Below are 115,343 nucleotides of genomic sequence, written 5' to 3' on the forward strand. Positions count from 1 at the left end.
ACAAAGAAGGGTTTTGCGTAATCAACCCTGCGACAATTAGTGCGAAACTCCGCGCACTCTGGCGACGGTTTTCACCAGCAGCACCACTATTGCGCCAATGATAAATCCGAGCACCAGATTCAGCAGGGTCGGAAGCATCAGCGCAATCAATGCACTTTGCTGTTGGGCAAAATGTTCAATCGCATGATGCAGCGGTGTTATTCCGTGCACCACAATTCCGCCGCCAACCAAAAACATCGCCAGCGTGCCGACCACGGAAAGTGTTTTCATAAGCCAGGGGGCAACGACCAGCAATCCTTTACCCAGCGACTGGGCCAGCGTACTGCGCTTTTCTGCCAACCAGTATCCGATATCATCGAGCTTAACGATAATCCCGACCAGGCCGTAGACCCCCACTGTCACCACTAACGCGATGCCAGATAACACCAACACCTGATTCAACAATGGCGCATCCGCTACGATCCCCAGCGTAATCGCGACAATCTCAGCAGATAAAATAAAGTCGGTACGTATCGCCCCTTTGATTTTGTCTTTCTCAAAGGTGAGTGGATCCTGCGCTGCCAAAGATGTCAGACGCTGCTGGCGCTCTTCCGGGGTTTCTTTGTGCTTACGCGCTTCCAGGGTATGGAGAACTTTTTCTACACCTTCAAAACAGAGGAACGCCCCGCCTACCATTAATAAGGGGGTGATCGCCCAGGGAATGAAGGCGCTTATCAATAGCGCCAACGGCACAAGGATAACTTTGTTAACAAACGATCCTTTCGCTACACTCCAGACCACCGGGAGTTCACGGTTCGCCCGCACACCCGACACCTGCTGCGCGTTAAGCGACAGATCATCTCCCAGCACACCCGCGGTTTTTTTCGCGGCCAGTTTTCCCATGACAGAGATATCATCCAGCAAAGTGGCGATATCATCGAGTAAGGTCAATAAGCTACTTCCTGCCAAAATTTTTACCCTCAATATTATTTTTTTGCAGTCATAAGTATGAAGTAAAACACGCAATGCTGAAACTGACCTTTCTGGTCAACAAATTTTTAACATCAGCACGTAATTATAAATCTCGCCAGCAAGATAGTTTTGACGTTTACTATGTTGCACCTTTTTATTTCCACCGTGAGGGATTATGCGTTTCAGGCAATTGCTACCGCTTTTCAGTGCGCTTTTCGCGCTGTACATCATTTGGGGTTCCACGTACTTCGTTATTCGCATTGGCGTTGAAAGCTGGCCACCGTTGATGATGGCTGGCGTTCGTTTTCTCTCTGCGGGGATTTTATTAACAGCATTCTTACTTATCCGCGGACATAAGCTGCCGCCTCTGCGCGTGATCCTGAACGCCGCGTTAATTGGTATCCTGCTGCTGGCTGTCGGTAACGGACTGGTCACCGTCGCAGAACATCAAAACGTGCCTTCCGGTATTGCCGCCGTGGTGGTCGCCACCGTTCCGCTGTTTACGCTGTGTTTTAGCCACTTTTTTGGCATCAAAACGCGCAAACTTGAATGGATGGGGATCGCAATTGGACTCGCGGGGATCATCATGCTGAACAGCGGTGGTAATTTGAGTGGTAATCCATGGGGAGCAATTTTAATCCTGATAGGTTCGATAAGCTGGGCGTTTGGCTCAGTGTACGGCTCGCGCATAACGTTACCCGTTGGCATGATGGCCGGAGCCATTGAAATGTTAGCCGCCGGTATTGTGCTGATGTGCGCCTCGCTGATTTCCGGGGAAAAGTTGACCACTATGCCGACGTTTTCAGGCTTTATGGCGGTCGCCTATCTGGCCGTGTTTGGTTCTATTATTGCCATCAACGCGTACATGTACTTGATCCGCAACGTCAGCCCGGCATTAGCCACCAGCTATGCCTACGTTAATCCGGTTGTCGCCGTACTGTTAGGTACCGGCCTGGGAGGTGAAAGTCTGGCGCCCATCGAATGGCTGGCGCTTGGCGTGATTGTATTTGCGGTGGTACTGGTCACACTCGGTAAATACTTATTTCCCATTAAAGCGGACGCCGTTGCGACCCCGTCGGAAAAGACGTTACAGTAAATGGATACCGAGGGTGTCGATCTGCGCACTGTCGCCACCGCCGAAGATCCACTCGATGACGCGTTCGGACAACGCGTCATCCCCCAGCTTTTCGCGCCCACGCAGGGCGCACTCCCAGACAATCAGTACGCGCCAGCCCAAAGCCTGCAATTTTTCACAATCCCGCGCGTCACGCTGGACATTTTTGCCTATTTTTTCCAGCCAGAACGCTGTTCGTGTGGCGGGGACTTTGAATAGATAGCAGTTGTGATGATGCCAGAAACAGCCGTGGGTAAAAATCACACAACGATAATCATCCACCACGAAATCGGGACGACCGGGTAACGTCGCATCCTGCACGCGAAACGTTACCCCCTGCTCTGTCAGTACGCTGGCAAGGCGTTTTTCAATTCCGGTATCGCGGGTTGCTATCGCCCGCATATTTTTACTGCGCGTCGCTTTATCGTGAACGTCTGCCATGCAGTTTCTCTTTCTCGCGAATAGCAACCGCCTGTTTGATTTTTGGCTCCAGCAGTCTGGCAACCGCCGCAAATGCCGGGACGACCACCGAATTACCAAACTGACGATAAGCCTGTGTGTCCGACACCGGGATCCTGAACTGATAGCCCTGAGGTGATTCAAATCCCATCAGGCGCGCGCACTCTCTGGGCGTCAGCCTGCGCGGACGGTATCGCTGATTGTGCGGATCATCAAAATCCTTTTCACCCTGCGCCATATCCCAACCGCGGTCGATCAAGATCTCCGCCCCATCTTTATAGTAACGCGCCGATAATGTGCGCGTTACGCAATCGGGATTGCCGGGATACACCATGCCATAGCCAAATCCATTGCCCCGTGCCTGATGCTTTTTCGCATAACGATACAGATATTTCCACAGCACCGGCGTGAGCACATATTTTGCGTCGACGGTCGGCTCAAGTAGCTCCGCCAGCGTCGTACGCCGCTGAGGATAGCGGGAGACAATATCGCGCAGCGTGAAGTCTGATTTCAGATCCAGATCGCGGCGAAAGCCGACGAGCACAATACGTTCGCGATGCTGGGGCAAAAAATGTTGCCCATCGATAATTTTCGGATCGTCCGGCCCGTTATCGTGTGCATCAGCCACGTCATAACCCAGCTCATCCAGCGTTTGCATAATGATGCGGAACGTTTTCCCCTGATCGTGACTCTTCAGGTTTTTGACGTTTTCGAGCACAAATATTGCCGGCCGACGCGCATCGATGATGCGCACCACGTCAAAAAAAAGTGTGCCTTGCGTATCGCAGGCGAAGCCATGAGCCCGCCCTAACGCGTTTTTCTTTGATACACCGGCCAGGGAGAATGGCTGACAAGGAAACCCCGCCAGCAGCACGTCATGCTGCGGAACATGCTGGCGGATATGTTCCGCCGCCTGCTGGTCGCTCACCCCATCATGATGACTGAGGGTGATATCGCGAATATCTTCATTAAAATGGTGCTGGTGAGGATTACAGTAGTGATTCGCTTTGTAGGTGCGCACCGCATGCTTGTTCCACTCACTGGTAAACACGCACTGCCCGCCAATCGCCTCAAAGCCGCGACGAATGCCGCCAATACCGGCAAAAAGATCGATAAAGCGAAAAGCATAATGTGGATGATGCGCAGGCGGCCTCGGCAGCAAGTCGTTCAGATGAGCCAACTCACCGTCGCTGAGGCGATGCCACGTTTCATTGGCAACCACTCGCTTGAAGATGGCCGGACTCCAGCGGTTCTCGCCAACACCATTCAGATGAGCAACCAGCGTTTTCACGTCATATATTTCAAGCAACTTAGCCAAAATCACCTGTGCGGCGGCCTCGTTATCATCTGTCATCGGGTTCATGGAACCTGCTACTGAAAAATTATCCTGCATACATTTAACCGGCCGAAATGGATAGCTGACAGGTTAACATAATTTAGCGCGGTTGACGTTGCGGCTGTACTGGCGACTAACGCAACTTAAAGGGTTGAATCGCGTCAAGATCCAGCATTTCATATTCTCCTTTTAACTCCGCACTCAGCTTCGCCATGTACGTCAGTAAGAAGTCAGCATTATGTTGCGCCAAATGCCGACCGTGTTCAGTTTGCATCGTCAGCGGCAGCGTCAACAATTTGGTCTGGAAGTGATCGAGTGCGTACTGTTTATCATCAAGGCTACGCTGTCGGGCAAACGGATCTTCCGCATCAAACAGCGCCACGCCTAACGCGCCGGACACGGCAAATACCCGTGCTAAACCAATTGCGCCCAACGCCTCAAGCCGGTCAGCATCCTGCACGATTTTGGCTTCAAGGGTTTCTGGTACGATTTTGGCGCTGAAACTATGCGCCTCAATAGCATGGCACACGGCAGGTAATCGTTGTTGTGGAAAATCAGGGAAATCACGCATCAAAACGCAACGCGTTTCCTGGGCTGCCAGTACCGACGAACGATGACGATCGGGATGATTCTTCGGCAAACTGACGAGATCGTGGAAGTAGCACGCCGTCAGCACCACCAGCCAGTCTACGGTCACATCCATGCTCAACTTTTGTGATGTCATCCAGACGCGACGAAAATGAAAGATGTCATGGGCAGCGTCGTGCCCGGAATGATTGTCACGTAACCAGGCTTCAAATTTCGACTGCCAGTACTGTAGTTCCATACTCTCGCTCTTCGCAGAAAGAAAACCACCTTAGCAACAATTATCATGTCAGACTACCGTCGACGCTTTTTATCATCACTACATATTATTCACTCAATAAGTATCACTATAACGGATATATAAATCCATTATTCAAAACAAGCAGATCAATTATAATCCCGCATGCAAAACAAATAACAAATATCAATAATATACATTTAACAAGATAGAATAAAAGAAATCATAACTATATGATAAAAAATACATTTATATGGATAATATTAATTCAAACACCATGCAATTTTAATTATATAAAAGCAACAATGAAATATTTTGAAATATCTTAAATACATTTGTTACATGTTATATTTAAAATTAAATGAACTTCATAGATAGTATTCAAATGTAGTCTTTCAGATAGTGTTACACATTCATTTTAATTATTATATAAAGGGAATACATAATGAAAAGAAAAGTACTGGCACTGCTTCTCCCTGCCTTATTAGCTGCAAGCGCAGCAAATGCGGCTGAAATTTATAATAAGAACGGCAATAAAATTGATTTTTACGGCAAGATGGTAGGCGAACGCATCTGGTCGAATACGGATAGCAGTAACAGTGAAAATGCTGACACCTCTTACGCCCGTTTTGGGGTGAAAGGTGAAACCCAGATCAGCAACGAGTTGACAGGTTTTGGTCAGTTTGAACACAACCTCGACGCCAGCAATGCGGAAGGATCTCAGGAGCAAAAAACCCGTCTGGCCTTCGCGGGCCTGAAATATGCGGATTACGGCTCATTTGATTATGGTCGTAACTATGGCGTAGCCTACGATGCGGCAGCCTACACCGATATGCTGGTTGAATGGGGTGGCGATTCCTGGTCTGCGACGGATAATTTCATGACCGGTCGTACCAACGGCGTGGCGACCTACCGCAACACAGACTTCTTCGGCATGGTTGAGGGTCTTGATTTCGCGCTACAGTACCAGGGCAAGAATCACGATGACGATTACGCTAAAGCAAATGGCGACGGCTACAGCATGTCGGTGGACTACAACGTAGATGGCTTTGGTTTCGTCGCGGTATATGGTAAATCCGACCGTACGGATAAACAATCCATCGATGGCTATGGCAGCAACGCTGAAGTCTGGTCTCTGGCAGCAAAATATGACGCCAACAGCGTTTATGCGGCAGCGATGTATGGCGAAACGCGTAATATGACCAAAACCGGAACCGATCGCGGTTTTGCAAACAAAACGCAAAACGTTGAAGCAGTCGTTCAATATCAGTTCGACTTTGGTCTGCGTCCATCCCTGGGTTACGTTTACTCGCAGGGTAAAGACCTGGGAGCCAGAAATGGACACGACGGTATTAACGCTGACCGCGTGAATTACGTCGAACTCGGCACCTGGTACTACTTCAATAAAAATATGAACGTCTACACAGCGTATAAATTTAACCTGCTGGATAAAGAAGACGGCGCAATTACTGGCAACGCAGTTGATGATCAGTTTGCCATGGGTATTGTGTACCAGTTCTAATCTCCACAAACTCAAAAGCCCGCGCTGCGGGCTTTTTTTGTTCAACGAAGAGTATTTTTTACCACACGGGCATTACAACGATAAACTTGTGAGGATACTCAAAGAAAAAGACATCCATGAGAACTGTCGTTGAAAGCAAGGCGTGCAAGTGCTTGAATAGTGGCGGAGAGAGGGGGATTTGAACCCCCGGTAGAGTTACCCCTACTCCGGTTTTCGAGACCGGTCCATTCAGCCGCTCTGGCATCTCTCCGTTTTGGCGGTTGCCATGATGCCAGGTAATTTGGCATTTTAACAGACCCAGTTCCGTCAATTTCGTTCAAGTGACGAGTTTGCGAGCAAAACGATGATTAAGTGGCCCTGGAAAGAACAAGAAGCAACCCGGAGTGACGATTGGCCGTGGGACGACGCCCTGGCTATTCCCCTTTTGGTGAATCTCACCGAGCAAGAACAAGCCCGACTTATTGCCCTGGCCGAGCGCTTTTTACAACAAAAAAGATTAGTCGCTCTTCAGGGGTTTGAGCTGGACCCGCTAAAAAGTGCGCGCATTGCTCTGCTATTCTGTTTACCTGTTCTGGAAATGGGGATTGAGTGGCTCGACGGGTTTCATGAAGTTCTCATCTACCCTGCCCCATTTGTCGTAGACGATGAATGGGAAGACGATATTGGGCTGGTGCATAATCAACGCGTGGTACAGTCCGGGCAGAGTTGGCAACAAGGCCCGATAATCCTCAACTGGCTTGATATTCAGGATTCCTTTGATGCCTCCGGCTTTAATCTGATCATCCATGAAGTGGCGCACAAGCTTGATATGCGTAATGGCGATCGTGCCAGCGGTACTCCGGCGATTCCCCTGCGCGATATCGCCGGTTGGGAACACGACCTGCATGCTGCAATGAACAATATTCAGGATGAGATCGATCTGGTTGGTGAAACTGCGTGCAGTATAGATGCCTACGCAGCGACCGATCCTGCTGAATGCTTTGCCGTGCTATCCGAGTATTTTTTCAGTGCTCCTGAATTATTTGCTCCGCGTTTTCCTGCCTTATGGCAGCGTTTCATCCAGTTTTATCGCCAGAACCCCATGGAGCGGTTACGCGATACCCGGGGAGACGACGATTATCGCTCACCAAACACGCATTAATACTGAATTTGAAGATTAATTAACCAATTGAAATGACGCGCTAATTTTACTGTTGACACCTCATGATGAGGTCAGTAATATGCGCCTCGTTCACACGATTCCTCTGTAGTTCAGTCGGTAGAACGGCGGACTGTTAATCCGTATGTCACTGGTTCGAGTCCAGTCAGAGGAGCCAATTTAAGGGAAGCAGACGTTCACTAACGTCTGCTTTCTGCATTTCTATCAATTGGTTATCCCCTCTCAGTCGTTCACCCTCGTTCACTAAAAACCACTCGAAGCCATATCATTTTGATGGTAAAAATGCTGGTAATGCTGGTTCGATTTCCCTTTTACCAACAAATGAGGGGGTGTTTTCATGTCACTGACTGATATTAAAGCAAAAAATGCAAAACCCCTTGAGAAGGAATACAAGCTTACTGATGGCTTTGGTATGTTCCTTCGTGTTACCCCTAAAGGTTCGAAATACTGGCAAATGGCTTACCGCTTCGAAGGGAAACAAAAACTCTTCTCTATTGGTGTTTACCCTGCAGTTTCTCTTTCTGACGCAAGACAACGCCGTGACGAGGCCAGAAGGCTTCTGGCTCAGGGTATTGACCCTAATGCAAAGAAACAGGCAGAGGTTAAAGAGCTTAAAGCCAAACGTGATAATACACGCTCCTTCAGAACAGTAGCCAAAGCGTGGTTCTCTACGAAAACAAAATGGTCTGATGATTATGGTGATGCCGTATGGAAGCGCCTTGAAACTTATGTCTTCCCGGTAATCGGTGACAAAGATGTTGCCGAACTGGATACGGGTGATCTGCTGGTTCCGGTGAAAAAGGTTGAGGCACTTGGTTATCTTGAAGTTGCCATGCGCATTCAACAATACATTACGGCAATCCTGCGTCATGCCGTCCAGCAAAAGCTGATACGCCATAACCCAGCCTATGATATGGAAGGTGCAGTTCAGAAACCACAAACTGAACACCGCCCTGCACTTGAGCTGGAAGAAATACCCCAGCTACTGAACAAAATTGCCGAATACAAAGGCCGCAGGTTAACCATACTGGCAATACAGCTCAATCTGATGATTTTCATTCGTTCCAGTGAGCTTCGTTTCGCTCGCTGGTCTGAAATTGATTTCAAAAGTAAGTTATGGGTGATACCCGAACAGCGTGAAGCAATTGAAAACGTCAAACATTCGACTCGTGGGCTAAAATGAAGCGTAAGCACTTCGTTCCCCTTTGTAAGCAGGCCATGAAGATACTCAAAGAGATCCGACAACTGACTTATGAAGAAGGCCATGATGATGGATTAATCTTCACTGGCTGTTATGACTCGTTTAAACCCATGAGTGAAAACACCATCAACAAAGCCCTGCGTAATATGGGATATAACACGAAGCAGGACATCTGTGGACACGGTTTCCGCACTCTGGCCTGTAGTGCCTTGATTGAGTCCGGTTTATGGTCAGAAGACGCTGTAGAGCTTCAGATGAGCCATAAGGAAAGCAACAGTGTCCGGGCAGCTTATACCCACAAGGCTAAACACCTTGAACAGCGCCGCCTGATGCTTCAGTGGTGGGCTGATTTCCTTGATGCTAACAGCAACGATATGGTCAGGCCGTTTGAGTTTGCTTCAAATAAATAAAGGGAAAGGCCGTTCGCGGCCTTTCAACTTCATGCTTAATTACACTCTATGCTGAATATGATACTGAATCTTTCTCTATCACTAAACCAGCGATTTTTTCCAGCATTATTTCCCAGAGTGCGTATTTTCTTTTGTGCTCAATAAACAGGGATTTTAAATACTCTTCTGTTGAAGGGATTTTTTCAGTCCATGTAATATCTTTACTGTAATCAATGCTTTTTTTCATATCAGATGCTGCATAGGTGTAGTATTTACTCTGAGAACGACTGATACTGTCCTCTGCCAGCACTCTACGGAGCAAAGTTGCAGAACATGCATAACCATGCCTGTAAAGTTCACTCGATAAGGTACGAACTAAAGAACCGCGTAATAAAGACATCATCTCTGCGATTTCATTTTCACTCGCATTCATGACTTCAGAATCAAGTTTTCCATAACTATCTGTCCCGGACAAGAAAAGAATAACAAACGGAAAGCCTTTGTTCTTTGCTATGCCAGAGAACAAATCCAGTGAGTCATTATTTTTCTCTACCCGATTATAGATATTATAAAAAATAACATCACACCTGTTCTTAAATCCGTCTATACAAATTGTTTTTGCCTGCTGAATCTCGCCTTCTTCAATCAACGCCAGAGCCAACACCTCAGTCCATTTATCACGAAGCCCTGCCTGATCAACTGATTTATCTTCTTTGATTTTATTGAGAACCTGAATGGCTTCCTCAGTGCACAGTTCATCAACCAGCAACTCAGCAAACTTAATGATGTATTCTGGCTGGTTCAGTTTTCTTTTCTCAAAGCATTGCCTGATGAAATCAACATCCCTGATATACAGACTTAACTCAACAGCATAATTAACATCACCTGTCTTAAGAAGACTTTCCCTTAAAGCACGAATAACATTGTATCCCAGATCTTTTTTATACTTATCAAAAATATCAAAGTTAAAATATACATCACCTTTAAGCACGGAAAGTATTTTATCCGCTATAACATCAATGCTTTTGTCTTTTTGTAGGGACAGGGATTTTAACCATGTTTCGACAGCACCATTATAATAGTCCATCCATGATCCATCTGATGTATCAGCAATTTCGCTGATTTTATCAAATGAGAGCAGTAAATCATGGCAAAACGCCTCGGTTTTTTCAGGCAGCGTTGATACCGTCTTTTCAAGTGGAAATATGACATTCCTGTATAGCCCCTCAAAAAAAATCGCTGCTTCATAATAATCATAAAAGCGTTTTGTTTTAATTACCCTTTTGTATTCAGCCTCAGCCTTTTTCAGTGATTCTTCTGGAGTTAACAGATATTTATTAATAAGAAAGGATTTTGCCTGACCATTATCCTCTGCAATATCACAAATTATTTGCATGAGTTGATCGGCAGGTATTTCTTTGAGTAAAGCAAGTTGTTTCTTGTTCAGTTTAGCCATCATCACATCCTGATAATGTTTGGTAGACGCAGAAAAGCTAATTGTACTAACACGAGGACAGAACATTCAATAAAAGCATTAACATAATGATTTAAAAAGAAATCTGTAGCACGCTGTTCATTGATGAAATGCACTATTTACCGTAAAATATCCCCCATCACACAGTAACCTGATACAGATACGTGGAATGGTCAATGAACAAACTTTCGCCTGAAATGCCCGAACTGCAATCAATGAATATCACTGCTGATAACATCACCAAGCTTAAATCATTGTTTCCTGAAGCTTTTAATGAAGACAGTGTTGATTTTGAGGTTTTAAAGCAGCTTTTGGGTGAGAATGTAGACGACAAAGAAGAACGCTATGGCCTGAACTGGCATGGTAAGCGTCAGGCTCGTCAGCTTGCTCTGACGCCTTCCCGTGGCACCTTACGCCCATGTAAAGATGAAAGCGTTGATTGGGATAACACCAAGAACCTTATGATCGAGGGTGATAACCTTGAAGTGTTAAAGCTTCTTCAAAAAAGCTACGCTGGAAAAGTTAAGCTTATATATATTGATCCTCCTTACAACACTGGGCAAGATTTTATTTATTCTGATGATTATAGAGATAATTTAAGTAAATATTTAAATTTTACCGGTCAAGTAATTAACGGTAATAAAATCAGTACTAATACTGAAACTAGTGGAAGATTTCATACGTCATGGCTGAACATGATGTATCCAAGACTCAAGCTAGCGAAAAACCTATTGCACTCTGATGGGTTTATTTTTGTTTCAATTGATTCGCATGAAGTATCAAACTTAAAAATAATAATGGATGATATTTTTGGAGAGGAATGTTATAGAAATACAATTGCCGTACGCAGAGGTATTAAAAATGTCCAAGCCCAGTTTGAAGATGTGAGTGCATTATCTCAGGGACATGAATATATACTTTTATATTCAAAAAACAGCTTATCTCGGCTTCCCAAACTAAGCCAATCTCACCTTGAACAAAAACCGGGGAAATGGGACACCTTTTGGCGAGGAACAGATAGGCCAACAATGCGTTATGAATTATTTGGTATAACTCCCGAAAAAGGCCAATGGCGATGGGAAAAAAACAGAACAACTGAAGCCATAGAAAACTATCGCTTTTTCTTAGAAAAAAAGTCTCAACAGATGAGTCTTGATGATTGGTTTTTTGATAATCTTACATCAACAAATAAAAAATTAAATTTCGTTCGTAAGAACGATGAGGATGTTGTTCAGTATTATGTCCCACCAAGTGATGGAAAAATACTAAGCGATAACTGGATGGATATTTCTTTAAGCGGAAATGAAACTATTTTCGACACCGAAAAAAATACTGACTTGTTAGAACGAATCATCAACTGGATTTGTAGAAGTTCTAACGATATAGTTTTAGACTTTTTCGCTGGTTCAGGAACAACTGGCCATGCAGTGTTGAAAAGCAATTCAAAAAATAATAGTAACATTCATTACATGCTCATCCAATTACCCGAGCCAAGCAATAAATCTGAGTTTATGACTATCTCAGATTTAACAAAATATCGTCTTATCGAATCAGGTAAGAAAGTAAAAGATGGAAACACCGACTGGAATGGTGATGTCGGTTTTCGTGTGTTTAAACTCGATACATCTAACATTCGTCCGTGGGAAGCCTCTGCCGAAACACTTTCACCAACAGCTTGATGCTTATGTAAGCCCAATCCTTGAAGGCCGTAGTGAAGAAGATTTGCTGACTGAACTGATGCTTAAGCGTGGTATTGATCTGAGTGTAAACGTTGAAACCCGTCAGTTTGATGAATTAACTGTTTCTTGTGTTGATGGTGGCAAATTGTTTACCTGCTTTACCCGTCAAATCCCTGCCTCTTCTGTTGAGGCACTAACCAAGGGGATCATTGACTGGCATAAGAGTTTAAAAAGCTGGCAAAGATACTGTCTGCTATTTCCTTGATGACGCATTTGAAAATAACGTTGCTAAAACAAATCTTTGCGCCATTCTGGAACAACATGGCCTAACTAACCTGCACAGCCTGTAAGGGAATGAGATGAAACTACATTTTGAATCTGACCTTACCTATCAGCAAAACGCCATAACTTCGGTCTGTGATTTGTTTGAAGGGCAAGAGAAATGGGAAAGCGAAATGACTGTGCTGGCCCCAGCTCAGGGTGCTCTCTCATTTGAAGGTTCTACGGGTTCAATGCCTGTTAACCCACAAATACCCGAAGATGATGTACTGCTTAAAAATCTGAACAATGTTCAGTTGAAAAATCAGCTTCCTCCCTCACCTGTGCTCGACAGCCATGATTTTACTGTCGAAATGGAAACAGGGACAGGTAAAACGTATGTTTATCTTCGCACCATGCTGGAGCTGAATAAACGCTATGGCATGAGTAAATTTATTATTGTGGTTCCTTCAGTTGCTATCAAGGAAGGCGTTTATAAAACACTACAGATCACGGAAGAGCATTTCAAAAGCCTGTATGCGGGTATCCCATACGAATACTATCTTTATGATTCGGCAAAACCTGCGGATGTTCGAAATTTTGCAACCAGTTCTGTTATGCAGATCATGGTAATGACGGTGGGTGCGATTAACAAAAAAGATGTTAACAAGCTCTATCAGTCCAGTGAAAAAACAACCGTGGACGATCTGGATAAGCCCATTGATTTAATCCGTGCTACACGTCCAATTATTATTGTCGATGAACCGCAAAGTGTTGATGGTGGCTTGAACGGTGCGGGTAAAACCGCACTTGATGCTATGCACCCCATGTTCACCTTACGCTATTCAGCAACATATTCATAAACATCATATGGTGTACCGCCTTGATGCCATTGATGCTTACAAAAAACTGGTCAAACAGATCGAGGTTGCCGGGCTTGAAGTCCAGAATGCAAGTAATAGCCCCTATGTAAAACTGGTCAGTATTAACAATAAGAAGAATAGCATTAGCGCGACTGTTATTGTTGATATAGCCGATAAAAAAGGGGGCGGGCGTAAATCGTTCTGAAATTACCGTGCATGACGGTATGACACTTGATGACGAAACGGGGCGTGATATTTATCAGGGTTACCGGATAAGCGAGATCAGAACAGGCAAAGAGGGTTATCTTACACTGGAAACACCTTCTGATACCTACTATATGAAAGTCGGTGATGTCGTGGGTGATATTGACCCTATGCTTATCCAGCGGCATATGATTAGACGTACAATCCGTGAACATCTGGATAAAGAGCTTCGCCTTAATCCTCAGCAAATCAAGGTTCTTACCCTATTTTTCATTGATAAGGTTGATTTCTATCGCCAGAATAACGAAGAAGGGCTTCGTGAACCGGGTGAATATGCTCGTATATTTGAAGAAGAATATCTCAAAGCGATCAAAAGCCCAGCATATAAAGATTTGCTCCCTTCTCATCCAGAACATGCTAAAGATGTTCATGATGGTTATTTCTCTATTGATAAAAAAGGCGGATGGGCTGAGACAAGTGAAAGTAATAATGCAGGCCGCGAAAATGCTGAGCGTGGTTATAATCTCATTATGAAGAATAAAGAGAAGCTTTTAAGTTTCTCGAATCCGGTGAGGTTTATTTTTTCACACTCTGCTTTGAAAGAAGGCTGGGATAACCCCAATGTATTCCAGATCTGTAGCCTTCGAGAGATGGGAAGTGAACGAGAACGTCGTCAAACATTAGGCCGTGGTCTTCGCCTGTGCGTTAACCAAGAGGGGGAACGTGTTCGTGATGACAGCATTAACATTCTGACTGTCGTTGCCAGTGAAAATTATGAAGCCTATGCCGAACGACTACAGAGCGAAATTGAGAACGAAACAGGCATCCGTTTTGGTATCATCGAAAAAGATGCGTTTGCCCATCTGATCTTCTCTGATTCCTCACAAGCTGTGGGTATTGCCGGTTCACATGAGATTTGGGCTGAACTACAGACCGAAGGATATCTGGAAAAATCGGGGAAAATCACAAAAGCCCTGAAAAACGTGTTATTCGAAGACACTTTTGTTGTTAGTGAGAAGTATGCGTCACTACAGGAACAAATTGAAACTATCCTGCGTAAATCAGCAGGGCGACTCAATATAAACAATGCTGATGAGCGTAAAACAATCAAATACCGGAAAGAAGTCTTAAACAGCCCTGAATTCGAAGCGTTATGGCAGCGCATTTGTCAAAAAACGCTGTACCGACTGGCATTTGATGAAGAAGAATTGATTAAATCCTGTACGAAATCACTTTCTGAAATGCAGCCTGTAGCAAAAGCAATGGTCAGTTTCAGCAAAGCAACAATCAAACAAAGTCAATCTGGCCTTGATGTTAAAGCTCTGTCTAATGGGACAACAAGCACTGTAATTGATGTTGCAGAGCAGCCATTGCCAGATATTCTTGGTGTTCTACAGGAAAAAACCGGACTGACAAGACGCAGTTTAAGCACCATCCTGAAAGAGAGTGGAAGACTCGCTGATTTTGCTAAAAATCCACAGCAGTTTATCAGTGAAGCTATAGGCCGAATCAACTACTGCAAACGCCTGTCAATTGTTGATGGTATTAAATATTATCCACTAAAAGGAGAGGTGTATGCGCAAAGTCTCTTTATGGATAAAGAGCTAACAGGATATGCCCGTAATCTTTTTGAAACCTCGTCTAAATCAGTTTATGAATACGTTCCTAAAGATTCTGAAGTCGAAAGCCATTTCGCTCAGGAACTCGAAGAACAGGATGAGGTGAAGCTTTATGTGAAGCTTCCCGGTTGGTTTAAAATCCCGACGCCACTGGGAACCTACAATCCTGACTGGGCCTTAGTTATAGAAGACAATGGTGAAGAACATATTTACTTTGTTGTAGAGACAAAAAACAAACACATTGGTCTTGGTAATGAAGAAGATGCGAAAATTACTTGCGGTAATGCTCATTTTAGCTCGCTCAAAGATCAGATGAGTAATCCTGCGAGATATATGCGTGCTACAAATATAAATGAAGTTTTAAGTGGCAAATAAAAGAGAAAAGGGCCTTTTGGCCCTTTCTTTTACCGTCAAGGGAACTACACATTGGGTAGGGTACATATCCCATATATGAAGCATATCAGACAATTTATGAAGTAAATATTCGAAAGTATATTTTACTGGATATAATATTAAACATTGATTATCAAATATATTTATCCATTTAAATAAAATATCATCATAGTTACTCACCCTGAATAAATTTAATCCTCCACAACAGTCTGTCTGGAGGATCAAATCAAGTCTCTGACGCCTTGTAATATCATACAAAAGGATAGTTATATTTTAGAATATCAGGACAAGGTATATAACAACCTAACATCAATGAGAGAGAAAAATTAAAACATCTGGCAGCCAAAATAAAAACATGTTAGCTATAAATAGATATAGCACTCTTTATTCTTAAGTCAAGTTACTATTTAAGTTTTATCTAATCATCTCGCTTTACCTATATCCCCATCGAACTATTTATTAAAAATAAGTAAGTCTATCAATTTTTATTTTGACTACCAGAATTTCCTTTAACCCACTCCCCATTAGCAAGAACCTCACCATGACCATATTTATCATGATTTAACGGTGCATTTTTTATTTTAATCTTTGAAACTACCTGTTTATCTGACTGTGGAAAAGCATACTTTGGTTCACTAGCATGGGACATAGTTGAAAAACAAAATAAAGCTGACAATACTAATATTCTCTTATTCATAAATCACTCCTGTTATTTTTTGGTTTAAGTTCCCCTGAAATGTAAAACATAAAAAACTGTTAGAAAATCGGGATGCATTAAATATATAATTACATCCCGATGGAAATCAAATTTATCTTGCATAAATTATGATAAAATCAAGTATAATAAGACAATCATCCTTATCTACATTGATATAATATTCTATCTTTAACCACTGTTGTGCCGCCACCATGACTACCACCACCTAACTGTTCAGTTGATGTTGTATAAAACAATTCTTTCGCTATAGTTCCTGACTGACATGAGCAGGCATTTGTTTCCGGGTTATTAACCAAGCAAGAACCTTGGTTTTTTGTAAAAAATCCTGAAGTTCCAGAGGCTTTAACCCATTTACCACTAACACATGATAATAGTAATCCATTTGATGCAGTTGCCTGTAAACCATTTGGAGAGCAACCCGACCCTACATTTGCTTTTCCATTTATGTATAAAAACTCCCCGGCATTAAGTCTACCATCAGCATCAATATTTCCATTAGAATGAACATAGTTTGAGTTTAAGTTTCCTGATGCCCAGACATATTGAGTATTGACCTGATGCCCTACATTAATGTCATTTGATGCATAAATATTACCACTACTATTTAAATAAGCATTAACAGCACCTCCAGAGCCTGCACCAACTGTTCCGGCAGCATAAACATCATTAGTTCTTAGACCACCACTCCAGCCTGAAGGCAATTCATTAGGATCAAGACCATTAGTCGCAAGGCGTTGCTGTATTTTTGCGTTTTTCCACACTTGTAATACTGTTGTATAATTCGCAGCATTAGGAGAATAAATGCTTAATGGCCTTACCCCATTACTTAATCTTATTTCATAATCCTCCCCTGATGCATCACCCCCTAATGTAATTGTATCCCCATATCCATTATGTGCGATAACTTCATGTGCTGCATTTATATTTCCATTCGATGTAATATTACCACCAAAACTCCCTGCCCCTGCCGCTGTAATGTCTTTTACATTAGTGATGCTATTACCACCCATATTCAGGTTGCCGGTCATAGGTAGTGTTCCATCACGACGAAGATAGATAGCATATAACGAGCTGTTATACCCGACTCTGAAGGCAAGTAATCCATCTCTTGTAATATTGTTGAATGCGGTGTTTTGTTCCTTCCACTGGCTTTGGAATCCAGCAACAGAGGTCGCATCCTTTGTCATACCACTGTCAACACCAGCAACTTGCATTGCTTTACCAAGAAGATCATAACGGATGTGTCCGCCTTCGATCCATGCTGATGATGTTGTAATCAAACCGTTAATAACATAGTTAGGTGCGGTTCCTTCACGTTTAAGTATAATTTTATAGGGAGACTTATATATGTTATTCCCGTTATATGATGCAGGTAGTAACCCCTCATTAACAAGAGTATGGTAATCAATTTCACAGCCTGTAGAATTACAGGTTCTTGGTCCCGGATCGCTACTTTGATTACTGCTTGATGTCAGTGTAGATAACTTATCATATCTCATACTGATATAACCATTAACTGCCTCACCTAATTGTTTAATTTGTTCCCCTGCTGTTTTAGCAACTAAATCCTCTTGTTCAACTTTCATATCTTGGAATTTTATTAAAGCTATTGCACTGCCGATGCCTAGAGCAAGGATCAGCTCCAATAGTGAAAATCCCTTTTTTATACCAAACATTTTCATTTCCCACCTCACATAATAAAATATATAACTCTACAATTAACAGAGGTGTAAAATAAATCAAGGCCGCAAAAACACAAATATAGAAAGCATGTATGAAAATTAGACGGACGGGCTACTGGATGTATTCTAAGAAAATGATACTTATTATTAAAATAATAATCTCACTGTGATGGTGAGATTATTACACGAGAGAGAAAAACAATTTATATGGACGTGAAAATCAACTTATTACTGTTTCCACCTTTATCACACTCTGTAGCAGTAGACGCCACATTTAAAACTCCACCTGCAGCTTTAACATTACCTGCTGTGCCAACACCTGCAGTATAGAAGTTTCCTGCTGCTGCCGTGATGATCTTCGTGCATTCAGATGCCGGAACATTTTCATAAGTGATGGTAAATGAAGAACCATCCGCCCCTGACGGACCAGTTTTATCCGCAGCCAATGTAACATTTCCTTTGAAAGCATTGATGGGCTTAGCGGCTGAACCAGAACCACTTAACATATTATCCGGGAATATCTTCGCCCGAACAGCAACAGAGTTAGTTAATCCAGTAAAACTGGAGGCAGAAGTGAAGAGTGCTTTCACACCAGCCTGTATCGTTGCGATGTTATTACTTTCAGCCTGTGCTCTCTGTGATGCCTGTACTTTAGGATATACTATAAAAGCGGCTACAACTAAGGCTGCTATAATACCCAAAACAAGTAATAGTTCTAAAAGAGAGAAACCTTTTTTACTTTTTTTGTTTTTAATTAATACTGTTTTTTTCATTTCCTTTATATCTCCTTGGTTAACTGGAAAGATATAAAATAGATAGCGGAAACATAATATAAAACAATACCAAATAAAATCTTTATCGCAATTTAACCGATAAACGGACGACCTTTAAAGCACAAAAAAACACAGAGGAAAAACAAGATTTTTTCTATTGGATGATAAATAATACTTTCAATTTAATGGATACTTAGATAATTGATGATTATTTTAAAAGAAAAAGGGCTGGGATAAACCCAACCCTTTAACTGGAAGATAACTTCCTGACTTTATTAAAACCACCGCAGATTTACAAGATTGAATATGGAGTTATTCATCTGTAGTAGTACTTAAAAAATATAATAAATAAGATTGTTTGTCAAATCTTTTTTAAGAAATATGCAGTTAATTAAGAAATTAAAAAAACAACAACCGCCCTATAAGGGTTAAATAGGGCGGCTTGTTGTCAGGACGTGAAAAAATGTATTTTATTATATAAGGATTGAATGTGTTAATTTAGAAATCAACATATGATGTTAATTAAAATATTATTGTTTGTATGTCAAATTAAAAATTGAAGATTATATTAAGTTTTCCTACCTTTAATGCTAGCCAGAAATAACAGTCCATTTTTTCTAAATCTCACCTTATCGTCAGGATGTAGATTTGGGATCTCCAACAGCATTCCTAAAACTAGTTCCTTATCAACCGTGAAAACATCACAATCTAATGCTTTAGCAACTTCTGCACCTAGAATGATCTTCTGACGAGTTTCAATCTGTTTAGTTTCTTGCTTGGATTTATGTTGTAAGCGATTCAAACGCATCTGAGCTGAAGCCAACTGCTGTTCTAATGTCTTTTTAATACGTGGCTTAGTTCTGTTTTTTTGCTTTTCTGATATGTCATCCATAATCGTTCCTCTTATCGGTTATATATGGATCATATACAACAATAGAACTTTATCGTCAAATCGACTTTTACAAAAGATCCGACATTCAAGTAATTATTCTTATCGCTTTCTATAATGTGGGAACTTATGTTTTAACTCATTAAAACATTCAACTACGTTTTGATGTTCAATTGAAAAGTAGTCAATGCTTCTTTGTAAAAGCTCATTGGCAACGTCAACGACTATATCACTCCCTTTATTATGATTATAGACAGTGAACACATCGGCAATCCAATGATAGCAACAAAGCGTTAATAACATACAATAGTCTTGATGCTCTTTAATCCCCGATATGAAAGTATAATCATTATAATCTACCTGCCTTGTTCTTTTATAAAATCGTTTAAGAGTTGGTTTCATGATGATTAAGTTATTTTTAACCATGTCATAATGAATATCATCTGACACATAACCATTCTCCAGAAAAAAATGATTACTATGGACATAAAGGGAATAACCTAGTGATACAACAGAAACCCCATGCTTCTTACATAAAGACTCTGAAAAAACTGGATGAGTTTCTATATATCTTATAAACTCACTTTCCTTAAGATTTTTTGTTTTCAATTTCCCCATGTATTCCCTCTTATAAAAAATAATAATATCATCATTAATGAATGGATGCTTTAACGACGAAATGACACTGGTTTTTTCCATTCAAACTCTGCTTCAAACCTTTCTTTATTTCTTTCATTTTTAATCTGCTCAGCCTTACGTTGAGAACGTATTTGTTCTCTTGCAACACATAATACTTTCCTTCGCTCCTCTGCTGTTAATTTTTTCCCTTTAACTCTAGCCGCTGCATGAACAGCGTCATCAAGAAATCGCTTTTCCGTTAATGACACTCGCTGCAACCTTCCAGCACTATGTTGCTTTTCTTTTTTTAATTTTTTTGAAGTGTTATCAGTTACATTTTCAGCCGCTTGTATTTTATTAATCACTATATTCTCCTTATTTTTCATAATTTACTAATTAATACAACTAAAACAAAAGAAACTCAAATTAATCTATGTAATTTATTTATCTTATAATTCTAATTATTTGTCGTTAGTGCCTTTATAAAATGGCACCTTACTTATTTATTCTCTGAAATTTAACTTTTTTATTTTATTTCAAAAAATTCGTACTAGTAGTACTTTAATTTAATTAATTTAGGATCTGGGGTTTTAGATAGCGACTTTCAGTCGTAGTAGTTTTCCGTCAGGAAAACTTGGTTTTGCTTAGAGCTTCGCCTCTCCTAATCCGCATATAAAAAACAAAAATCAAAACATACCAGTATTAAAACTGATTGTTGAAACTGGTTTAATTTTTTTTATAATACGTAATAGGAAAAGGCGCTTCTCATGCTATGGCTTAGAGCTACAATACGTTTCCATATTGCGACACCCTTCTGCACTTCCATAGACAACATCATAACTTTAAAAACATTTCTCGTTTTACTAAAGAAATTATACTGCTGTTTCTAAAAGCCTTAGATGTGCGCTTCAAGTTGATGTTACGCAGACTCCCCGCTTTGGCATCAACAATAACCTTGAGAATGAATCAAACACTGTCGCTCCTACCTTCTCAGACCCGTACAATCAGGTTTAACGTTATTGCTTTCGAGAACTAAAATGTTTTTGGAAATGGTATTTGACAGGCTTGTAAAAAGTTTCGATTTAGATTTGACAAATATGAAAAGATTATTTAATACTTTATTATATTTGTAATCACGTTGTCGTTGAACTGATTACAAGACTTCAAAAGTCGGCAAAACTTTTTTAGTCCTTAAAAAGTCAACTTTATGAAGTTGGCTTTTTTTGTATCTTCATTTTATTTACATCGACATTTTTTATTTGTCAAATAATAATCAATAAAATATTTTCCACACATAGCTTTCAAATTATTATGTATTGAGCTATAGCCAATCATATTCTCTTTTTCGCAGCCTGAGCCTTCTACCATTTAACCATCCCATGATCAATACTTTTACCGAACTTCTTAATTAACCCGTCATTTATATATGATCTTATTTTTAATTTTCTAAAATTGAACCCATAAACTTCCTGTTGAAAAATTGTAATAATCATCGGAACGTCAGAATGCACAATCCTCCCACTATCTAGCCAATTAATCATTTTTTCCAAAACACTCTCTCTGAAACGTTCAGTCACAGTTTTAAATGATATATCAGCATCATCCATCACCTCTTTTATTTCGCTATTAATTTTATCACCATGATCACACAAAAGACTTAAAGATATTTTTTCGCCTATATCGCTTTTGATTTCCATTATCTCATCATTATATGATTTGATGATACCTTTTAGCTCATCGTAAAACTTACCATAAAAATAAAAATCTCGTGTAATGCATAGATTAATATGTTCAAGTTGTTTTTTGTTTTTCTTCTCATTATTATTTGAATTATATTCACTCATCTTATCCACCCTCAGCTAAATAGATAATACTCTTCTTATATTTATTTGCTTTTGTCAAAAACAGCACTTCGTGATTGTCATAAACAATCACTATGCTGAATAGGGCTTGCCCTATTAATGATGGTTTGTTCCAATCATGGGTTTTATTCTCATACCTTGCTAGCGCTCACTCACATAAAACAGGTTAGACCACTTAAACTAAAAGTGATGGAATATTGGAAATAATGAAATTTAAAAACATGATATGTAAAATCCACCTAGCTTTCAAAACCAGACCTCTCCGCGTTACTTATTTTTACATATTAGTGCTTTTCATTTAACCTGTTAATATCCATTCTATTTCTCATAACTAAGCTGTGATTTGTGCAGCACATAAAAGAGTCTGTTATTTTAGGAATTTCAGTTATCAACTAAAGATTTTCAACTCAATTTTAATAAAATTCACGTTCCCGCCTACGGCGGGAGACTAATTAAACTACTTTTGCCCTTACGGGCGCTCTCTAAAACCATAATCATTAATATTCGTGTAATACCTCAGCCGTTCATCCGATTCTAGCCTTGTAAATTTCACAGACAGTAAAACTAGAGTTATTATTTAAGTATAGAAAAACTTTAAACATTGTCGTTATTTTTAGCTCCTTTAGGAGATATAAAAATAAAGCAATGCCCACCTATACACTGCTACGCAGTGTGTGGGGTCTACCGACGGTTGCCTGCCGCAGGCTAACACCGTTTCCTTCGGAAACAAGGTCAACGTCAACACCAGAGTTTTTCTTGCGAAAAACTAAAACCAGCATAGTCGCATTGGAGATTTATATTTTGGTTTGATATTTATATTGAGGTTGTTTTCATTGTATGGCTATTTTTCATCTTGATTTTAAAATTGTGAAACGTTCAGAAGGCAGGTCTTCCGTTGCGAAGGCTGCCTATCATGCTCGTACACGTATAACAGATGAAAGAACAGGTGATACGTATGATTACAGTCGCCGTACTGATTTATATGGGCACTTCATATTAGCTCCAGCTAATGCACCAGAACACATCGTAAAAGACTCTACAGCATTGTGGAATGAAGTTGAAAGAGTTGAGCGCCAGAACAATGGTCAAACATCCCGTTATTTCGATGTTGCTATTCCTGCCGAGTTAAACAATGACGACAAGAAAAGACTTGTCCTTGAGTATTGTCAGAAAAATTTCGTTGATAAAGGCATGATTGCTGACATCGCTTTCCATGATCTTGATAGTGATAACCCTCATGCTCACGTTATGTTAACCTTAAAAACCATAGGCCCGGAAGGTTTTGGTAAAAAAGAAAGAAGCTGGAATGACAGAAAAATGTCTGTGTTGTGGCGTGAATCATGGGCATCTATGGCGAACAGCTACCTCGCTGCTGCTGGTTCGCCAGAACGTATTGATCATCGTTCCCTTCAAGCCCAGCACGAAGAGGCATTAGAAAAAGCGGCGGCTGCTCTGGATAATGAAGAAAAAGCACTATGGCTTGCCAAAGCCGCTGAAACAAATCGCCCTGCGATGAAACGTATCCACAGTGCCAAATGGCGTAGTAAGGCTGCTCAGGAGCAAAGAGCCGCAGAACAGGCTGTTCGTGATGTAGCGAAGCAGGAAGCAGTTGAAGTCTACAAAACATTCAGCGAACTTGATCTTGAAATCGTCGTTGATGTCAGAAGCTTTACGATTACACATCTTGCTGAACCAGAAGAAATTGTTTTACCAGAAACGCGATCCAGCTCTTCTACCAATGAAGAACAAAACCAAGAAAAACGTAATCTCTCCGAGATTTCGTCAGAAAAACATAGACCTTTACTGGTAGCACCAGCTCCTCATACTCGTATGCGTGGAGTCAAATCTTACCGTGATAAAACAAAAGTCAGTAAGGTTGTTGCTGGTATTCCGCCATCAATCAGTATTTCTGATTCTGGTACAAATACTATTCTGAAAACATCCACCTCTCAAAACCCAAACAGGGCATCCAGAAGCGCCCCTGACCGTGCAAGAAAGCATAAGACTACTCCACGTCAGGATAATATTTTTAAACGCTTCACTGCCCTCTTAGTTGATTTTATCAGGGATAAATTCATATGGGCTAAAACAGACAAAATTAAAGTTGATATTATCAGTGAGGAACATGATAAACGTATTGCTGAAAACTACGTCTTTGACGAGGTATTAGGCCGTCATATCTCTCGCACTGAATATGAGAAAAAAGCCAAGTTTAACCAAGATGACTATAAACCAACACCTGATGAGATTCGACGTTTCCCAAGCCGTCTTAAGCAGGATCAGGCAGAACACAATCAAAGTGAGAATCTCACCCCGTCTGTACCACTTGAGCAGATGGGAAAGGATAGCTATCCAAAGTTCAGGCCACCGGGATTACGAAGTAGAGATTCGTAGAGCTATAACAGAATGAAACTATAATATCATTTATCAGTTATAGCTTTGATTAGTTTACCAAAGCTGATAAGCCCACCCCGAGAAGTCAAATGATTAGGCAACTCTCTGGTTTTGGGAAATTTACGGTGTTTCGGACCAAAAGATAGTATTATTAGCTTTTTCTTAGTTGTAGGGTCATACCATCTGTAATGAATAACTGCTGCAGATGTTGCCCCAGATATATTTAAATCACGGATCTTGGCTTGGGTAGATGTTGAGTTAGGATCATATGGTCCAATATGATAATGCCAATGACCGCCTGCTTTATATCCTATAAGGATTGATATTTCATCACCATTAGTATCAGTCCAAGACGGCTTATTTTTCCCTCGAAGAAGTTTTCCATCTTCTACATCAAGAACAAATAGTGTTAAAAGACCAGCTTCGCAATTAGAAGTAAGATCATTAGTCAAGAGTGAGAAATCACAAAATTTCTCTCCTCTATAATTACCACTAATAAAATCAGGATGATAATAAACGATAGCAGGCATAGTAAATTAACGTATAATAGATTATTTATAAAAAAGGTGAGGGGTAGCCTCTTGCTCTTCACCAAGAACTGTTTTTGCAACCTGACGTTGCCACTCTAGAAGAGACTGTAAACGCTCTTCTCTTGTGCCATCACAAACAGGTGCTTTGATCAGGTCCGATTCGTCAATGTGCTCACCACGCTTGAGAAGCATTTCATGTTCTTTAGGCTTTAAACTCAACATAATAACCTCCTATCACTCTTAAATAAATTTAAGCCAAAAATCTCTTTTTGTCAATTATTTATACAGTTTCCTACTAAGAGCCTATCCATTAGGCTAGGCGTAATTGTTGCAGGCAGTTTAAGCACAAACAACGCTTCAATCCCGGAGCGTACAGGTAGTACGTAAGGATTTTAAGCACCACCTCGCTTCAAAATGACCAATTAAATAGGCTAATAGGATAGGCTCTTAGTCTTTACACATAGATACTGTAAAAATCATCAGTTCACTTCTTGATTTACCCCCTAATTTTAGGTATAAAATCAGGAAGTGACGAGTGATGCGAGAACCGTATGAACAATCAAATGCAGCGTAAGGTAGTTTTTGGTGATGAGGCAATTGCCAATGTTTCTAAATATGGGATTAGCGAGTATGCACTTCAAGCAGCTATAGAAGATGGTCTTCTGGAGATCAGACAAAGTACTGATCTAGATGCTAAAACAGATCCGGGGTCTCGTGCTTGGGGAGCGGTTATTCGTGGCTTGCGCCGTGAATTGCTTACTGATAGTGAAGAATGGAGCTTTTCATTTGTTAGCGGGTTAAACCTGACTCATAACAAGGATAAAGGGTTAAATATTCTCGTTATGAGTGGCGACAAGTACACTGGTCTTTTAGATGGGAATCCCAAGAGCAAAAACCCTAAAGGGGCTGCTACTGAAGTTCTGGTCGGTGAAAACTTTGAATTGTTTAATCCTGAAAAAGGGATTTCTCCCATTGTCGCATCAGAACCTGTTGATTCGATGATCAACTTTGTTCTCCTTTACTTTTTCGATTATGGTAATAAAGAAGTGCGCTATGAATTATCCATTCCCGATGGAATGAGCAATTCTGCTGGTAAAACGCGAATAGCTTCATGGAAGGAACGATACATTTTCGAAGCGATTCCGTTTGTTAATAAAGTTATCCCTCTTAAAGAAGAGTTTAACGAAACCCCTGCGTTCACAGTTATTAGAAACGAGTAGTTCGGATATCACATGGCAAAATTTAACCCTTCGCGCCTTAAACTTGCAAGGACAAGAAGAGGATTAACAATGACAGCCTTAGCAAAAAAAGCAGGGCTTTCTTTGAGAATGATCGTTGATTATGAGAAAGATTATTGCCTATATGAGCCATCTGAGCAAACTATAGCTTCATTTGTAGATGTTTTAAAATATCCTGCCGATTTTTTCTTCGGTGAAGATATTGAATCAATTGATCCTTCTACAGTATCTTTTCGTTCTCTGAAGAAAATGACATCTGCACAGGAAGGTGCAGCAATTGGTGCAGGTCAACTCGGATTGATTGTTAGTGACTATTTTGAACAGTATTTTAAATTACCAGAACTCAACCTAATTGATTTAAGAGGCGAAACACCTGAATCAGCTGCACGAGCACTTCGTGATTACTGGAAACTTGGCAGTAAAAGCATTTTTAACATGGTTCATTTGTTAGAAATGAATGGGATTAAAGTATTTTCATTATCAGAAAATACAGCGGAAGTTGATGCTTATTCGTTTTGGAAAGCAGGAAAGGCATATGTATTTCTGAACAACCAAAAAACTGCTGAACGAAGTAGATTTGATGCAGCTCATGAACTGGGGCATTTGGTTCTGCATAAACATGGAACACCTCAAGGCAAGGATATTGAAATTGAGGCTAATGAATTTGCTTCAGCGTTTTTAATGCCAAAAGAGAATATTCTAGCTGCAAAAATGCGCAATCCATCTTTAGATGCCGTGCTTCAACTTCGTCATAACTGGAAAGTATCTACCTTTGCTCTTATTTACCGTATGAGGCAAGCGGGAGCATTAACTACTTGGCAATATAATAATCTTGTAAGAGAAGCTTCTGCACGTGGGTTTAGATTGAGAGAGGATCAAGTAATGGAGCGAGAAAGATCTATGATCATTGACTCATTACTCGACGCCCTAGCTGATGATGGTATAACCTTACCGGTGATTTCTCGCCAGCTAAATATCCCTGTAGGGGAGCTTTCTAATCTGTTGTTCAGATTTGGTTTGATTCAAAGTATCTGAATGTTCAAATGAAGTGAGGCTAACAGATTAGCATTTCAAATGTTAGCATTGTCCACTTATGGCACAGATCAGTCTGTCTGTAATTGTTTGTTGTATCAGTTTCAACTTTTTACATACAAAAAAACCATACCTAGATAAGTCAATGGTATGGTTTCCTGTATTAAGTCTGATTACATCCTTCTTCTAAACACAACATTATCAGAGAAAATTGCCTTACCTGCGACAAACCCAACAGCCGCAATGATTGGTAGGCTGATAGTAGCTCCCGCCATACCTGTAGACATTCCGATCAGTATAGACAGGCCGAAGGTCAATAATATAACCACGAAAGCATACCAGCCGGGGTAGGTTCCATACAGAACCGTCGCCATGCAGCCGGTGCAGACATGGACACCCCTTTGGCTTTCTTTCAGGCAAAATGGACACTTGATGGTATTGTTTTCCATGATAGCCCCTTAGATCGCTTTCCAGCCATTGCTGGTTTTAACAAGATTAATCATGCCGTCTTCAGGTTCATTCATACCCTTGACGCTGGAGAACGCTTTTTTGTCCACCCATGCAGGAACATCCGCCAACTTCCATGTATATGACACGCGAACAACTTTCTGATTACCGTTTCCCGGTTCGGTCCATTCCTTTATCTCAGTAACTTCCCGATGACCGACGCAGGCACCATTCTCACGGTTCCAAAACTCAACCTCTTGGCCCTTGTCAGTTACTTCCAGAACATCAACACTGCTAAAGCCATTTGCCTGTTGTGAAACAGTGAGCAGCCTTTGTTCAACAAGTCCTTTAAGGATTTCATCACTGGCACTATACCCCGCTGAACGGTAGCCACGGTTAACCTTAATCGGAAAACCTTTATTAAATACAATGTCGTTGTCCTGCAGGGAGTAGCACAGCTTTGATTGTGATATTTTTGCGTTGATCGCTTTCTCAAAATCCCCTTTTTCACCGCATCCCGATACAAGAGCAGCAAGACCCGCCACGAGTAAAAATTTACGCATAGTGTTATCCCAGAGTTAATGGTTGATTGTGCCGTTTCTCAGAACAACAAGACGAACTGGCATATCGGCGTTGTTGACGGTAGCGAACCCACGGACTTCGAAATTGTTTATCGTTCCGGTAACGCTGACTTTCTGGCCTTTCTTGTAAGTAAGAACGGCATCATCAATACCAGAGTAGTAATCCAGCCAGACCATCCCGCCGCAGTAGCTGGTATCAGAGGTTTTAAATAAAAGGTAATAGTTAGGGGCTGACTTAGGCATTCCCATCATCATATCGCTGGCACTTCTGCCCTTTGTAACTTCCAGAACAGTGGCATTGGTGATAGAGATCCTTTTGCCAGTCCACTGTTTCTCTGCCGCCATTGCGTTTTCTTCATAGTCTTTGCAGACAGCACCAAGGCCAGATACAGACGATACCGGGCCAAGGCTTTGAGTGGTGGCGGTGCCCCCCAGCGCTTTACCTACTGAAGACAACGAAGAACTGATTGCTCCATTAACTGTATTCACACCATCGTTGAGCTGCTGGCATCCTGTCAGTGCGGCAGCAGACAGCAGTAGAGGCATCACTATCCGTAATTTCATATCTATCCCCAATGTGTGGAAACTTTATGTCAAAGACAGCCCTACCCATAGGTTGGTCTCTCTGGGCTGTAAAAAAGCATTAATCAATTGATAGGATTCAATTTATTTTTCTGTTCGTCATATCGTTTGTATCGATCGAATTCAAATCATTTGATAGATAAAAACTATCATATATCTATAATCGATCGATATAAACAATTAAAACGCCGATCAATTGACGCTAATTTGATAGTTAAAATCTATCAAATGCAGCTTATTGATCTTTTATGTCGATCAATAAGAGGTGTAATGTACACGAAGAGCCATGTCAGTAGCTGTTTGCACATGGATGGAGATAGAAAGGTATAGGTCGGAACAGATAATACCCTGTCGACCATTACGCAGACAGGGATTGTTAGATCTCAGGTAATGTAGCTATCTTCAGATATGGTGTTGTAAAAACCTGTATGCAACGCATGTTTTAATATACTGTTTCATACGGAATGGTAGCTACCATTCAGACTTTTCAATCATCTTCCAAAGCACTCACACCACTTGCCGGGAAATTGGTTTTCATATTATTCGATATCTTCGGAACTAAGGACTCTATTGTTTCTTCGCTAACTTAGCTGAGTTCAGAAATCAATCTTCTGTATGTATTAATCATTCGTTCCTGATCACACTCATGTGCTGATTCTGATAAGAAGAAATAGTCATAATCTTTGACATGGATATTATCACCATTTTGCAAAGTTAGTTTTATTCCTTGTTCATTCTCTTCAACATCTTCAACAATACAAGTCATAAATGGTATTTTTTTATTTGTATGAAAGAGCGTAATAATCTTAATGTTGTTCATTCTTTATTTCCCTTCTTTTTTATTATTTAATACCATATCGAATCGGTAAAAATCAAATTTAACTCATTTAATAAACGTTTTACCTGTTTTTTCTTATTCTTTTGAAAAGATATTTCTCTTATGAGCTAAAGCTCATGTGCTGACGCACGGCTACGCCCTAACACTGTAAAATATATTTAACGATTTAACAATGGTCCTTGCTATGTTTTAGGGTAAAGCCAAAAGGATCAACATCTATTCTTTTATTCATGATTAAATATTTTCGATCCTATATTTCATAACAGCATTAGCACTAAAAGATATAGTATTTGCTCTTAAACGCATAGGAAAACTATATTCATAGAAGCAGCACTTAGTGATTGCTCAAGACAATCACACTGCTGAAACAGGGTTCACCCCTGTTAACGATGGATTTATCCATAAAGAATTGCGGCAGTAGCCGCTAATGTAAGATTAGTACAATTAATTTTACCACTTCATGTACGATTTCATTTTTAAGACATTTTATATACTAGCTTTACCTTAAACTTAATTAAGACATCATATTGAAAACAGATCTTTTATTATGAGCCTCCTCTCATGGCTTCGCCCTTTTTCTATATTAATGATAAATCCATCGAGGCTATAGCATTTGCTCTTAAACACATAGTAAAACTATATCCTCAATAGCAGCACTGAGTGATTGTCAGAAACAATCACATTGCTGAAACAGGGTTCATCCCTGTTAATGATAGATTTATCCATAAAGAATTGCGGCAGTAGCCGCTAATACAGTTAAAAGTAAATTCCATTCTTTACAACAAAACTATGATTATCAATTTAGCAACAGAAAGCAGCGCTTCGTGATTGTAAAAAACAATCACTTCGCTGAAAATACACCCCAAGAAAACCATATGTTTTTACGTAAAACGCTCTGCACATAAGATAAAAGGAAAACTGGACTCTCTTAACTTCTTACTAATTATTTAATTATAAGCACTCTCCCAGCCCAATAAAATCGGGGCTTCACACCTTTTTTTCCTATGTTTAAACATAGCAGACACCTATGTTTAAACATAGAACCCTCCTATGTTTAAACATAGCGGAATCTATGTTTAAACATAGTTTTTTTAACATATGGCAACATCATAATAATAAAAGTTCTATTTTATTTATAGTTTAACTATTGACTTTCATTTTTCTGCATAGTATTAAATAGGCATAATAAGAACTATAAGAGAGAATAATATGAATACTAATGACACTGAACTACTTCGCTTATTTGAAACATTAACCACAGAGCAAAAGATTGATATCGCAAGACACTTGCTACAAAACAAAGATATAAAATCAACCACCGTTATTGCAACAGAAGAAGATAAAGCGATCTCATTTGCACAGCCTTATGTTTTTGCTTTTACTTCAAACTTTCGTGTTTTTTCTGATCTGGACATATCTAAGAATGAATTCCGTGTATTAACTTATCTTGAATATGGAGTTTGGAAACCTTATTAACCTCTCAGGCATCACTCTGTAAAGCGTTGAAATCGCATCTAGTAATATGTCAACATATTCAAAAAACTAAAACAGAAAGGCATTCTCGTTGATCATCATGGACATCCTTATATCAACTCCATCTTTGCCAAGGTATGAGTCATCAACTTGATGAAAAGCGTAAAGAGCATTTGCAATGCAAGAAATGTTCAGGCTGAGATTGAACAATACCCTGATGGTTATCAAAATCTTTCTCAACAGGAAAGACGAGGATTAGCCCTCGAAACAGTAAATCAAAATGTTTATACAGATGCTTTTATTTTTAGCAAGAAGAAAAAGAACAATGCAGTTCCTAATGCTAAAAACAGTATCAAGATAGATAAACCCCGCAAGGTATATAAACGAACAAAAGAAAATGAAGCAAATAGACAAGATTTAGTTAATATCACTAACCACTTAAAAGCTGTTTCCTAAATAATAACAAGGAATGAAAATGAAAAAACTACCCGGTTCACTTGAAATAAAACTTCATGAAAAACTATCAAAAAACGACATTCTGAATGTCTTAGCAGAACATATGACGATGCTTGAGGAAACATTTGGCATTGAAGAGTTCAAACTCTATTCTTTTCTTGAATGTTATATTGATAGTAAAAAACAGTCCTTTTATCATGAAGAACATAATACTGTTGTGAATTCATTTGACTTACAAGGTAATGAGAAACTTGAGAACACAGCAAAAATAATTTCAAAAGATGGTAATAAAAGAATCGTCTCTTTTGATAAAAATATCGATGTAGATAGAATACGTTTAACAGTTGAAAATATTCAGAAGCATAATCCGTACGATATTGGCCTAACAATATTCAAGTCATTCCATCATCAGTAGTCAAGAACATCATTCAAGATAAAGAAAGCCAACTACAATTAGAAAGAGATAAACTTTACTTCCTCAACCAACTGAGACGTAAACAAGAAGAGGAACAAAGGCGTAAAGAGCGTGAGGAATTTGAGCGTCCATTGAAATCACTCATTACAAAAAAGATCATGGAAAGCGGCCTAACTGATTTAGAGTTCAAAAGAACAATATGTTCAAGCTTTGACTATATAAAGAGCCGTTCTGTAATAGCAAAATACCTAGCCAATAAACCTGATTTGTTAGAAAAATATCATGACTCCAGAATAATACGAATGTCCATTAAAAATGATGAAGGTAAAGTCGGCAAGGTTGAACTTTATGATCTTTCTGGAACACTAATTTTTGAAAGCTATAAAAACAAATAAGAGAGGTATGATATGCAATGTTCATGTGGTAGAGAAATGACAGAGAGGTTTTCTGTTTCTAAGAAATGCAACTTGAGATGGGAATACTCTTTTTGTAAGTCTTGTGGAAGAATCGATGCAGATTATCTTTATAGCTACGATAAAACACAGTTTATTGAACGAGGTTATTCAGCAAGGCTAAATTATAGAGACATGACAAGAAAAATAGATAATTAAATCCATGCCTCTCCATTAAATTTGACACTTATCCCTTATATATTAATATATAATATATACCCGATTAACTAAAATTAGAGAATATAACATGAAAGACTATATAAAAAAAGCACAGGAAAATGAAACAATTATTGATGGTGGTAAAGTTTACGATGAGCTTAGGCGCGATTATCTTAACAGAAGTTTCCTTTTTCCTTGCTCAGATGAAAAAACAGATGATGATTTTAATCCTTTCAGTGAGGAAGCATATAATAAAATGAAGTCCTTGCATGATGAAAGAGATAATCTTAATTTTAAAAAAAAATGAAAGAGATTAAAAGGAATTTATCTACATCACAAAAAAAAGAAGTCGAAAAAATAATGAGAAACAAAATAAAATAATTTTTTAAATATCCAGCCATGAAAAACACTTTCTCCGATGAGATAAAGATCATGACTACTTTCTTTATCTGAATATATAGAAGCCTACATTGACTTCTATATCCCATTAAACCTATTAAATATTTTTAACTTCCAATATTCAGAACCTTCCTCTTTCTCTCGAAGATTGGCCTCAAGATTCTTCATGATTAGCGCTTTTACTCCTTGGTTATGTGCTGCCATTACTTTGTTAAAAGTTCTTTTTCATCTATATCTTCCCGTTTTTCTTTTCTGTTCCATTCACTTTTTTGTAGTAATCGAAATCATCGAATAGATTGTTTATTTGTATTTTAAGTGCCTGTCCCACACACTTTTCATTTTCAATGATCATTACCGCTTCATTATGAAATCCAGATGCTATTTCGTATATGAAATCGCAATATAATGATAAGACCGTGCAAATGGCAAAAACATTGATTCATTTTTTTCGTATAATACCACATCATTCATATCATATTCCTCTTGTAATCGATGTACAGCCCCATTACGGGGCCACATAATCTAAATCAGTGAGTAGATAACAACTCTGCCCATGATTTCTTAATCTATTTTTATTTTGATATTATTTACAAAACTCCCATGAATGCCGGACCAGACGTTCCGCTACCTCTTCAAAGTTTACTTCTTCAAGCTTTCCTTCCAGACATTCACATTGGATAATGATGTAAAAATTTTTACTGATATGCTCAATAACATTGCCGATGAAAACACACATAAAATCCGCATCATATACCAAGTATGAGACATTATCAGAGGCCATATCCTGCATAACCTTCCAACTAGCCTCAAACGAACGCTCTGCAATATTATAAAACGTTTCTGTAGATACACTTTTAATTTCAAAAATTTTACTCATGGTTACGCCTCACTATTAAATGATATTTGTTTTCTTTTTATTTTTTCGCCCCATGAATGAGGCTAAAAATGATTTATTAAATAACCTTTTTATCTTCGTTTGTGATTAACACGTAATGTTATCAACACCACCTCCTTATCAACCATTTTTACTGAATGCCCTTGTTCAAAGTACTCCCATCTGACTACCTTTTTAAAAGATGCGCTTGCATTTTTGATACAATCCTTATAAATACTATCCATGAATGCATCATCCTCCATTAACATCTCTGCTTCATCGGGTCGGACTTCCTTAAGCGTATTTATTTTCATTTCATAAAACAAACCTGCCATATGCATAAATACTTTTTGAGATTCTTTTATCAGTTTTTCACTCATGTCTCTACCTTTTGATTTATATTACAGACTGTTTATTTGCGCTGATTTCTATTCTTTTGTAATAAAGAACATAATCATCACCATTAAAGCATTTAATCAAAAACTCATGATAACTACTTAGTATAGTTTTAACCTCTGGAACTGATATGTATTTAATCTTTATCTCTTCAGCACTTTCAAACCATTCCTGTAGCGTGAGATTAATAATATCCATTATGAATATCTCCCTGTAAAATCCATCCTTCATTTTTTTCAGAAATGCATCATCCTTAGATTAAAGTATAAGTAATGTATTAACTCGTTATAGGTATTTACAACATCAGTAGCAAAGTTTGCTGTCTCAGCATTACTTGCGGATATTTTAACGGGTATTTCATTCCAGCCTAAACATTTTTCGTTCATATTTTCCTCTCTCATTAATAGTTAGTACGATACGCAGAGTAAATAACTCTCAGATTCCTTCTCACCTCATCCAAGAACAGATAATATTCTTTCCCTTTATTATCTTTCATTGATTCAGCAAACTCTTGTTTTGTTCGTTCGATCACTTTTCCAATCACTTCTTCAATATAAAGCCGGTCTTTAAAATGACGCTCATAATCATTTCCCATACAATCAATCATGACCTGAAGATGTTTTCTAAAGTTATTTATTGCCATTTCCATAAATACTTCTGTCTCATCATTCGTAACAGTCACCACACAAGGCAGTACGTTTTTACTTTTCATCTTAACCTCTCATTATTTAATAAACTTTTTTAGATATGATTGCGAGAATCAGAAATGATTTTGTAAATCCATTCATCAATCTCACTTTCAATAAATGCTATAGAGCGCAATCCGGTTTTTACTTGCTTAGGAAATTTACCCGCTCTTATTAAGGTATATATCCACGTTTTACCAAACCCTGTTCTTCTTTTTACTTCTGGTAAACGAATCAGTTTCGGATGTTTATCTGTTTTGTTTTGAACCATATTATCTCCTTTTTTTTTACGTAATATCTTGGATATTTCGTTTTTTAGTATGTTGTTCGATGGAGATAATTCTAGGATTTTGGCTAGTTCTAAACTAGGGATGTTCACCAACCGTGAGTTTCGCGGAAATTTTTGGAGGGATACGCTTTTTAGGGATGTTCGCAGGTTGTGAACATCCCTTGTGTTTACTTTTTGTTTTTATCCGTGGCTTTATCGTTAAATGTTATCACGTCAGTGATCTTCCAGTCCTTTAACATATTGTTTTTAATATAGAAATCATTTAAAACCTTGAAGTACTCATCCTTTTCGAGATAACTTTTCGCGTAGTCATAATCAGTATCTTTGATGTTATCACGGCTCCGAATCCCACCAGTACCATGTAGAATGTCAGCTAAGATGTTGAAAGGTATGTTCTTACCTTCGTTGTAGAGCTGTTCCCATGAGATCAAATCCATCAAAGGGATGACTTTGTAATCAAGTATTCTTTCAAAGGTCTTATGACCAAACCGAAACATTCGTTTAGGTGGCTTAGGCGTTTTTAGGTGCTTTTGCCATAGAGCAATCAGTACTTTCAGGTGTTCTGCGAGATCGTCGCTGCTGGCTTCTTCCAAGTCAATTTCAACCAGTATTTTGTTGGCAGGATTCATGCCACCTTGTTTCAGATACTCAGAGATGTAGTCAGAACTCACAGCAACAGGGTCTGTTTGCTCAGAATTCTCCAGCCGATACATAGCCCGCCCATAGTTGAACAATTGAACTCTGCTCATTGGTCTTACAGCATAGCTATGTGACAGTCTGTGATTGCCTGAAATCCAGTCCGATTGAAGTATCACATCACCACATCGGATTTTGGCATCATGGTATATAGCTTGCATTTGATTATCTTTGCCTGCTGTTTCCCATTGTTGCCTTGTTTTGTAAGCCAACATCCGTCTTTCAAGCTCTGCATAGATTTGTTCTAGGGTCAGGTCTTTCAGGCCATCGTATCGGCGTACATCAAACCAAGATAATGCAGTCCTGATTTCTTCCATTTCCTTTTGTGTAGTCATTATTCTACCGATTGCTTTTAAGTTTCATAAAAGTTAACCCATTCATCATGATAGAGAAAGTGGAAAAGAGGGGCGGGTTTTCAAAATGGTGTGAGAGCAGATAAGTGATCTTGGATGTAAGTGCTTTAATCTTGACTAAACATCCGTTTCTTTACTAAAAATTAACTAATTGTTTTATATCAATTACTTTAACAAAAATAACGACAACATCATGTTGATAGATAAAGTTAAATAAGATTCGTATAGTTAGATGGTTATGACAACAACCAATTGTTTTTAATTGACATTTTATTGATAAGAAAACAATAATGATGGTAAATATGTTGGTAAAAATATAGTTAAACTTAACAAAATCAGTAACACAACAGGAGACACAGATGAAGTTCGAGTCCAGTCAGAGGAGCCAATTTCCTGTTTGCATGCATCTTTGCGAATCCTTATCTGATATTGATTCAAGAGGTTAGCGTGAAAACTCTTCCCGGTGCATTTTGATTTTACCCTCCGCATCGGGAAAAATTGGTGGTCAAATCTGGGGTCAGGTTAGTTCGATGACGGAGTGACCCCCAAATGCCCCTTAACGACTCAAAAATCCGCACCTTAAAACCATCCGCAAAACCCTTCAAAGTTTCTGATTCTCACGGTCTGTACCTTCTTATCAAACCAGGCGGCTCACGTCACTGGTATCTAAAATATCGTATAAACGGCAAAGAATCCCGCATTGCACTGGGTGCCTATCCTGCCGTCTCCCTGTCTGATGCCCGCCAGCAGCGCGAAGGTATCCGTAAGATGCTGGCGCTGAACATCAACCCGGCACAGCAGAGGGCTGCTGAACGCAGAGCCTGCACACCAGAGAAGGTGTTTAAAACAGTGGCGCTGGCATGGCATAAAAACAATAAAAAGTGGTCGCAGAACACCGCTGGCCGTCTACTTGCCAGCATGAACAACCATATCTTTCCTGTAATTGGTCATCTGTCCGTCACGGAGCTTAAACCCCATCATTTCATTGACCTGCTGAAAGGCATTGAGGAAAAGGGCCTGCTGGAAGTCGCGTCCCGCACGCGGCAGCACCTCAGTAACATCATGCGCCATGCGGTCCATCAGGGATTTATCGACACCAACCCGGCAGCAAATCTTGATGGCGTGACGGCTCCCCCCATGAGACACCACTATCCCGCCCTGCCGCTGGAGCGGCTGCCTGAACTGATTGAACACATTGAAGCATATCATCAGGGCCGTGAACTGACCCGGCTTGCTGTCCTGCTGACGCTGCATCTGTTCATTCGCTCCAGTGAGCTGCGCTTTGCACGCTGGTCAGAAATTGATTTCATAAACAGAATTTGGACGATACCCGCCACACGCGAAGCCATTGTGGGTGTGCGTTATTCAGGGCGCGGTGCCAAAATGCGCACTGCTCATATCGTGCCCCTCTCACAGCAGGCTATAGCTATTCTGAAACGGATTAAGGAAATATCCGGGGCTTACGAACTGGTCTTCCCCGGCGACCATAACCCGTACAGGCCGATGTGCGAAAACGCGGTTAATAAAGCACTGCGCCTTATGGGATTCGACACGAAACAGGACATCTGCGGACATGGCTTTCGGGCAATGGCATGCAGTGCCCTGATGGAGTCTGGCTTATGGTCGCAGGATGCAGTGGAACGCCAGATGAGTCACCAGGAGCGCAACACCGTGCGTCTGGCTTACATTCATAAGGCTGAGCATCTGGAAGCCCGCAAGGCGATGATGCAGTGGTGGTCAGATTATATCGATACATGCCGGGTCGCATACGTACCACCTTTTAACACAGGGCGGAATAAAAACAACGAAGCTGCATGAACAATAACAAAAAGCTGTACCAGCATACCCTGGTACGGCTTTATTCATTTCTGATGGCTTGCCAACCCCTCCACCCCGACCCGTCGCTGCCTGTAGAAAGCTGTTACACAATAACAACACGCTTGCGCCGTCAGCCCTGGCGTGCCATTTCATTTGAGAGCAAGGATCATCCCTACTGCCCCAGCGACGAGAACGGCATCAATGAGAAGCTCGAACGTATGCGTCTGGAGTTTCTGGACGAGACGTTTCGCAATCATCGAACCGACGAACAATGCGATGCCGATGGCAAGTCCATATGTGAGGACAGGCTGCGCGAGTGCGCCCGATATACCGAACGTAGCTAGCTTGCCAGCGTAGAGCAGGATTGCGCTTGCCGCCTCTGATCCCAAAAATACGCCTCCACTCATTCCGTACCCGGTAAATACCGGCACGCTGAGCGGCCCGGTGGACAGCACGAATCCTGTCAGAAACCCGACAATCGCCCCGGCAAAACTCATGTGCCAGAGATTCAAGTGGAGGTTCGATCGTCTGATGAGACGGCGCAGCGGGATCATCGCAAGGAAGAAAGCTGCCAGGAATACCTCCACTGTGCCAGGAGAAATCGTAAGTAACGTGTGCGCCCCGAGAACAGCCGCAGGAACTCCCGCCAACGAATAGGCAAACACCGGTCGCCAACGAATCTCATGCCACCAGACAATCACCCGTCCGATGTTGCCGAAAAGGGAGGCGATCGCCATAACAGGCACAGCAATCCGTGGCCCGTACGTGGCGACGAGGACGGGCAGCATGATTAACGACGAGCCAGTGCCGACGACACCGCTGAGTACTCCGGCACCGAGAGCGACGAAGAAGAGAAGTAAGAGTGCAATCATCGGCTTTAGGATCAACCAGGGCCATCGCTCGCAGCCGCAAGAAGCGGCACCAGGATGTCGCTGATAGGCGTTGGAATGCTGTGAACCCGGCCGCGACGCGCAATGACGCCGTTGCGGATATCCCATTCAAGCGGTCGGCCAGCTTCTCGATCCGTGAGGATGGAGGTGCTCATGTCTGCAGGAGCCGCCCGGAACTTATCGAGGATCTCCTGCGGCACTTCGTCTCCGAGTTCAGCGCCCTCTGCACGTGCCACGGCCAGGCATTCCTGCAGATAAGCCAGCGTAAGCCTGGCGATATCAGCACGGCCAAACATGCCTGAGCGGCGGTGCGTGAGTGCCATGAGTCCAGCCACCGCATTCTGCATCAGCTTGCGCCAGGCCAGGGAGCTGAAATTCGCGGCCAGATCTACGGAGCACCACGTGCCTTGCAGCGCTGCGGCCACTACACGGGAAGCTGGTGCGTCTGGCACGCTGAGGCGCGCCTCACCACGCAAGCGTACCGAGCCATCGGACTGCGCTTGCGCAGGGAACCACACGACAGCGGGAACGCTCTGTCCGGGCAGAGAGTACGTAGCGAGCCTGTCCAACTGTTCGACCCCGTTCTGGAGCACGCATACAACCGTCTCCGGGCCAGTCAACGCCCTGAGCCATTCTGCTGCCGCGTCGATTTGTGTGGACTTGACTGCCAGAAAGATAAGATCAACCGTGCGAGTGATTTGTGCCGGATTCGTCTGTACCGGACCGGGTACGGTGATAAAGCGGTCGCCATCTTGCAAGGTCAGGTGAGCGCGGGGAGTACGTCCACACAGCAATGGTGTGCGGTCGACTTCGTGTAACGCCGCCGCGACTGTTGTGCCGATGGCACCTGGACCTAAAACAGCAACAACTGTATTGATTTCAGTGTTCATGAATGCGGACTCCTTGCAACAGAATCTAATTACGTAGTGGTTGTGCCCTTCCCAAAGGACATGTAATATATTACATATGAATAAAGAAATTGGTAATAGAATTTCAGAAGGTGAGCAGCGGTTACAGCAATGGCTTGGCAGCATTCACGCCCGAAGCGGCGACCTCGCTGCAAGTGAGGCTAAAGTTGTCGACCTCCTGCTTGTCGATCCTTTATTTGTCGGTACAAGCACGGCAGCACAGGTTGCCACCCGTGCTGGTGTATCACCGCCGACAGTAATACGCGCTGCACGAGCGATCGGGTTCACCGGGTTCACTGAACTTAAGATAGAGATTGCCCGGGCTCGTGGCACTGCCCAATTCTTTGCCCCGCCTGAAGTTCTTACAGCGGATGCGACGCTGGCATCAGTGCTGGAAACATCAATTCGTGCTGGTGTAGACGCACTGACTGCGCTCAGCGGTGCTATCGAAATCTCCGCCCTTGATGAGGCGGTCGATTTAATCCAGAGCGCACGCCAGGTATTTGCATTTGGTGCTGGTCCCTCTGCGACGGTTGCCGCTGATGCGGTCTTTCGTTTGCGGACGGCGGGTGTGATAACCGTCAGTATCCAGGATTATTTATCAGCGATGATTGCTGCTCGTCTACTCGGTCCAGGCGACGTCATCATCGTCGTCAGTTCAACAGGGCGCACATCATCCACACTCTCCATCGCTGATGCAGCATCCTCGGCAGGAGCATCGCTTATTGCAATAACTAACCAGTACGATACCCCACTGGCGACACTCGCCAACGTTTCGCTCGTTGTTGGCGGAATGCCACTCCCGGCACAGATGGCCGCTGCCGGGAGTCGACTGGCCCAGCTCGTCGTTATTGATACGCTGGTCGCTGCTCTCACTCTGCGGGATAAAGAACAAAGTCGCCGGGCTGAACGGGCGGGTATTGATTTGCCCGATATGTCCTGATGCAGTTCAGCACGGTAGCAATGATTCTTACTGCTGCGATAGCCCATGCTGTATGGAATATAGCCTCAAAATACAAGAGGGAAGACACTCTTGTGTTCGTCTGGGCGTACAGCTGTGCCTCAGCATTGCTGTGGGTCCCGTTCAGCCTCATTCTGATAGTTGAGGGACAACAGGAGCTCGACTGGAGACTCGCTGTCGGCGCAGTTATCTCGTCTGCACTTCATATCGCTTATTCTCTAATCTTGCAGGCTGGCTACGAGCGCGCCGAACTGGGTGTTGTTTATCCGATTGCCCGAGGAAGTGGACCAGTTCTGACGATACTGTTTGCAACCCTTCTCATGGGAGAACGGATTTCACCAGGCGCTTTACTCGGCGCCTTTATCGTTATCGCTGGTATTTTCGTTGTCACCGGCAATCCGTTCAGGAGCGGAAGCCGGCCGCTACAGGGAATGCTTTGGGGGGCAGCGACAGGCACCGCCATCGCTGGCTATACACTCTGGGACGGTTATTCGGTAATCTCTCTGCACCTGGATCCAGTGAGCTACTACGCCAGCACACTCCTGCTACAGAGTCTGATTCTTACCCCTGGTGCGATGCGGCGACGAAATCGCATTCCAACTGCTGTACGTGTGGATATCATCCCAATCCTTATCATTGCTGTATGCTCTCCCCTTGCCTACATCCTTGTACTGACAGCCATGCAGAGCATGCCACTGGCACTCGTCGCTCCTCTCAGGGAAACATCCATTATTGTCGGCTCTCTTCTTTCGTACTGGCTGTTTCGTGAAAATCATCTGGCACGCCGGATTGCTGGTGCAGTGGTGGTGCTGACCGGCATCGCAATAATTAGCCTTTGATCGCTTCGTTGGATGCCAATCGTCGTCTCATTGTCAGCGTGGATCGTTCGTCGATATACTCTGTTTATGGTACAGGTATCAAGTCCGCTTCCTCTGTCTGTGGCTGTTAGCGCCATTGAGATAAGACTGTATAAACCGCCATCAGTTCTGGTATTGGCATCCCGTACCACCATTATTTAAATGTTCGGACACACGCTGTTATTTGAAGGTTAATCCCTAGTCGAATGATTATCCATGTGAGTGCTTTTCCAGCCATGCCTGATGGGATATGGCTGGCATAGATAGTTCAGTTTTCATCACCAGTTTGATCGCAAAGCTATGCCACATAGCACTATTGGCTTTATAATCATTAACGGTAAAAGTGGTATTGAATAGTGATACTCCGGTGCAACACATTCAACATGTAGCCTGATTCTGATAACCGCTTTCGTTAGAAATGGCTTACTCCATAGCGAGAGTTCGTGATGCTCAAAACAGAAGATCTCAACACTATGATATCAATTGATGAGATTCACTTTGCTGACTGGCAAATCTGGCCACAGCTAAGGATTCTGTTACATCGGGGTAAGCCAGTAAGAATTTCTGCCAGAGCTTTTGATGTTCTGGTTGTTCTGGTGAGTGCCAGAGGTAAAGCGGTAAATAAAGAATCTTTACTTACGCAAGTGTGGGGAAATGAAATCGTCGAAGAAAATAATCTTCAGGCACAAATTTCAGCTATACGCCGCATACTGGGACATGACCGCCATCTACTGGTTACTGAATTTGGTTGTGGTTATCGCTTTAATATCAACAATTCGCCAACTGAACCGCTCTCTAAATCAAAAATACCTGAGCCCGCTATTACCCCTTTTCTAGCGTCGATTCTGGGGCGTGATAAAGCTGTGCAGGAATTATGCGCCTTATTGGATCAATACCGTCTGGTGACGATTACAGGCTCAGGGGGCGTGGGTAAGACTCGTCTGGCATGGGAAGTCGTCAGTCTTACACACACGCATTTTCCTGATGGAATATGTGTGGCTGAACTGGCTCATATCACCGAAGCATCCAGCTTGCTATCCGTTATTTCACAAGCGCTCCATCTTCCATTAGCTGCCATTCATAATGATGCCGATTTACGGCAACAGCTTGCACGGCGTCGATGTTTACTGCTGATTGATAACTGTGAACATGTAATTAATGAACTTGAACCAGTGATTACGTTGCTCCTGCACCTGGCTCCCCATATCAAACTGTTGTTGACCAGCCAGGTAGCGTTGCAGGTTGCCGGCGAGCAACAATATCTACTACCACCATTACAAGTTCCTGAGAGCGAAGAGGCTGATACCCACGAGTTACTAACTTTTTCCAGTGTCCGCCTCTTTATCGAACGCGGGCAGGCCAATCGACATAATTACCATCCATCAGCCAGCGAACTGTCTTTGATTGGCGAGTTATGCCGTCATCTTGACGGTCTGCCGCTGGCGATTGAACTTGCGGCCTCCCGTCTGCCAGTCATGAGTGTCAAAGAGATCTATAGCCGACTGGAAGACCGTTTCCAGCTATTGAGCAATACGCACAGATCTCTGGAGCCCAGACATCAGAAAATACTGACCGCGCTGGAGTGGACTTATCAGTTGCTCAACACACGTGAACAACGATTATTTTGCTCTCTGGGGATCTATACCGATATGTTCAGTGTGAAATCAGTAAGCGACCTTCTGCTGATTAAAGACAAGCATCGCTGGCAGGTTGTTGACGATCTGCAAAGATTGCTGTCTTTATCCCTGATTCAGGTCAGTACTCAGGTACCAGAGACCCGTTTCCGCCTGCTGGAAACCATGCGCCAGTTCGCATGCGATAAACTCAGGCAACAGGGTGAATATACTGTTCTTGAGGCCCGTTTTGCCGACTATTATAAAGTTCTGGTAAAAGAGGCACAAGATGATTGGTTTATGCTGCCAACAGGACAATGGCGTGAACGTTATAGCCATATACTTAATGATTTGCGGAGTGTATTACAGCAAACGTTGATTGAGGGAGCTGATCCCTCTAAAGGGCTTGAGATCTTACAAGCTATGACCCCTTTTTGGATTGAATATTCACTATACGATGAATGTCAGCGCCATATTTATCCTCTGCTTTATGAAAATACTTCGCAGGTAGTATTAACGCTACGCCAGAGAATGAATCTCAGCGCTGTAGCAGGTAAGGCGTCAACCTGGGCAAAAGGCCCTACGCCTGAAACACATTCAGCCTGGAAAACCGCGCTGACAATTGCAGAAAAGCTCGACGACAAAGAAATACGTTTACAGGCACATTACGGATTATGGTTGTATTATCTGCGTACTGGCGAGTTGGATAAAGCGCTTGAGCATGCGCAATCTATGTGCGAGCTAGCACGGTCCATTACCGACGAGGAGGCGATGGCAACCGGGCTGCGTATTCTCGGTGTATCCCTGCATTTTTTGGGCCGTCATGATGTCGGGCGTGATTATCTCCAACAATCTCTTGATTGGTATGAACATGGTGAATTAAGCCACTCTTTCCGTTTTGGTCTTGATCAAGAGAGCGCCGGTCAGGCCTTTCTGTCTCGTTTACTCTGGTTACAGGGTGAGTATAAGGCCGCGAAACAGATGGCATGGCGCGGTGTTAAAAAAGCCGCTCGTTTGCAGCATGTCTGTTCTCTTTGCTGTGCACTGGCTGAAGGCGCTTGTATGACAGCAGCACTGGATCGTAATCCGCGTTGGGTTATAAAGGCCGCAAACTGGCTTATTCATCTGGCAAAAAGGCATGATTTATATTTCTGGAAGACATACGGCGAGCTGTTTCTTGTTTGGGCTAAACAGTTCAGTCATATCGATGTTAGTCAAACCACACTATTTAGCTCGTTGCGGGCGATGGGATTAGACTGGCAATATTCCCCCTTGTTGTCAGAAATTGATACCGGGGTATCACTGAGAGCCACCCGCCAGGATCATGAAAACTGGTGCACGCCTGAGCTGATGCGTCTTTCTGCCACTCAATTACCTCCTCAGAAGCAACGCCTGCTGTTGGAGCAGGCCCTGGACAAAGCGCGCCAGCAACAGGCTTATGGCTGGGCCCTCCGTATTGCTTATTCATTGGCGACATTGCAGGCTGAAGCCGGGGAAAAATGGGCTGCTAAACAATTGATACAGGACGCTTTAAATGATGTTGATGACTCAGACAATGCGACGGATGTAAGAAGTGCTATTGCGTTATGTGCCCGAATAGGGGCCTGAATATTTACGTCTTACGGCTATCAACATCCCCATGATCACGAGTCCGCCCCCTGCTGAAGAAATCAGCGCCCAGCTATGAGTTGTCTCCCATAACCAGGTGGCAGTCAGTGAGCCACATGCTCCGCCAATAAACATAACGCACATAAATAATGTATTAAGACGGTTTCTGGCATCCGGACGCAAAGAATAAATCGTGTGCTGATTAGCTATCAGTACACATTGCTCACCCGCATCCAGTAGTAGAATGCCCACCACCATACCCACAATACTGTTCCATCTCCAAAAAACAGTCCAGGCTAGCAGCATGAGTATCACACCAAAAACAACCATTCGGAATGGTCCCTGACGATCGCTGAAACTTCCCGCCAGAGGCGCACACAGAATACCGATTAACCCCAAAGCAGCCAGGGTGCCGGTTATCCCTGCACCGTAATCGTAGCGATGAGCTAACCAGAAAGGGAGCACGGTCCACAGCACGCTGAAGGAGGCAAACAGCATTGCTTGTGTAAGAGTTGCACCACGCACCTGCGGCTCGCTTTTCCACAGCTGTCCTAATGAACGTAATACCGCCAGATAGTTAAACTTTGGCGTTGGCAACGACTGAGCAGGCAAAATGCGCAAGATGAAAAATATAGCCAGCAATGTCATGATCGCGCCGGACAAAAAGACACCGCGCCAGCCGAAATACTGACCAATAAGGCCTCCGATAGCCCGGCCAGCAAGGATACCTGCCAGGACACCGCTCATCACCGTACCCACGGTTTTACCTCGTGCAGAAGTTCTGGAGAGCGAGGCGGCAAGCGGCACTATCTGTTGGGCTACTGTTGCAGCCATCCCGGTAAGGAAGGAGAAGAACACCAACACTGTCGCCGTTGGCGATAACATCATGCCGATCAGTGCCAGGAAAAGCACCTGCGCTTGACGCAGGATAAGCCGCTGACGTTCAATATAATCGCCCAGTGGGATCAGAAAGAATAAGCCCACCGCATAGCCTAACTGGGTGCCCATGGGGATCAAAGAAACAGCCCCCCATTCATTGGGAAAGGATCCGGCAATTAAATTCAGGACAGATTGATTAAAATAAATATTAGCTACAACAATACAGCAAATAATCGCCAGCATAAGAATCCTGGCAGAAGAAAGCTCATGATTGTCCGTTCGCATTGACCACTCCTGGCTCTAAACTCAATATCGTCTGGAGTATAAGCAGACGGAAATCCCAACTCTTTGACCGCTTTTTTCAGACGTCTGAATTCTGATGCACAAGCTCCTGAAAAAGAGATTTGTTACTAATACTGCTCATGTTATTAACTGTGCTTAACTTGAGGAGCAGCAAATGGATTTAAAACTGACTGGAAAAGTGGCTCTGGTAACCGGAGCCCGAACCGGAATTGGTTTCAGCATTTGTGAAGAACTGGCCATGAATGGTGTGCATTTAGTCATGGTGGCCAGACGAGAACCTGAGCTGATTCTGGCTGCGAAAAAAATTTCAGAGAAATACGGTGTTTCGGTGCTGCCTGTTGCCGGGGATGTGACTGATCCCAAACTACCTTCTTTAGTGGTTGAACAAGCGGAAAAGGTTTTTCAGCGTATTGATTTACTGGTTAACAATGCCGGAAGAGCCCATGCGGGCACGCTGTTAACCACTTCGGAAGAAGACTGGCAGATAATGACTGAGACCAAATTATCCGCCATGCGACGTTTTTGTAAGGTAATCATCCCCGGGATGCAGAGACGAAACTGGGGGCGTATTGTCAATATCTCATCCATTGGCGGTATCTACCCTAATCCGCAACTTACCGTCTCACACGCACTGAGCGCCGCTATCAACAACCTGACCCGTAGTTTAGCACTTAGCGTGGCTCCGGATGGCATTCTGGTCAATGCGATCGGAGTGGGTGCTGTCGCGACGGATAACTGGGCGCAGAACATGCTACCGAATGTTCGCAATCGTCGTCCTGAACTGGTTGACAGAACAGACGAAGAGGTAATGGCATTACTGGGTAAAGAGAAAACGCCTGTGGGCCGCTTTGGACTTCCTGAAGATATTGCTGCAATTGCTGCGTTCCTACTTTCTGGGAGGAATCAGTTTGTTACTGGACAGACAATTGAAGCATCAGGCGGAGCAGACAGATTTATGTAATGTCTTCCATTCAACTTAAATAATGTTTGAGGATTGAATTAGTTTAACCTGATATTTGTTCTTCTTTTCAATCACTGCGAAATATGAGGCCGGACATGGGGGACTGAAACGCTAAGAAGCCCCCGCGTTAATATAATCCAAATATTATAACGCAATAGATCCCGCACCATGAAATTTATTTCACTGGAAAATTCATGGTTTTTTTAAAAAATAGAAATAGAGGCAAACCACTATGTCAAAAAAACAAACACTATCAAATACAAACTATAGTTCGCCTGACTGGCTGACTATCCGTGAAGCAGTCGAAGTGATAAATAAAAAAGGACTGAAAATTAAAAAAAAGTGACATTTACAGGCATGCATTACATGGCAGCATTCATCTCTCTATTTACTTTCAGTCGCCAATTACATTACGAAAAATACAGATGTCGGGCTACAAAGTAAGGTTCAGACCATCTGATATGTCATCAATAAATCGTTTATGCCTTCTTGACAAAAAAGCGTTTATTGAAGGACATAATTTTATTGTTAGCACTACTGGCAAATATATCATTCCCACAGAGAGAGTTATTGACACTCTATTGATTGGATATGAATATGTTCTAGTACAAAAATTACTTGCCCAATCTCTTAAAATACCATTACCTGTAACAGGAGCTATTGATTTTAATCATGGCATAACAGTTAGCTTACAAGGAGAACCATTTCAACTATTCGATAAAATGACATGGGAAGAAAGAATAATACAAAAAATTATGCAACTCCCTAAAAACATCTCACCAGATGTACATGAAGAGATATTCTCAAAGAAGATAAATAACTACCTGAGGAAAGAGTATTTCCCGGCTCATATTTTACCTCGGGATGCCTGGTTTGTTATTCGACATGCTGAACTTGATAAAGTCATTGACATCATAACCAATAGCAGAGTGCCCCCATTATCTGCAACGCGAATATCAACACCACTATCTCGTTTTTTCTGGCTGGCCTGTAAAAACAATGAAGTCATCCGTCCATTAATTAGTAAACCGTACAAACTACTATCTATTTTCGAACAATGGGCATCTGACGAAGGCATTACCGACAGACTCAGTGGTGATACGTTAAAAACTGCACTCGTACGCGGTTCCCCCACATCAATGTCGGATGGACGCAAGTGAATTTTACCAAACCCAAATGTCCGTATTAAGGGCTCTAAAATCAGTAATACGGACATAATTAGTTTTTTTGACTCTTTTTTCCTTGTCACCTCAAGGGATATTATATTTCTGCATTACGGGTATAAATACATATCATCAATTACCAAGCATTAGAAATGTAAAAACAAAACAGTACTTAAATGCTCACAACCCCACACATACATAAAAGCCACTCCTTATTCAAGGAGGATTTAGCCGACCTGCATAGGTTCGATCGAATCCAAAATGCGCAAAATAGATTAACCTTAATTTATCCAGCCATTAAATACACACATGGGTTCGTAATTATATTCCAATTAATGCATCCAAAATTTACTCACCAATACATTACACATGCAAAAAAACGAAAACATACATTGCACAGAAAGACTTAGATTCATTTACAATGAAATAAATGAGTGATTTCATTTCGTTCAACAAATCTATAACTGAGGTACTAAGGCCATGATTATTAGATGAACCCGTCCATAACCCAGATAATTACTAAAGATTTAAAAACTCATCCTTATGATACGAGTAATCACCTTGCTCCCTAGAAGACTTACTTTTAATATTTACGGCATTTTTTCTACACCGGTGCGGTGGAACATTATACCTTTTCCGAAATGCCCTGGTTAATGATTGCTGAGAGTCAAAGCCAAATCGCATCGCGATGTTTATCAAAGGTTCATTTGTTGTGATAACAGCCTCTAAAATAAGACATAATTTTTTCTCTCTGATAAAACCCCCCAGGCTCTGCCCTGTTTCAGAAAAAAACAGTCTCTGCAAATGCCATTTTGAATATCCGGACCTGATAGCCACATCATCAATTTTTAGTGGCATCTCTATATTTTTGTTTATCCAGATAATTAAGTCATTTACAAAATCTTTTCTGTTTTTCATAACCGAAACCTTAGGGAAGGTGCGAACAAGTTCCTGATATGAGATCATCATATTCATCCGGAGCGCATCCCAGAGGGACATCATGAGCCATCAACTCACCTTCGCCGATAGTGAATTCAGCACTAAGCGCCGTCAGACCCGAAAAGAGATTTTCCTCTCCCGCATGGAGCAGATTCTGCCATGGCAGAATATGACCGCTGTCATCGAGCCGTTTTATCCCAAGGCGGGCAATGGCCGACGGCCCTATCCGCTGGAGACCATGCTGCGTATTCACTGCATGCAGCATTGGTACAACCTGAGCGACGGTGCCATGGAAGATGCCCTGTACGAAATCGCCTCCATGCGCCTGTTTGCCCGATTATCCCTGGATAGCGCCCTGCCGGATCGCACCACCATCATGAATTTCCGCCACCTGCTCGAGCAGCATCAACTGGCCCGTCAATTGTTCAAGACCATCAGTCGCTGGCTGGCCGAAGCAGGCGTCATGATGACCCAAGGCACTTTGGTGGATGCCACCATCATTGAGGCACCCAGCTCTACCAGGAACAAAGAGCAGCAACGCGATCCGGAGATGCATCAGACCAAGAAAGGCAATCAGTGGCACTTTGGCATGAAGGCCCACATTGGTGTCGATGCCAAGAGTGGCCTGACCCACAGCCTAGTCACCACCGCGGCCAACGAGCATGACCTCAATCAGCTGGGTAATCTGCTTCATGGAGAGGAGCAATTTGTCTCAGCCGATGCCGGCTACCAAGGAGCGCCACAGCGCGAGGAGCTGGCCGAGGTGGATGTGGACTGGCTGATCGCCGAGCGTCCCGGCAGGGTAAAAACCTTGAAGCAGCATCCGCGCAAGAACAAAACGGCCATCAACATCGAATACATGAAAGCCAGCATCCGTGCCAGGGTGGAGCACCCGTTTCGCATCATCAAGCGGCAGTTCGGCTTCGTGAAAGCCAGATACAAGGGGCTGCTGAAAAACGATAACCAACTGGCGATGTTATTCACCCTGGCCAACCTGTTTCGGGTGGACCAAATGATACGTCAGTGGGAGAGATCTCAGTAAAAACCGGAAATAACGCCAGAAATGGTGGAAAAAATAGCCTAAATAGGCTGATTCGATGTGTTTGCGGGAAAAAAATCGGCCCAGATCCGCGAAATTTTAATCAGCGAGTCAGCTTGGGAAGAAATGACCTGCTTATTCGCACCTTCCCTAGAATTACTCTACCAGAAATAAATTTTCATCAGGCATATAGATCAAGAGCTGACAATCCCTAAGTTCTGCATAAATCCTCAATAGAAACCATACTTTTTATTATGGTGTGATGGATATACTCGCAGACAATCCAGCCACCAATTCAACTCCCTCCGGCAATCTGTCAATATGAATCCGAACCGGGATACGCTGCGCGAGCCGCACCCAGCTAAAGGTTGGCTCGACATTAGGCAGGCCAAGCCCCCCGGTCTCGTCATTGTTATCATCTATTCCGCGTCCGATACTCTCAACATGACCCGTGATCACTGGCTTAAATCCCATCAGCGTAATGTGTGCAGTATTTCCCGTGCGGATATGTTGCAACTTAGTCTCTTCAAAATAGCCAACCACCCAAAAACTATTGGCATCAATGATGGAAACTTTAGTTTCTCCCGCTGTGGCATAGTCACCAGGGCGAAGCCGCAAATGTGTGACATAGCCCGTAACCGGAGACCGAACAATAGCATGCGATAAGTTAAGCTCTGCAAGGTCCAGCGCAGCCAGTGCACCGTGGTAATTAGCCGCAGCGACGCTGGCTGCGCTGGCTGTTTGTTGTAAATCCTCGCTGGAAATCACCCCTTTAATCTGAGAGCGTCGCCTCGCCGCATCCTGGCGCATCAGCATTTCATGACGTTTCGCCTCAACATCTGCCTGTGCGCTGTCCACTGCCAACCTCAACCAGTGCGGGTCGATGGAATAGAGCACATCGCCCCGATTAACCCACTGATTATCGCGGACGGACACATTCAGCAACGGTCCGGAGACATTCGGCGCAATCTGTACCACATCCGCACGAACCCGACCATCGCGGGTCCAGGGGGTTTGCGCATAATGTTTCCAGAGAATAAAAGCCAAAAGCGTAGCCACCGCCACAGCGCTGAACGTCAGCACGTAGCGGCCCAGTAGAGAAAGTAACGATTTCATTTAAAAAATCCCAGTTCGGTCAGCCCCTGCAACAGCAGGTAAAAAGTAATAATGAAGACGGAAAAATCGATCATCGGTCTAAAGGGCAAGCGGCGGTAACCCTTGCTGAAAGAGAAAAGATGTACGAGAAATAGTGTACAGGTCAGTGCAACGAGGGCAATTACCAGCAGACCGGGTACAAAAACGCCCTCAATATTGAAATCATTGATCATTAGCAGGCTCCATTTTCTGAACGCTTAATGCGCAGTAAAGATCAACCAGTTGATCAACATAATGCCGCGATAGTTCATCTGTTACGCTCAAGCTGCGCTCAGTCAGACTGGCGATCCGTTGAAGTAAGGTGTCAATATCTGTCGAGTGTGTAAGAAGAGTGAGCACTTCTTTTATTTCTTTGTTCGCATGCGCATCACATCGGCGTAATCGCATAACACACAGCCCTATACGCATGGCGTACAACAAATGATGTGCCCGTTCCGGTGACTGTCCACTGCGCTGCAATCGCGGCAGTATCAACGCTGCCCGATCGATCATAAGGTTGGTCCAGAGGGTTTCGTCTGTATTCAGCTTACCTTCCACGCTGCGGTTAATATCTCGCTGGCATAATTGAAGCAGCCGTTTTATCGCCGAATCAGCCTGCACAGTTTGCAGTAGGCTCATGCCGAGCACTGCAAAACCAGTAGCAGAAAATAGTGCGATAGAGGTATTCACCGCCACGGCAAAATCCCCGCTGTAGTGGGCACCCAGCTCGCACAAAATAGGCAGCGTCAGTGTGATCCCCATAGCCATAAACGTGGTAGGCGGTCTGGCCTGGAGCGATCCGGCCAGCAGATATACCGGAGCTAAAACCGTTACCAGCACGATAAAATCACTGACTTGTGGTAGTAGAACGAAGCTGTAGATCAGGCTTATCACAACGCCCCAGAAGGAGCCGATAATGTACTTAACAATATGCGGGGCAGGCGTATCGAAGCTGCCAAACAATGTGCAACAAACGCCAAGGATAGAAACCGCCGTACCACCATCAGGCCATGCCGAGAAAATCCACACCAGACAGCCGCTCATAATGATGGCGAAAGCGCCCAGTGCGGTGCGGGCAGCAGTAAGAGGATCGCGGTGGAATACATATCCTTTCACGGTATTCTTTTCCGAGTGCGCAGGCGTCTGTTTCGCGTGATGAATGGCATCCGAAAGACGATAGCACTGCTGCACAAGGACAATGGCCTCTAACAGGTAGCGCATAAAACTTACACGCAGCGCTTCTTCAAACGTCAGCTCATACACTGAATAGCGCTGTAGTAATTTTTCACTCCTTTTTTTGAGCGCTTCACCCTCGCTTTTGAATTTTCCTTCATCTTTGCAGGCCAGCCAGACCTCAACATCACCCAGCAGAATTTGCACATCTACAGGTATCGTCGCTATCAGAGCTAAACGGTCGCGTAACTCACAGTTAACAATGACTAATCGCGCAAGCCGATCATGAAGCCTTTTTCTCGCTTGCCGGACCGGTACAGAGTACGCAAAATCATAAGGGATATGATGGCTGATACCCTGCAGGAACTGTAATGCCAGTGCCATATGCAGCGGCCCGGAAACAGCGTCGGGTTTGCCTGCTAAAGTATCTGCGACACGCTGTCGCGCCGAGAGCAGCGTCTGCGACAATTTACTGTTGAACTGGCCCGTTATGCGCGCGGGCAATACATAGCGATGAATAAGTGCCGCGCAGAAGATACCGATCATGATTTCCTGTACCCGAACAATAGCGATGTTAAAAATCGCACCAGGATCGGATACCGCAGGGAAGCCAATCAGACTCGCAGTGTAACCAGCCAGGACAAAACCATAGGCGCGGGGCGTGCGTTCCAGCAAGGATAAATAGAGGCAGAAGGTGATCCACCCCGTCAGTATCACACTGAAAAATAAAGGCATATTCACAAAAGCAGGTACAATTAATACCGTTATGCCCGCTCCGACTACCGTTCCCACCAGACGATACAGACTTCTGCTCAGCGACGCTCCGACGGAGGTTTGGGAAACAATATACACGGTGATAATTGCCCAGGAAGGCCGCTCCAGGCCAATTGACAGTGCAATGTAGTATGCGAGCATCGCTGCGGCAAAACTCTTCGCGGAATAGAGCAGAGCGTTCGCATCATTCAGTAGTGAAGGAGAAGCCATACCGCGAAGACGTTGGCATATCGTGTGTAAAAAATGAAAGTAACTCGCGTTAATTTTTTTCATGCCGGAAATTATTACCGGCTTGCATATCCACTTAAATACTCTATTCTGTCAAAAAATACCTAAATGTTGCCAATCTATGTTACCCCCACTCGCCAATACGCTATTTGATCCGGATGCCACCCCCTGCCCCGCAGTCGCGCGTCATTTGGATTTTGTCGATTACGCAGCCGAAGTGCCTGTGCATACGCACCGCAAAGGGCAATTGATTATTGCCCTCTATGGGGCGGTCATTTGTCGCGCCGAAAATGATATCTGGATCGTGCCGCCTGATTGTGCCGTCTGGATCCCTGGGGGAGTGCCGCACAGCGCCAAAGCTACCTGGAATGCGCATCTCAACTATCTTTTTATCGAGCCTGGAGCTGTCGCGCTGCCGGAGCGATGCTGTACTCTGGCAATTTCCAGTCTGATTAAAGAACTTGTTGCCCGTTTAACCCGCGAGGGCGTCGAATATCCACCGGAAAGCCATCCCGCCAGACTGACCAGAGTAACACTCGATGAATTAGCCACCATGCCTCAGCAGAAACTGAGCCTCCCTGTGTCGTCGCATCCTAAAATCCGCGCCATGGCCGATGCTCTGGTCAGTCAACCTGATGACCGAAGCACATTCAAAGCATGGGCAAAAAGACTGGCGCTTAGCGAGCGTTCTCTCGCGCGTTTAATGCTGCGCGAAACCGGGTTGACGTTCGGACGCTGGCGTCAGCAACTGCAACTGATAATTGCTCTCCGGGAACTGGCTAGCGGCGTTTCGGTTCAGAATGTTGCAGCTAATCTGGGGTATGAATCGGTTAATGCGTTTATCACCATGTTCAAAAAAACCATGGGCAGTACACCCGCACACTATTTTGCCGAACGGAAAACAAGCGCACACTTAACCGATATTTAGCGACATCAGGTTTTCCAAGAAACCAGAGGTGAGTCATAGAGCTGCCATATCCGTCTCCCTGTGCGGGGGATCACACTACAGAATTTTTATCGCATGGAACCTCCAGCCAGGACTATATTGCCTCAGCCGCCTTAACGATAACAAGAATCAAAGGACGGTATTATATCTGTTGGATCGGTCTATACATGATCGGGAAGCACAATCAATTCAGCATTGTGTTAAGTAAGTAGTTGAGCATATATGTTTCGACCACACAGAATACTTCTATGGCGATGCTTCATAGCGCATTACCGCCAGAGTGGTAACGCCCCCTGACTGAAATTCACAATGAATGTATTTAACAGCATCTTTTTATTGTCCTCATTATCACGCTAAGCCATGACACCATTGCAGCAGCGAAACGCTGAAAACTACACAGCAGCACAACTATCCTTCTCCACATCCTTATACAACTAATAACGTATTATTTATTCACTAAAAAACCTTACTAAGGATCTTCCCATCAGTAATAAGGTGCTATCGGCTTTTCCTAAGCTTACTGCTGTGTTCTTTTATTTTCTCTGGACATGCACCAGTCATTCCACAATAGGAGAATACAATGACATCACATCAGTTATTACGTTTAAAACAGGTCGAAGAAAAAACCGGTTTGAAACGCTCTCAAATTTACTTGTATATGAAAAATGGTTCGTTCCCACGTTCAATAAAAATTGGCCCGGCCAGTGTGGCCTGGCTCGAATCGGAAATTGATGAATGGATCAACCTTAAGTTAGCCGGACGTTAGATCAGTTAAAAATGTCCGTTTATTTGCTCAACTTTTCCATATAGATTGAGGAGATAACAGAATGATTCCATTAATTAATTACACCATCTTAACTGATGCATTGCACGCTCTGAAAGAAGGCAATATTCGTCACTGTGAATCCCTCGGATTTACTTTCGACGAAATGAATGCTCTTAATCAGTTATCACTCGATGAGCTGTTTACGGTCAGCCGGGCGGCAGCTCCCTTTGTTTCGGTCAGTGTCCGCCATGATGTTCTGCATCATTTACTGGCGCAGGCCCGCCAGGAATACCACCATCAACAGGAGATTAACCGTGCTATCCGCCTGGGTGGCTCTATCTCGTTGCTCAACCACTATTTTGGCCTGACATCAAATGAAGTCTGCCTTCGCCGACGGTTGCTGGGTGTAAGCGTGCCGTATGGCCGAACGCCTGAACCGGATGAAGAGACGGATGCGGCTATCTGGCTGCAATGGCAGAAGTGCCGGGTGGAAAACCTTGAATCCCCCAACGCGCTGATAGCCATGATGCAGGTAACTGAAGTCCTACTACCAAGATTCCAGGGGCTGTCACTCACCATGGTATGGAGGCGTATCACGCTTTGTCAAAAGGGAGTTGCCGCTGACAGGAGGACGTCACATGCCGGATGAGATCGACCGCGATCAGGAATTTAATGAACAGCGACTGGATGAGATGATTGAACAGAGTCGTTTCAAACCAGGGCCAGCGCCATCATTATTCCACTGTCGTTTATGTGGTAAACCCATTCCAGAAAAGCGACGGCAAGCACTGCAGGGTGTAACCACCTGTACGGAATGTCAGGAAAAACTTGAACGCCTCAACCGCTGACAGGGTAACAAAGACGTGTGGAGATATTATATCCCTGCACGTCTTTATTATTCCCGGTGAATATTAATACAGCTCTGGCGTGTTTTTCCTTCCCCATTTTTCTCGCTGCATCTTAAATGCTCCGTTTATTTTTCTCTCTTCTTTTTGTTTTGAGTTTCTCATTCATATCCCGCGCCAGATATCCGAATCTGAAAGCGCCATTACCGCATGGTTGCCCTGATGGACGTTAATTCGCCCGGGCCGGGTATTGCTCTTTAACAGAATGGTTCGGGCTGTCACGTAACCAGAATTCAGGGTGCCGCTGAATGTTCTCGCTGACCCGTTAAAACCGGAATGCAGAACAGGGATGTGATTGGTTTATTTCATTTACTGTTTTTTGAACAAAGGAAATTCCATGAGAAAACCCGTTTATCACGTATTTGTCACCCAGGAAAGTCAGCCCGATGCACAGGGTGAAAAAAACACGTACTGGACAAAGGTTGGCGTGGCCTTCGCGCATAACGGCAAGCCCGGTCTGAATATCGTGCTGATACCCGGTATTGCGGTTTCCGGCAGGCTGGTGCTGCTCGAACCGAGAGAAGAAAGTGACATTTCACAGGATGCCGCTGCCGCTTAATCCATTTTCTCTTCTTCTCCACCGGCGGCGTACTTTTCTATAAGCCGCCTGTCTCTCTGTTACGAGGCCAGCATGCTTTCCACCACTGCCTTTCTGGCACTGGCGGTGCAGTGCGCCGCCAGTATTCCCTCGTCCACATCGCTTGATGTCGCACGGGTCGAATCTGGTTTTCATCCTTACGCCATTGCTGAAATCCTGCCAGACAGCCGGGGCGTGATTTCACATTTCCCCACGAGCCTGCCGGAGGCGATCCGCCTCACCAGACAGCTGGCGACACAGGAGCGACGCTATTCGGTCGGCCTGATGCAAATCACCAGCACCAATTTCCGCCATTACGGCGTCACGGCCAGCGACCTGCTTAACCCTTGCATCAATCTGTCGGTATTTGAGCGCATTCTCGCCGACTGTTACCGGCGCGGTGGCACCCTGAAACGCGCACTCAGTTGTTACTACTCCGGCAACTTTGAAACCGGCCAGCGACCGGAATCCGCCTTTAACCAGACCAGCTACGTGCAGCGCATCGGCTATGCCGTGCCGTCCACGCGGGAAGACCGGCAGAGCGTCCCTGACCGGAACGAGCCGACGCCGGTTCATTATCCCGCCATTGTGCTGCGCGGCGAGCCTGCCGCTGCACCAGTTCTGACTGGTCTGCACTATCCCGACGCCGTCATTCGCGGCGCGGTTCCCGTTATCCCTGATGAGGAGAAATGATCATGCGTAAACGCCGTTACTCCGCTGTTGCTTCCGTCCTGCTGTCTGCCCCGGCGCTGGCGGCCGACAGTGGTTTTAACAAGGCCAGTGAGACACTGAGCAATACTTCGACCGGCCTGCTGGGACTGGCCGCCGTCACCATCACGCTGGCGACCATGTGGGTGGGCTACAAGGTGCTGTTCGACGGCAAAAGCCTGCACGACATGCGTAACGTCATCATCGGCGCGATCCTGATTGTCGGCGCATCCGGCTTCGGTGCCTACTGGGCGTCATAAGAGAGGCAACGATGGCTACGCTGAATAAAGCACTTACGCGGCCTGCCGCCATTATGGGTATTCCTCTGGTGCCGTTCGTTCTCGTCAGCGGGGCCATCGTCCTGCTGGCGGTCTATGTCAGCTATTACCTGGCGCTTCTGCTGATCCCGGCCTGGGCGGAAATGAAAAATAAAACCCGAAAGGACATTCATTATTTCAGTCTGCTCTGGCTGGCGTTTAAAACCCGTGGACGAATTTTCACCAATATCCATTTTGGCGCGAATGCCCTTCTGGCGAATCAGTACGATAATATTGATGTCTCGGAGTTTATTCAGAAAATGAAATTAAACGAGCGTATTACGCTGGATAAATATATTCCGTATTCCTCCCATATGCACCCTTACGTCATCAGAAACCGTCACCGTGATTTTGTTGCCACCTGGGAGCTGGGCGCTGAGAGATCCCCTCATAATTTCCCCAAAGCGTAACCATGTGTGAATAAATTTTGAGCTAGTAGGGTTGCAGCCACGAGTAAGTCTTCCCTTGTTATTGTGTAGCCAGAATGCCGCAAAACTTCCATGCCTAAGCGAACTGTTGAGAGTACGTTTCGATTTCTGACTGTGTTAGCCTGGAAGTGCTTGTCCCAACCTTGTTTCTGAGCATGAACGCCCGCAAGCCAACATGTTAGTTGAAGCATCAGGGCGATTAGCAGCATGATATCAAAACGCTCTGAGCTGCTCGTTCGGCTATGGCGTAGGCCTAGTCCGTAGGCAGGACTTTTCAAGTCTCGGAAGGTTTCTTCAATCTGCATTCGCTTCGAATAGATATTAACAAGTTGTTTGGGTGTTCGAATTTCAACAGGTAAGTTAGTTGCTAGAACCCATGGCTCCTTTGCCGACGCTGAGTAGATTTTAGGTGACGGGTGGTGACAATGAGTCCGTGTCGAGCGCTGATTTTTTCGGCCTTTAGAGCGAGATTTATACAATAGAATTTGGCATGAGATTGGATTGCTTTTAGTCAGCCTCTTATAGCCTAAAGTCTTTGAGTGACTAGATGACATATCATGTAAGTTGCTGATAGGTTTCCAGTTTTCCGCTCCTAGGTCTGCATATTGTACTTTTCCTCTTACTCGACTTAACCAGTACCAACCCAGCTTCTCAACGGATTTATACCATGGCACTTTAAAGCCAGCATCACTGACAATGAGCGGTGTGGTGTTACTCGGTAGAATGCTCGCAAGGTCGGCTAGAAATTGGTCATGAGCTTTCTTTGAACATTGCTCTGAAAGCGGGAACGCTTTCTCATAAAGAGTAACAGAACGACCGTGTAGTGCGACTGAAGCTCGCAATACCATAAGTCGTTTTTGCTCACGAATATCAGACCAGTCAACAAGTACAATGGGCATCGTATTGCCCGAACAGATAAAGCTAGCATGCCAACGGTATACAGCGAGTCGCTCTTTGTGGAGGTGACGATTACCTAACAATCGGTCGATTCGTTTGATGTTATGTTTTGTTCTCGCTTTGGTTGGCAGGTTACGGCCAAGTTCGGTAAGAGTGAGAGTTTTACAGTCAAGTAATGCGTGGCAAGCCAACGTTAAGCTGTTGAGTCGTTTTAAGTGTAATTCGGGGCAGAATTGGTAAAGAGAGTCGTGTAAAATATCGAGTTCGCACATCTTGTTGTCTGATTATTGATTTTTCGCGAAACCATTTGATCATATGACAAGATGTGTATCCACCTTAACTTAATGATTTTTACCAAAATCATTAGGGGATTCATCAGAGCTGGGCGGTACCGTCTTTGAATGTGAAGACGAACATCACCTGACCCTGATGGCTACGCACCTGAATAACGTTATTCGTTCGTATGAGGGTCTGCCGGTAACATTCTATATTCACCGGCTCCGTGAAAAATACCATGATGCTTTTGAAGCCTGTTCGGGTATTCCCTTTTCCGATGAGGTAACACGTCGGTATTACGAGTCGGTAAAAGAAAAACCGTTCTGGCGGCACCGGCTGTTTTTCACCGTCTGCTACGCGCCGTTCTCTCAGATTGAGAAGAAAACCATGAAAGCGCAGTCGCACGGTAAAGACCAGGCAGCACTGGATGACGCACTCAAAATCATGCTGGAATACCGTGAAGCACTGGAATCCTCATTATCCCGTTATACGGCAACGCCGCTGGGGATATATGAAGAAAACGGGCGGGTGTATTCCTCGCAACTGGCGTTCTTCCACCGCCTGATCACCGGACAGTGGCAGAAAGTGGCCGTAACGCGCTCGCCGTTTTATGAAACATTAAGCACGCCGGACGTGTTTTTCACCACCGACACCGGTGAATGCCAGACGGTCAGCGGTTCCCGCTTCTTCCGCAGCATGGAGATTAAGGATTATTCCCCGGAAACCCATACCGGTATGCTGGACGCACTGTTGTACGCCGAAAGCGAGTATGTTCTGACGCAGTCCTTTACCTGTATGGCACGGGATGAGGCGCAGAATCATATCCGGCTGGCGGAAAAACGGCTTAACTCCACGGACGACGACGCGACTTCCCAGCGCGAAGAGCTGATTGTCCTGCGCGACCTGCTCCAGTCCGGACATGTGTCGTGCGGTAAATTCCACTTTTCCCTGCTGATCTCCTCAGACAGTGCCGGACAGGTGGTGAAGGACACCAACGTTCTGGCCCAGCCCTTCGCCGATCTGGGTATTATGACGACGCTCTCCACCCTGTCACTGCCCGCCGCATATCTGGCACAGCTGCCGGGCGTCTATACGCTGCGTCCCCGACTGGTGGCCGTCAGCAGCCAGAATTTTGCCGATATGGCCTGCCTGCATAACTTCCATCCTCACAAACGCAGCGGTAATCCGTGGGGGGAAGCCATCGCCCTCCTTACATCTCCCGGCGGTGGCGGATATTACCTCAACCTGCATGACAGCCAGGCCGGGCGGGATGACACCGGAGAGAAAACGCCGGGGAATACGGCGATTATCGGGAAAACCGGCTCCGGTAAAACCCTGCTGATGACCGTCATGCAGCAACTGATGCAGAAGTACCGTAACCCGGCGACGTTTGCGCCTTCTGCCACCCTCAAACGGCTGACCACGGTGTATTTCGATAAGGACCGGGCGGCGGAGATGGCGATCCGCCAGGCGGGCGGGCGTTATTTCCGTATCCGTACCGGCGAGCCCACCGGCTTCAACCCGTTTGCGCTGGAGCCAACCCGCCGGAACATCAGTTTTATCAAACGGCTTGTACGGATGCTGTGCCGCCGCAACGGTAAGCCGCTCGATCCGCGCGATGAGGAGCGGATCAGTGCCGCCATTGACACCATCATGCTGGACTATCCGCCGGAGTACCGCCGGTTCGGGATCACCCGGCTACTGGAAGTGCTGCCGGAGCCGCCGACCACAGACGCCCGCACCAACGGGCTGCGTATTCGCCTGAAACAGTGGGCGCAGGGGGGCGAGTTCGGCTGGGTGTTTGATAACGAGGCCGATACATTCACCATCAGCGATGTCGATAACTTTGGTATCGACGGCACCGAATTTCTGGATGATGACGATATTCGCGGCCCCATCACCTTTTACCTGCTGTACCGTGTGACCAGTCTTCTGGACGGTCGCCGCCTGGTGATGTTTATGGATGAGTTCTGGCGCTGGCTGGCCGATGTCGAATTTTCCCGCTTCTCGCTCAATATGCTGAAAGTCATCCGCAAGCTGAACGGTATCTTCGTTCCGGCAACACAGTCACCGGATGAAATCGTCAAACACCCCATCGCCCCGGCGATTATTGAGCAGTGCGGTACCCAGATTTTCCTCGCTAATCCGAAAGCCAGCCATGCGGATTACGTAGAGAAAATGAAAGTGCCGGACAGCGTTTATGACACGGTCAGGAACCTGGATCCGGGCGAGCATTATATGGTCATCCTGAAAACCCCGTTGCGGGCCGGGGAAACCCGCCCGTTTGTGGCGATGGCGAAAATGGATCTGTCCGGGCTGGGTAAATTCACCCGGCTTCTCAGCGGCAGTGAGGACAACCTGAAAATATTCGATGCCATTTATCAGGACGGTATGCGACCTGATGAATGGAAAGATACGTTTCTTGACCGGGCAATCTGAAAGCCAACCGGAGGTAATATCAATGCGTTACCGGGATCACCTTCTGGCATTATTGTTATTTTTCTCAGCACAGGCGTTCAGCGCCGGAATACCGGTTTTCGACGCCGTGCAGAATACCGAATCCATTAACCAGTGGATGCAGAAACTACAGCAATGGGAAGATACGGTTACCCATTATAAAAGTGAACTTGATGCATATAAGAAACAACTGGCTACCGCAACCGGCGTACGGGATATTCAGGGTTTTCTCAGTGATGCCCGAAGCCTGAAAACCGATATTGATAATCTCCGTAAGAGCGGTATTTCACTGGATGATCTGCTGACCACGCAGAACAGTTCATATTCTTCTGAACTGCAAAACCTTTACAGTAAATACAAATCGTTCAGCGTATGCAGCCCGGAACAGGAAGGAATAAAATCTCAGTCTCTGGCCGACAGTTGCAAACAGATGATCCTCAATCAGGCAATGGCGATTGAGAATACCACTGACATTGAAAACAGGATCAACAGCACACTCAGCGATATATCAGACTTATCTGACCGTATATCGAATGCGCAGGACTCGAAAGAGTCTCAGGATCTGGCTAACGCCATCGCGGCGAAAAGCGTACAGTTAAATGCGCTGACGAATCAGTGGGAGATGTCTGTCAGACAGGCTGAACAGCGAACGACATTGCTGGAACAGCAAAGACAGAAAGCCTTTGAACAGCAGCAGCTGACGGCACCTGTTGCTGACCTTAATAATTTATAAGGAGGTTATCCGTGCTCAGATCCTTATTCACCTTATGCACACTCTCAGGCGTTATCGTGCTCTCCGGCTGCAAGGAAACCAAATCCGAAGCCTGGTATAAACAGCATCCTGACGAAACTTATGCGGTTTATACGCAATGCCTGAAGGATGGCGAGGCAAGCGATAACTGCGAATTTGCCCACCGGGCAGCACTTATGTTTGCACAGGAAGGCCAGCCCGGGGTTAAGGAGAAATTTGAGGCGATATTTCAGCAGGAAGCTGAAAAACGAAATGCTGTGACACAGTAATTTATCCTCCAGCAAAACAGGGAATTCTCCCTGTTTTTTATTTCCTTTCTTTATATATCAGGTGAGGCACCATGTCCGGTGGTATTTTTGTTGGTATGGACAAAAACATCATGGATGGACTGAATGCCGTACTGGAAGGCCAGTCTTCCACTTACGGCACAATGATCAGCGTCATCATTGTCAGCTCTTTTACCTTATTTATACTCTATCGCGGTTATCAGACGCTGGCTGGCAAACTCCGGACCCCGGTTGAAGATGTCGTCTGGGATGTGGGGCGAATGCTGCTTATCACCACCTTTGTGTTAAACCTTGATGGCTGGCTGGATATGGCGGTAGCGGCAATCCAGGGACTCAAAGACGGTATCAGCGGCGATGATAACATCTGGGCGCTGCTCGATACCGTCTGGGAAAAGGCACAGGCGCTGGGGCAAAAGTTATTTAATATGGACACCTCAACTTACGTCAAACTGAATGGCGGCCTTGCCGAGGTGCTGGTATGGGGCGGCGCGATTGTCCTGCTGATGGCCGCCACTTTTGCCAACCTGCTCGCCGAAATCACCATCCTGTTAATGACGACCACCGCGCCGCTCTTTATTTTCTGCCTGCTGTACGGTTTTCTTAAACCGATGTTTGATAACTGGCTGAAAACGATTTTCGCGGCAATACTGACGATCATGTTTTCCGCCTTATCCATCCGTATCGCCATTAATTACCTGAATAAAATACTGGATACCGCAGCAAAAACATCCGCAGAAACCAATATGGTGACGCTGGCGGCGCAGTGCCTGCTGGCCGGGACAGCGGCGGGTGTGGTGGTCTGGTTCTCCGCAAAACTCGCCAGCGCACTCAGCGGAGCCGCCGTACAAGCGGTACTGCAGGGCGCAGCCATGAGTGGCCTGGGCGGACTGGCGAACAAATCCGCCGATCTCGCCGGACCCGGTATAAAAGGCGGTGCCCGGATGGCCGCCAGAGGTGGCATGGCCGCCGCCACGGTGGCTGGCAGGCTCATCAGCGCAGGCGCGGGTAAAACCGTGAACGCCTGGCAGAAACGCGCCGCCGCCATCGAAAGCATGAAACGCCTGAACCGGCAGCGTCACCGTTAATCCTTCCGACCGTTAATTTCCTTTCCCCGTCACGCCGTGGCCTGCGCCACCGGTGCGGCATTCCTGCATCCCTGTAATAAGGAGTTTCCATGAAATTCAGAATCTTCCTTCTGATGCTGTGCGTGCTCACGGGCTGCGCACGGCATCAGGGCGACCTTCCGCCGGTATCCGGCGAACCCGAGCCGGTAAATTCCCCCGCAATCATTCAGGAGCTGACTCACCATGTCTGATATTCAGAACATTGTTAATGTTTCCCGCTCTTTTGAATCCATCCTGCTGGAAAAGGAGGAGCGTTCCCGAAAAACCGCCTGGCGGATGGCTGCTGCCGGGCTGATGCTGGCCGCAATGGCGATTGCGGCCATTATTATTCTGCTGCCGCTGAAAACCACCGACATTGAGTTATGGTCGGTGGATAAACAGACCGGGCGTTATGAATATATGACCCGCGTGAAGGAGCGGGATATTTCTTCTGAAAAGGCACTGGCGCACTCACTGGCAGCACACTATGTCAGACTCCGCGAGGGATACAATTATTTCTTCCTTCAGCGTGATTATGACGACGTACAGTTATTTAACAGCGACAGCGTGAACCGGGACTATCTGGACTGGTTTAACGGCGACCAGGCACCGGACGTAATTTTTAACAAGGCGGAATATGTCGTTTATATCGATATTATTTCCAATGTGCATGCGCCCGCCACCGGGCCGGATAATCTGGCGACCCTGAGAATTAAACGCACGATCCGCCGCATTGCCGATAATTCCGTGAAAACGGATGTCTGGAATATCCGTCTCACTTACCGCTATGTGCCACACCAGCAACTGACCGACAGCCAGCGTGAAGTGAATCCGCTGGGCTTCATCGTCACCAGCTACCAGCGCGATAAAGAGCTGAGGGGGGAATGATGCTGAAACACATTCTGCTCCTCACGGGGTTACTGGCGTCATGCGTGGCATGGAGCGCGGCGACACCACGCGGCAGCACGTATGACAGCCGGATGCAGAACGTCACGTACAACAGCCAGAATGCCACGGTCGTCCGTACCCGCCCCGGCTACGTCACCATGCTGGTGTTTGACGATGGTGAAACCGTTATCGATGCGCAGGCGGGTTTTCCCAGAGGCTGGACCGTGACGAAAAGCGACAACCGGGTGGGCGTCAGCCCGAACCCGATTACCCAGCCGGTCACGGACGCCAGCGGCAACAACATCAGTCAGGTGTTTCTGCCGACAGAGAAAGACTGGAAAACCAACCTGTTCGTGGTGACTTCGAAGCGCGATTACAGCCTGGAACTGAACGTGCTGGACCGCGACTCACCCGCTCAGGCCTTTGTTATCCGCTACCACTATCCTGATGAGCAGCGGAATAAATCCGCTGCCGCCAGCGCCACCCGCCAGCAACGACAGCAGGAAGCACTGGACCGGCAGCGGATAGCGGCAGCATTCCGGCAACCGGCCTCGCTGCGGAACTGGCGTTACAGCAAACGAGTGGCCGCCGGTTCCGCCGCCATCGCCCCGGACTTTACCTGGGATGACGGTCGTTTTGCGTATATCGGTTTTTCCCCCACGAAAACCCTGCCTTCCGTTTTCCGGGTGGTTAATGGTCAGGAGCAGGCGGTCACGCCGCAGACAGTTCAACAGGGCAACTACACCGTGATGGTGGTTCCGGCATCGCCGCAACTGGTACTGCGTTACGGCACCTCGGTGGTGGGCGTGGAAAACGCCGGATCCGGGCGTATCCCGGTAACCCGCAGTGACACCGTTTCACCGTCCGTTACGCTGGAGGCAAAATGACTGACAGACCTTTCCCGGACGAACCGGAAAAAACCACCGCAGAGCGGGAAGCGGAAGCCCGTGAACGCGCCCGTTCGGCAATGGCGACGCAGACGCCGGAGCAAAAAACACCGCCCGGCCAGCCGGAAGTGACCCGTTTCCGTAAGGCGTCCGGTCACCGCACGCTGATCGTCAGCCTGCTGAGTCTGGCGCTGGTGATCGCCCTCGCATCCGGCGGCGATCGTCTTCTCAGCGCCCTGAAAAGGGGCGATGAGAAGGAAGCCGACACCGCACCGCCGCCCTCCACCGGGGCGACGCAGCATGAGCGTAAAAATCTGGGCATGGACAGTAACCCGTTTGGCCTGTTCGGACAGCGCAAACAGCAAGGCACAGACCCGGCCAGTCAGACCGTCACCAGCGCACCCTCCCTTCCAGCAGAGCCGCCCGCCCTGAACAAAGCGGCAGCACTGGCAGACGGGCTGAACAGCGGCAGTACAACGGCTGGCGGCAATGCCCGCGCGTCCCGTAGCGAACCGCGCAACCGCGCGGGAATGTCGGAGAGCCCGCCAGTCTCCACGGCGTACACGTCCTGTCGGTCGGTACTGGTCAGAGGGGCGGATGGCCGCCTGCGCTGCCCGGATCCCGCCGCACCGGAAACCGCGCAGGATACGGTTGACAGCGACAATCCGGGCGTCGCCCGTGTCACCGGCGTCAGACGGCTGGGCCTCGATCCTGATCTCTATATCCCGGTGGATCGTTATATTCCCTGTTCGATGATGCGGCGCTTTGTGTCCGATGTCGGCGGCCATATCTCCTGCCTGATTGGGGAGGATGTATGGAGCGCCAGCAACCATGTGAAGCTGATCCCGGCGGGAACGGTCGCCCGTGGCGTCTACCGCACCGGGGCACTGCAACACGGGCGCAGCCGGATGTTTGTGCTGTGGACGGAGCTGCGCACGCCGGAGCCCGGCAGCCTGCAAATTCCGCTCACCGATACGCAGGCCACCGGCCCGCTCGGCGAGGCGGGGATTGCGGGCTGGATCGACAGCCATTTCTGGGAGCGTTTCGGCAACGCCCTGATGCTGAGTACCGTGCAGGACGTGGCGGCAGCGGCGTCAGAGGCCGCACCGGGGAAAGACCGCAATACCGACTACACCGAAAACACCCGCGCCGCCACGGCGGAAATGGCGAAAACGACGCTGGAAAACAGCATCAGTATCCCGCCCACGATGTACCTGAACCAGGGTGATGTGATCGGCATCATGACCGGCACGGATATTGATTTTTCCTCTGTTTATCAACTGCGACTGAAAAAGAAATGGTATGAACACTGAAAACCTGTCACTGGAGTTTATGAAAAACCGGTTGTTTGGTGATTTCCTCGCGCAGGAGGGCCTGACGGAAATTGCCATTAACCGGCCGGGTGAACTGCATACGAAAATCCGGGGGAAATGGCAAAAACATGACTCCCCGGTCACGCTGCGTCAGTGCCATGCCTTTGCCAGAGCACTGGCTTCCTGGCATGAGGATAATATTGACGACACGTCGCCCATCCTTTCTGCAACATCAGGAGCCGGCGAGCGTATTCAGGTGATTATTCCCCCGGCCAGCGAACGTCATACGGTGTCCGTTACGCTGCGCAAACCATCGTTTGAGCAGAAAACGCATCAGTCATGGATTGATGCGGGATTTTACCAGCGGGTGAGCGGTCAGGAGAAAACGGAAAGTCATGATGAGGCACTGATACGGTTATACCACAGCGGGGACATTCCCCGCTTTATGGAAAAGGCGGTAGAATACGGAAAAACGATTTTTATTGTGGGGGAAACCGGCTCCGGCAAAACCACCTATATGAAAACGCTGCTGCATTATATTCCGCTGCATCTCCGGTTAATAACGATTGAGGATAACCCCGAAATCCGCTTTTATCACCACGGCAATTATGTTCATCTTTTTTACCCTGCGGATGCCGGGGATAACGCCATTGTCACACCTGGCAGACTGATACGCGCCAGCTACCGGATGAACCCTGACCGGATATTACTGGCGGAAATTCGCGGACGGGAAGCATGGGATGCGCTGAAAATTGTCGGTTCCGGGCATGAGGGTTTAATCACCTCCCTGCATGCGGGCAGCCCGGCGGAATGTATTGACGGGATTATTGACCGCTGCTATGAAAACCCCGACTGCCGGAATATTCCTTATGATGTGCTGTTACGTAAGGTGCTTAAAAGCATTGATGTCATCGTCAGTATTGATATACACGGCGATGTTCGCCGGATGCATAATGTTTACTTTAAACCAATTCATTTAAATAGCATGAAAGAGGTATTCAGAAAATAACTCTGGCAAACAACATAACCAAAGATATGTAACCTTTCATTAATCATAACGGTGGCTGAAATGAAGAAAGTCATACTGTCTGTATTATTGTTCTGCGTTATGGCGTCATGTTCAACAACTGTAATGGCTGCTGATACCTGCGAAGTGGTGTTATGTATGTACGGTAAAGCAACCGGAAATGGCGGCGGCAGTGAATGCCATTCGGCTGAACGGGCATTCTTTAATATCGTAAAGAAGAACAGGCATGGTTTTCTGCCTGACCATACGGCTGATGCCAGAAAATCGTTTTTACTTGAATGTGATTCGGCAGCCCCTGCGGCTATCAGTCAGATCATCAGTAAATATGGCCGCGTTCGTGGTTAACACTGGCGAGACGGGCACAGAGCATGACGGTTTTCAGGTTTTTACGGCTTCTGTTTTTCGCGGATTAAGGAGCGAAGAAACAGGGGCCGTAAAAATGAGGCAGCGGACAGAATTATTTTCGCGGGTTAAGGAGCGAAAATAATTCAGGCACCGCGCCTCACCTGCAAACAGCCGCGCCCACGCGGATTTTGCAGGCCGGGGGGAGCCGGATAAATTTCGCCGCCCCGGCGAGCGAAAAGCTGTCGCCCACGACAGCGGTTTATCCGGGGGGCACAGCCCCGCACACCGTCGCCGCTAAGTCTCCGGCCCAAAGCCGGTAGCGTGGCGCGACCACCCTCTTTAAAGGTCAGCTTCCCTTTTATTCCCGCTGCGAGGAACGAGCAAAGGGAAGAAAAAGGCGAAAGCGACCGTCTTAAAGGGGGTGGTCGCGCGTAGCGGGCGACGGTGTGCCGCCGTTGACTCTGGGGGGTTTTGACGCGGCGTTCAGCCACGACATTACCCCCATGCGACAGGCAATAAGGGCGTCCAGCCCGCATATACTGGCGCACGCCGTTTCGTGCAGGGAAACATGCTTTCCTGCATATGGCCGCGCAGCGGCCACCTTCTTTGCCCCATACGCTCGCCCCGCCTTTTCGCCCGACACCGTGGGGCGAATTGATGGGGCGATGAGTTGGGGCGAGTCGCTGACGAAGGAGGCACCATGATGTTAAATAAACTTGCCGCTTCACTGTCGCCGATAGTGAACGGGATGCTGGCACTGCTCGCTTTTATGCAACAGCAACAACTGATGCTGGCGTTATTCGCGGGGCTGACGATGCCGTTTTTTGCATCAATGCAAAGCGATGAACGGCAGAAAGCTCCATTATGGAAAAGGCTGATTATCGCTTTTTCTCTGGTGTGTTTTCTCTCAGGCACAATGGCTCCGATAGTTATCGGATCCTTCCAGTGGCTGTATAAGACCAGACTCACCAGTGATAATACGGTACTGGCCTGGTCAGTACGGATTGCTTTCACTGTAACCGGTATTATTTTTCATATTCTGCTGCGCAGGGTATTAACACCTGAATTAGACAAAATAAAGAAACGTCTTGTTAAAAAGACCACCCTTGAACGGGAATTGCGCACTGATGTCCGCACCGTAAAATCCCTGCTGCCGGAAACTCTGCATTATAACCCGCTGGATTATATCGACCTGAATAAAGGCATTTTTACTGGCATGGGTAATGAAAATGACCCCATGTATCTCCTGTTAAAAGACTGGCAGAGACAACACGCGGATATTATCGGCACCACCGGAGCCGGTAAAGGGGTTGCCGCTGGCATATTGCTTTATCAAAGCATTCTGGCCGGTGAAGGTGTGTTTGTTATGGACCCAAAGAATGATGAATGGGCACCCCACCTTTACCGCAAAGCCTGCGAGGATGCAGGCAAGCCTTTTGCTTTGATTGACCTGCGGAAACAGCAATACCAGTTAAACCTGATTGAAGATATCACGCCAGATGAACTGGAAGAATTGTTTGTTGCCGGTTTCAGCCTGGCGGAAAAAGGACAGGAATCGGACTTCTATCGTATTGATGACCGAAAAGCCGCACGTATGGCCGCGCAATTTGTCAATGATAACCCATCGGCAACTCTCCGTGATGTTTATAACGGTGACTACGTTCAGGGCATTGCCGAAAAAATCAAAGCATTTTTCGGTAAGATTGAAGAGCTGGCATTATTAAATGCCATTAATTCACCGACAGGCTTTTCACTTAAACAAATGTTTGATGAAGGCGGCTGTTGTTATGTTATCGGCTCCATGCGAAACAGCAAAATTATTACAGCCCAGCGCATGTTACTGGTTCGCCTGTACCAGTTAGCAGAAGGGCGCGACCGTGTAACAGACGTACCCCGCCCCATTGCTATTTATCTTTCCGAACTTAAATATCATTTATCCAGGCCAGCACTGGAGGGATTAGGCGCGGCACGGGATAAAGGCGTGCATATTATCATGGACCACCAGTCCATTGCCGATTTAAAAGACTGCCCGGCAGATTTGAAAGGTGACGCCGTTGTCGGTGCGGTCGTTGAAAATGCCAAATTCAAACTGGTTTACCGGGTTATGGACCCGGATACAGCTGACTGGGTAGCGAGAATGTCAGGCACGATTCTGGTGGATGATGAACTCCGTAAAGCGAAAACGGATAATATGCTGACGGAAACCATCGACAGTGAGCGCACAATCCGCCAGGCCGAACGTTTCTTTATTGACAGCAATATGATCCTGAACCTGCCCGATTTTGTCAGCTTTATCTTTACGACAAAAACGCTACCTTCTGCTTCACTGATCTCGCCGATAAAGGTCAGAAAGCGTCAGCTAAAAATCTTTTCAGTTTCCCCTGATATTGCCGCAGCGGCAGCCCCGGTGAAAATCGTGCTGGATTTTGGCGAGGATGATAAACCCGCCATGCCGGATGTGATGACAACGCACCCGGCTCTTTTCTTCGACGAAAGCGAAGTAAAACCGGTAAAGCCGAAACCTGATGATGAAGAACACCTGCCCCCGCTTGATTTTTAAGGAGCGCTTATGCTGATTTCATCCTTTCACGAGCGCCAGACGCGTAACAACGAAAAAATAAAACAACTGCTGAACTTCCTGAAAGAAGAAACCTACAGTGATTTTAAAACGCTGATGCTGTTATTTGGTTTCCGGGATCATAAGTCGCTTTATTCGCTACTGGCAAAAACAGAGCGAATGGGGTTAATACAGAAGCATGTGCTTGAATCACGAACAATGAAGATTTCATTATGGGGGATCACCAGTGACGGGCTGGCGGTGGTGTTAACCCCGGATGATAAAATCTTTCCTGCGCGGTTCGAACCATCAAAAATGACCGGCTGGACGCTGGAGCACCATCTTGATAATCAGGCCGCCAGACTTATTCTGGAGAAGAAAGGCGCTTCGGGATGGATTAACGGCGACCGGGCCACCTTTATCAGCCAGTATCAGGTGAAACATCGCCCGGACGGGTTATTAACCCTGCCTGACGGAAACGTTATTGCCATTGAAACCGAGCGCCGCCTGAAAACCCGATCCCGTTACCAGTTTATTATCGCCAGCCACCTGCTGGCCCGTACACGCAAGCACTGGATTTATGTTTTTTATGTCATGCCTGACCCACAGAAAAAACGGGCACTTGAACTACTGTTTGACAGCATCAAACATGTCATCATCAACCATCAGCACATCCCGCTGGAAGAACGTCACCGCCGGGTGTTTCGCATTTATACCCTTGATGAACTGAAACGCCTGTCACTAGGCAGCTATACGTAAGCTTTTACTCAGGCCATCGAGATGGCCTCACCGGCCTGGCGGCGATACCGCCAGGTCGAAATAATTTTTATTCCACTGCGAGGCGCAGACTGTTCGGTACTCGCTGTGCTGCGTTCCGCCTCAGTCTGCGCCTTGCAGCGTTACCGGTTAAAAACCATGTAACCGCATTCCCTTGAGGTTGCCTGATCCCGGTCTCAGAGTTTATCCATCAGGTAACGATGTGCTTTAGAGGCTGCGCTGGCCGCTTTGAAAATATAACGCTTGTCGTTTTTCAACGCTTTCAGCCAGGAAGCAATGTAGCTTTCATGTTGTACCTCTCCCTCAATGCCAAGATCAGCCATCAGAAAGGCACTTCCCAGCTCCGCGACAAGTTCTTCCTCTGCATAATCCGCACTGCCAAACTTCCCTTTCATTTCACGGCTCAAACGTTTTTTGCCCCCACTCCAGTGGACAAGCTCATGCAGACCGGTAGCATAGAAGTTAGCCGCATCAGCGAATAGATGGCGCTCCGGTAACCAGACTTCATCAGTTGATGGGCTGAAAAAGGCGTTTTGTCCTTTCTCAATGATGTTTGCGCCGCTCTTCCTGAACAGGTTTTCAGCCTCGGGCAACGAGTCAAAGGTTGCTTCCGGGCTGACCGTTTCAGTTGTCAGGGGCAGGCCGTCGATTTGCTGAACGTTGAACACGGTGAAAGTTTTCAGCATCGGGATTTGTTCAACTTCTCCCTCGTCGTTTTCCTTCTCCAGCGTGGTGTAGAAAATAGCTGTTGTGCCATGCTCACCCTTGCGAACCTGTCCACCTGCTACCTGTGCCTGTTTGTAGGTCATCCAGAGTGAATCGCTGAAACCCTGCTTAGATGCGCTGCACCACAGCAACATGATGTTCATGCCACTATAAGCCGCACCAGTAGCGTAATTGGAAGGCAAACCAGACATGCCATCTACACGCTGCCACGGGCAGGACCACGGTTTTACTCCGGCTTCCAGCGCTGCAATGATGTTGTCAGTAACAGTCTGGTAAATGTCGGTTCTGGTTTTAGAAAATTTCGTTTTTGAGGAGCCTGACGGGTCCAGCGGGGATACGCTGGTCGCCGCTGCGGTGTTAGGGGCGCTTGTCCGGGTGGTATGCAGGGAAATCGTCATCGTTTTTTCTCCGTCAGTGTGTGATTTTCGTCTTCGTATCGCCTGACGGTTCGCTTTCCCGACATCGTTCTGTCCTGCAAGGGCGCAGCATGCGTGCCATTTACCCTTGCGGGACGGGTTGTGTTGGGAAACGATTAACAGGAAGCCGATAGAGGAACGAAAAGCGCACAGGAAAAAAACTGCCCCTGCATAGCCGGGCGTAGCGCCCCTTACTTCGCAGTGGCGAAAAGTAGATTGGTGGTGTTGAGTCTGGGGCCTGCACTGACAGGGACTTCATGTAGGTGTTAGCATGCTTTCCTGCCGGCCGAGACGATCCTGCTAACCGGGGGCGGTTTGTTCTTGAATAGTCTCGTTCCGGCATCAATTACTGCCTGCTCCGGGCTGTCTCTGTATTGAACGCTGAGTACAGTCAGTAATCCACCACCACTCTAATCCGGCGGGACAGATTTCTTAAGCAACCCACAACGTTGTAACTGGGGCACCCGGGAGTAGCGAGAGGCCACAGCTTGCTACGCAGCGGTGACTATGGTTTTGGAGCATCGTCAGTTGTGCTTCTGGTACATATAAGAGACAGTCTTACTCGCTAGCGACTCGCGCCACCTCCACTTAAGTAATAAGTCTAAAGTTTCGTAATTATCTTATTGCCAGATTGACCAAATCCATAACATGAGTAACATTTGTAAATGTTCATACAAACGCAGTGCCTATGCAACTGAGGGCGGTAGCGTGGGTCGAGCTCTCACTTGCTAAGTGGGAAGCCAATTGGCTATCACGTTCGAGCCTGTTCTTAGAGGCAAGAGATTGAAACGTGCTATCCGGTTAGTCCATATCATAGCTGGACCAAATTCTGGATTAGGCCCAATAAACTATATCAACTAGAAAGATGTTTTATATAGCATGAGGTTTTGTTTATGCACGTCATTTACGGAGAAACTATTAACGATGTAATAATGAAACTCCTAGAAAAAGTGCTTAATGAAGGAGTTCGTATTTCGACAAGGAATGGGGATGCTATAACTATTTATGATGTTAGTATGATCTTACGAAACCCTAGATCAAGGCATTTAAGTTTAGCGGGTCGAAAAAATAATATATTTTCCACATTTGCTGAAGCTATATGGGTTTTTGCTGGCGACAACAGAATTAAACCATATCTAAATTTTTTTTTACCAAGAGCGCCTAAATACTCAGATGATGGTGTCATTTGGCGAGCAGCTTATGGGGAAAGACTATACGCTCACGGGCAACTTGAAAATGTCGTGCAACAATTCAAAAAAGAAGGAATATTTACAAGAAGAGCAGTCATTAGCTTATACATGCCTGACAGAGATACGAATGAAAGCCTCATAAAAGTATACAACATAGAACATAGTGTCGATATTCCTTGTAATAACTTAATTCATTTCTTTATCACTCCTGACAAAAATTTAAACATTAAAATAGTTCAAAGAAGCGGCGATCTAATATTTGGAGTGAGCAATATAAATCTTTTCGAGTTTAGTTTACTTCAAGAGATAGTACTTTCAATATTAAAGAGGGAAGTTGATAGCGAGATTAAACTGGGATACTTACATCAGTCAGTAACAAATCTTCATATATATGATGATAGAGTAGGACAAGCCAATGAAATATACGAAAGAAAAGAAGAACAAATGACAGATTTGATAAACGATGATGAAATATCATTCCCTCCATCGTTACAAAATATAAAATCATTATTCTGTGATATAGTTTCATTCCTTGAAAGAATAATAACAGAAAATGAACATAAAATAGACACAATAGATATGGAAACCGAAAATCTAAAAAAAATATTTATTAAACACTTTGTAGAAACTGAAAGGAATTTACTTTGGGGATATGCAGAAGCAGCTCTATCATATATTTTCCAGGAAAGATTCAACCAACCAATAGTGTTAAAAACTAAGTTAAGCAATGATTTCAATCTAAGCGTAACTTCTAATTATTTTAATAATTCTAATAAGGACCGTCTATGAAAATTGCATTCATGGGCATATCGGGTAGTGGAAAAGACTTTCTTGCCAATTATCTGATATCCAACTATGGATTTATTAGATTATCATTTAGCGATCAACTCAAAAAATTGGCCAATTATATTTATCCTTGGATGGAAAAGGATTACCCCCCTGAAAATAAAATGTTACCACTCAATATAACCTTACCTACCGGCGACTTTATCAGCCATTCACCAAGAGATATATGGCTGAGCTTAGACAGCCTAAGGAAAATTGAAGAAAAAATATTTATTAGAATGCTATCAGAAGAGTTGAAAATTTTAGAAAAAAATGGAGGGATGAATAAAAATATAATAATTACTGACATAAGATCAAATGAAGAATTCGCATGGTGTAAGAACAATCAGTTCACTATAGTACATATAGAACGGGAAAATAACAATTATAAAAAATACGAAATCGACAAGTATGTCACTGAGAATAAAACAAAATCAGAATATCATTTTGACAACAATGTGAACGGAATTGATAGTTTTAAACATTTCTTCGAAAAGGTATTATTAAGTGAACAGTAAAAACGATCAACTTTTTTGTAATGTCAGAGAAATGAAAATTAAAACCGCTAAACCTATCTTGAATGAAGCTGTTATCAGGGAATGGTTTTATCATCAACGAGAGAGGACATCCATATATTACAAGAAAGAGATACTTAACCTTCCGCCATATTGGACAGACGACAAAATATTGAGAAACTATAAATTTGTAAATACTAAAAGAACATGGGACAAAGAAACCAAATGGTTATTGAAAAATATAACAAACAACAATAAATTAACTTATGAAAATAAAATACTCAATTCATTTTTGTTTAGAGTAATAAATAAAAGCGATACATTAAATGAACTTGATGCGCCCTTTGATTTCACAAAAATGACTATTCGCGACATCAATGAAAAGATCAGAGAAAAGACAATAAATATATCATTAAAAAAACCAGGCTACGTATTTTTTAGTGCAGCCTATATTTTAGGAGGTCCGAAGTTTAACTTCGGAAAATACTTAAAAAATATAGAAGGAATACCGGAAAATGATATGGTAATTAGAATGATAAAATTTGTTTATTATAACCAAGATAAAATCGTTAATGGTGTAAAATCATCAGGAAATCAGTTCGAAGTTTTTGAACATTTAAAATCATTCTCAGGGATTGGAGATTTTCTAGCATATCAAATTTTCATAGATCTGACATACATACCCAACTTTCCGTTTACAGAATTGAACTTTGTTATTTCAGGTCCTGGTTGTGAAAGAGGAATTAATTGGATTTTTTCTAATAGAGATGGAATGAATAGCGAAGAGTGTTTATTCTGGTTCACTATAAACCAAAATAATATCGCTGAAAAGTATAGTGAAAATTGGAACATGGAAGAAATATTCCATTTCCTGCCTAAAGAAGAAAGAGTTTACACTTTAATGGACATGGAAAATAGTGGTGCATGCGAGATAGATAAAAGATGCCGAACTAAATTTAACAATAAAAGGCCTAAACAAAAATATCATTATCAAAGCAATAATATAGAATTATTTTATAATTAGCAAATTACAAAGGATTTAAAAATGGTTAAAGAAATTAAGAAAAATGTTTTTGTTAGCCATCATCATAAAGACGACGCGAGTGTTGATGGAGTTTCTCGTTTAGCTGCAGCAAAAGGTTATCATTTACGCAATAGTTCTATTAGAATGAAACCTGAAAACAAGCGACGAGTTGAGGAAAAAAAACTTAGTGACCGAACGATTGCACGTTTACTTAGAATGAAAATGAGGTGGGCTAGTCAAGTTATAGTTGTTATCGGGAAAGAGACACATACTAGACCTTGGGTAAACTGGGAAATTCAAGTAGCTCATCAACTTGGAAAACCAATCATAGGTGTATATGAAAATGGGTTAAAAGGCGATGTAAAACTACCAGAGAATCTCGAAAAGTATGCAACCTCTATAGTGGCCTGGAGAAGTGATGCCATTATCAACGCACTAGAAGGTAAAACTTCCTTTGAAAAACCTGATGGTACGGATCGTGATAAAGTTCAAGGTGGAAATGTCGTATGCTAATTGATCCCAACTCACACCTTTATGTTTATGCAATAACGAGAGACTTTGGTTTTGCACCTAATCCATTTCATGGAAGTTGTACCTTGGCAACATGCAAACCTGGAATTAGAAAGTCGGCTAAAGTGGGTGATTGGATACTCGGAGTTGGTGGAGCCAATTTAAAATCAGCTAAAAAAAAATGTATCCTATTAATGAAAGTTTCAGAAAAAATTAGTTTCAATGGTTATTGGGAGGATACTAGGTTCTCTCTCAAAAAGCCTGCTAGAAATGGTAGTCATGTACAAATTCTGGGCGATAATATCTACCATCAAAATGAAAACAATGAATGGATACAAGAAGATTCTCATCATAGCAATGCTGATGGTTCATTTAACATGACAAATCTTGAACGAGATACTAGCTCCAATAACGTGTTGATTTCAGATCATTTTTATTATTTCGGTAATAAAGCGATTGAAGTAGACTTAGACTCAATTGAATATCACAGAATTAGAAACTATAAAAAAATCCCTTTAAATTCGACTATACCAGCCATTGATCTTATAAAAAAAATAGAATTTGATTTTCGTAGTGATAAAAACTCAGTTATATCTGACCCATGTAATTTTTCTGATTTCTATAAACGTGTAGATCAGGGAACTGGAGAACTTTACTAATAAATACATATATTATTTTCTGCATATTGTTTAGAGCAGGTGTGAAATGATTCTGGTAGACTGTCGTAATTTTCCCTTATCTCTCGAACTTGCTAATTTGAAGGAATATCAGGTCTAGAATGAGCAAAACGTTACAATTTTTCCGCGTGTTTCCTAAAGTATCTATTGTCCAATGCGTAGTTATCCGTTTTGTTAAAGAGAAAAATCGTCTTACCCAAGACTTCGATTGAACTAATTTTATAAATTGTTCTTGTTACTTAGAATACAACAAAATCAAATGTTTTTTCGAATACGTAAGTTTTAAAAAAAATAAAATTTTAATTTTTAAAAATGGAGATTTTTATGAAACTTGAAAAACTAATCTTAAAGAACTTTCGTGGCTATCATGGAGAACATAGCATTGACATTAACTCACTAACTGCATTAGTTGGTCGTAATGATGTTGGTAAAACAACTATCTTAGACGCACTTGGTGTCTTCTTTGAACATAAACTATGTAAATATGATGCTACCGATAAATGTGTCGATAGCGTGGAAAATGAAGACGTGTCAATTGGATGTATCTTTTCAGGAGCTGATATACCTATAGTTTTGGATGCCACATCTATAACTAACCTTAAAGAAGAATATTTATTAAATAGTAATGGAAAGCTAGAAATATATAGAGTATTTGCAAAAGGTAAGGGATCTGGCAGCGTTCAAGCTAAATGTATGGCTCCCTCAGCAAAAGGCGCGAAATCTTTACTTGCTAAAAAAAATGATGAACTTAAAGGAATTGCCGAATCTATTGGTGTTGATGGAGCTGATAAAAGGTCCAATGTTAGTTTAAGACAAGAAATTTACAGGAAAATTGGAGATTTAAAGCTTAAAGAAATCTTCGTTAAATTAAATGCTGAGGAGGGCAAGGTTATTTGTGAAAAAATATATGACAAACTCCCTCACTTTGCATTATTCCGCGCAGACAGGCCGAGTACCGATGAAGAATCAGAAGTACAGGATCCTATGAAGTCAGCGGTTCAAACAGCATTGCAGAAGATTGACATTCAACTTGAATCCATTAAAGAAAGCGTAAAAGAACATGCAGTTGAAGTGGCTGAAAACACAATTAAACATTTACATGATATATCTCCTAATCTTGCTGCCGGGTTAATCCCAAAGTTTAAAGTGGAACCTAAGTGGGAAAATATTTTCAAGCTAACATTGGAAGATGATAGAGGAATAGCTATCAATAAACGTGGTAGTGGTGTTAGACGTTTAGTCCTGATTAGTTTTTTTAAAGCGGAAGCAGAAAGATTGCAAAAAGAATTCCCAGATAAAGGAGTTATTTATGCAATTGAAGAACCTGAAACATCTCAACACCCATCTAATCAAAGACTTCTTATTGATGCATTTCAAGAATTAGCAAATGCTGATAAATGCCAAGTATTGATTACCACCCACGTCCCTGCACTTGTGGAAAAGATACCTACAGAATCTCTACGCCATATAACCCGAACACTCGATGATGGTTTAGAGGTTAAAAATGGTAATGATGATGTGCTAAAGAACATAGCGAATGATCTTGGCGTATACCCTGATAGTAGGGCATCTGTTCTTGTATGCGTTGAAGGCCCTAATGATATAAACTTTTTAAAGAATATCGGTAAAATTTATCTCGACCAAGGTGTTCCAAATGTTCCTGATATGATAAATGATCCGCGTATAGTTTTCATTCCAATGGGGGGACATACTCTTAAAGATTGGGTTAATAATAATTACTTAAAAATTCTAAATAAACCTGAGATTCACATCTATGATAGAGATGTTGCCATCCCTCCTCAGTATGAAAAAGAATGTAAGTCAGTAAATGCTAGAAATGATGGTTCCATAGCATTCATGACTGAAAAAAGGGAAATGGAAAATTATTTACATCCTGATGCTATTCAGGCGGTGTTTGGTGTAAAAATAACCATAGATGATACGACAGATGTATCAACAGAGGTATCTGCTTTAACACGTTATAATGAAAGTAAAGCGAAGAAGAAGATAAATAAATTTGCTACAGCAAAAATGAGTTATCAAATGCTCACTGCAAGTGATGCAAAAGGCGAGACATTAACTTGGTTTAATGCTATATATACGAAATTATAACATTTTGGAGCCGCAAGCACGGCTCTTTCTTCATATTATATATGATTGCTCTGTATATCGTCATCGTCTCACAACGTTTTCCTTGCACTTCGGCTCTGCTGCTACTTATACAAATTAAAAGGCTACTATGTGTACGGGCTTTTGCACAGACCGACATATCAGATTAGGTTTAGCTCAGTACCGCAAGAGTGCCAAAGCAAGTCTAAGCTAATACATATAATGGTAATGGAATTTAAGTATTTTTTCAGCAACGTTTTACTAATCGGAAAAGTCCTCTCAAAATCATGGCGATAGCTTGGTCCACATGCGGAGTCTGTGCTAGCACAGTATTTTCTTCCTCAGTGAGTCCGTTATTAAGATCCTGGAAAGAGAAACCAGAAAATTCTTCCCGACCTCTCCAGTTACGTTTCTGCATTCCGTCAGATGCCACAATATTCAGAGACTCGGTGATATCTTTTGCACATCCACCAAAGCCCCCCATAATGAAAAGGGGTTGTTTAGTGCGAAGTGATAATATAGCCTCTTCTGCTATACCAGGCATTGCCCCCTTATACTTATCTACCTGCCCGCCAAGAATAATACGGGCATGTGTGTCTTGTAACATAGCATGTCGCATTGCTGTCAAACCTTTTTCCCAATCTTCATCAGAAGGAATAGTTGCTATGTAATGGGCTCGTTCTGCCATTGGCAACGACTCGCCATCCCGATTGAATAAAACAAGCCTTGCCATTCCTTTCAGGTCCGCACTGAGCCTTTCCAAGTCACTGGAATCTTTTTGCATATGCACCGGCCATGCCAGATAGTTCAATATACTGGAACGTTCATCCCCCTCATCCGCATCTCTTCTATGGCGTGCTACTAACTCAAATAACAGTTCAGTAAAACCGTTAGCACGTAAATCTCCTCCATAAACAATCCGGGCTCCCAAGGCTAATAAATGACGCGCAATTTCTGTCATCGCGTCATATAAATGCTGTTGACTTAACCCCAATACAGGCATATCTGGGCTATCTGATGTAGATATTGCAATAACATGCTGACTAAGCATTTCACGATAAGTCATGATGTTCCCTCTGCCAGCCATTCGGTAAAACTTCTAAGCCTGATACCGGGTTTAACTTCTTCAAATAAGCGCTCCTCTTCCGAACTTAAGGGTGGGTCGGGATATACAATTGTAGGCTGCCCGATACCGTGGAACTTTAAGCCAGCAAGTGAGATTAACTCCGGCGCACGCGGAACAAACTGCACTGCACTTTGTTCGGTATTAACCAATTGTATACGACAGCGCCACAGAAAATCTTTCAGAACCTCATCAAGCAGTCGTGCAATAATGATATTAATTCGTTCAGCCTGCTGTGGATCCATTCTCACTATGGGGACATTTCCCATATAAGGAAATCCCCTTTCATCCAATTCGCTAATACAGTTGGCAACAACTAAAGGTACACTATTACGTTTAGCTTCTATAATCTCTCGGCGACACCATTCACGCGAAGAATAAGAGTCGGTATGTATAGCAACAACTGCGCTTTGCGCCAGCTGTTTCAATAGCACCTGATGAAACCGAAGCCCGGCAGGGATATCATGGACATCAAAGAATGAACTTAACCCATGTCCACTATGTAATTGCTCACGTATCAAATGAGCAATCCGCTCTCCATCTTTATCATGTTTAGAATGGCTAAGGAATATCTGAACTTTCTTGAGATAATTAAGCAACTCATCTTCATCTTTTTCTGGTTGTTTCAGATGTTCCAGGTAATGGCGCAGCATCCTGCAAAATTCGTATGTAAGCTCACTAATCAATCGTATATGAAGGTTTGCAGTATCGTTGCTCCCATCCTGTATCCATTGGTCCCAGCGTAATGCCTGCTCTTCCAGTCCCAGATTTAATCCTTCTCCATCAATAGCAATGGGGAAAAGATGTGTACCTAGTCCAGCTATTTCCGACTGCGTGGATAGCTCCCGAAGGTAAGTCCCCCATTCAGGATCATTTGCCATACATGATTCTGCAAGTATGAGGACTGCGGTGGTCTCTGATTCTGAAAAATTGATCGGCAGCGGCTTCCCCGTTTTAGGTAGAGGCTCAGAACGAAAAATAACACTTAAACCGGTTCCTCCAGCAACATTCTGATAGAGTTCCCGACGAAAGTGTCCACGCAATATTTCGGCCAGTCCAGCACCACCGGCGAAATCCGGGTGCCAAATGATATAAACAACCAGAAATGGTTTTGCCAAATTCGTCTCAAGCATATTATGCATTCCTTAAGCGGCGTTCACGAGTGTTTCTTATCAGAGTATTACTACGACAATTGGCTTGTTCGATATATTCCCTACACGATGAAATGCTAGCTGTAAAATCAGCCCAACTTACCCACAGCGCATATCCAGAATCAATATTATCACTGAGTCGAGCGGGCACAGTCACTTGTCCATAAGAATTTGATAACAATGTTGGCAACTGGACACCAATAAGTCCATGTTGTTTATCAAGCGTCGATTTAATTTCCCAGTCAATATATTTTCTTCCCCATGATTCATTACCGACCAATACAATGGAACATGAAGTCCCTGCGATATAATAGTCACGAATACGTCGCATGACATAGTCAATATCGTCACTGTCAACTCGACGATCAAGAGAATTATCCGTTACAGCCTCATATTCATCATGAAATTTTCTTGAGAATTCATCATAGTAATATTGGTCACCATCATGGTGGTAGTTTAAAAAAACTTTTCTTTTAATTATTTTGGTATTATACATATCTGTTACCTTAACTTTATCTTGGCGTAAAAATCATCTCATCACCATAGTAAATTAGTTCTTATAGCAGGAACATCAGCGGGATTTTTCTTTGCTGCAGGTTCCATAATATTTCTTTTATCAAATGCCTGGTTAATATAACATTCACTATTCCCTATAAAATCTGAATACTTAACCAGGGAGCAATAAACATCCATATCATCATAGTGGGGGACGAGTTTTGAAAAACTATGATTTTTTTTAATTAACCAAGGGAGATAATGTTCATAACCCCAATCAATGGTTCTAATTCCAATCCCGCAATTGCAAGAGGTATCACTACACACACCCGAGCTAAACACGCTCGAATATATTTCATCTCGAATTACCCCGATTAATCCAGCAGGATTCTCCCCCCATAAAGATGCTTGAATTTCTGAGTTAACAAAAGGTCTGCTGGCAGTTTCTGTACCTATGAGTACTACTGTTACGGTAGAGTCACCAAGATAGTCCTCCCGAATTTTCCGCATAATGTAATCTTCACTGACATTAGTGCTGATATCCCCGTCACTGACGGACTTGTCAATAAATGACGCACCAGCAAATGCTTCAATGATTCCGTTCTTCAAATCCTGTTCGTTTGCATGATGATAACTCAGAAAAGTTTTATGCATTACTCATCCCACTTAGCAATATCGATGTTAAATACAACACTAACTTCCTCACAGAAGAATTTATTAATGCATTCAAAATCAGCCATCAACTGGCTGAAATGATAATAATGAGTCTGGATTACTCCAATCGGTGTTAAATGATAAATCAAAGAAACATTTTCACCGTTAGAATCTTTATCCCTCGTCAATACAATATCGTTTGTTGAGATGTACTTATGCCAACGCCTGTAATTATTCTGATGTTTGGTAAGCAGTTGATTCAGTTTTTTTAGCATTTTATTAGATATACCATACAACTCCATATCTCTTTTCCGCTTAACATCCAGTACTCTTATTTCAACACGAATAAAGTTATATATATCATATAAAGAGTTAAAAACCTCTTCAAATGAATCAAAATGTGGATCAATTTTGAACACACTTCTTTTAGTATCAAGGAAATTGCGAACAGATCTTTTATATAGCATGTCAGAACTATCAAATAAAACATTTAACCCACCGAAAGTTAATTTTTCTAACTTTAATGAGTATTTTTTCTCTAAAATACCGAAAAACAAAAATATAGTAATCAATGATAATATTAGAATTGAAAGGAGCGCTTTTACAAAATCAAAATTTGATATGATATTTTTGATAAACCACCATTGTGAGGCCGGTAAAAAAGAGAAGTACCCCATCAAAATAATTACCATCAAAATAATTCCGAATAGTAACAATCCCCTAACCATAAGCGAATCCTTATGAAACAATTTCAATCAAGTTGCATTTTTATCAACAGACATTGAAAATTTTATTCATAATTATCAATGAATTATAACCCAATAACGCAACTATTTGTTTATGCTCAGTGACCACTATACCCTGATTCGGATTTCTCCGAAATCCTTAAGGATACTAGTTTCACTTCTCTCAGCCAGACTAAAAATTTAGATATATCTGGTGAACTGCATTGGGGTTTTCTCTAGACAAAGCAGTGGATATCTTCATCAACCAGCTGTCTGTTGCGATCGTAGCAGATCACTAAAACATAATGCTCAGGCAGAGTACCGATTGTATCCTCATCCACCCCAATGGGCATTGCTTCTTCTTACAAGCGCATACATTTCTTAGAGGGGGTCATAATGGTGGTCTTGACAGAAAGAGTATTCAGGTTTAGCTTATTTATTAGCCAGTTACTGGCAAAGGCGATCCCAGTCAGAGGAGCCAAATTTAAGAAGCCCGCTTAAGGAAACTTAAGCGGGCTTTTTGCTTTTAACGTCTGTGTAAAAGCTGCCTCTATAAGCGCTCAGTCTGCCATAACTCCCCATTCCATGCCGCATCACATCGTTGATTAAAGTTGTGTAAATGTAAATCGTTTAAACTTTGCAATTATTGTAAGTGCTAGTGATTATCATTTATTGTACGCGAGCCAAAAGAACGAGCCCCGACTCGGTTCACTGTATGTTCCAATTACTCTGGGATAAAAACGATGAATGCTCTGACTCGCACCGGATTGCGCCGTATCACGCTTGCCTCTGCCCTCCTCTTCTCTGTCAGCCTGCCGGCTTTCGCTCAGGAAACGTTAACGCTTTACACCACCCGTGAACCGGGCCTGATCCAGCCTTTACTTGATAGCTGGACTAAAACCAGCGGTATCAAAGTAAGTACGGTCTATATCAAAGACGGTATGCTTGAGCGTGTTAAGGCGGAAGGCAAAAACTCCCCTGCCGACCTGCTGATGACCGTCGATGCCGGAAATCTCATCGATTTAGTTGAAGCCGGCGTCACTCAGCCGGTAGAGTCAGAAGCGCTGAAAGCCGCCATTCCGGCGAATCTGCGCGGTGCGGATAATCAGTGGTTTGCGCTTTCAATGCGCGCCCGCGTACTGTATGCCGAGAAGTCGCTGCCAATCGATAACTGGCATTACGAACAGCTCGCCAGTCCTGAATACAAAGGTAAAGTTTGTATTCGTTCCGGTCAGCACCCCTACAACACGGCGCTGATCGCCGCGATGATTGCCCATCATGGTGAAGCTAAAACCGAAGAATGGCTACGCGGTGTCAAGGCTAACCTGGCGCGTAAAGCCACCGGCGGCGATCGCGATGTTGCCCGCGATATCCTCGGTGGAATTTGTGATATTGGTCTGGCCAACTCCTATTATGTCGGCCATATGAAAAACGCCAAAGAAGGCAGCGATGCTCGTCAGTGGGGCGATGCCATTAAAGTCGTTAAACCAACCTTTGAAAATGGCGGTACGCACGTCAACATCAGCGGCGCTGCCGTTGCCCGCTATGCGCCAAATAAAGCCGATGCCGTTAAGCTGATGGAATATCTGGTTTCCGCGCCTGCCCAGCAGCAGTATGCGAAAGCGAACTTCGAATATCCGGTACTGAAAGGCGTAACGCTTGACCCGGTCATTAGCGCCACAATCGGTGAAATCGAGGTCGATAAAACACCGCTCACAGAGATCGTGAAGTATCGTAAACAAGCTAGCCTGCTGGTAGATAAAGTTGGATTCGATCAATAAATCGCTGCAGTTTCCGACGTTACGCGGCCTGGTTTCCGGGCCGCAGTCATTATTAACGCCGTTGCATCTTGGCGCGTTGTGCGTCGCGCTTGGCGTCCTGACCCCCATCGTTGCGCTGATCTGGCAGGCCACCCAGGCTGATTTATCCCACTGGGATAATCTTATGACATATGTACTGCCTTCAGCGCTCAAAAACACCGTGCTGTTGCTAGCGGGTGTCGCGATAATGGTTGGCGTCATTGGCGTAGGCAGCGCATGGGCGGTAACGGCATGGGATTTCCCTGGCCGAAAAATTCTCAGTTGGGCGCTGCTGTTGCCGCTGGCAATGCCGACCTACATCGTTGCCTTTGCATGGCTCGATCTGCTGCATCCGATTGGCCCCCTGCAAACCTTTATCCGTTTCATACTGGGCTTTGACAGCCCGCGACAGTTCCGTCTGCCCGATTTACGTTCCCTTTCCGGCGCAATAATCTTGCTCGGATTAGTACTTTATCCTTACGTGTACCTGACAACCCGCGCCATGTTTATCAGCCAGCCGGCCCATCTGTTGGAAGCTGCACGTACGCTGGGTTGCAGCGCAACCGGGACCTTTTTTCGTGTTGCTCTCCCCATGGCACGCCCGGCACTGGCCGTCGGGATCAGTCTGGCGCTGCTGGAGACGCTTAACGATATCGGCGCGTCGGAATTTCTCGGGGTACAAACGTTAACAGTTACCGTATACACCACGTGGATCTCTCGCTCTGATTTATCTGCCGCAGCGCAAATCGCCTGCATGATGCTGATGTTTATATTCTTTATTCTGACGCTGGAATTTTATGGCCGCAGAAAACAGGGATTCAGCAGCCGTAGCCTGCGGGAGATTCAACCCACCCGCGTGCAAGGCTGGCGTGGCTGGCTACTCGGTGTCGTTATTTCGCTGCCAGTTGTGCTGGGCTTTCTGGCCCCGGTGCTGTTTGTAATCTGGGAAAGCGCCAAACATATAGGTGACGAGAGCCCTATATCCTCCTCGTTACTGGCTGCATTACAAAATACGTTATCACTGGCCGCGGGAACCACGTTGGTGGTGGTTTGCGTCAGTATGTTGGTGGCCTGGAGCGCGCGGCATAGCGCCGCAGATAACGCGATGCCAGGATTTCGCCGTGGTGTGATGCGTCTGGCTTCTTTAGGCTACGCGGTTCCCGGTACAATTCTGGCGATTGGTTTTTTAACCCCCGCGATGGCAGTCGACCGCTGGCTGGCAGATTTACTGGATGTTCGCGGCCTGCCGCTGATGTCTGCCGGGATCCTGCTGGTAATTTGTTGTGCCATGCGTTTCCAGGCGATTGCTATCGGCGCACTGGATTCCGGCCTGGGCCGCATTCCGCCTTCGCTGGAGCAGGCTTCTCGTCTGTTGGGTGAGAATGGTGCGGGCACATTTGCACGGGTTCATTTCCCATTGCTGCGCCCGGCGTTAGTGAGTAGCGCCCTGCTGGTTTTTGCCGATGCCATGAAAGAACTGCCAACAACGTTGCTGTTGCGCCCGGTAAACTTCGAAACGCTGGCTACGTTGCTGTATGCAGAAGCCGCCCGTGGAACCTATGAAGAAGGTGCTATCGCCGCGCTAATGATTGTTTTAGCTGGCACGCTACCGGTTATTTTGTTGGTGCGTCACCAGATGACTCGCCGTGGTTAAGAGAGTAACAATGTCAGAAATTGCATTACGACTCCAGGATGTGCATGTTGCCTACGGCAACAGCCAGCAATCGGTGCTGAGCGGGTTTTCAATGTCGGTACGTAAAGGAGAGATCGCTTGTTTACTGGGCGCTTCAGGTTGCGGAAAAACCACCGTGTTACGCGCAGTTGCCGGATTTGAACGGCTGCGAAGCGGAGATATCTATGTGTCGCAGCGCCGCGTTGCCGGTTCCGGTGTTCATCTGCCGCCGGAAAAACGGCATGTCGGCATGGTCTTTCAGGAATATGCGTTATTCCCTCACCTGACCGCGCAACAAAACGTGGCCTTTGGGTTACGACGTATGCCGCGTGAGCAGCAGCAGGTCCGGGTGGCGGAGCTGTTAAAAATGGTGGAGTTGCACAGTCATGCCAGCCGTTATCCGCATGAACTGTCCGGCGGTCAACAGCAGCGTATCGCTCTTGCGCGCGCGCTGGCGCCGCATCCGGAAATCCTGCTGCTCGATGAGCCTTTCTCCAGCCTTGATAAGCGCACGCGTGAGCGTCTTGGCAACGAGGTACGGGATATTTTGCGTGCCGCCGGGCAAACGGCACTGCTGGTTACACACAGCGAACACGAGGCGCAGCTAATGGCAGACCATATTGGCGTGGTAAAAATGGGACAGTATCAAATTAAAAAAGCGACCCACCCAGGCTAAAGATCACAGGGTCGCCTTGAAAATTAGTAATGGGTCTGAATCAGACTGATATTCACCGGCATGCCGGAGCGTCTTTCCAGTGCCTGATTTCCGCGACTCATATCCACGTCATTCCCGCTGATGAAGGTGCGCAGCGCGGGGGTGACTGGCAAGGGAACTTTTCTGTCAGACTCGTATTCCGACCGGTTTCGTGACAGTGGTTCATGCACTTCCACCCAGCGACTACCGTCCGGCTCTACGCTGTATTTCACCGGTCGGTCTATCAGTTGCACACGCGTCCCTACCGGTACGGTATCAAACAGATATTTAATGTCGTCATTACGCAAACGGATACACCCCTGACTTACCCGCAGACCAATACCGAAATTCGCATTTGTGCCATGAATGGCATAAAGCCTGCCGATATAAATCGCATACAGTCCCATCGGGTTATCAGGCCCGGCAGGAACAAACGCCGGCAGGCTTTCCCCACGCGCTGCGTATTCGCGCCGGGTATTCGGCGTAGGCGTCCAGCTTGGTGCTTCCTGCTTACGTTCTACCGCCGTCACCCAGTTACGCGGCGTTTCTCTACCCGCCTGGCCAATGCCAATGGGTAAAACCTCAACCGTATTGCTGCCAGCGGGATAATAGTAAAGGCGCATTTCTGCGACGTTGATTACGATCCCCTCGCGTACAGTATCCGGTAATATCAGTTGCTGTGGCACAACCAGCGTCGAGCCAGACTTAGGCAGAAAAACATCCACGCCGGGATTGGCCTCCAGCATATTGCTCAACCCCTGTCCGTACTGCGCGGCAAAAGCTTCCAACGGCTGAGTGTTTCCTGAAGGTACCGTAATGGTCAAAGGGCTCCCCACCAGGCGACTGCCTTCAGGCGGGAGCGGATAACTCACCGCCTGCGCGCTCTGACTCACGAGCAGCATAATGAGTGAACAAAGCAGTTTTACACGACGCATCTTTTTCCTTTCCTTCGCCGCAGCAGATATCCGTTAATTATAGCTTTTATTATCAGTTTTAGTGGGTTACGCCTAAAATCCGCATAAAAAAGCCGCCTGAGGCTAATGCAGTTCAGTTAACGCCTCTGTATCAGAAAGCATCACCTGTGTTGGCAGAAGTTATGAATATGCTATCTCACGGTAAGGGTTCCGTTCACCTCATGTGCATCGTTTCTCTGAAACACCGATTCCTGTGAACGTGTAAAGGGCGTTCTCCGCCACGCCCTTTACAATCCCGGCTCCCGGCGGGAAAATTGCCACTTCGTGGTCCCCTCCGTTTATTCCTCCAGGCTACCGGGCCGGACGCGAGGCAGCGTCCCTGCAAAACGCGCCCTGAACCCGCATCCCTGCGGGTTCTCCCGGCCTTACGGAAACACGTCGGCAATTTTCAGCCGGACCAGCCCACACCTGACCACCTGCGTTTTTTATCTGAATAGCAAAACAGAGTTAACTGGAAGTCAGCGCGTTGCAGCGATGACCCCGGTCCGGCTGAAAATCGATGAGGCGTTGACGGCTGACCGGGTCTGCCCGCAGGGATGCGGGCAGAGGGGACGGCCAGCAGGGACGCAGGCCCGGCCCCGACCCGACAGGCGGACGGCATAAGACGAATGAATCGCGCAGCGACGATTTTCCCGCCGGGAGCCAGGGATGCAAGGGAGGCGGCGGTGAGCCTTCCTTGCGCGTTCACAGGTATAACGTTATCAGAGAAGCAACGCACATAAGGTGAACGGAAACTGATTCAGAGCAAAACATTTCCATACAGGCTTAACTGAACGGTATTGCACCATGGGGCGAGGTTCAGCGTGGCCGAAAACTATGCTTCCTTACCATCCGGAAGCACAATGTTACTGGCGGCAAGCTGCCCCATGTTGTTGTACATTGCACAGGCGGCTTCAACAATCGGCATCGCCAGCGCGGCCCCGCTGCCTTCGCCCAAACGCATCCCCATATTGAGATACGGCTCCAGTTCAAGATGCGCCAGCGCGGTGCGAGCCCCCTTCTCGGCGGAGAAATGTGACGGGATCAGGTAAGGTTTAATCTGCGGCGCAATCTGGCAGGCTGCCAGCGCAGCGGAATAAGAGAGAAAACCGTCCAGCACGACCGGCAGGCCGCAGGAGGCCGCCCCCAACATCACCCCCGCCATGCCGACCAGATCAAACCCGCCTACCTTAGCCAGCACATCGATACCGTCATTACGATCCGGTTGATTGACGGCAATTGCTCGCCGCACAACATCGACTTTATTGCCTACTCTTGAAAGCGGCAGGTTAGCGCCGATACCCACCACATCCTCGGCATCGCTGCCGGTCAGCACGCTGACGATTGCCGCCGCTGGTGTCGTATTTGCCATACCAAGTTCACCGACGCCAAACAGCGTTACGCCATCTTTGGCCAGCTCATGGGTATAGCGGATAACCTCCAGCAGCAGCTCCTCGGCCTGCGAACGACTCATTGCCGGGCCTTGTGCAATATTGCCGCAGCCGCGCGCCACGCGCATATTCACCACGCCAGGGATAAGCTCAGCATCGATGCCGACATCAATCACATGTACCTTTGCCCCCGCCTGAGCGGCAAGCACACAAACGCCTGTCGTCCCACGCGTCATATTAGCAGCCTGAATAGCCGTGACGATTTTAGGCGAAACAGCAACCCCTTCATCCCATACACCGTGATCGGCGCACATCACCAGCATCGCTTTGCCATTCACATGCGGTACGCCCTTCAGACCCGGCATTCCGGCCAGTTGCACGGCGAGCGACTCGAGCCGACCAAGACTTCCTGGCGGTTTAAGCAAGCCATCGACATGCTGCTGTGCACGCAGCATCGCAGCACTATCAGGTGAAGGGATTGCGTGGAGTAAAGAGGTTAAAGTCTGCATAAGGGTTCCAGTATGTTGGCTGACTCAGAGCAGAGCCAGCAGGAAAATCAACTCGCCAAGTTCAATGGCTGCGCCCAGCGTATCGCCGGTCTGCCCACCCAACGTGCGTTTTAATAACTGCCCAAGAATAAAAATCGCCACTATCGTAACAACCAGCGCCGCCACGCCGCGCATGCCAGGAAGAAGCACGGCAGCCAGGATCGCCGCAAATCCCAACGTGACGCAGGTTTGACGCCCGGTGACTTTACCGATAAAGACGTTGCCCAGCCCTTCTTCGCGGGCGTAGCGATGTCGATACATCAGCAAAACAGCGGTACCCCGCCCGGCGACACAAGCGGCTGCAAGCGCCGCCAGCATCGGCGTGCCCCGCAAAGCCAGTTCGCTCACCACCAGCACTTTTGCCAGCAACACGAAAATTAACGCCAGTCCACCGTGGGTCCCCAGGCGGCTGTCACGCATGATTTCCAGCATCCGCTCGCGTCGACGCGCCGAAAAAATACCGTCACAGGTATCCGCCAGTCCGTCGAGATGAAATCCCCCAGTCAATAACGCCAGCGTGAGGACTGCAAACAGGGCCGCCAACGGCACCCCACACCAGGGCTGCAGCGCCATAAAGACCAGCCCCGTCAGCCCTCCCAGCACCACGCCAATTAGCGGGAACATCACAATGCCACGCGAATAGTGCTCGAAATCCAGTCCTTGCGACCAGCGAGCAGGAACGGGCAAGCGACTAATAAAAGAGAGCATTGCCCAGAACAACTTACTCATTTAATTTTGACTCCAATTCCTGATACCACCAGCCAGACCTCATCAGCCGCCGCCGCCAGTCGCTGGTTCACACGTCCTGCAATATCGCGAAAATGCCGTGCCAGACGGTTCTCCGGAACAATCCCCATTCCGACTTCGTTAGTGACCAGCACAACCCTGGCCGGACAGCGCTGACAGGCCGCAATCAGCGAACGAATTTCATCCTCAATAGATTGCTCCATCGCCGCGTAATCCCAGCTATCCGGGTCGCTGTCACCGCCCAGCGCAAACAGCAGGTTGGTCACCATCGTGGTGATGCACTCCAGCAGAATGGCTTCTTGTGGATCGTTTGCTGCCGTAATCAGCTCATCGAGATGTTGCCAGCGTTCGGCTGTCCGCCAGTGCGCAGGACGTCCGTCACGATGATGCTGAATTCGCGCAGCCATCTCCTCATCAAAAATCTGCGAAGTCGCGATATACAAAACGTTTGGAGAATCTGCGATCAGCGCTTCCGCATGCCGACTCTTGCCGCTTCGCGCGCCGCCAGTCACCAGAATCATCATACTGGCTCCCGGTGTTGCTGCATGATGGTATAAATTTTCTCAATATCGATGTGTTGCCGCATCGCATCCGCCAGCAGATCAAACTGCTGCGATTTATATTGCGCGTAATGGAAGGTGGAATCCAGCGGCGCTAACCCTTTACGTTCTCGCAGGCCATTAACCAGCGCACGGGTAAATTCATCGCTGTCGAACAGACCGTGAAGATAGGTGCCGAACGCCAGGCCATCGGCAGTGACCGCGCCATCAGCCACGTTACCGCCGTCTTTACGCAGCGTCATCACCGACCGGCATTCTTCAGTTAATGCCGTTTCGCCCATATGAATTTCATAACCGCGAACGGATAATCCCGCGGTACCCGCCAGCCAGTCCGGCAGCGAGGAGGACATTTGTCCTTCAACCAGGGTCGTGGTTTTGTGCTGGGCAAAATGCGTTACGGTATCGAGCAAGCCCAGACCCGGCAACGTACCGAGTCCTGACTCAACTTCATCAATGATGGTATCGCCGAGCATTTGATAGCCACCGCAAATCCCCACCACGGGTACGTTATTACGATGTAATTGCACCACGCCATGCGCCATCCCGCTTTCACGCAGCCACACCAGATCGCCCAGGGTGTTTTTGCTGCCGGGCAGAATCACCAGATCGGCCCCCGCCAACTCTTCAGGCTGGCGAACATAGCGCACGCGCACATCCGGCTGTGCGGCAAGCGCATTGAAATCAGTAAAGTTAGAAATGTGTGGTATCTGAACAACGGCGATATCGATGTCGCGTTTGTCTGTGCGCAAATATTTGCCCTTTTGCAGCGCAACGCCATCTTCATCTTCCAGATCAACGTCCAGCCATGGCATGACGCCCAGGACCGGAACGCCGGTCAGCGCTTCAATTTGCTCAATCCCGGAATACAGCAACGCCACATCACCGCGAAACTTATTGATGATCACCCCTTTTACCCTGGCGCGTTCATGGTCGTGCAGTAGCGCCAGCGTGCCGTAAATGGAGGCAAACACCCCGCCGCGGTCGATATCCGCCACCAGAACGACAGGGCACTGCGCCATTTCAGCCATCCCCATATTGACGATATCGCGATCGCGCAGGTTAATCTCAGCCGGGCTTCCCGCCCCTTCCAGTACCAGCACATCGAACTCCTGCGCCAGACTGTTATAAACAGACAGGATTTGATCCCGTAGTTTCGGTTTGTACTCGTGGTAGCTCACCGCATCCATATCGGTTGCCACTTTGCCCATCAGCACAACCTGCGCTTTACGATCGCTGGTCGGCTTAAGCAGCACCGGATTCATACGCACATCTGGCGTAATACCGGCGGCCTCAGCCTGAAAAATTTGCGCGCGGCCCATCTCTTTGCCCTCTGGCGTAATGCCAGAGTTCAGCGCCATGTTCTGCGATTTGAACGGTGCGGTACGCAGTCCATCCTGATAAAAAATTCGACACAGACCGGCGACCAACACGCTTTTACCTACATCAGATGCCGTTCCCTGCAACATTATTGCCTGCGTCATGACGCCTCCTTCAGTGCGTTCTCTCGCATACAGCTAAAAAATTCAGCCTCTGTTTTACACAGCGGGAAGCCCAGCTCGGTATGCAGCTTCACCAGCCAGGGCTGAGTTAATCCCGCTTGTTCAATAAGATCCGTCCGGGCAAACACATCACCCGGCGAGCCGTGCGTTAGCACTTCACCCCGGCGTAAAACGTACACTGCATCGCTGACTTCATAGATAAGATCGATATCATGGCTGGAGATAACCACGTGGTTTCCTTGCGCTACGATGCGTTTGATTATCTCAATCATCTGCGTGCGACCTGATGGGTCAAGGCCCGCAGTAGGTTCATCCAGTAGCAAATACTGCGCCTGCAACACCAACGCCCCGGCAATCGCCACACGTTTTTTCTGCCCGTGACTTAAACACTGAATTGGTTGATGGCGAAAATGCTGGGCATCTACCAGCGTGAGCGCATCATCCACCCGGCGGGGAGATTTCAGCTTCATCCACCCCAAGGTTGTGCAGGCTGAAGGCAATATCGCTGTCGATATCGGTATAAAAAATTTGCTGATCGGGATCCTGAAATACGGTTGCCACCTGCTGTCGCAGCGCCAGCAGGCCGCGCTTGCTGTAATCCAGCGGTTTGCCTTGCCACATCACCGCGCCTTCCTGCGGACGCAGTAAACCACTCAGGTTCATAAACAGCGTGGATTTCCCGCAGCCATTAGCACCGACCAGCCCGGTGACGGCATGCGTTGAAAAGTCCAGCGTTAGCCCTTTGAGGATCGGGTCATCCTGATAGCGAAACCAAAGCGCTGAAGTGGCAAGCATACTTTTCCTTACAGGTGAAAATCACCCTGATACAGTTTGATATCCAGTGTGGTGGTCATTTGCTGGTAGCGGATCAACACGCGGGTAAACAGCAATCCCACCAGCATCGCCAGCGAGCGATAGCCCAACGGCAAGCTACGATAACCAAAACGTAGCGTTTGTGCGCGATGAATAGCCAGCGCCTCGTCTAACAGGATAAAAATAAAGCGCCAGGTTAGCAGGATCTGCTCAGTGAGCAGGCGAGGAACGTGCGCGCGTTTGAGTAAGATAATTAATTGCGGAAACGGCAGATTCAGGACCAGCCAGAACGTCGCCGCCAGCGCAGCCAGGCTGCGCCAGAAGGTTTCATTGGCGGTGACAAGCCCTGGCGCGCTAACACCTAACCAATAGCTTCCAACGGGGATGCTGGCCAGCAGCGTCTGCGGATCGCGGCTAAAACTAAACAGAATGGTCACGACGCCGACCGTCAGAAAACCAAACGGTAATGCCATCCAGCGACACCAGCGCCAGAAGGAAATGCGCAGCAGCCAGCAGCTCAGCGCGGCAATCAGTAACAGCTCAATACCCTGCCCCAACGGGGGCAGAGTAAACGCCAGAATCATCATCATCAGCCAGAGCAGAAATTTCCGCACGGGTGAGACATGAAACCAGCGGCTTTGATAGCTAAGCCTGTCAAGCCCGGTCATCACGACGTTGCCTGCCCTTGGTGTAACCCAGAATGTAGAAAATCACGGCTGCGCCCAGCGATCCCTGGAGCGTAAACAGCAGGCTTTCAATCTCACCGCTTGCCGGTTCATACAAGGGCTGGAACCACGGCTCATAATGTGGGGCAATTGCCTGAATCTGACTCTCCGCCTCACCGTCTGAGCCACCGTACTCTCCACCATGGTTGATAAAGAACGGCAGGATCACCAGCGCCACTACCATCCCTAACAAAATCAGCGTCTTTTTCATCGTTAATGTCCTTGAGCGGTAATCAACTGCCGTTTGGTTAACTGGTCATAAATCATTACGGTGAGCAGACCTTCCGCTATCGCAATTGGGATCTGCGTCAGGCAGAAAATCCCCATGAACTTGATGATTGAACCCGTAGCACCGGCGGATGGGTCCGGGAACGCCACGCCCAGTTGCACCGAGGTCACGAAATAGGTGACGAGATCCGCCAGCATCGCGCACAGGAAGACGCAAACATCACGACGCAACCCCGCACGGCAGGCCATTTTCCATACCATGTAACCCACTACCGGGCCAATCACCGCCATCGACATGCCGTTAGCGCCAAGCGTTGTCAAACCACCGTGCGCCAGCAACAGCGCCTGGAACAGCAGGACGATTGCCCCGAGGATTGCCACCACGCCCGGTCCAAACAGGATAACCGCCAGGCCTACCCCGGTAGGGTGCGAACAACTTCCGGTAACAGAAGGAATTTTCAGCGCCGACAGCACAAAAATAAACGCGCCGCACAAAGCCAGTAACACTTTTTGGTGACTATCTTCCTGCACGATTTGGCGCAGCCGCACCAGCCCGTACCACAGGCACGGCAAAAACAGCAGCCACCAGGCCAGCGCCCACATCGGCGGCAAGAAACCTTCCATTATGTGCATGGCGAACGCTTGTTCAGGAACAACCATCAGTAATAGCGCCGCAGCCAACCCGCTGAAAGACAGCTGTTTTAGCTGTTGTTCAAGCTTCATTGTGCATACTCCCACTGTTTATTGACCAGAATGGTCGAGAAATAAGGCAGCGGCTGATCGTCGCTCACCTCATCGAGATGACGCCAGCACTGTTCACCCGGCAGCGTGGCTTCAGACATCATCAATGCACAGCCCAACAAACCCTCTTGTTGCAGCAGCGCTTTGATGCGCGCAAAACGACCGTATACCTTCATCAGCACCAGACTGTCATGCTGCTTTAACGCCTGCTGGATTTCCGCTTCCGGCGCGGTACAGGAGACCACGGCCAGTGACTGTTGCTCCATGGCGAGCGGCGTTTTTGACCGCGCGGCAATCGCAGCGAAAGAGGTCACGCCCGGGACGATTTCTAACCAGTCAGGACAGCCAATACGCTGGAGTAAAAAAACCCAGGTGCTGAACAGCATGGCGTCGCCGAGTGTAATAAAGCCCACCTGCTTACCCGCTTCGACTTCCTGAACCAGCGCGGCCGCAACGTCATCCCATACCGCCTCTTTTTCGGCGCTGTCAGCACTCATAGGAAAATGGCAGCAGCGAACTTCGGTCTGCTCGCCGATATATTCACGTACGATCGACAGCGCCAGACTGTCGCCACCTTTGCGCCCGGCGGGCGCATAGAGAATATCCAGCGTACCCAGCGTGCGTGCGGCCCGCACGGTGATAAGATCGGAAGCGCCTGGTCCGGTGCTTAATGCGTACAGTTTTCCGCTCATGCTGCTTCCTCCAGCGCCACATTAAGCGCCTGTTGTAAATGCGCCACGAACATAGCGCGAACCGCCGGATTCTCACCCAGACCACTGAGCCACGGCGTAGCCGGTATCCCGGCCGCATTGAACAATGTTTTCCAGGAATCCTCTTCGTCAGAGGCCATATCATTGATGGCATGATCGCCAGCAACTAACATCAGCGGCATCAGATGCACCGCCGTCACCCCTTCCTGAGACAAACTTTCAATCAGCACATCGACTTCCGGGTAACTTTCCACCGCCCCAACCCGCGCCGGGTAGCGCTGTGCCGTCATCATATGGTCGAGGCAGGCATAGGCAGCAAAGGCATGATGGCTGGCACCGTGTCCCATAAACACCACTTTTTCATTTTCGCCAAGCACCGGCATTTGCTGTTGCAGCGCCAGCATCAGCTGGGCGTAATCGTCATGGCTGCTCAGCAGCGGAACACCCAGCGTCAGGCGAGAAAAAAGCGGGCGCATGCTTTGCACTTCGCGGACAATTTTTTCGTATTCATCACCGTTGATAATGTGCAACGACTGAATAGCCACGTCCTGATACCCCTGATCCGCCAGCTTTTGCAGCGCCTGCAGCGGCGTGTCGATCTCAATGCCGTCGCGCTGCTTGAGCTTGCGGATAATCATCCCGGAGGTAAACGCCCGAAACAGGTCGCGGTCAGGGCAACTGGCTGCGAGATCGCGCTCGCAAGCCACAATATTTTTCTCACAGGTGTCGTGATAGCTGGTGCCAAAGCTGACCACCAGAAGCGCCTTTTTCATCTCTAACTCCTTAAGCAGCGGCCAGCCAGCGCGTTAAACGCGCCCCAAAGGCGGCCTGACTTTCCAGTAACTCTTCTCCCGTCACCAACGGTGCCGGACGTGTAATCACGATGCAGGGGATACCAGCATCCAGACAGGGTTGAACTTTTTCCTGATAACCACCTTCCGCACCGGATGCCTTAGTGATCACCACATCAGCCTGACACTGGCGATAAAACGCAGCGTTGAACTCGGCGCTAAACGGCCCGCACAATGCAAAAATCTCACCGACGCCAAATCCCAGGTCCGCGCATTGCTGAATAACCTCGGGTACAGGCAGGACGCGCGCCAGCAGCGTTTTTTCAGGCAACCCTTCGCGCCAGATAGCCAGATCTTTACTGCCGGTCGTCAGCAGCACGCGGTCACCGAAGCGGCGCGCAACCTCGCAGGCTTGCTGAATACTCTGTACGGTATAAAGCTGCGGATGGGTTAAACCGCTCAACTGCTCAGGACGTTGATAGCGGCTCAGCAGTACCCCCGCCGCTTCGCAGGCGTTCATGATGTTGCGACTCACCACCTCGGCATACGGATGCGAGGCGTCTATCACCCAGCGCGTCCGATTCTCCTGTAGCCAGGCAATCATTTGTTCGCGCTCCAGACGCCCGCAGCGCACCTGACCTTTGATATCTCCCGCCAGTTGCTTCCCCGTTGGAGTCGCAACTGACAGGGTGTAGGCCACATTGGCTGCGTCCAGTTGCTGGCACAGCATGCGCGCATCGCTGGTACCGCCCATGACCAACACATCACCGTAATTCACAGCACATAACCTCGTGGCGTGATCATCAGGCCGTCCTGAACATAGGTTGTTTTGTTGCCAACGATCACAAGGCTGGTCATATCAACCGGTTCAAAGTCCATTTCACCCAGGGTGGTCAACCATTTTTCCTGTTTTTTACGTCCGGCTGACTTCACAATACCCACCGGCGTTTGCGCGCTCTTGCTGGCAGAAAGCAGCTCAAATGCGCGTGCCAGATGTCCTTCGCGACCCCGACTGCGCGGGTTGTAGAAACAGATTACAAAGTCTGCTTCGCCGGCAGCCACTATACGTTTTTCGATAACTGGCCACGGTGTTAACAGATCGCTTAAGCTGATGTGGCAGAAGTCGTGCATCAACGGCGCGCCCAGCAAAGAGGCGGCGGCAATGCTGGCCGTCATTCCTGGGATCAGCCTGACCTCAACGTCCAGCTTTTGCTTGCTGACCAGCTCAAGCACCAGCCCGGCCATACCGTAAATCCCTGCATCACCGCTGCTGATCAGCGCCACATTGTGACCTGCCTGCGCCAGTTCGATCGCCGCCTGGCAGCGTTCAATCTCTTTGCACATCCCGGTTTTGATCACCTGCTTGTCGCCAGTGAACGCTTTTACCAGGTGGGTGTAGGTTTTATAGCCAACGATGATTTCCGCTGCCTGCAATGCTTCAACGGCTTCCATGGTCATCATTGCCTGCGAGCCAGGGCCAATTCCAATTACGCTTAACATCAGTGTGAAACTCCCAAAGTGATAGTGACGCCCTGTTCTCGCAGGGTCTCGCCTAACAGTTTTCCGTGGCTCAGCAGCCAGGCTGCAGGACCGGAAACGCTTCCTGTACCCACCGTTTTGCGAACAAACGATGAGGCCGGAAAACGGTGTTCATGCTCACGCAGCGCGTCAGCAGTAAAGGTTTCGAAAGGAACGCGACAGCACGAAGCCAGTTGGATAAGTCCCTGTTCATCTTTTTTCAGCGTGATACTGCCAATCGCTTTTAGCGCCAGCGGATCGAGCTGCTGGGCCTCGAGTTGCCTGGCAAGCAGCGCGGCCAGCAACGGGAATGGCGTGTCACGACGACAACCAATTCCGGCCACAACACGCTGCGGCACCAGCTTCCAGTGCGGAACAGGCAGATCGGGTAAGTTGGTGCGTAAGGTGATACACACCAGCGCATCCAGTTCAGGAAGCTGATTGAGATCGGTTACCGTGATAAAACCGCGCCGGTCGCAATGACTGACATCCTGCGTCAGTTCATCATCCCACCACAGCCCAACCCGCTTATTACTGACCAGCATCTGATTAACGATCTTCACCGCCGAACGGAAATCACTCATCCGGGCATTCAGTTGAAATGCCAGCGTATCCAGTGCCGCCATATCGTTGACATCCGTCGCAGTGGTGATCACCGGATCGGCGCCCAACATGCCCGCCAGATACCGCGCCAGCGCATTGGCACCGCCCGCGTGACCGGAGAGCAGGCTGATGACATGCTGGGCGCGTTCATCAATGACCACCACCGCCGGATCGCAAAATTTGTCGTTGACCAGCGGGGCCAGCACGCGCACCGCAATGCCGGTCGCACCGATAAAAATCAGCGCCGAGTAATTCGCAAACGCTTCGCGGGCGGTATTCGCAAAGCCGTTTTCGAAAGGAATGAATCCCTCCTCCAGCAGCTTTTCACTGGTAAAACAGGTGACCGGCAGCATGGCCGCCAGACGTTTTGCCAGCGTAACGCCTCCCGGGGTCAGGCAAAAAAGCGCAATTGACTCAGGCTTTACGGTATTCATGGCTAAAGTCCGCCGCATAGAGTTTGGAGTAGTGATACTCCGAGCCCAGGAAATTACCGACCAGAATAAGGGCCGTTTTACGGATGCCCGCATCACGAACCTTGTCGCCAATATCCGCCAGGGTACCGCGCACAGTCTGGCTTTCCGGCCAGGTTGCCTTGTAGATCACCGCCACGGGCGTGGTCGCCGGATAACCGCCTTCAATCAAACGCTCGGCCACACGATGAATACGCTGAACGGACAGATAAATCGCCATAGATGTCTGGTGACTGGCAAATGACTCCAGCTGTTCGCGCTCCGGCACCGGCGTGCGTCCTTCCAGGCGGGTAATGATCAGGCTCTGTGAGACCTCAGGCACGGTATACTCAACGCCCAGCTCCGCCGCCGCACCAAGGAATGCGCTGACGCCGGGTACCACCTGCCAGTCAATCCCGCGTTTGGTCAGTTCCTCGCCCTGCTCGCGCACGGAACCGTACAGCGAAACATCGCCGGTTTGCAGACGCACCACGGTCTTACCCGCTTTCACTCCGGCTTCCATCAGATCAAGGATCTGCTCCAGATGCAGTTCAGCGCTGTCATGGCATTCAGCACCAGCAGGACAATATTCCAGCAATTCGGTGTTAATCAGCGATCCGGCGTAGATAACAACCTGCGCCTGCTGTAGCAACCGGTAACCTTTGAGGGTAATCAGCTCGCGATCGCCAGGACCTGCGCCAACAAACCACACGCTACGGGGATCAAAAATCTCAGACATGGTTTCCTTCCTTCTGACAGGCGATAACAAATACGGGGTTATTCGGTTTGAAATAGTGACCACTGCCAAGCGTGGTAAGCGAGGAAACCTGTAGCTGCAGGCAATCCACTCCCGGTACGCCAAGATGGTCCAGATGTGCCAGCGCGGTGTTGAGGTTTTCCTGGAGGATGAATGTCATCACCAGCCGCCCTGCGGGATGCAATTGACGCATTGACCAGTCAATCAGTTCAGTCAAATGGCCACCGCTGCCGCCCATGAAAATGGCATCGGCTTTTTCAGCGATGGTCATCGGCGCAACACCGGGAAAAATGTCGATGTTTGCACAGGCAAAATGCTGGCGGTTTTCATCCAATAACCTGAGCGCCGCCGGGTTACGCTCGATTGCCGTCACGCGCAATCCAGGGTATTGCAGCGCGGCTTCTATCGACACGCTGCCGGTTCCTGCGCCAATATCAATCAGGTGACTGGCGCGGTGTAATTCAAGTTTTGAGAGGGCAAGTGCACGTACCGCTTCTTTGGTCATCGGCACTTTCTCTCCACGTAAAAACAGCTCATCTTTCATCAAGGATCACCACTGCATTCATGTCATAGTCGGCGTTAACTTCGTTCACAGGCAGGAAATGGATCCGTTCGTTTTCCATTGCCAGGTTTTCGCCAATCACCATCCAGCGATGTCCCTTGCCTCGTGCAATGAGCTGCTGCGCAATTTCACGCGGGCCGCACTGCGCATCTGTCACCATCGCCACCTTGTTATGTCGCGCCAGTTCATCGAAACAGACGCTGCGACCATGGCTACTGGTCAGCCACATATCGTTCATATCAATACCGGACTGCGCACACAGGTACTGCACCGCGCTAATACCGGGAATAATGCGCACATTTTCAATACCGAAATGCGCCACCATGCGCGTCCCGATGCCGTAAAACAGCGGATCGCCAGATGCCAGCACCACAACGCGTTGTTCCTGGTGCGCGCAAATCCAGTTCAAAAGTTCGAGAATATTGGCGCCGAGAACAAACTGTTCACCGGTAAAATCCGGGAATTGCTGCAAATGTCGCTTTCCACCGACCAGAACATCAGCCGTTGCGACCGCTTCACGCGCAGCAGGCGTCATCAAATGCAAACCGGCTGGCCCCATCCCTACAACGGTTAACATTGCATCTCCTCAGCAATCTCTGCGACCGGGCGATTACTTCCAAGCACCTGATTATCAAAAGAGAACATGATGGCGTCACAGGTCGGGGGATTTTTGGTAAAGCGCAACGTTTGCAGGACGCGCATACAGATGCGCTTAGCCAGATGGTTGTAAATGTGCTGAAAACCGTATGCTTCTATGTGTTCCATCGCCGCCTCGGTGGTATCGCAGTCGCTGACCAGCGTGAGCAGTTCCAGCGGCGCACCCAGTAACGCGAGGTGGGCCACCAGCGTTTCCATGCGAGCATCGGCAATATGGCTGTGGGTATGAAAGATCCCCGCCGCAATTTTGACGAGCTTACCAGGGTGTCCCACCAGCACAATTTGTCGGAACCCCAGACGTACGGCTTCTTCAATCATGTAGCCGACAAAATTGCTCATAGTGACCACAACCTGGGTGTCGATCCCCATCTGCTCACGCACAAAACGTTCGCCGTGGTTTCCTGGCACCAGTACGACACGCTCCAGCCCCGCCGCTCGCTTAATTTCCAGTTCCAGCGACAGTGAACGTTTCCAGCTTTCTTCTGACATCGGCGTGACGATCCCAGTCGTACCAATGATCGAAATGCCGCCCAGAATGCCAAGGCGGGAGTTGTAGGTTTTTTGTGCCCGCTCTTCGCCTTCCGGCGCGAAAATTTCAATTTGCGCCCCACGATTCGGACCAATCGCCTCACGAACCGCAGACTCAATGGTCTGGCGAGGTGTGCGATTAATCGCCGAACTGCCCACCGGCAGGCCGATCCCTTTGCGGGTTACCGTGCCAACGCCTTCCCCGCCCTGAAGGGTTATCTCTTTGCTATCGTTTAACGTCACGCGGGCAAAAATCAGCATGCCGTGAGTGGCATCCACATCATCGCCACCGTCTTTGCGGATGGCGGCTATCGCCTGCTGTCCTTCGATATGCGGTGACTCTACGTTCAGACACAGCGTCACACCTGATGGCGTCACGATAGAAACCTGATGGATCAGGTGCTGGCGCAATACCATCAGCGCCGCCACTTTTGCCGCCGCCGTCGCGCACGATCCCGTGGTATATCCTTTACGCAGCGCTTTACCGTTGTGCCACACAGGCGTATCGAAGGACTCGCTCATCGCGCCCCCTGCATGTGATAAAGCATGGCGTTGACGATCGCGGCGGCGACGTTACTTCCCCCTTTACGACCTAACGCAGCAATGGCGGGTAGATTGCTTTGGGTCAGTGCATCTTTCGACTCTTCTGCACCGACGAACCCAACCGGTACGCCAACTACGCCACTCACGGCCACATCATGCTCAAGCAGGCGGAACAGCGCTGTCGGCGCGTTGCCAAACACAAACAGCTTTTCACCCTCTTCCTTCACCGCAATGTCAACGGCCGCCATTGACCGGGTAATGCCCTGCTCTTTTGCCGTCCGCACGACCCGCGGGTCGCTGATGTAGCAGCGGCATTCGCCACCGAATTTTGCCAGCAGCGTTTTATTAATCCCGGAAAGGGCCATAGTGGTATCGGTATAAATCACGCTCGAACGGCTAAGCGCCGCACAGAACTGCTCCAGCACATCACTGGAAAACCACAGAATGTCCAGCCAGTCGAAATCCGCTGTCGTGTGAATGACCCGCTTGATAATGGCTTCATGTAACGGGCTGGCAAACTGATAGTCCGGGCGGGTTTCACGGATGATCTCGCCAATAATGTCGAAACTTTTGGCCTCAATCGCCTGGGGTTGCTGGATATATTGCATTGTGTTGTCCTCAGGCTACACCGACCAGCAGCCACCGCAGCGCAATAAACAGCGCCAGTGCCAGCATCGATGCCACCCACATCAATCGAATCGTATGGGAAATGTCGTCTACCGAAATGTCGCGTTGTGCATCACCGATCCACGGTTTCTCAACGCGCTCGCCAAAGTAGTCATTAGGACCACCCAGACGAATTCCTAATGCCCCGGCAACGGACGCTTCTGACCACGCGCAGTTTGGGCTGCTGTGGTTGTAGCGATCGCGCCAGCCAATCTGCAAAGCACGCGCGCCGTCCTGGCGACATAAAAATGCCGCTGCGCCCAGCAGCAGCCAACTTAGTCTCGCGGGAATATAATTTGCGACATCGTCCAGACGAGCGCTGACCATACCGATAGCGCGGTATTTTTCATGTTTGTAGCCCACCATGGAGTCAAGGGTGTTTACCGCTTTGTAGGCCATCGCCAGAGGCGCACCGCCGAGGAGCAAGAAGAACAGCGGCGCGATGATGCCATCAACGGTGTTCTCAGCCACGGTTTCCACTACGCCGCGATTGATCTGCTGTGGCTGTAATTGCGAGGTATCACGTCCTACAATCCATGACAGCTTTTCCCGACTTGCAGCAAGGTTACCGGCACGTAGCGGACGCTCGACATCCTGCGCGGCATTTGCCAGGCAGCGCCCGGCCAGCACGGCAAAGATCATCCAGACCTCAACCACCCAACCAAGCCAGGGATGAATAGAGTGCGCCAGCGCCAGTACTCCCCAGGACACAGCCCAGGTCAGCCCCACCACCACAATCCACATCACCGCGCCACCGATGCGTAGCGCACGGTCGCTATGGCAGTAACGCCGAACAACCCGTTGCACCGCAGAAATCAGATTGCCAATCCAGCGCACCGGATGCGGCCAGTTCTGCGGATCGCCGATGATAAAATCAAGCAGCCAGGCAACACACCACGCGAGGATGGTCATAGTGCGCTCCTCGCGGCTGCCAGCCAGTGGTTAAGCATCTGCGGACGTTGAGCAAAATGAACGTGTAGATAGCTGGCAAAGGTATTTCCCACCTGCCAACCGCCGGACCAGGCTTGCAGCGTTTTGCCATCGCGCACTTTGCGACAGTTCATCACCGCGGGGGTTTCAGGGGTAAAATCGGAGTAGTGGAATTCATGTCCGCGCAGCACTTCACCTTCTGCAGCTAACAACGTTTGCTGCGCGGCCTGCGCTTCGCAGTAGCCAAATCGGGTCAGACGTTTTCCCATTTTGCTGTGACCGGGAATGATATCCGCCATCAGCCAGGTATCACCCTGGCTGTCTTCCAGCGAACTGCCGAGATACATCAGCCCCCCGCACTCGGCATAAATCGCGACACCCTGCTGGTGCGCCGCCCGCAGTTGGTTAAGCATTGCAATATTACGGGCCAACGCCGCAGCATGTAACTCAGGATAGCCACCCCCCAGCCAGATCATCTGACAGTCGGGTAAACAGGTGTCGTGCAACGGGCTAAAACGGACAATCTTAAGCCCCGTGCGCTCCAGAAGCGTAATGTTGTCCGGGTAGTAGAAATTGAACGCTTCGTCATCGGCGATGGCAAGCGTTAGCCCTGCCCCGGCGTCTGCGGCGGGCAACGCTGGCCATTCACCCGCAGGAAGCGTGTCTAACTGGCTTAATCTCAGCAGCGCGTCGATATCAAGGGTTTGCTCCAGCGTCGCGGCAAACGCCTGCCACGGCTGCTGGTTGATAACCGACTCACGCGCGGTAACTAACCCCAGATGACGCTCAGGAAGCGCAACGCCTTCCATACGGGGAACGTAGCCTAATACGGGTACAGCGCAGTAACGCTCAATCGCCACTTTCAGGAGCTGGTAATGCGTTTCGCTGTTAACCCGGTTAACAATAACGCCGGCAATATTCAGGGTTGGATCAAAATGCTGAAACCCCATTACCGTCGCGGCGATCGAGGTGGAAACGGCTTTGCCATCAACCAGTAGGATAACCGGACAGCCTAACTGTTTGGCCATCGCGGCGGTGCTGCAGTAGTTTGGGTCGGTGCCGTATCCGTCATACAACCCCATAACGCCTTCAATAACGGCGATATCCGCATGTTGCATGTGCTCGCGAAATAAAGCATTCAGGGTGGGGACGGGAAGCATGAAGCTATCAAGATTGCGGGAAGCAGTGCCGCATACCGCGGAATGCCAGCCGGTATCAAGGTAATCGGGGCCTACTTTGCAAGGCTGGACGCGTAAACCGCGTTTTTTCAACAAGCTCAACAGGCCCAGCGTCACCGTGGTTTTACCACAGCCGCTTCCGGTACCTGCAAGAACAAAAGCGTGAAAATTGGCCGCCATACCCTGATCCTGTTCAGGGTGGTAGGGGTGTAAAGATACCCAGTCTCTCGACTGTATGCATCTGAACCACCCACTTCCCACCGAAGTTGTTGGTAGTCACTGACAGGCAGGTCTTCTGGCTTAGCGTCATCCTCACCCGTCCTTCCCAATCTTGCGATCAGTGGTCAATACGGGGTCGTCAGCATCACAGCAGCGGGGGCTGCGGGGGATTCTCACCCCCTTCCCTACCACAAATGTGGCAAACCTGTCAGTTCAAGAGCCTGATTAATTAAGCTCTCTGTTATGAGGTAAATTCACGACCTCATGACAATAATTCAATTTAATATCTTGCCGGGTTCATTCAACCAATTACCTGGCATAAACCCACTTATTCATATGCTCGCATTCTGAATGAAAGTGCCAACAAAGAATAAAGAAAGTCATTCACAGAGACACTGTATCTCATCACAAAAATAAAAACTGGTGCAGTTTATCCCTCTAATACTAATATTTTGTTGCGCTATGACAATTTATTGACTGCTGTCGCTACTTTTCATTTTATAATGACTGGCATAGCGCCCTATATCAAAAATCGGCAATAGCAAAATATTGCCATTTAAGCGGATTCGCCACGTGAAATAACATTTATTTGTTGGCGAAATGCCTGCGGCGTGACCTGATACGTTTGACGAAAAACTTTGCAAAAATAACTGGTTTGCGAAAATCCTAAATTACGCGCAATGCTGGCTATGCTCCAGTCACTGTGGCAAAGCAGCTCTTTTGCACTGGCCATTCGCTGCTGGTTTACCCATGCGTTAAAACCGATACCATGATATTTTTTGAACAATTTGCTGAAATAGTAAGGGCTAAGGTAAACATGAGAGGCGACATCCTCCAGACGCAATTCGTCTGATAAATGCGCATCAATATAACGCAGTGCTTTTTTCATTTTGCTGTCATGAGGATTGGTGCTGCGGTTAGTGCGTACCGGCTCTGACTGCTGCGGGTTATCTTTGATAACCACAAAATTAAGTTGTTTCTTAAGGCAATTTTCCACGATGAGCTTCAGCAGATCCGCTGAGGCGATGACTCGCGAATAGTCCATTTCCGGTACATTACGAAACTCGTTGACCAGTTCGGGATCGGCTTGCCAGCGGTCATCTACATTCAGAATATCAACCAAACCAACATCGTTACTTAAGCGTACCTGACCACAAAGCACAAACCCTACCAGGTGCCCCGCAATGACCAGCGGAATTGAGAAATCGGTAAGTCCGGCGTGACAGCGATAGATGCAGGGTTGATCGGATTTAGAGGCTTCCAGCCCTCCACAGCGATCGCTCATACGACAACGGGTACTGTGCTGAGGATGCTGACGCATCAACTGGCAAAAAGGGGTGAAATTAAAAAGCTCAGAAATTTCATCACCGTGAATATTGACAACCACAACGGCCAGACTGGTGGCCTGCGCAAAATCCTGTGCGATTTTATTAATGAGTTCTGAGTTCAGGGCACTCGCAGAAATCATGATAAAACCTCTCAGTTAATTTATTGTTATAAATAAAACATATTATTCACATTCGTTTTCACCCTGCCATCCTGAGCATTGATGAAAGTCGTAATTGAACATAACAAAAGTCTCCCATTCTTGGGAGACTTTTTGGGCAGTTCAGGATACCGGATCACGAAAACAGTTTTTACTTTTCAAAAATAAACTTCTTCTGTGAAGCTAGCTCTCATTTTCGTCCAGCTTACACGTATTACACGGTAAATTTTTGCCAATCAAATAACGATAAATTGCTGCACCTGCGCACGCGCCGATGATAGGGGCCACAATCGGTACAATGAAATAAGGGATATCACGCCCACCGGTCATCGCAACATCTCCCCACCCGGCCATCCAGGCAAACAATTTAGGACCAAAATCACGCGCCGGATTCATCGCAAATCCGGTGAGCGGACCGGTGGATGCGCCGATAACAGCAACCAGAATACCAATCAGCAATGGTGCCAACGGACCTTTAGGAACGCCGTTACCGTCGTCAGTCAGCGCCATGATCATCCCCATAAGAATGGAGGTAATCACCACTTCGACCAACGCTGCCTGCCAGACGCTGAGCGCCGCCGCAGGATAAGTACTAAAAATACTGGCGAGGTGCAGGCTTTCCAGACTGCCGCGCACCATCTGGTGGGCCGACTCATACTCGGTAAACAGACTGCCGTAGAGCAAGTAAGCCAGCAAAGCGCCACCAAAGGCCCCCGCGACCTGCGCCACAGTGTAAGGTAATACTTTGCGCCCCGGAAAACAGGCAAACAGCCACAGTGCGATGGTGATAGCAGGGTTGAGATGCGCGCCAGAAATCCCGGCCGTCAGGTAGACTGCAAGCGAGATCCCCAGCCCCCAAATGATGCAGATTTCCCACAATCCCAGGCTGGCACCTGCGACTTTCAGAGCGCTCAGGCAGCCAATACCAAAAAACAAAAACAGCCCGGTACCCAAAAACTCAGCAATGCATTGCGCTTTTAGTGAATCGTTCATTGTGACACCTTCTAAGCAGAGTTCGTGTCTTTACCAGCGGACTCCTTACTGGCAAGTAGAATACTTCGAGGCTTACTATAAAAGGCCGTATCAGCAAATTGTTGGCATTCTGCGGATAGCTTGCCCTTTAAAATCGTGGCGCAATAGCAAATTCTTGCTACGCACTTTATTAAAACATTAGAGTCAATCGGGATTTCACGTATTACACGGACATTTTCAAAACAATAAAATATTGCTATTAGCAGAAATCTGTTTTCAAACCACCATCACAATTTCATTTTTTTCGCATAGCAAATGATATTTATAATGTCACCCAAAAAAGTGTAAATGTGGAACTTACATAACTAAATAATCATATCAATGAGATTTAATATAGTCATTAAAAACAACAAGTTAAAATAATTAATAGCAATTTTATATCACCTTACCTCTATTATTTTTTCACTCTCAATTTCAAGTCAGCCATTCTTTTTCCTCGCTTCTTTTTATAGTCATGAACATCGGGACAACCCAGGCGAGGTCTTTATGCAACAAGAAGCGTTAGGAATGGTAGAAACCAAAGGCTTGACTGCAGCCATAGAGGCCGCAGATGCAATGGTGAAGTCAGCCAATGTAATGCTGGTCGGCTACGAAAAAATTGGTTCGGGGCTGGTAACAGTCATTGTCCGCGGCGATGTTGGCGCAGTCAAAGCAGCAACAGATGCAGGTGCCGCCGCAGCACGTAATGTGGGAGAAGTGAAAGCCGTACACGTCATCCCACGCCCTCACACCGATGTAGAAAAAATCTTACCGAAGGGAATTAGCTAATGAGCAGCAATGAGCTGGTTGATCAGATCATGGCGCAGGTGATTGCTCGCGTGGCAACGCCGGAACAGCAGGCTATCCCTGAAAATAATCCTCCAACACGAGAAACGGCTATGGCAGAGAAAAGCTGCAGTTTAACGGAGTTTGTCGGTACTGCGATTGGCGACACCGTCGGTCTGGTAATCGCCAACGTGGACAGCGCCCTACTGGACGCAATGAAACTTGAAAAACGGTATCGCTCCATTGGCATCCTTGGCGCGCGTACTGGTGCAGGCCCGCACATCATGGCCGCAGATGAAGCGGTAAAAGCCACCAATACTGAAGTCGTCAGTATTGAGTTGCCACGTGATACCAAAGGCGGCGCGGGTCACGGTTCGCTGATTATTCTCGGCGGCAACGATGTTTCCGACGTGAAACGCGGAATTGAGGTTGCGCTGAAAGAACTGGATCGCACCTTTGGCGATGTGTATGCCAACGAAGCCGGTCACATCGAGATGCAATACACCGCACGCGCCAGCTACGCGCTGGAAAAAGCCTTTGGTGCACCGATTGGCCGTGCCTGTGGCGTGATCGTCGGCGCGCCGGCATCCGTTGGTGTCCTGATGGCTGATACTGCGCTGAAATCCGCCAACGTGGAAGTTGTGGCCTACAGCTCCCCTGCCCATGGCACCAGCTTCAGTAACGAAGCCATTCTGGTCATTTCAGGCGATTCCGGCGCTGTGCGTCAGGCCGTTATCTCCGCCCGCGAAATCGGTAAAACCGTACTCGGGACCCTCGGCTCAGAACCGAAAAACGATCGTCCGTCCTACATCTGATATCAGTGAGGCTGATTCATGAGATCGAAAAGATTTGAAGCACTGGCGAAGCGCCCTGTGAATCAGGATGGCTTCGTTAAGGAGTGGATCGAAGAAGGCTTCATTGCGATGGAAAGCCCGAACGACCCTAAACCGTCGATTAAAATCGTCAACGGTACAGTCACAGAACTGGACGGCAAATCCGCCAGTGAATTTGACTTAATTGACCATTTCATTGCCCGCTATGGCATTAACCTGGCGCGCGCTGAAGAAGTCATGGCGATGGACTCAGTAAAACTTGCCAATATGCTTTGCGACCCTAACGTGAAGCGCAAAGACATTGTGCCGCTGACCACCGCAATGACCCCGGCAAAAATTGTCGAAGTGGTGTCCCATATGAACGTCGTTGAGATGATGATGGCCATGCAGAAAATGCGTGCTCGTCGTACACCGTCTCAGCAGGCGCACGTCACTAACGTTAAAGATAATCCGGTGCAGATTGCCGCTGATGCGGCTGAAGGCGCCTGGCGCGGATTTGACGAACAGGAAACGACGGTTGCCGTTGCGCGTTATGCACCCTTTAACGCCATTGCGCTGTTAGTCGGCTCACAGGTTGGGCGCCCTGGCGTATTAACCCAGTGCTCGCTGGAAGAAGCGACCGAACTTAAACTCGGTATGTTAGGCCACACCTGTTACGCGGAAACCATCTCTGTCTATGGTACTGAACCCGTCTTTACCGACGGCGACGACACGCCATGGTCGAAAGGTTTCCTCGCCTCTTCCTACGCCTCACGCGGTCTGAAAATGCGCTTTACCTCCGGTTCTGGCTCAGAAGTTCAGATGGGTTACGCCGAAGGTAAATCGATGCTTTACCTCGAAGCCCGCTGTATTTACATCACCAAAGCCGCTGGCGTACAGGGTTTACAAAATGGCTCAGTAAGCTGCATCGGCGTGCCTTCCGCTGTGCCGTCAGGCATTCGTGCGGTGTTAGCTGAAAACCTGATCTGTTCCTCCCTGGATCTGGAGTGTGCCTCCAGCAACGACCAAACCTTTACCCACTCGGATATGCGTCGTACTGCCCGCCTGCTGATGCAGTTCCTGCCGGGTACTGACTTCATCTCTTCCGGTTATTCCGCTGTGCCGAACTACGACAACATGTTTGCGGGTTCGAACGAGGATGCTGAAGATTTTGACGACTACAACGTTCTCCAGCGAGACCTCAAGGTAGATGGGGGTCTGCGTCCGGTTCGTGAAGAAGACGTTATCGCCATTCGTAATAAAGCGGCACGTGCACTGCAGGCCGTCTTTGCCGGGATGGGATTACCGCCAATCACTGATGAAGAAGTAGAAGCGGCGACTTACGCCCACGGTTCGAAAGATATGCCGGAGCGAAACATCGTTGAAGATATCAAGTTTGCGCAAGAGATCATCAATAAAAACCGTAACGGTCTGGAAGTGGTGAAAGCCCTTGCTCAGGGCGGGTTTACCGATGTCGCTCAGGACATGCTCAACATCCAGAAAGCCAAGTTAACCGGGGATTATCTGCATACCTCCGCCATTATCGTTGGCGACGGACAGGTGCTATCCGCAGTAAATGACGTCAATGACTATGCCGGTCCGGCAACAGGTTATCGCCTACAAGGCGAACGCTGGGAAGAGATCAAAAACATCCCTGGCGCACTTGATCCCAACGAACTTGGCTAAGGGGTGAAAAATGGAAATCAATGAAAAGCTGCTGCGCCAGATTATTGAAGACGTACTGTCTGAAATGCAAACCAGCGACAAACCCGTCTCATTCCGCGCATCGACAGCGGCTAGCGCACCACAGGCTGCAGCGGCGCAGGGCGACAGCTTTCTGACCGAGATTGGCGAAGCCAAACAAGGCCAGCAGCAAGACGAAGTGATTATTGCCGTAGGTCCCGCGTTTGGACTGTCGCAAACCGTCAATATCGTAGGGATCCCGCATAAGAACATCTTGCGCGAAGTGATTGCGGGTATTGAAGAAGAAGGCATTAAAGCGCGCGTTATCCGCTGCTTTAAATCCTCCGATGTGGCATTTGTCGCCGTGGAAGGTAACCGTCTGAGCGGTTCCGGGATCTCTATCGGCATCCAGTCAAAAGGCACCACGGTAATCCACCAGCAGGGGTTACCGCCACTTTCTAACCTGGAGCTGTTCCCTCAGGCACCACTTCTGACGCTGGAAACCTATCGTCAGATCGGTAAAAACGCCGCGCGTTATGCCAAGCGTGAATCTCCGCAACCGGTCCCTACTCTGAATGACCAGATGGCTCGTCCTAAGTACCAGGCGAAATCGGCCATTCTGCACATTAAAGAGACCAAATACGTCGTGACGGGCAAAAACCCGCAGGAACTGCGCGTGGCGCTTTGATAAAGGATAACTCCATGAATACCGACGCAATTGAATCGATGGTTCGGGATGTGCTAAGCCGGATGAACAGCCTGCAAGGCGAGTCCGCGACGCCGGTCGCGGCGAGTTCATCAGCACATACCGCGAAAGTCACGGATTACCCTCTCGCGAATAAACATCCTGAGTGGGTAAAAACCGCAACCAACAAAACTCTGGATGACTTCACGCTCGAAAATGTTCTGAGCAACAAAGTGACGGCGCAGGACATGCGCATCACCCCTGAAACGCTGCGCCTTCAGGCGGAAATCGCCAAAGATGCCGGACGTGACAGACTGGCGATGAACTTCGAGCGTGCAGCTGAGCTAACCGCTGTACCTGACGATCGCATTCTTGAGATCTACAACGCGCTGCGCCCATACCGCTCAACGAAAGACGAGCTGATGGCTATCGCTGACGATCTCGAAAATCGTTATCAGGCAAAGATCTGTGCAGCTTTCGTTCGTGAAGCGGCAGCGCTGTACGTTGAGCGTAAAAAACTCAAAGGCGACGACTAACTCAGGGACAGGATCATGCGATATATAGCTGGCATTGACATAGGCAACTCATCAACGGAAGTCGCTCTGGCTACCCTCGATGAGTCTGGCGCACTGAGCATCACCGGCAGCGCGTTGGCAGAAACCACCGGAATTAAAGGCACATTACGTAATGTGTTTGGTATTCAGGAGGCACTTTCGCTGGCAGCAAAAAATGCCGGTATCAATGTCAGCGATATTTCGCTCATCCGTATTAACGAAGCCACCCCGGTCATTGGCGACGTCGCGATGGAAACGATAACCGAAACCATCATCACTGAATCCACCATGATCGGCCATAACCCTAAAACGCCGGGCGGCGTCGGATTAGGCGTTGGCGTCACTATTACGCCGGAAGACCTGCTCAGCCGTCCGGCGGATACGCCCTATATTCTGGTGGTGTCATCGGCATTTGATTTCGCCGATGTCGCCACGATGATTAATGCCTCCGTCCGCGCCGGATACCAGTTAACTGGCGTTATTTTGCAGCAGGACGATGGCGTGTTGGTCAGTAATCGTCTGACTCACCCCCTGCCTATCGTCGATGAAGTCCTTCATATCGACCGCATCCCGTTAGGTATGCTGGCAGCTATTGAGGTCGCAATTCCAGGAAAAGTCATTGAAACGCTTTCTAACCCTTACGGGATTGCGACCGTTTTTGGCCTCAACGCCGACGAGACTAAAAACATTGTCCCGATGGCGCGGGCGCTGATTGGCAACCGTTCTGCCGTGGTCGTGAAAACGCCATCAGGTGATGTGAAAGCACGGGCCATTCCTGCCGGAAATCTGGAGCTACAGTCGCAGGGTCGTACCGTACGGGTCGACGTTGCAGCTGGCGCTGAAGCGATTATGAAAGCGGTTGGTGAATGCCCGAAACTGGATAACGTCACCGGAGAGGCTGGCACCAATATTGGCGGCATGCTGGAGCATGTGCGCCAGACAATGGCTGAATTAACTAACAAACCCAGCCACGAAATTTTTATTCAGGACCTGCTGGCAGTCGATACCTCGGTTCCCGTCAGCGTGACCGGCGGGCTAGCCGGTGAGTTCTCGCTGGAACAAGCTGTCGGCATTGCTTCCATGGTGAAATCAGACCGCCTGCAAATGGCGATGATTGCTCAGGAAATCACGCAAAAGCTCAACATTGACGTCCAGGTTGGCGGCGCCGAAGCCGAAGCTGCCATTCTGGGGGCCTTAACCACCCCCGGCACGACGCGGCCACTGGCTATTCTGGACCTCGGTGCAGGATCGACCGATGCCTCCATCATCAACCCGAAAGGCGAAATTATTGCCACGCACCTGGCGGGTGCGGGCGATATGGTCACGATGATTATTGCCCGTGAACTGGGGCTGGAAGACCGTTATCTCGCTGAAGAGATCAAAAAGTACCCGCTGGCGAAAGTCGAGAGCTTGTTCCATCTTCGCCACGAAGATGGCAGCGTCCAGTTCTTCCCTACACCTCTCCCGCCAACGGTTTTTGCCCGCGTATGCGTAGTAAAACCCGATGAACTGGTGCCACTGCCAGGCGAACTGGCGCTGGAGAAAGTCCGGGCCATTCGCCGCAGCGCTAAGGAACGCGTTTTCGTCACCAACGCACTCAGAGCGCTACGTCAGGTGAGTCCGACCGGGAACATTCGGGATATTCCCTTTGTGGTGCTGGTTGGCGGCTCATCCCTGGACTTTGAAGTTCCGCAACTGGTCACCGATGCGCTGGCACACTATCGCCTGGTTGCCGGGCGCGGCAACATTCGTGGTACCGAAGGTCCGCGCAACGCGGTCGCGACAGGGCTGATTCTCTCCTGGTACAAGGCATTCGCTCATGGAAAGTAATCTCACCACGCCAGCCATCGTTATCTTCGCCACTGCTGGATGCACTGACGTCTGGAGTGATGTGCTGCTGGGTATTGAAGAAGAAGGGATCCCCTTTGTGATTCAGGAGAGCCCGTCAACTGACGTTATCCACAACGCA

At 46.7% G+C, this 115,343-nt stretch carries 107 protein-coding genes, 2 tRNA genes, 10 pseudogenes and 1 riboswitch (1 of these 120 only partly in view); of the genes and pseudogenes, 57 read left to right on the top strand and 62 right to left on the bottom strand.

Annotated elements, in window-relative coordinates; translation table 11 throughout:
- Positions 1 to 36 precede the first annotated feature (36 nt).
- Positions 37 to 948, bottom strand: coding sequence for a DUF808 domain-containing protein (locus GPJ68_RS14540; protein ID WP_029139582.1), 912 nt, complete (start codon positions 946 to 948; stop codon positions 37 to 39).
- Positions 949 to 1,126: 178 nt separating this feature from the next.
- Here GPJ68_RS14540 and yedA point away from each other — a divergent pair, with 178 nt between their 5' ends.
- Entirely contained in the window at positions 1,127 to 2,047 is a 921-nt protein-coding gene (yedA, locus tag GPJ68_RS14545; protein ID WP_104651501.1) for a drug/metabolite exporter YedA, read from the top strand.
- Here yedA and GPJ68_RS14550 read toward each other — a convergent pair.
- The 3 genes from GPJ68_RS14550 to GPJ68_RS14560 form a co-directional block, all read right to left on the bottom strand.
- Positions 2,039 to 2,506, bottom strand: a complete 468-nt coding sequence (locus GPJ68_RS14550) for a very short patch repair endonuclease (protein ID WP_104651500.1) — start codon at positions 2,504 to 2,506, stop codon at positions 2,039 to 2,041. The two genes, yedA and GPJ68_RS14550, sit on opposite strands and share 9 nt — an antisense overlap.
- Positions 2,487 to 3,917: a DNA cytosine methyltransferase gene (locus tag GPJ68_RS14555; RefSeq protein WP_104651499.1), complete on the bottom strand. Its 1,431-nt coding sequence runs from the start codon at positions 3,915 to 3,917 to the stop codon at positions 2,487 to 2,489. Before GPJ68_RS14555 ends, GPJ68_RS14550 begins: the two co-directional genes overlap by 20 nt.
- Positions 3,918 to 3,993: 76 nt before the next feature.
- Complete coding sequence (locus GPJ68_RS14560; protein ID WP_094169304.1) at positions 3,994 to 4,686, bottom strand: phosphohydrolase; 693 nt, start codon at positions 4,684 to 4,686, stop codon at positions 3,994 to 3,996.
- A gap of 442 nt (positions 4,687 to 5,128) precedes the next feature.
- On the opposite strand from GPJ68_RS14560, the gene GPJ68_RS14565 reads away from it, so the two are divergent.
- The gene (locus GPJ68_RS14565; protein WP_172860494.1) at positions 5,129 to 6,205 is read left to right on the top strand and encodes a porin; all 1,077 of its coding nucleotides are present in this window, start codon (positions 5,129 to 5,131) and stop codon (positions 6,203 to 6,205) included.
- A gap of 160 nt (positions 6,206 to 6,365) precedes the next feature.
- Here the strand turns inward: GPJ68_RS14565 and GPJ68_RS14570 are convergent.
- A tRNA-Ser gene (locus tag GPJ68_RS14570) sits at positions 6,366 to 6,455 on the bottom strand.
- Between the two features lie 93 nt (positions 6,456 to 6,548).
- Here GPJ68_RS14570 and mtfA point away from each other — a divergent pair.
- The 3 genes and pseudogenes from mtfA to GPJ68_RS14585 all read left to right on the top strand — a co-directional run bounded on the left by mtfA (position 6,549) and on the right by GPJ68_RS14585 (position 8,975).
- Positions 6,549 to 7,346, top strand: coding sequence for a DgsA anti-repressor MtfA (gene mtfA, locus GPJ68_RS14575; protein ID WP_016156853.1), 798 nt, complete (start codon positions 6,549 to 6,551; stop codon positions 7,344 to 7,346).
- 99 nt (positions 7,347 to 7,445) lie between these two features.
- A tRNA-Asn gene (locus GPJ68_RS14580) sits at positions 7,446 to 7,521 on the top strand.
- 180 nt (positions 7,522 to 7,701) lie between these two features.
- Positions 7,702 to 8,975, top strand: a pseudogene (locus GPJ68_RS14585) (tyrosine-type recombinase/integrase).
- A 46-nt stretch (positions 8,976 to 9,021) separates the two neighbouring features.
- Here GPJ68_RS14585 and GPJ68_RS14590 read toward each other — a convergent pair.
- The gene (locus GPJ68_RS14590; RefSeq protein WP_075808383.1) at positions 9,022 to 10,410 is read right to left on the bottom strand and encodes a SpnT protein; all 1,389 of its coding nucleotides are present in this window, start codon (positions 10,408 to 10,410) and stop codon (positions 9,022 to 9,024) included.
- A gap of 194 nt (positions 10,411 to 10,604) precedes the next feature.
- On the opposite strand from GPJ68_RS14590, the pseudogene GPJ68_RS14595 reads away from it, so the two are divergent.
- Both GPJ68_RS14595 and GPJ68_RS14600 read left to right on the top strand, forming a co-directional pair.
- A pseudogene (locus GPJ68_RS14595) lies at positions 10,605 to 12,457 on the top strand (site-specific DNA-methyltransferase).
- A gap of 9 nt (positions 12,458 to 12,466) precedes the next feature.
- Positions 12,467 to 15,426: pseudogene (locus GPJ68_RS14600) on the top strand (type III restriction-modification system endonuclease).
- 496 nt (positions 15,427 to 15,922) lie between these two features.
- Here GPJ68_RS14600 and GPJ68_RS14605 read toward each other — a convergent pair.
- The 7 genes from GPJ68_RS14605 to GPJ68_RS14635 form a co-directional block, all read right to left on the bottom strand.
- The gene (locus tag GPJ68_RS14605) at positions 15,923 to 16,141 is read right to left on the bottom strand and encodes a hypothetical protein (RefSeq protein ID WP_048240822.1); all 219 of its coding nucleotides are present in this window, start codon (positions 16,139 to 16,141) and stop codon (positions 15,923 to 15,925) included.
- A gap of 161 nt (positions 16,142 to 16,302) precedes the next feature.
- Positions 16,303 to 17,844, bottom strand: coding sequence for a prepilin-type N-terminal cleavage/methylation domain-containing protein (locus tag GPJ68_RS14610; RefSeq protein WP_075808396.1), 1,542 nt, complete (start codon positions 17,842 to 17,844; stop codon positions 16,303 to 16,305).
- A 203-nt stretch (positions 17,845 to 18,047) separates the two neighbouring features.
- A complete protein-coding gene (locus GPJ68_RS14615; RefSeq protein ID WP_180836779.1) occupies positions 18,048 to 18,617 on the bottom strand; it encodes a type 4 pilus major pilin in 570 nt (189 codons plus the stop codon).
- A gap of 568 nt (positions 18,618 to 19,185) precedes the next feature.
- Positions 19,186 to 19,509 carry a conjugal transfer protein TraD gene (locus GPJ68_RS14620; protein WP_063924608.1) on the bottom strand — a complete coding sequence of 108 codons (324 nt, stop codon included), beginning with the start codon at positions 19,507 to 19,509 and terminating at the stop codon, positions 19,186 to 19,188.
- Positions 19,510 to 19,608: 99 nt separating this feature from the next.
- The gene (locus GPJ68_RS14625; protein ID WP_004151477.1) at positions 19,609 to 20,205 is read right to left on the bottom strand and encodes a hypothetical protein; all 597 of its coding nucleotides are present in this window, start codon (positions 20,203 to 20,205) and stop codon (positions 19,609 to 19,611) included.
- A complete protein-coding gene (locus GPJ68_RS14630) occupies positions 20,175 to 20,489 on the bottom strand; it encodes a hypothetical protein (protein ID WP_074172242.1) in 315 nt (104 codons plus the stop codon). The genes GPJ68_RS14625 and GPJ68_RS14630 overlap by 31 nt, the downstream gene beginning before the upstream one ends.
- A gap of 996 nt (positions 20,490 to 21,485) precedes the next feature.
- The gene (locus GPJ68_RS14635; protein ID WP_004151478.1) at positions 21,486 to 21,968 is read right to left on the bottom strand and encodes a hypothetical protein; all 483 of its coding nucleotides are present in this window, start codon (positions 21,966 to 21,968) and stop codon (positions 21,486 to 21,488) included.
- An 855-nt stretch (positions 21,969 to 22,823) separates the two neighbouring features.
- Between GPJ68_RS14635 and mobQ the strand changes: the two genes are divergently transcribed.
- A complete protein-coding gene (gene mobQ / locus GPJ68_RS14640) occupies positions 22,824 to 24,380 on the top strand; it encodes a MobQ family relaxase (protein ID WP_180836781.1) in 1,557 nt (518 codons plus the stop codon).
- Positions 24,381 to 24,406: 26 nt separating this feature from the next.
- On the opposite strand, the gene GPJ68_RS14645 is transcribed toward mobQ, so the two are convergent.
- Complete coding sequence (locus GPJ68_RS14645; protein WP_016240051.1) at positions 24,407 to 24,910, bottom strand: hypothetical protein; 504 nt, start codon at positions 24,908 to 24,910, stop codon at positions 24,407 to 24,409.
- Positions 24,911 to 24,931: 21 nt separating this feature from the next.
- Positions 24,932 to 25,132, bottom strand: a complete 201-nt coding sequence (locus GPJ68_RS14650) for a hypothetical protein (protein WP_016240050.1) — start codon at positions 25,130 to 25,132, stop codon at positions 24,932 to 24,934.
- A gap of 329 nt (positions 25,133 to 25,461) precedes the next feature.
- On the opposite strand from GPJ68_RS14650, the gene GPJ68_RS14655 reads away from it, so the two are divergent.
- Together GPJ68_RS14655 and GPJ68_RS14660 are read left to right on the top strand one after the other, a co-directional pair.
- Positions 25,462 to 26,130, top strand: a complete 669-nt coding sequence (locus GPJ68_RS14655) for a hypothetical protein (RefSeq protein ID WP_016240049.1) — start codon at positions 25,462 to 25,464, stop codon at positions 26,128 to 26,130.
- Between the two features lie 12 nt (positions 26,131 to 26,142).
- Positions 26,143 to 27,183 carry an ImmA/IrrE family metallo-endopeptidase gene (locus GPJ68_RS14660; protein ID WP_063930100.1) on the top strand — a complete coding sequence of 347 codons (1,041 nt, stop codon included), beginning with the start codon at positions 26,143 to 26,145 and terminating at the stop codon, positions 27,181 to 27,183.
- 170 nt (positions 27,184 to 27,353) lie between these two features.
- On the opposite strand, the gene GPJ68_RS14665 is transcribed toward GPJ68_RS14660, so the two are convergent.
- The 4 genes from GPJ68_RS14665 to GPJ68_RS14680 form a co-directional block, all read right to left on the bottom strand.
- A complete protein-coding gene (locus tag GPJ68_RS14665) occupies positions 27,354 to 27,629 on the bottom strand; it encodes a hypothetical protein (protein ID WP_000430099.1) in 276 nt (91 codons plus the stop codon).
- Positions 27,630 to 27,638: 9 nt separating this feature from the next.
- On the bottom strand, positions 27,639 to 28,190 hold the full coding sequence (locus GPJ68_RS14670) for a lipoprotein (RefSeq protein WP_049122906.1): 552 nt from the start codon (positions 28,188 to 28,190) through the stop codon (positions 27,639 to 27,641).
- A 15-nt stretch (positions 28,191 to 28,205) separates the two neighbouring features.
- On the bottom strand, positions 28,206 to 28,772 hold the full coding sequence (locus GPJ68_RS14675) for a hypothetical protein (protein WP_058670891.1): 567 nt from the start codon (positions 28,770 to 28,772) through the stop codon (positions 28,206 to 28,208).
- 604 nt (positions 28,773 to 29,376) lie between these two features.
- Positions 29,377 to 29,610 carry a hypothetical protein gene (locus GPJ68_RS14680; RefSeq protein ID WP_047730330.1) on the bottom strand — a complete coding sequence of 78 codons (234 nt, stop codon included), beginning with the start codon at positions 29,608 to 29,610 and terminating at the stop codon, positions 29,377 to 29,379.
- Positions 29,611 to 30,837: 1,227 nt separating this feature from the next.
- On the opposite strand from GPJ68_RS14680, the pseudogene GPJ68_RS14685 reads away from it, so the two are divergent.
- The 3 genes and pseudogenes from GPJ68_RS14685 (at position 30,838) to GPJ68_RS14695 (ending at position 32,890) form a co-directional block, all read left to right on the top strand.
- Positions 30,838 to 31,557: pseudogene (locus tag GPJ68_RS14685) on the top strand (DNA-binding protein).
- 19 nt (positions 31,558 to 31,576) lie between these two features.
- Positions 31,577 to 32,367, top strand: a pseudogene (locus GPJ68_RS14690) (hypothetical protein).
- Between the two features lie 304 nt (positions 32,368 to 32,671).
- A complete protein-coding gene (locus tag GPJ68_RS14695) occupies positions 32,672 to 32,890 on the top strand; it encodes a hypothetical protein (RefSeq protein WP_255489294.1) in 219 nt (72 codons plus the stop codon).
- A gap of 675 nt (positions 32,891 to 33,565) precedes the next feature.
- Here the strand turns inward: GPJ68_RS14695 and GPJ68_RS14700 are convergent.
- From GPJ68_RS14700 to GPJ68_RS14725, 6 genes and pseudogenes are all read right to left on the bottom strand, one after another.
- A complete protein-coding gene (locus GPJ68_RS14700; RefSeq protein ID WP_000034418.1) occupies positions 33,566 to 33,859 on the bottom strand; it encodes a hypothetical protein in 294 nt (97 codons plus the stop codon).
- An 89-nt stretch (positions 33,860 to 33,948) separates the two neighbouring features.
- Positions 33,949 to 34,236 carry a hypothetical protein gene (locus tag GPJ68_RS14705; protein ID WP_045910841.1) on the bottom strand — a complete coding sequence of 96 codons (288 nt, stop codon included), beginning with the start codon at positions 34,234 to 34,236 and terminating at the stop codon, positions 33,949 to 33,951.
- Between the two features lie 16 nt (positions 34,237 to 34,252).
- Positions 34,253 to 34,638: pseudogene (locus GPJ68_RS25390) on the bottom strand (hypothetical protein).
- Between the two features lie 14 nt (positions 34,639 to 34,652).
- Positions 34,653 to 34,964 carry a hypothetical protein gene (locus GPJ68_RS14715; protein ID WP_001515481.1) on the bottom strand — a complete coding sequence of 104 codons (312 nt, stop codon included), beginning with the start codon at positions 34,962 to 34,964 and terminating at the stop codon, positions 34,653 to 34,655.
- A gap of 29 nt (positions 34,965 to 34,993) precedes the next feature.
- Positions 34,994 to 35,209, bottom strand: coding sequence for an AlpA family transcriptional regulator (locus GPJ68_RS14720; RefSeq protein WP_000250489.1), 216 nt, complete (start codon positions 35,207 to 35,209; stop codon positions 34,994 to 34,996).
- A gap of 185 nt (positions 35,210 to 35,394) precedes the next feature.
- Positions 35,395 to 36,258 carry a DUF6387 family protein gene (locus GPJ68_RS14725; RefSeq protein WP_041035857.1) on the bottom strand — a complete coding sequence of 288 codons (864 nt, stop codon included), beginning with the start codon at positions 36,256 to 36,258 and terminating at the stop codon, positions 35,395 to 35,397.
- A gap of 567 nt (positions 36,259 to 36,825) precedes the next feature.
- On the opposite strand from GPJ68_RS14725, the gene GPJ68_RS14730 reads away from it, so the two are divergent.
- Positions 36,826 to 38,094, top strand: a complete 1,269-nt coding sequence (locus GPJ68_RS14730; RefSeq protein WP_049133227.1) for an integrase arm-type DNA-binding domain-containing protein — start codon at positions 36,826 to 36,828, stop codon at positions 38,092 to 38,094.
- Between the two features lie 149 nt (positions 38,095 to 38,243).
- Here the strand turns inward: GPJ68_RS14730 and GPJ68_RS14735 are convergent, their stop codons facing one another.
- Together GPJ68_RS14735 and GPJ68_RS14740 are read right to left on the bottom strand one after the other, a co-directional pair.
- Positions 38,244 to 38,966 (bottom strand): sulfite exporter TauE/SafE family protein, encoded by a 723-nt coding sequence (locus GPJ68_RS14735; RefSeq protein WP_097734725.1) that lies wholly within the window; start codon positions 38,964 to 38,966, stop codon positions 38,244 to 38,246.
- 11 nt (positions 38,967 to 38,977) lie between these two features.
- The gene (locus tag GPJ68_RS14740) at positions 38,978 to 39,874 is read right to left on the bottom strand and encodes an oxidoreductase (protein WP_115223390.1); all 897 of its coding nucleotides are present in this window, start codon (positions 39,872 to 39,874) and stop codon (positions 38,978 to 38,980) included.
- A 76-nt stretch (positions 39,875 to 39,950) separates the two neighbouring features.
- Here GPJ68_RS14740 and GPJ68_RS14745 point away from each other — a divergent pair, with 76 nt between their 5' ends.
- The 3 genes from GPJ68_RS14745 (at position 39,951) to GPJ68_RS14755 (ending at position 44,931) form a co-directional block, all read left to right on the top strand.
- Positions 39,951 to 40,835 (top strand): MurR/RpiR family transcriptional regulator, encoded by an 885-nt coding sequence (locus tag GPJ68_RS14745; protein ID WP_049133234.1) that lies wholly within the window; start codon positions 39,951 to 39,953, stop codon positions 40,833 to 40,835.
- On the top strand, positions 40,835 to 41,692 hold the full coding sequence (locus tag GPJ68_RS14750; protein WP_115223391.1) for a DMT family transporter: 858 nt from the start codon (positions 40,835 to 40,837) through the stop codon (positions 41,690 to 41,692). Before GPJ68_RS14745 ends, GPJ68_RS14750 begins: the two co-directional genes overlap by 1 nt.
- Positions 41,693 to 42,156: 464 nt before the next feature.
- Entirely contained in the window at positions 42,157 to 44,931 is a 2,775-nt protein-coding gene (locus GPJ68_RS14755) for a winged helix-turn-helix domain-containing protein (protein WP_115223392.1), read from the top strand.
- Here the strand turns inward: GPJ68_RS14755 and GPJ68_RS14760 are convergent.
- Positions 44,908 to 46,095, bottom strand: a complete 1,188-nt coding sequence (locus GPJ68_RS14760; protein ID WP_099064592.1) for an MFS transporter — start codon at positions 46,093 to 46,095, stop codon at positions 44,908 to 44,910. The genes GPJ68_RS14755 and GPJ68_RS14760 overlap by 24 nt on opposite strands.
- Before the next feature lie 172 nt (positions 46,096 to 46,267).
- Here GPJ68_RS14760 and GPJ68_RS14765 point away from each other — a divergent pair, with 172 nt between their 5' ends.
- Positions 46,268 to 47,074, top strand: coding sequence for an SDR family NAD(P)-dependent oxidoreductase (locus GPJ68_RS14765; protein WP_057630164.1), 807 nt, complete (start codon positions 46,268 to 46,270; stop codon positions 47,072 to 47,074).
- 232 nt (positions 47,075 to 47,306) lie between these two features.
- A pseudogene (locus tag GPJ68_RS14770) lies at positions 47,307 to 48,234 on the top strand (hypothetical protein).
- Positions 48,235 to 48,756: 522 nt separating this feature from the next.
- Here the strand turns inward: GPJ68_RS14770 and GPJ68_RS14775 are convergent.
- Entirely contained in the window at positions 48,757 to 49,155 is a 399-nt protein-coding gene (locus GPJ68_RS14775) for a helix-turn-helix domain-containing protein (protein ID WP_112216915.1), read from the bottom strand.
- An 82-nt stretch (positions 49,156 to 49,237) separates the two neighbouring features.
- Between GPJ68_RS14775 and GPJ68_RS14780 the strand changes: the two genes are divergently transcribed.
- Positions 49,238 to 50,218: an IS5-like element ISKpn26 family transposase gene (locus GPJ68_RS14780; protein ID WP_180836783.1), complete on the top strand. Its 981-nt coding sequence runs from the start codon at positions 49,238 to 49,240 to the stop codon at positions 50,216 to 50,218.
- Positions 50,200 to 50,430, top strand: coding sequence for a hypothetical protein (locus tag GPJ68_RS25395; protein WP_370461148.1), 231 nt, complete (start codon positions 50,200 to 50,202; stop codon positions 50,428 to 50,430). The genes GPJ68_RS14780 and GPJ68_RS25395 overlap by 19 nt, the downstream gene beginning before the upstream one ends.
- Before the next feature lie 37 nt (positions 50,431 to 50,467).
- Here the strand turns inward: GPJ68_RS25395 and GPJ68_RS14785 are convergent, their stop codons facing one another.
- Genes GPJ68_RS14785 through GPJ68_RS14795 form a run of 3 tightly spaced genes read right to left on the bottom strand, consistent with a single transcriptional unit; the run spans position 50,468 to position 53,569 of the window.
- Positions 50,468 to 51,331 (bottom strand): HlyD family secretion protein, encoded by an 864-nt coding sequence (locus GPJ68_RS14785; RefSeq protein ID WP_061553925.1) that lies wholly within the window; start codon positions 51,329 to 51,331, stop codon positions 50,468 to 50,470.
- The gene (locus GPJ68_RS14790; protein ID WP_048822680.1) at positions 51,328 to 51,543 is read right to left on the bottom strand and encodes a DUF1656 domain-containing protein; all 216 of its coding nucleotides are present in this window, start codon (positions 51,541 to 51,543) and stop codon (positions 51,328 to 51,330) included. The genes GPJ68_RS14785 and GPJ68_RS14790 overlap by 4 nt, the downstream gene beginning before the upstream one ends.
- The gene (locus GPJ68_RS14795; RefSeq protein WP_097734730.1) at positions 51,533 to 53,569 is read right to left on the bottom strand and encodes an FUSC family protein; all 2,037 of its coding nucleotides are present in this window, start codon (positions 53,567 to 53,569) and stop codon (positions 51,533 to 51,535) included. The genes GPJ68_RS14790 and GPJ68_RS14795 overlap by 11 nt, the downstream gene beginning before the upstream one ends.
- Positions 53,570 to 53,645: 76 nt before the next feature.
- Here GPJ68_RS14795 and GPJ68_RS14800 point away from each other — a divergent pair, with 76 nt between their 5' ends.
- The 8 genes and pseudogenes from GPJ68_RS14800 to GPJ68_RS14835 form a co-directional block, all read left to right on the top strand.
- Positions 53,646 to 54,452 (top strand): helix-turn-helix domain-containing protein, encoded by an 807-nt coding sequence (locus tag GPJ68_RS14800; RefSeq protein ID WP_048211281.1) that lies wholly within the window; start codon positions 53,646 to 53,648, stop codon positions 54,450 to 54,452.
- Between the two features lie 598 nt (positions 54,453 to 55,050).
- A complete protein-coding gene (locus GPJ68_RS14805; RefSeq protein WP_032936812.1) occupies positions 55,051 to 55,236 on the top strand; it encodes an AlpA family transcriptional regulator in 186 nt (61 codons plus the stop codon).
- Between the two features lie 61 nt (positions 55,237 to 55,297).
- Positions 55,298 to 55,885, top strand: a complete 588-nt coding sequence (locus GPJ68_RS14810) for a DUF2857 domain-containing protein (RefSeq protein WP_097734731.1) — start codon at positions 55,298 to 55,300, stop codon at positions 55,883 to 55,885.
- Entirely contained in the window at positions 55,875 to 56,084 is a 210-nt protein-coding gene (locus GPJ68_RS14815) for a TraR/DksA family transcriptional regulator (RefSeq protein WP_112216917.1), read from the top strand. The genes GPJ68_RS14810 and GPJ68_RS14815 overlap by 11 nt, the downstream gene beginning before the upstream one ends.
- 394 nt (positions 56,085 to 56,478) lie before the next feature.
- Positions 56,479 to 56,700 carry a hypothetical protein gene (locus tag GPJ68_RS14820; protein ID WP_061553920.1) on the top strand — a complete coding sequence of 74 codons (222 nt, stop codon included), beginning with the start codon at positions 56,479 to 56,481 and terminating at the stop codon, positions 56,698 to 56,700.
- Between the two features lie 72 nt (positions 56,701 to 56,772).
- Complete coding sequence (locus GPJ68_RS14825; protein ID WP_061553919.1) at positions 56,773 to 57,411, top strand: lytic transglycosylase domain-containing protein; 639 nt, start codon at positions 56,773 to 56,775, stop codon at positions 57,409 to 57,411.
- Positions 57,408 to 57,686, top strand: a complete 279-nt coding sequence (locus GPJ68_RS14830; protein WP_049156896.1) for a TrbC/VirB2 family protein — start codon at positions 57,408 to 57,410, stop codon at positions 57,684 to 57,686. The genes GPJ68_RS14825 and GPJ68_RS14830 overlap by 4 nt, the downstream gene beginning before the upstream one ends.
- An 11-nt stretch (positions 57,687 to 57,697) precedes the next feature.
- Positions 57,698 to 58,114: pseudogene (locus GPJ68_RS14835) on the top strand (type IV secretion system protein VirB3); the annotation flags it as partial.
- Between the two features lie 17 nt (positions 58,115 to 58,131).
- Here the strand turns inward: GPJ68_RS14835 and GPJ68_RS14840 are convergent.
- Positions 58,132 to 59,340, bottom strand: a complete 1,209-nt coding sequence (locus GPJ68_RS14840) for an IS4-like element ISVsa5 family transposase (RefSeq protein WP_001339197.1) — start codon at positions 59,338 to 59,340, stop codon at positions 58,132 to 58,134.
- Between the two features lie 106 nt (positions 59,341 to 59,446).
- On the opposite strand from GPJ68_RS14840, the pseudogene GPJ68_RS14845 reads away from it, so the two are divergent.
- The 12 genes and pseudogenes from GPJ68_RS14845 to mobC all read left to right on the top strand — a co-directional run.
- Positions 59,447 to 61,783: pseudogene (locus tag GPJ68_RS14845) on the top strand (ATPase); the annotation flags it as partial.
- Between the two features lie 22 nt (positions 61,784 to 61,805).
- A complete protein-coding gene (locus tag GPJ68_RS14850) occupies positions 61,806 to 62,534 on the top strand; it encodes a type IV secretion system protein (protein ID WP_115223393.1) in 729 nt (242 codons plus the stop codon).
- Positions 62,535 to 62,545: 11 nt separating this feature from the next.
- Entirely contained in the window at positions 62,546 to 62,821 is a 276-nt protein-coding gene (locus GPJ68_RS14855; RefSeq protein ID WP_061553916.1) for an EexN family lipoprotein, read from the top strand.
- 71 nt (positions 62,822 to 62,892) lie between these two features.
- Positions 62,893 to 63,924, top strand: coding sequence for a type IV secretion system protein (locus GPJ68_RS14860; RefSeq protein WP_115223394.1), 1,032 nt, complete (start codon positions 62,893 to 62,895; stop codon positions 63,922 to 63,924).
- Between the two features lie 89 nt (positions 63,925 to 64,013).
- Positions 64,014 to 64,154, top strand: coding sequence for a hypothetical protein (locus GPJ68_RS14865; protein ID WP_164913536.1), 141 nt, complete (start codon positions 64,014 to 64,016; stop codon positions 64,152 to 64,154).
- On the top strand, positions 64,147 to 64,830 hold the full coding sequence (locus GPJ68_RS14870) for a virB8 family protein (protein ID WP_061553913.1): 684 nt from the start codon (positions 64,147 to 64,149) through the stop codon (positions 64,828 to 64,830). Before GPJ68_RS14865 ends, GPJ68_RS14870 begins: the two co-directional genes overlap by 8 nt.
- Positions 64,830 to 65,717, top strand: coding sequence for a P-type conjugative transfer protein VirB9 (virB9, locus tag GPJ68_RS14875; RefSeq protein WP_112216923.1), 888 nt, complete (start codon positions 64,830 to 64,832; stop codon positions 65,715 to 65,717). Before GPJ68_RS14870 ends, virB9 begins: the two co-directional genes overlap by 1 nt.
- On the top strand, positions 65,714 to 67,030 hold the full coding sequence (locus tag GPJ68_RS14880) for a TrbI/VirB10 family protein (protein ID WP_180836785.1): 1,317 nt from the start codon (positions 65,714 to 65,716) through the stop codon (positions 67,028 to 67,030). Before virB9 ends, GPJ68_RS14880 begins: the two co-directional genes overlap by 4 nt.
- Positions 67,020 to 68,039, top strand: a complete 1,020-nt coding sequence (gene virB11, locus GPJ68_RS14885; protein WP_112216925.1) for a P-type DNA transfer ATPase VirB11 — start codon at positions 67,020 to 67,022, stop codon at positions 68,037 to 68,039. Before GPJ68_RS14880 ends, virB11 begins: the two co-directional genes overlap by 11 nt.
- A 60-nt stretch (positions 68,040 to 68,099) precedes the next feature.
- Positions 68,100 to 68,402 (top strand): TrbM/KikA/MpfK family conjugal transfer protein, encoded by a 303-nt coding sequence (locus tag GPJ68_RS14890; RefSeq protein WP_080895592.1) that lies wholly within the window; start codon positions 68,100 to 68,102, stop codon positions 68,400 to 68,402.
- A gap of 700 nt (positions 68,403 to 69,102) precedes the next feature.
- Positions 69,103 to 70,962, top strand: coding sequence for a type IV secretory system conjugative DNA transfer family protein (locus GPJ68_RS14895; protein WP_115223395.1), 1,860 nt, complete (start codon positions 69,103 to 69,105; stop codon positions 70,960 to 70,962).
- A 9-nt stretch (positions 70,963 to 70,971) separates the two neighbouring features.
- On the top strand, positions 70,972 to 71,718 hold the full coding sequence (gene mobC, locus GPJ68_RS14900; RefSeq protein ID WP_048284481.1) for a MobC family replication-relaxation protein: 747 nt from the start codon (positions 70,972 to 70,974) through the stop codon (positions 71,716 to 71,718).
- Between the two features lie 194 nt (positions 71,719 to 71,912).
- Here mobC and GPJ68_RS14905 read toward each other — a convergent pair whose 3' ends face one another.
- Entirely contained in the window at positions 71,913 to 72,860 is a 948-nt protein-coding gene (locus GPJ68_RS14905; protein ID WP_115223396.1) for an ArdC family protein, read from the bottom strand.
- Between the two features lie 911 nt (positions 72,861 to 73,771).
- On the opposite strand from GPJ68_RS14905, the gene GPJ68_RS14910 reads away from it, so the two are divergent.
- The 6 genes from GPJ68_RS14910 to GPJ68_RS14935 all read left to right on the top strand — a co-directional run bounded on the left by GPJ68_RS14910 (position 73,772) and on the right by GPJ68_RS14935 (position 79,731).
- Positions 73,772 to 74,857, top strand: coding sequence for a thymidylate synthase (locus tag GPJ68_RS14910; protein WP_115223397.1), 1,086 nt, complete (start codon positions 73,772 to 73,774; stop codon positions 74,855 to 74,857).
- A complete protein-coding gene (locus GPJ68_RS14915; protein WP_048284479.1) occupies positions 74,854 to 75,411 on the top strand; it encodes an adenylate kinase in 558 nt (185 codons plus the stop codon). Before GPJ68_RS14910 ends, GPJ68_RS14915 begins: the two co-directional genes overlap by 4 nt.
- Positions 75,401 to 76,432 carry a nucleotide kinase domain-containing protein gene (locus GPJ68_RS14920; RefSeq protein WP_115223398.1) on the top strand — a complete coding sequence of 344 codons (1,032 nt, stop codon included), beginning with the start codon at positions 75,401 to 75,403 and terminating at the stop codon, positions 76,430 to 76,432. The genes GPJ68_RS14915 and GPJ68_RS14920 overlap by 11 nt, the downstream gene beginning before the upstream one ends.
- Before the next feature lie 21 nt (positions 76,433 to 76,453).
- Positions 76,454 to 76,945, top strand: coding sequence for a TIR domain-containing protein (locus tag GPJ68_RS14925; protein ID WP_115223399.1), 492 nt, complete (start codon positions 76,454 to 76,456; stop codon positions 76,943 to 76,945).
- Complete coding sequence (locus tag GPJ68_RS14930; RefSeq protein ID WP_023143489.1) at positions 76,939 to 77,601, top strand: hypothetical protein; 663 nt, start codon at positions 76,939 to 76,941, stop codon at positions 77,599 to 77,601. The genes GPJ68_RS14925 and GPJ68_RS14930 overlap by 7 nt, the downstream gene beginning before the upstream one ends.
- Positions 77,602 to 77,943: 342 nt before the next feature.
- Positions 77,944 to 79,731, top strand: a complete 1,788-nt coding sequence (locus GPJ68_RS14935) for an ATP-binding protein (protein ID WP_115223400.1) — start codon at positions 77,944 to 77,946, stop codon at positions 79,729 to 79,731.
- 244 nt (positions 79,732 to 79,975) lie between these two features.
- On the opposite strand, the gene GPJ68_RS14940 is transcribed toward GPJ68_RS14935, so the two are convergent.
- From GPJ68_RS14940 to GPJ68_RS14960, 5 genes are read right to left on the bottom strand one after another with little or no spacing between them, the layout of a single operon-like run.
- Complete coding sequence (locus GPJ68_RS14940) at positions 79,976 to 80,794, bottom strand: hypothetical protein (protein ID WP_115223401.1); 819 nt, start codon at positions 80,792 to 80,794, stop codon at positions 79,976 to 79,978.
- Entirely contained in the window at positions 80,791 to 81,984 is a 1,194-nt protein-coding gene (locus tag GPJ68_RS14945; protein WP_088402940.1) for a toll/interleukin-1 receptor domain-containing protein, read from the bottom strand. The genes GPJ68_RS14940 and GPJ68_RS14945 overlap by 4 nt, the downstream gene beginning before the upstream one ends.
- Before the next feature lies 1 nt (position 81,985).
- Positions 81,986 to 82,498, bottom strand: a complete 513-nt coding sequence (locus GPJ68_RS14950) for a TIR domain-containing protein (protein ID WP_080895599.1) — start codon at positions 82,496 to 82,498, stop codon at positions 81,986 to 81,988.
- 41 nt (positions 82,499 to 82,539) lie between these two features.
- Positions 82,540 to 83,151: a TIR domain-containing protein gene (locus GPJ68_RS14955; protein ID WP_115223402.1), complete on the bottom strand. Its 612-nt coding sequence runs from the start codon at positions 83,149 to 83,151 to the stop codon at positions 82,540 to 82,542.
- On the bottom strand, positions 83,151 to 83,879 hold the full coding sequence (locus GPJ68_RS14960) for a hypothetical protein (protein WP_115223403.1): 729 nt from the start codon (positions 83,877 to 83,879) through the stop codon (positions 83,151 to 83,153). The genes GPJ68_RS14955 and GPJ68_RS14960 overlap by 1 nt, the downstream gene beginning before the upstream one ends.
- 740 nt (positions 83,880 to 84,619) lie before the next feature.
- Between GPJ68_RS14960 and GPJ68_RS14965 the strand changes: the two genes are divergently transcribed.
- Genes GPJ68_RS14965 through GPJ68_RS14975 form a run of 3 tightly spaced genes read left to right on the top strand, consistent with a single transcriptional unit; the run spans position 84,620 to position 88,023 of the window.
- Positions 84,620 to 85,657: an extracellular solute-binding protein gene (locus GPJ68_RS14965; RefSeq protein WP_016156854.1), complete on the top strand. Its 1,038-nt coding sequence runs from the start codon at positions 84,620 to 84,622 to the stop codon at positions 85,655 to 85,657.
- Entirely contained in the window at positions 85,641 to 87,329 is a 1,689-nt protein-coding gene (locus tag GPJ68_RS14970) for an iron ABC transporter permease (protein ID WP_180836787.1), read from the top strand. Before GPJ68_RS14965 ends, GPJ68_RS14970 begins: the two co-directional genes overlap by 17 nt.
- Positions 87,330 to 87,339: 10 nt before the next feature.
- Entirely contained in the window at positions 87,340 to 88,023 is a 684-nt protein-coding gene (locus tag GPJ68_RS14975) for an ABC transporter ATP-binding protein (RefSeq protein WP_016156856.1), read from the top strand.
- Between the two features lie 23 nt (positions 88,024 to 88,046).
- Here the strand turns inward: GPJ68_RS14975 and ldtA are convergent, their stop codons facing one another.
- From ldtA to pduF, 23 genes and pseudogenes are all read right to left on the bottom strand, one after another.
- Positions 88,047 to 88,976, bottom strand: a complete 930-nt coding sequence (ldtA, locus tag GPJ68_RS14980; RefSeq protein WP_016153509.1) for a L,D-transpeptidase — start codon at positions 88,974 to 88,976, stop codon at positions 88,047 to 88,049.
- Between the two features lie 853 nt (positions 88,977 to 89,829).
- Positions 89,830 to 90,894, bottom strand: a complete 1,065-nt coding sequence (gene cobT / locus GPJ68_RS14985; RefSeq protein WP_016156857.1) for a nicotinate-nucleotide--dimethylbenzimidazole phosphoribosyltransferase — start codon at positions 90,892 to 90,894, stop codon at positions 89,830 to 89,832.
- A gap of 24 nt (positions 90,895 to 90,918) precedes the next feature.
- On the bottom strand, positions 90,919 to 91,662 hold the full coding sequence (gene cobS / locus GPJ68_RS14990; protein ID WP_019077089.1) for an adenosylcobinamide-GDP ribazoletransferase: 744 nt from the start codon (positions 91,660 to 91,662) through the stop codon (positions 90,919 to 90,921).
- Positions 91,659 to 92,204 (bottom strand): bifunctional adenosylcobinamide kinase/adenosylcobinamide-phosphate guanylyltransferase, encoded by a 546-nt coding sequence (gene cobU / locus GPJ68_RS14995; RefSeq protein WP_016153512.1) that lies wholly within the window; start codon positions 92,202 to 92,204, stop codon positions 91,659 to 91,661. The genes cobS and cobU overlap by 4 nt, the downstream gene beginning before the upstream one ends.
- The gene (locus tag GPJ68_RS15000) at positions 92,201 to 93,721 is read right to left on the bottom strand and encodes a cobyric acid synthase (RefSeq protein ID WP_104651496.1); all 1,521 of its coding nucleotides are present in this window, start codon (positions 93,719 to 93,721) and stop codon (positions 92,201 to 92,203) included. The genes cobU and GPJ68_RS15000 overlap by 4 nt, the downstream gene beginning before the upstream one ends.
- Positions 93,718 to 94,534, bottom strand: a pseudogene (locus GPJ68_RS15005) (energy-coupling factor ABC transporter ATP-binding protein). Before GPJ68_RS15005 ends, GPJ68_RS15000 begins: the two are co-directional and overlap by 4 nt.
- 8 nt (positions 94,535 to 94,542) lie before the next feature.
- On the bottom strand, positions 94,543 to 95,220 hold the full coding sequence (locus GPJ68_RS15010) for an energy-coupling factor ABC transporter transmembrane protein (protein WP_016156861.1): 678 nt from the start codon (positions 95,218 to 95,220) through the stop codon (positions 94,543 to 94,545).
- Positions 95,207 to 95,488 carry an energy-coupling factor ABC transporter substrate-binding protein gene (locus GPJ68_RS15015; RefSeq protein ID WP_006683999.1) on the bottom strand — a complete coding sequence of 94 codons (282 nt, stop codon included), beginning with the start codon at positions 95,486 to 95,488 and terminating at the stop codon, positions 95,207 to 95,209. Before GPJ68_RS15015 ends, GPJ68_RS15010 begins: the two co-directional genes overlap by 14 nt.
- 2 nt (positions 95,489 to 95,490) lie before the next feature.
- Positions 95,491 to 96,228: a cobalt ECF transporter S component CbiM gene (gene cbiM, locus GPJ68_RS15020; RefSeq protein ID WP_016153516.1), complete on the bottom strand. Its 738-nt coding sequence runs from the start codon at positions 96,226 to 96,228 to the stop codon at positions 95,491 to 95,493.
- Entirely contained in the window at positions 96,225 to 96,938 is a 714-nt protein-coding gene (locus tag GPJ68_RS15025; RefSeq protein WP_016156863.1) for a cobalt-factor II C(20)-methyltransferase, read from the bottom strand. Before GPJ68_RS15025 ends, cbiM begins: the two co-directional genes overlap by 4 nt.
- The gene (locus tag GPJ68_RS15030; protein ID WP_016153518.1) at positions 96,935 to 97,729 is read right to left on the bottom strand and encodes a sirohydrochlorin cobaltochelatase; all 795 of its coding nucleotides are present in this window, start codon (positions 97,727 to 97,729) and stop codon (positions 96,935 to 96,937) included. The genes GPJ68_RS15025 and GPJ68_RS15030 overlap by 4 nt, the downstream gene beginning before the upstream one ends.
- A 10-nt stretch (positions 97,730 to 97,739) precedes the next feature.
- Positions 97,740 to 98,525: a cobalt-precorrin-6A reductase gene (locus GPJ68_RS15035; protein WP_016156865.1), complete on the bottom strand. Its 786-nt coding sequence runs from the start codon at positions 98,523 to 98,525 to the stop codon at positions 97,740 to 97,742.
- On the bottom strand, positions 98,522 to 99,247 hold the full coding sequence (locus GPJ68_RS15040) for a precorrin-3B C(17)-methyltransferase (protein WP_003030278.1): 726 nt from the start codon (positions 99,245 to 99,247) through the stop codon (positions 98,522 to 98,524). Before GPJ68_RS15040 ends, GPJ68_RS15035 begins: the two co-directional genes overlap by 4 nt.
- Positions 99,247 to 100,302, bottom strand: coding sequence for a cobalt-precorrin 5A hydrolase (gene cbiG / locus GPJ68_RS15045; protein WP_016153520.1), 1,056 nt, complete (start codon positions 100,300 to 100,302; stop codon positions 99,247 to 99,249). Before cbiG ends, GPJ68_RS15040 begins: the two co-directional genes overlap by 1 nt.
- A complete protein-coding gene (locus tag GPJ68_RS15050; protein WP_003030275.1) occupies positions 100,283 to 101,056 on the bottom strand; it encodes a cobalt-precorrin-4 methyltransferase in 774 nt (257 codons plus the stop codon). The genes cbiG and GPJ68_RS15050 overlap by 20 nt, the downstream gene beginning before the upstream one ends.
- A complete protein-coding gene (locus tag GPJ68_RS15055) occupies positions 101,049 to 101,618 on the bottom strand; it encodes a decarboxylating cobalt-precorrin-6B (C(15))-methyltransferase (protein WP_016153521.1) in 570 nt (189 codons plus the stop codon). Before GPJ68_RS15055 ends, GPJ68_RS15050 begins: the two co-directional genes overlap by 8 nt.
- A complete protein-coding gene (locus GPJ68_RS15060; protein ID WP_019077093.1) occupies positions 101,608 to 102,213 on the bottom strand; it encodes a cobalt-precorrin-7 (C(5))-methyltransferase in 606 nt (201 codons plus the stop codon). The genes GPJ68_RS15055 and GPJ68_RS15060 overlap by 11 nt, the downstream gene beginning before the upstream one ends.
- Positions 102,207 to 103,343, bottom strand: a complete 1,137-nt coding sequence (gene cbiD, locus GPJ68_RS15065) for a cobalt-precorrin-5B (C(1))-methyltransferase CbiD (protein WP_016153523.1) — start codon at positions 103,341 to 103,343, stop codon at positions 102,207 to 102,209. The genes GPJ68_RS15060 and cbiD overlap by 7 nt, the downstream gene beginning before the upstream one ends.
- On the bottom strand, positions 103,340 to 103,972 hold the full coding sequence (locus tag GPJ68_RS15070) for a cobalt-precorrin-8 methylmutase (RefSeq protein ID WP_008785140.1): 633 nt from the start codon (positions 103,970 to 103,972) through the stop codon (positions 103,340 to 103,342). The genes cbiD and GPJ68_RS15070 overlap by 4 nt, the downstream gene beginning before the upstream one ends.
- A gap of 10 nt (positions 103,973 to 103,982) precedes the next feature.
- The gene (gene cbiB, locus GPJ68_RS15075) at positions 103,983 to 104,942 is read right to left on the bottom strand and encodes an adenosylcobinamide-phosphate synthase CbiB (protein WP_016156868.1); all 960 of its coding nucleotides are present in this window, start codon (positions 104,940 to 104,942) and stop codon (positions 103,983 to 103,985) included.
- On the bottom strand, positions 104,939 to 106,318 hold the full coding sequence (locus GPJ68_RS15080) for a cobyrinate a,c-diamide synthase (RefSeq protein WP_075848395.1): 1,380 nt from the start codon (positions 106,316 to 106,318) through the stop codon (positions 104,939 to 104,941). The genes cbiB and GPJ68_RS15080 overlap by 4 nt, the downstream gene beginning before the upstream one ends.
- Before the next feature lie 87 nt (positions 106,319 to 106,405).
- Positions 106,406 to 106,581: riboswitch (cobalamin riboswitch) on the bottom strand.
- A 332-nt stretch (positions 106,582 to 106,913) separates the two neighbouring features.
- The gene (pocR, locus tag GPJ68_RS15085; protein ID WP_104651494.1) at positions 106,914 to 107,825 is read right to left on the bottom strand and encodes a regulatory protein PocR; all 912 of its coding nucleotides are present in this window, start codon (positions 107,823 to 107,825) and stop codon (positions 106,914 to 106,916) included.
- A gap of 201 nt (positions 107,826 to 108,026) precedes the next feature.
- A complete protein-coding gene (pduF, locus tag GPJ68_RS15090) occupies positions 108,027 to 108,836 on the bottom strand; it encodes a propanediol diffusion facilitator PduF (protein ID WP_016153527.1) in 810 nt (269 codons plus the stop codon).
- 525 nt (positions 108,837 to 109,361) lie between these two features.
- On the opposite strand from pduF, the gene pduA reads away from it, so the two are divergent.
- The 7 genes in view from pduA to GPJ68_RS15125 are tightly spaced (at most 18 nt apart) and all read left to right on the top strand, a layout consistent with a single transcriptional unit that may run on beyond the window.
- Positions 109,362 to 109,643: a propanediol utilization microcompartment protein PduA gene (pduA, locus tag GPJ68_RS15095; protein ID WP_003030255.1), complete on the top strand. Its 282-nt coding sequence runs from the start codon at positions 109,362 to 109,364 to the stop codon at positions 109,641 to 109,643.
- Entirely contained in the window at positions 109,643 to 110,455 is an 813-nt protein-coding gene (pduB, locus tag GPJ68_RS15100) for a propanediol utilization microcompartment protein PduB (protein ID WP_016153528.1), read from the top strand. The genes pduA and pduB overlap by 1 nt, the downstream gene beginning before the upstream one ends.
- Positions 110,456 to 110,473: 18 nt before the next feature.
- On the top strand, positions 110,474 to 112,138 hold the full coding sequence (gene pduC, locus GPJ68_RS15105) for a propanediol dehydratase large subunit PduC (RefSeq protein WP_003030249.1): 1,665 nt from the start codon (positions 110,474 to 110,476) through the stop codon (positions 112,136 to 112,138).
- Positions 112,139 to 112,148: 10 nt separating this feature from the next.
- Entirely contained in the window at positions 112,149 to 112,823 is a 675-nt protein-coding gene (gene pduD / locus GPJ68_RS15110) for a propanediol dehydratase medium subunit PduD (protein WP_003844241.1), read from the top strand.
- A gap of 14 nt (positions 112,824 to 112,837) precedes the next feature.
- Positions 112,838 to 113,356, top strand: coding sequence for a propanediol dehydratase small subunit PduE (pduE, locus tag GPJ68_RS15115; RefSeq protein WP_016153529.1), 519 nt, complete (start codon positions 112,838 to 112,840; stop codon positions 113,354 to 113,356).
- Between the two features lie 15 nt (positions 113,357 to 113,371).
- Positions 113,372 to 115,204, top strand: a complete 1,833-nt coding sequence (locus GPJ68_RS15120; protein WP_019077098.1) for a diol dehydratase reactivase subunit alpha — start codon at positions 113,372 to 113,374, stop codon at positions 115,202 to 115,204.
- A protein-coding gene (locus tag GPJ68_RS15125) for a glycerol dehydratase reactivase beta/small subunit family protein (RefSeq protein ID WP_016156873.1) crosses the window boundary here: on the top strand, positions 115,194 to 115,343 show its 5' end (the start). 201 nt of this gene lie beyond the right edge of the window; only the first 150 of its 351 coding nucleotides appear in the window; its start codon is at positions 115,194 to 115,196; its stop codon lies beyond the right edge, outside the window. Before GPJ68_RS15120 ends, GPJ68_RS15125 begins: the two co-directional genes overlap by 11 nt.

This window comes from Citrobacter sp. 172116965, from assembly GCF_013458095.1.
Taxonomy (GTDB): domain Bacteria; phylum Pseudomonadota; class Gammaproteobacteria; order Enterobacterales; family Enterobacteriaceae; genus Citrobacter; species Citrobacter braakii.

What these genes read in the sequence shown, in the direction of transcription:
- yedA (WP_104651501.1), top strand. Translation starts at nt 1,127, where the DNA reads ATGCGTTTCAGGCAATTGCTACCGCTTTTCAGTGCGCTTTTCGCGCTG.
- GPJ68_RS14550 (WP_104651500.1), bottom strand. Translation starts at nt 2,506, where the DNA reads ATGGCAGACGTTCACGATAAAGCGACGCGCAGTAAAAATATGCGGGCG.
- GPJ68_RS14555 (WP_104651499.1), bottom strand. Translation starts at nt 3,917, where the DNA reads ATGCAGGATAATTTTTCAGTAGCAGGTTCCATGAACCCGATGACAGAT.
- GPJ68_RS14560 (WP_094169304.1), bottom strand. Translation starts at nt 4,686, where the DNA reads ATGGAACTACAGTACTGGCAGTCGAAATTTGAAGCCTGGTTACGTGAC.
- GPJ68_RS14565 (WP_172860494.1), top strand. Translation starts at nt 5,129, where the DNA reads ATGAAAAGAAAAGTACTGGCACTGCTTCTCCCTGCCTTATTAGCTGCA.
- mtfA (WP_016156853.1), top strand. Translation starts at nt 6,549, where the DNA reads ATGATTAAGTGGCCCTGGAAAGAACAAGAAGCAACCCGGAGTGACGAT.
- GPJ68_RS14590 (WP_075808383.1), bottom strand. Translation starts at nt 10,410, where the DNA reads ATGGCTAAACTGAACAAGAAACAACTTGCTTTACTCAAAGAAATACCT.
- GPJ68_RS14605 (WP_048240822.1), bottom strand. Translation starts at nt 16,141, where the DNA reads ATGAATAAGAGAATATTAGTATTGTCAGCTTTATTTTGTTTTTCAACT.
- GPJ68_RS14610 (WP_075808396.1), bottom strand. Translation starts at nt 17,844, where the DNA reads ATGAAAATGTTTGGTATAAAAAAGGGATTTTCACTATTGGAGCTGATC.
- GPJ68_RS14615 (WP_180836779.1), bottom strand. Translation starts at nt 18,617, where the DNA reads ATGAAAAAAACAGTATTAATTAAAAACAAAAAAAGTAAAAAAGGTTTC.
- GPJ68_RS14620 (WP_063924608.1), bottom strand. Translation starts at nt 19,509, where the DNA reads ATGGATGACATATCAGAAAAGCAAAAAAACAGAACTAAGCCACGTATT.
- GPJ68_RS14625 (WP_004151477.1), bottom strand. Translation starts at nt 20,205, where the DNA reads ATGGAAAAAACCAGTGTCATTTCGTCGTTAAAGCATCCATTCATTAAT.
- GPJ68_RS14635 (WP_004151478.1), bottom strand. Translation starts at nt 21,968, where the DNA reads ATGAGTGAATATAATTCAAATAATAATGAGAAGAAAAACAAAAAACAA.
- mobQ (WP_180836781.1), top strand. Translation starts at nt 22,824, where the DNA reads ATGGCTATTTTTCATCTTGATTTTAAAATTGTGAAACGTTCAGAAGGC.
- GPJ68_RS14645 (WP_016240051.1), bottom strand. Translation starts at nt 24,910, where the DNA reads ATGCCTGCTATCGTTTATTATCATCCTGATTTTATTAGTGGTAATTAT.
- GPJ68_RS14650 (WP_016240050.1), bottom strand. Translation starts at nt 25,132, where the DNA reads ATGTTGAGTTTAAAGCCTAAAGAACATGAAATGCTTCTCAAGCGTGGT.
- GPJ68_RS14655 (WP_016240049.1), top strand. Translation starts at nt 25,462, where the DNA reads ATGAACAATCAAATGCAGCGTAAGGTAGTTTTTGGTGATGAGGCAATT.
- GPJ68_RS14660 (WP_063930100.1), top strand. Translation starts at nt 26,143, where the DNA reads ATGGCAAAATTTAACCCTTCGCGCCTTAAACTTGCAAGGACAAGAAGA.
- GPJ68_RS14665 (WP_000430099.1), bottom strand. Translation starts at nt 27,629, where the DNA reads ATGGAAAACAATACCATCAAGTGTCCATTTTGCCTGAAAGAAAGCCAA.
- GPJ68_RS14670 (WP_049122906.1), bottom strand. Translation starts at nt 28,190, where the DNA reads ATGCGTAAATTTTTACTCGTGGCGGGTCTTGCTGCTCTTGTATCGGGA.
- GPJ68_RS14675 (WP_058670891.1), bottom strand. Translation starts at nt 28,772, where the DNA reads ATGAAATTACGGATAGTGATGCCTCTACTGCTGTCTGCTGCCGCACTG.
- GPJ68_RS14680 (WP_047730330.1), bottom strand. Translation starts at nt 29,610, where the DNA reads ATGAACAACATTAAGATTATTACGCTCTTTCATACAAATAAAAAAATA.
- GPJ68_RS14695 (WP_255489294.1), top strand. Translation starts at nt 32,672, where the DNA reads ATGAAAGACTATATAAAAAAAGCACAGGAAAATGAAACAATTATTGAT.
- GPJ68_RS14700 (WP_000034418.1), bottom strand. Translation starts at nt 33,859, where the DNA reads ATGAGTAAAATTTTTGAAATTAAAAGTGTATCTACAGAAACGTTTTAT.
- GPJ68_RS14705 (WP_045910841.1), bottom strand. Translation starts at nt 34,236, where the DNA reads ATGAGTGAAAAACTGATAAAAGAATCTCAAAAAGTATTTATGCATATG.
- GPJ68_RS14715 (WP_001515481.1), bottom strand. Translation starts at nt 34,964, where the DNA reads ATGAAAAGTAAAAACGTACTGCCTTGTGTGGTGACTGTTACGAATGAT.
- GPJ68_RS14720 (WP_000250489.1), bottom strand. Translation starts at nt 35,209, where the DNA reads ATGGTTCAAAACAAAACAGATAAACATCCGAAACTGATTCGTTTACCA.
- GPJ68_RS14725 (WP_041035857.1), bottom strand. Translation starts at nt 36,258, where the DNA reads ATGACTACACAAAAGGAAATGGAAGAAATCAGGACTGCATTATCTTGG.
- GPJ68_RS14730 (WP_049133227.1), top strand. Translation starts at nt 36,826, where the DNA reads ATGCCCCTTAACGACTCAAAAATCCGCACCTTAAAACCATCCGCAAAA.
- GPJ68_RS14735 (WP_097734725.1), bottom strand. Translation starts at nt 38,966, where the DNA reads ATGATTGCACTCTTACTTCTCTTCTTCGTCGCTCTCGGTGCCGGAGTA.
- GPJ68_RS14740 (WP_115223390.1), bottom strand. Translation starts at nt 39,874, where the DNA reads ATGAACACTGAAATCAATACAGTTGTTGCTGTTTTAGGTCCAGGTGCC.
- GPJ68_RS14745 (WP_049133234.1), top strand. Translation starts at nt 39,951, where the DNA reads ATGAATAAAGAAATTGGTAATAGAATTTCAGAAGGTGAGCAGCGGTTA.
- GPJ68_RS14750 (WP_115223391.1), top strand. Translation starts at nt 40,835, where the DNA reads ATGCAGTTCAGCACGGTAGCAATGATTCTTACTGCTGCGATAGCCCAT.
- GPJ68_RS14755 (WP_115223392.1), top strand. Translation starts at nt 42,157, where the DNA reads ATGCTCAAAACAGAAGATCTCAACACTATGATATCAATTGATGAGATT.
- GPJ68_RS14760 (WP_099064592.1), bottom strand. Translation starts at nt 46,095, where the DNA reads ATGCGAACGGACAATCATGAGCTTTCTTCTGCCAGGATTCTTATGCTG.
- GPJ68_RS14765 (WP_057630164.1), top strand. Translation starts at nt 46,268, where the DNA reads ATGGATTTAAAACTGACTGGAAAAGTGGCTCTGGTAACCGGAGCCCGA.
- GPJ68_RS14775 (WP_112216915.1), bottom strand. Translation starts at nt 49,155, where the DNA reads ATGAAAAACAGAAAAGATTTTGTAAATGACTTAATTATCTGGATAAAC.
- GPJ68_RS14780 (WP_180836783.1), top strand. Translation starts at nt 49,238, where the DNA reads ATGAGCCATCAACTCACCTTCGCCGATAGTGAATTCAGCACTAAGCGC.
- GPJ68_RS14785 (WP_061553925.1), bottom strand. Translation starts at nt 51,331, where the DNA reads ATGAAATCGTTACTTTCTCTACTGGGCCGCTACGTGCTGACGTTCAGC.
- GPJ68_RS14790 (WP_048822680.1), bottom strand. Translation starts at nt 51,543, where the DNA reads ATGATCAATGATTTCAATATTGAGGGCGTTTTTGTACCCGGTCTGCTG.
- GPJ68_RS14795 (WP_097734730.1), bottom strand. Translation starts at nt 53,569, where the DNA reads ATGAAAAAAATTAACGCGAGTTACTTTCATTTTTTACACACGATATGC.
- GPJ68_RS14800 (WP_048211281.1), top strand. Translation starts at nt 53,646, where the DNA reads ATGTTACCCCCACTCGCCAATACGCTATTTGATCCGGATGCCACCCCC.
- GPJ68_RS14805 (WP_032936812.1), top strand. Translation starts at nt 55,051, where the DNA reads ATGACATCACATCAGTTATTACGTTTAAAACAGGTCGAAGAAAAAACC.
- GPJ68_RS14810 (WP_097734731.1), top strand. Translation starts at nt 55,298, where the DNA reads ATGATTCCATTAATTAATTACACCATCTTAACTGATGCATTGCACGCT.
- GPJ68_RS14815 (WP_112216917.1), top strand. Translation starts at nt 55,875, where the DNA reads ATGCCGGATGAGATCGACCGCGATCAGGAATTTAATGAACAGCGACTG.
- GPJ68_RS14820 (WP_061553920.1), top strand. Translation starts at nt 56,479, where the DNA reads ATGAGAAAACCCGTTTATCACGTATTTGTCACCCAGGAAAGTCAGCCC.
- GPJ68_RS14825 (WP_061553919.1), top strand. Translation starts at nt 56,773, where the DNA reads ATGCTTTCCACCACTGCCTTTCTGGCACTGGCGGTGCAGTGCGCCGCC.
- GPJ68_RS14830 (WP_049156896.1), top strand. Translation starts at nt 57,408, where the DNA reads ATGATCATGCGTAAACGCCGTTACTCCGCTGTTGCTTCCGTCCTGCTG.
- GPJ68_RS14840 (WP_001339197.1), bottom strand. Translation starts at nt 59,340, where the DNA reads ATGTGCGAACTCGATATTTTACACGACTCTCTTTACCAATTCTGCCCC.
- GPJ68_RS14850 (WP_115223393.1), top strand. Translation starts at nt 61,806, where the DNA reads ATGCGTTACCGGGATCACCTTCTGGCATTATTGTTATTTTTCTCAGCA.
- GPJ68_RS14860 (WP_115223394.1), top strand. Translation starts at nt 62,893, where the DNA reads ATGTCCGGTGGTATTTTTGTTGGTATGGACAAAAACATCATGGATGGA.
- GPJ68_RS14865 (WP_164913536.1), top strand. Translation starts at nt 64,014, where the DNA reads ATGAAATTCAGAATCTTCCTTCTGATGCTGTGCGTGCTCACGGGCTGC.
- GPJ68_RS14870 (WP_061553913.1), top strand. Translation starts at nt 64,147, where the DNA reads ATGTCTGATATTCAGAACATTGTTAATGTTTCCCGCTCTTTTGAATCC.
- virB9 (WP_112216923.1), top strand. Translation starts at nt 64,830, where the DNA reads ATGCTGAAACACATTCTGCTCCTCACGGGGTTACTGGCGTCATGCGTG.
- GPJ68_RS14880 (WP_180836785.1), top strand. Translation starts at nt 65,714, where the DNA reads ATGACTGACAGACCTTTCCCGGACGAACCGGAAAAAACCACCGCAGAG.
- virB11 (WP_112216925.1), top strand. Translation starts at nt 67,020, where the DNA reads ATGAACACTGAAAACCTGTCACTGGAGTTTATGAAAAACCGGTTGTTT.
- GPJ68_RS14890 (WP_080895592.1), top strand. Translation starts at nt 68,100, where the DNA reads ATGAAGAAAGTCATACTGTCTGTATTATTGTTCTGCGTTATGGCGTCA.
- GPJ68_RS14895 (WP_115223395.1), top strand. Translation starts at nt 69,103, where the DNA reads ATGATGTTAAATAAACTTGCCGCTTCACTGTCGCCGATAGTGAACGGG.
- mobC (WP_048284481.1), top strand. Translation starts at nt 70,972, where the DNA reads ATGCTGATTTCATCCTTTCACGAGCGCCAGACGCGTAACAACGAAAAA.
- GPJ68_RS14905 (WP_115223396.1), bottom strand. Translation starts at nt 72,860, where the DNA reads ATGACGATTTCCCTGCATACCACCCGGACAAGCGCCCCTAACACCGCA.
- GPJ68_RS14910 (WP_115223397.1), top strand. Translation starts at nt 73,772, where the DNA reads ATGCACGTCATTTACGGAGAAACTATTAACGATGTAATAATGAAACTC.
- GPJ68_RS14915 (WP_048284479.1), top strand. Translation starts at nt 74,854, where the DNA reads ATGAAAATTGCATTCATGGGCATATCGGGTAGTGGAAAAGACTTTCTT.
- GPJ68_RS14925 (WP_115223399.1), top strand. Translation starts at nt 76,454, where the DNA reads ATGGTTAAAGAAATTAAGAAAAATGTTTTTGTTAGCCATCATCATAAA.
- GPJ68_RS14930 (WP_023143489.1), top strand. Translation starts at nt 76,939, where the DNA reads ATGCTAATTGATCCCAACTCACACCTTTATGTTTATGCAATAACGAGA.
- GPJ68_RS14935 (WP_115223400.1), top strand. Translation starts at nt 77,944, where the DNA reads ATGAAACTTGAAAAACTAATCTTAAAGAACTTTCGTGGCTATCATGGA.
- GPJ68_RS14940 (WP_115223401.1), bottom strand. Translation starts at nt 80,794, where the DNA reads ATGACTTATCGTGAAATGCTTAGTCAGCATGTTATTGCAATATCTACA.
- GPJ68_RS14945 (WP_088402940.1), bottom strand. Translation starts at nt 81,984, where the DNA reads ATGCTTGAGACGAATTTGGCAAAACCATTTCTGGTTGTTTATATCATT.
- GPJ68_RS14950 (WP_080895599.1), bottom strand. Translation starts at nt 82,498, where the DNA reads ATGTATAATACCAAAATAATTAAAAGAAAAGTTTTTTTAAACTACCAC.
- GPJ68_RS14955 (WP_115223402.1), bottom strand. Translation starts at nt 83,151, where the DNA reads ATGCATAAAACTTTTCTGAGTTATCATCATGCAAACGAACAGGATTTG.
- GPJ68_RS14960 (WP_115223403.1), bottom strand. Translation starts at nt 83,879, where the DNA reads ATGGTTAGGGGATTGTTACTATTCGGAATTATTTTGATGGTAATTATT.
- GPJ68_RS14965 (WP_016156854.1), top strand. Translation starts at nt 84,620, where the DNA reads ATGAATGCTCTGACTCGCACCGGATTGCGCCGTATCACGCTTGCCTCT.
- GPJ68_RS14975 (WP_016156856.1), top strand. Translation starts at nt 87,340, where the DNA reads ATGTCAGAAATTGCATTACGACTCCAGGATGTGCATGTTGCCTACGGC.
- ldtA (WP_016153509.1), bottom strand. Translation starts at nt 88,976, where the DNA reads ATGCGTCGTGTAAAACTGCTTTGTTCACTCATTATGCTGCTCGTGAGT.
- cobT (WP_016156857.1), bottom strand. Translation starts at nt 90,894, where the DNA reads ATGCAGACTTTAACCTCTTTACTCCACGCAATCCCTTCACCTGATAGT.
- cobS (WP_019077089.1), bottom strand. Translation starts at nt 91,662, where the DNA reads ATGAGTAAGTTGTTCTGGGCAATGCTCTCTTTTATTAGTCGCTTGCCC.
- cobU (WP_016153512.1), bottom strand. Translation starts at nt 92,204, where the DNA reads ATGATGATTCTGGTGACTGGCGGCGCGCGAAGCGGCAAGAGTCGGCAT.
- GPJ68_RS15000 (WP_104651496.1), bottom strand. Translation starts at nt 93,721, where the DNA reads ATGACGCAGGCAATAATGTTGCAGGGAACGGCATCTGATGTAGGTAAA.
- GPJ68_RS15010 (WP_016156861.1), bottom strand. Translation starts at nt 95,220, where the DNA reads ATGACCGGGCTTGACAGGCTTAGCTATCAAAGCCGCTGGTTTCATGTC.
- GPJ68_RS15015 (WP_006683999.1), bottom strand. Translation starts at nt 95,488, where the DNA reads ATGAAAAAGACGCTGATTTTGTTAGGGATGGTAGTGGCGCTGGTGATC.
- cbiM (WP_016153516.1), bottom strand. Translation starts at nt 96,228, where the DNA reads ATGAAGCTTGAACAACAGCTAAAACAGCTGTCTTTCAGCGGGTTGGCT.
- GPJ68_RS15025 (WP_016156863.1), bottom strand. Translation starts at nt 96,938, where the DNA reads ATGAGCGGAAAACTGTACGCATTAAGCACCGGACCAGGCGCTTCCGAT.
- GPJ68_RS15030 (WP_016153518.1), bottom strand. Translation starts at nt 97,729, where the DNA reads ATGAAAAAGGCGCTTCTGGTGGTCAGCTTTGGCACCAGCTATCACGAC.
- GPJ68_RS15040 (WP_003030278.1), bottom strand. Translation starts at nt 99,247, where the DNA reads ATGTTAAGCGTAATTGGAATTGGCCCTGGCTCGCAGGCAATGATGACC.
- cbiG (WP_016153520.1), bottom strand. Translation starts at nt 100,302, where the DNA reads ATGAATACCGTAAAGCCTGAGTCAATTGCGCTTTTTTGCCTGACCCCG.
- GPJ68_RS15050 (WP_003030275.1), bottom strand. Translation starts at nt 101,056, where the DNA reads ATGTCTGAGATTTTTGATCCCCGTAGCGTGTGGTTTGTTGGCGCAGGT.
- GPJ68_RS15055 (WP_016153521.1), bottom strand. Translation starts at nt 101,618, where the DNA reads ATGAAAGATGAGCTGTTTTTACGTGGAGAGAAAGTGCCGATGACCAAA.
- GPJ68_RS15060 (WP_019077093.1), bottom strand. Translation starts at nt 102,213, where the DNA reads ATGTTAACCGTTGTAGGGATGGGGCCAGCCGGTTTGCATTTGATGACG.
- cbiD (WP_016153523.1), bottom strand. Translation starts at nt 103,343, where the DNA reads ATGAGCGAGTCCTTCGATACGCCTGTGTGGCACAACGGTAAAGCGCTG.
- GPJ68_RS15070 (WP_008785140.1), bottom strand. Translation starts at nt 103,972, where the DNA reads ATGCAATATATCCAGCAACCCCAGGCGATTGAGGCCAAAAGTTTCGAC.
- cbiB (WP_016156868.1), bottom strand. Translation starts at nt 104,942, where the DNA reads ATGACCATCCTCGCGTGGTGTGTTGCCTGGCTGCTTGATTTTATCATC.
- GPJ68_RS15080 (WP_075848395.1), bottom strand. Translation starts at nt 106,318, where the DNA reads ATGGCGGCCAATTTTCACGCTTTTGTTCTTGCAGGTACCGGAAGCGGC.
- pocR (WP_104651494.1), bottom strand. Translation starts at nt 107,825, where the DNA reads ATGATTTCTGCGAGTGCCCTGAACTCAGAACTCATTAATAAAATCGCA.
- pduF (WP_016153527.1), bottom strand. Translation starts at nt 108,836, where the DNA reads ATGAACGATTCACTAAAAGCGCAATGCATTGCTGAGTTTTTGGGTACC.
- pduA (WP_003030255.1), top strand. Translation starts at nt 109,362, where the DNA reads ATGCAACAAGAAGCGTTAGGAATGGTAGAAACCAAAGGCTTGACTGCA.
- pduB (WP_016153528.1), top strand. Translation starts at nt 109,643, where the DNA reads ATGAGCAGCAATGAGCTGGTTGATCAGATCATGGCGCAGGTGATTGCT.
- pduC (WP_003030249.1), top strand. Translation starts at nt 110,474, where the DNA reads ATGAGATCGAAAAGATTTGAAGCACTGGCGAAGCGCCCTGTGAATCAG.
- pduD (WP_003844241.1), top strand. Translation starts at nt 112,149, where the DNA reads ATGGAAATCAATGAAAAGCTGCTGCGCCAGATTATTGAAGACGTACTG.
- pduE (WP_016153529.1), top strand. Translation starts at nt 112,838, where the DNA reads ATGAATACCGACGCAATTGAATCGATGGTTCGGGATGTGCTAAGCCGG.
- GPJ68_RS15120 (WP_019077098.1), top strand. Translation starts at nt 113,372, where the DNA reads ATGCGATATATAGCTGGCATTGACATAGGCAACTCATCAACGGAAGTC.